The organism is Zunongwangia sp. L-65, from assembly GCF_056859415.1.
This window is the reverse complement of sequence record NZ_JBSXOK010000082.1, coordinates 1-101,949: the sequence shown is the minus strand read 5'-3', so window position 1 is coordinate 101,949 and position 101,949 is coordinate 1. Positions and strand designations below refer to the sequence as shown.

The following is a 101,949-nucleotide window of genomic DNA, read 5'->3' as shown; positions in this document are numbered from 1 at the left end:
ACGGTTTTACAGGAGAAGATGGGATATTGAAGTGTTTTTCCGGTTCATTAAGCAAGAACTCCATGTAAGCCATTTGGTTTCCATGAATAAAAATGGTATCGAAGTAATGATTTACATGACATTGATTGTCGCCATGCTTATGCTTATCTATAAAAAAGCAAACAATATCCGTTATAAAACAGCCAAGAGAACATTTAAAATACAAGTAAGGAATTTAATTATTCCAATGATAGTGACCTTTTCCCCAGGAGATCCCAAGAAATTATTTAAAACTTAAAGTTGCCGGCATTTCTTCCGACGACTAGTGGCTTTCGTCACCTTTTTTTATTTCGTAATTTTACACACTTTATTTCGACTTTATATACAATTAATCGCAAAAGAATTGATCGATCAAGCTTAAATTCTATGAAAAAAGTTGTAGTAGGACTCTCAGGAGGTGTAGATAGTAGTGTTTCAGCCTATCTTTTAAAAGAACAGGGCTATGAGGTTATTGGATTGTTTATGAAAAACTGGCATGACGATTCGGTGACGATTTCAGACGAATGTCCATGGTTAGAAGACAGTAATGATGCGATGATCGTTGCTGAGAAATTAGGAATCCCATTCCAAACGGTAGACTTAAGCGAACAATATAAAGAACGTATCGTCGACTATATGTTTAATGAATACGAACGTGGTCGAACACCAAATCCAGACGTGTTATGTAATCGTGAGATCAAGTTTGATGTATTTATGAAAATAGCAATTTCTCTGGGAGCAGACTATGTGGCCACCGGTCATTACTGCCGTAAAGGAGAAATTGAAAAAAACGGAGAAAAAATATATCAGCTATTATCAGGAAAAGATAATAACAAAGATCAGTCTTATTTTTTATGTCAGCTTACCCAGGAGCAACTTTCAAAAACCTTATTTCCTATTGGGGAACTTCAAAAATCAGAGGTTCGTAGGATTGCTGCCGAACAGGAACTGGTAACTGCCGATAAAAAAGATTCGCAGGGACTTTGTTTTATAGGAAAAGTACGCTTGCCAGATTTTCTTCAGCAAAAATTAAAGCCGAAAGAAGGGAATATTGTCGAGATAAAATCGGATAGCGAAACCTACCAAACTGGTATTCCCGAATTTGAATCTAAAATTGAAGAATTAAAATTTCTATCTCAAAAATACCAATATCAGCCTCAGGATGGTAAAGTTGTAGGAAAGCATCAGGGGGCTCATTATTTTACTAAGGGACAACGTAAAGGTTTAGCTGTAGGTGGTACTCCAGAACCACTTTTTGTAATCGATACAGATGTTGAAGACAATGTTATTTATACCGGGCAGGGAAAAAAACATCCCGGAATTTATCGAAAAGGACTTTTTATTAATGAAGATGAAGTACACTGGGTAAGAAAAGACTTAAGTTTAGAACCGGACGAAAGCTTAGAGCTAAAGGCAAGGATAAGATACCGGCAACCTTTACAGGAGGCAACTTTATATCAAACCGAACAAGGTATGTATGTAGTTTTTAAAACACCACAGGCTTCTATTACCGAAGGCCAGTTTGTGGCCTGGTATGATGGCGAAGAATTATTAGGATCTGGTGTAATTTCTTAAATTGCGGGAAACAAACCTGCAATGACTACAAATAGAATAACCAAACTTTTAAATATAAAATATCCACTTATCCAGGCCGGTATGGTCTGGGCAAGTGGCTGGAAACTGGCAAGCGCTGTTAGCAATGCTGGTGGACTTGGAATCATTGGCGCCGGATCTATGTATCCTGAAGTGCTTAAAGAACATCTTATAAAATGTAAAAAAGCGACCAACAAGCCTTTTGCTGTAAATGTTCCTATGCTCTATCCCAATGTGGAAGAGATTATAAAAATTATTGTTGCAGAGAAAGTTCCAATCGTTTTTACATCAGCTGGGAATCCAAAAACATGGACTTCTCATTTGCAAGAACATGGGATTATTGTTGTTCATGTAGTAAGTAGTGTAAAATTTGCTTTAAAATCTCAGGAGGCTGGAGTAGACGCTGTGGTTGCCGAGGGATTTGAAGCTGGTGGGCATAATGGGCGTGATGAAACCACGACCTTTACCTTAATTCCTATGGTTAGGGAAAAGTTGGAAATTCCACTTATCGCAGCCGGTGGAATTGCTACCGGGCGTGGTATGCTTGCAGCGATGGTTTTAGGAGCCGATGCCGTACAAATTGGCAGCCGCTTTGTCGCTTCTGAAGAAGCCTCTTCTCACATTAAATTTAAGGAAATGGTGGTGAACGCTCAGGAAGGTGATACTAAATTAACACTAAAAGAATTGGCTCCCGTTCGTTTACTTAAAAATAAATTCTTCGAAGATATTGAAACACTTTATCAAAAAAGTCCTTCTAAAGAAGAATTACAACAGCTTTTGGGTCGCGCCCGTGCCAAAAAAGGCATGTTTGAAGGTGATCTGATAGAAGGAGAACTCGAAATTGGTCAAATTTCAGGCTTAATTAAAACGATCAAACCCGCCGCAGAGATTGTAAAAGAAATCGTTGACGAGTTCGAAAGTGTACAATCTCAATTACATCAATATTAATTAGGAATATCTTTTATATCCTTTTGTATTACCGGATAGGTGATTTCATGATACCCAATTCCTCCGTCAGGCGTGATTGCTTCGATGATCACTATTATTTGTTCCGTATTATCCGGATTAAAATAGGAAAACTGTGCAGGTTCCCCATTTTCAATATTTATCTGCGGTTGCCAGTACACCACGCTTCTTAAATCTGGTTCATTACTTTTAAAACGTTCTTGGTTCGTATAATCGGGCTGATAAAATTCTTTAGTGGGAGAGTATCCTTTAATGGAAGTTCTAAGAATACCCTTTGGTTTTTGTGCTCCAAAAATTCCTTGCTTCCCATGCGTATAGATGGCAATCACATCACCGGTTGGCGGGACTTCCATAGGGCTTGCGAATGGATAGGCTTGCATGTATAATCGACTAAAATGCTTGGCAAATCGTATAACCTCTACACTTTTTACTTCGCTAGGCGGAATATTGGGAACTAACGAATAATTAAGATTGTTTATTACCATACCGTCCATCATTAAAATAGTGGTGCCGGCACCACCTATAACTTTAGCCTGTAAAGCGCCGCCCGGTTCTTCGATATCTCTTTGAATTGTTATATCCTCTGGGAAATTGAAAAGTAAAACGCTGTAAAGTCCATAAGACCAGTTTTTTTCTTTTTCCTGAATATCCTTACCATCGATTACTATATCTGGCTTTCCGGCTAGATCTGCTGTTTTCTTACGTTCTTCAGTCATATTGTAAGCTTCTAAAACCACTTCATCTAATTGCGTCACCCCTTCGGCTAATTCATAAGAAAGTTGCTTTTGTTGCAGACGTTGTTCATAGTTTACAATTTCAGAAAAAGTACTATCAGGCTTCTCGATTTTTTGTCGGTTTTCAAAGATTATCGGCAAGCTTTCAGGATCATTAATTGCTATATCAAAATTTCTTTTATTTCCACCTTTTTTGCTTTGTATGACAATTTCCCGGTTTTCTTCATTTAAAAAATCAACATTAAAATAAAATCTACCCAAACTATCGGTATTATAGGTTTGTACTACAGGTTGCTCTCCTAAAGCTATAAAGGATAATTCTACATCTTCCTTAGGCTTATTAAAAATGTTCCCGCTTACCTTTCCGTCAATAGCCAGGACTGGTTCTTCAAGATAATCGAAAACAATGCTGGTAGTGTCATATTTGTATTTTCGCCATCCCTGTGTGAGCAATAACGCATCAATATCCCGCAAACGGTAAATATCATCCCTATTAAAATATAAACCTGGATGCTCTACTTTTCCCCGAAGTTCAGAGGTGAGGTAAAAATAGGGGAGAATGGAGTTTCCCTTTTGCTGTTCTGCTCCTAAAGGTTCCTTAGCCAATGCGAGCACTGATATTTGGGCAGCTATATTCTTACCTGTGCTATCTTTAACATGGATACTAAGGCTTGTTTTTTCACGTGAACTATATTCATTTTTATTGGTTTTTACTGCAATGGTAACTTGCTTTTTTCCAACATCATTAAAGTATAACCGCTCGGCTACGGGTTGATAATTTTCATTTAATAAGGTAAAGCAAAGAATTCCATAGGGAAAAACATGTACTGGTAATGCGGTATTAAAATGACCAGCCTTTACCGGTCCTTTGATATCAAATAACTTAATCCCTCTAAAACTAATGCGTATCATTAACGAATCAGATTTATTAGTTGTCGAAGCGATTAAACTAACTCTCTCCCCAGTTCTCCTAACAGAAAGAATGTTTCCGTTTTTTAAAACTTCCGGTAGTGGATATTCAGTTTCATTGTCAATATTTGTAATTTTAGCTATATATTCTTCCGTAGCTTCAGGCCTGATTACCGCTACTCCCATCCCAAATTTATTAGTTTTAAATGTGGTGATAGTATCTTTATTTTTATTTAGAATAAGACCTTCAGTATACAGGCCATCACCTTTAAAATCCAGGGCTTTTATTCCTAATAAATTTACAGTTCCGTCTAATAAACTTCCACTTTCAGGCAATAGCTGTAAGTCTATCTTATTTTCAGCTAAACTAATAGACCTACTTGCGGTAAATCCGTTTTCTGTAAGCATATTGATGCTTATATAATCGGTTTTTTCATTTAATTTATAGGACAGTTTATAAACACCATTATTCGCTTTAATTTCTAAGGAATCCTGTTCCGAGTTATTTAAATATAATCCAACTAAAATTTTACGTTTCTGAAGGCTATCTAGCTTGTTAGGGTTAAAAGTCGCTTCCAGAAAAGCACCCTCTTTTTTATCGACAATATTGATATGTTCAATGGCTTTCTCAGTTTTGGGAATCTTCGAGAAAATTCTAAAATATTTTGAAAAAATAAAGTCTTCCCCAAAATTACGGTTCCATCTGGTATATGCCCGTATTTTATAGATACCAGGCGGCATTTTTTTGGGAATATCGAAATGATTATGACCGCTTCCGTCTACAATTTTTACAAGTTTCTGGTTGATCAATTGTTTCTCGGGCCCTATAAGATCTACATGAAGTACTCCTGAACGCTGCGATGGCTTATGGTCTACAGAATTAAGTACCAGTGATTTAAACCATATGGTGCTTCCTGCCGGATAATTCTCACGATCAAACTGTAAATATATTTTTTCTGCGTAGGCAGCTTTAGATAGGATTTTTTCTTCCTGTGCAAAAGCTATATTCCACAAAGTGAAGAAAATTAGGAACAATGAGTAGTTTTTTGATGACATGATGAATGGAAATTAGGATATAGGAAGCACCTGAAACAAGAACCGCATAAAATTAATTTACTCGATAGTCGAGATTAAATGTTCTGGCCCTGTTCCGATAGCTATTTTGGGATCGGGGCGCCTCGACATACAAATTATTTTCTAATAAATACTCACAAGCTTTCTCTTAAAGTTTACTTACTTCATTTCATGTTTGGGGTAGAACATAAAAGATAAAAATAGATTTGCTTCATTTACAATTTATTACAATAAAAAATAACCTCAAAATTATAATTCTAAATTCATAAAATCCGATTTATATTTTTGAGGTTTTAAAATTTTAAAAAAAAATTTTTTAGTAAAAAATTATAGAGATAGAGCTAACATTGAAAATTCAATACAAACTCTTTTTACTCAATTTCCAGAAAGTATGAGGTTAAACTTCGGTTAGTAATTCTGAGACGCAAAGCTTGTTAAGAATGCCATTCCTCCCAGGAATACAAAGAAAATAATAGATAATATGAATAGTATTACATATAGCAATAGCATACCTTTTGCCCAATTTTTGCGTGTATAATTGGGATCACTGCCAAAAGCCCATACCAGTAGCATGATGATGCCTATAAAAGGTAAGCCGGCAACAAAAATGTATAAGGCCCATTTTTGTGGTGTAATTAGGTTAGGTTGTTCGTTTTGATGATAAACTTCCATGATTTTTTGATTAGGTTAGTTAAATAAAAACGCAAGCTAATCAAAAAACTATATTGAAGGTAACACCAATAATCGAAATTTCTAGAAATTCTGCTTTTAATTCTGAAGATATTCTTCCGCATTCATCACCCGGGAATAAAAATAATTTAAGGCAGCAAGAAAAGATTTTTGTACTTCAGCAGCATGTACTGTCTCACCGTTTATTTCAAGATTTTTTGTTGCACAGGCATCGCCTATTATAATACAATCGAATCCAAAATCTTTAGCTGCCCTTGTGGTTGCATCAACACACATATGTGTCATCATGCCACAAATTACTAATCTCTTAATATTTTGTTCTTGAAGTGTTTTTAGTAAATCGGTCTCTCGAAAACTATTCGGGAATTGTTTTACAACCACTTTTTCTTTTTCTAGCGGGCTTACATTTTCGTGAATTTCCACTCCATTTGTTTTTGGAATAAAAAAAGTAGCATCTTCACGAGTTGACATATGTTGTACGTGGATAACGGGCCAATCTTCAGCTCTAAATTGCTGCAAAACTTTTTTTGCTTTTAAACTTGCTTCTACCGGTTTAAAAAGTTCCATTTTGCCATTTTCAAAATAATCATTTTGAACATCAATTAAAATTAGTGCTGCTTTCATATTTTGAAGTTTTAGGCTTTAGGTGGATTATCTCTTTTAAATTTATTTTAGCAAGACTGGAAAAAGGGTAAAACTTAGACATCTTTAATATATTGGCTAACTTTTCTTTTGATATAGGGAATTAAAGGCTCTATATGGAAACGGTATTACCTTGGCATAAAAATTTAGCTTTCTAACAAATACCTGCTGGTGTGAGCTCTTTTTCCTATACACCTCGTCCTAAAAACAGAGAATATATTTGGGCAATTATTTAAACAAACTTTTTACCAGATAAAACGAATCTCTTTTTCCATATCTGGGTGCAAACTATAAAAAACAGGGCAGGTTCTTGCAGCATTTTCTAAAACTTTCATCACCTTATCATCGTATTTTTTGGGAAAGCTAAATACTACTTCAATCTTGGAAATTCGTCGTGGGTTGGCAGCCATTGTCTTGGTCACCTGGGCTGTTGTACCTTCGATAGCGATTTCTAATGCTTCAGCTTTTATACCCATTATTGTAAGCATACAGGTTGCCAAAGCAGTGGCTACGGTGTCTGTAGGAGAAAATGATTCCCCTTTTCCGTGGTTATCTACAGGGGCGTCTGTTATGATTTTAGTTCTGCTTTGCAGGTGTTCTGCTTCAGTCCTTAAATTCCCTAAATATGTTACTTTGGCTGTCATCGGCTATTTGTAAAGTTAAATCCGGATTAATTTGAAGAATATAAACTGCTTTATTTCTGAAACCACCTCCGGGTTGCGGCTCATATAAAAATTTGTTCTCGTTGTATTCGGTAAAGCCTTTATAATCGCTAAAAGAACTATAAATATCTTTTGATGCAGCTAAACGGAGTAATACATCCATGGTTAGGTCATAGCCCCGCACGGCATATTGATTTGGAGTAACACCATACTCTTCTTGGTACTTTTTAATAAAATTCTCAGAAAACTCTAGATTATACTCTTTATCTACCGATGGGTAGTGGAAATATAATTTGCCTAAATCTTCGTTACTGATGCTTTCGTTATCGTAGCTATCATTTTTATTTGTAGTGAATAATGTAATATCAAGATCGTCCCTTAATAACCTATTTAATGCAGATACGGTACTACTTATCACACCCACACTGCTGGATTCTAAAATTACCCAGTTTGGTGTGGCTGGCAATAATACTCTTTTTAAGCTTGTTTCTGAAACATAACCATCAACAGCATTTACAGATCTTGCTGCAGGAAAAATCTGAGATAATTTATTTTTAATTTCAAAAGATTTAGCATCTGAGACAATGATCACATTTTTCTCTTTTCCAAATTTCTGAAGGTAATCGAGCATAGTATTGCTCATTGTTTGTTGATCGGGACGCGCGATGAACAAATTATTACCGCCGCTCATTTCTTTATCAGAAAGTGGTGTGAATACCGGAATATTTTTGATTCTTAAGCGTTCTGCAGCGGCTTCTGTAGTCGATTGTAAAAAAGGCCCAATGACTGCATCAACATTATTAAAATTTTTGGTATTGATAAGATTAATCACCTCAGAAGCACTTCTTTTGGTATCATAAATTTTAACCTCACTAGAAATCCCTAATTCTTTTGCATCTTCAATGGCCATTTCAGCACCGCTGTAAAAATCCAGGCTTATTCTTAAAACACGATCGTCTAAAATGGCGTCTTTATAAGCAGCAGTACCTGCCGAATCTACCTGAACCTTATCAAGGCTATAAGGAAGCATAAATACCAGGTTTTTAGGACTGAAATTGGAAAGAGAATCTTTAAGGTTTACTTTATCACCTTGCAATTTTTCAGCTTCACTGGTTAGGGTGGGGGTCACCCAGTTTTCGGGGTCTTGTTCTTCTGGATTTGGAACTTTTAAAACCATGCCCCATTCTAATCCTTCTTGTTCTATAATTGGGTTAAGTGCTAATATAGAATCTTGTGTTACATGAAAACGCTGAGCTAAACCAAATAAAGTTTCTTGAGGTTTTACTTCGTAAAATTTAAAGTTCTTATCTAAAAGTACCACGGGATCTGGGGAGACATTTGTACCAACCCTAAGCATAATACCGGGCTGCAAAACATCTACAGTGGGATTTAAGGCTTCCAGTTCTTTTACCGTTAAACCATATTTTCTGGCTATACCAAATTTGGTTTCTTTGGGTAAAACAACATGCTCTCTCACTTCATTTTTATCAAATTTCTGGCGAATCTCTTCTTTAGAGGTATTGTTAGGCTTGGCAACCACCCGATCTAAAGTTCTGAAAACAGGAATACGAATAGTTTCTCCTTTTTGAAGTTCTTTAGAGTATAATTGTTTATTATACCGTTTAATATCATCTATTTCTACATTATATTGCTTAGATAAACTAAAGAGAGTTTCTTTCTTTTTAACGGTATGTTCTTTAAAATTTACGGGATCCAAACTTGGAGAGCCTGTTTTAGCAGGCATCCCTTTATCCTTCGTGGCTAAAGGGATAACCAGCTTAGAAGATTCTTCGATACCATTTTTAGAGTCAGGATTATATTTATAAATGTCTTCTTCAGAAACATTATAATCCTTAGAAATACTGTAAACAGTCTCTCCTTTCTTTACGGTATGATATTTAAATTCCTGTGCAAAAGCAGAAATATTCATCATACATAAAAAGCAAATTAAAAAAAGGTATCTCATTTTATTGATTTTTAGACTTAATAGGTTTATACAAATTCTATTCCCATTCTATAGTCGCTGGTGGTTTAGAACTTATATCGTATACTACCCTATTAACGCCTTTTACTCTATTTATTATTGTATTCGAAGTTTTTTGTAAAAATTCGTAAGGTAAATTTACCCAGTCAGCCGTCATTCCATCAGTGGACTCTACCGCTCTTAATGCCACCACTTGCTCGTAAGTACGTTCATCTCCCATGACTCCTACAGATTGTACCGGCAATAAAATTGCACCAGCCTGCCAAACATGATCATAAAGATCCCAGTCTCTAAGTCCCTGAATAAAAATGTGATCGACTTCCTGTAGTATTCTTACTTTTCCTGCGGTAATATCGCCTAAAATTCTAATGGCTAAGCCTGGTCCTGGAAACGGATGACGACCTAAAAGTGTTTTTGCGATACCCAATTCTGCACCAACTCGTCGTACTTCATCTTTAAACAACATTCGAAGCGGCTCTACTACTTTAAGTTTCATGAAGTCTGGTAATCCCCCTACATTATGATGCGATTTAATAGTTACCGAAGGGCCATTAACCGAGATCGATTCAATCACATCAGGGTATATCGTTCCTTGTGCCAAATAGGTAACATCTTTGATTTCGTGCGCCTCATCATCAAAAACCTCAATAAAAGTATTCCCTATTGCTTTTCTTTTTAATTCTGGATCACTAATTCCTGCTAGAGCATCCAGAAAACGGGCAGAAGAATCAACTCCTTTTACATTTAGGCCCATATCTTTATACTGGTGAAGCACGTCTTCGAACTCGTTTTTGCGAAGTAAACCGTTATTCACAAAAATACAGTACAGGTTCTTACCAATAGCTTTATGTAAAAGCATCGCCGCTACCGTAGAATCTACTCCGCCACTAAGTCCTAAGACAACTTTGTCGTTGCCAATCTTCTCTTTGAGCTCTGCTACTGTAAGATCTACAAATGCACCAGGTGTCCAGCTTTGTGCTACCCCAGCGATATGTACTAAAAAGTTTTCTAATAATTGCTTTCCATCGGTCGAGTGATATACTTCGGGATGAAACTGAATTGCAAAAGTCTCTTCACCTTCTATACGATAGGCTGCATTTAGTACATCTGTTGTACTGGCTAAGCGAACCGCATTTTCTGGTAATTTTTTTATAGTATCACTGTGGCTCATCCAAACCTGAGAGTTCTCTTTGATATTATCAAAAAGTGACTCGCTATCTTTAATTACCGATAGGTTTGCCCGACCATATTCCCTGGTTTCGGAAGGCTCTACCTTACCGCCATGAAAATGGGCTAAATATTGCGCCCCGTAACAAACGGCCAGCATAGGTAATTTCCCTCTAATTTGAGATAAATCAGGATGCGGAGCATCTTCTGCTCTAACTGAAAACGGACTCCCTGAAAGGATAACCGCTTTAAAGCCTGAAAGATCTTGTGGAACTTTGTGAAATGGATGAATTTCGCAGTAAATGTTTAATTCTCTTACGCGTCTTGCAATCAATTGCGTATACTGCGAACCGAAGTCTAAGATGAGTACGTTATTTTGCATGCGCAAAATTAAGAATTTGAGCTAAAAATAAAATACAAACCACAATTATTTTATCAATACTAATTTTCTTGCAAAATATAAGGTTTTCGCGAATTTATAAACAAAGCTTTTCATAAACTATAATTAAAGTTTAACTAAAACTTTTTATGCTAAATTAGCATTATGACTACTAAAGCGCTTGGTTTTTAGCTTAATTATCATTTTATTTGTTTTAACCGAATTTAACTTATCCGAAAATCCCTATCCATGAACCACCAACAAGAAGAGGAGTATATGAACTCCTTGCATCCGTCCCGATCGGTTTTAGAGCTTATTTATTATATAATGACCGTGATTTGTGTTATAGGAATTGTGGCTATAATTTTTCAGCTTTTATAAAAAACTTAGAACTTAAATGATTATTTTTATAGTATAACTTATTGATACTATGAAATACTTAAGCGCAATTATTTTCTCCATTGCTATCGTTATTGCGGCCTGGTTTCTGGGTAATTCTTATGTAGATAGGGCGAATCCTGATGGTACTATTTCCGTAACCGGTGCAGGTAGCGAAAATTTCACATCAGATCTTATTGTCTGGGAAGGTCGTTTTAGCCAAATGAGCGAAAATCTTGAGACCGCTTATAATCAGCTTAACCGGGATAAAAACACGGTTAAAAGCTATTTAATCGAGAAGGGGATTAAAGAAGAAAATATAGTCTTTAATTCTGTTCAAACCGATGAACAGCGTGAACAGAAATATCAAAACGGAAATTACGTTGGGAGTATTTTTAAAGGGTATCAACTTACACAAAGCGTAAAGATAGAATCTAACGATGTTGAATTGATCGAGAGTGTATCACGGGAAATTACCGAATTACTGAATAAGGGGGTACAGTTTAATTCTACACCACCCAGATACTATTATACCAAGTTAGCCGATCTTAAGATTGAAATGATCTCTAAAGCCACTGAGGATGCTCGTGTAAGAGCTGAAAAAATTGCAGAAAACTCTGGAGGAACTTTAGGCGAGCTAAAAAGCGCAAATATGGGAGTATTCCAGATTACAGGCCAGAACAGTGGTGAAGATTATAGCTGGAGTGGTGCATACAATACCGCCGATAAGCGCAAAACAGCAAGTATTACCATGCGTTTGGAATATGAGATTAAATGATTTAAATATTAAGTAAAAAATATTCTTAAAAAGAACGGCTTTAAAAGCCATTCAAACTAAGGATTTAAATAACATCCAATAGTATTCGATTAAGATTTTAAGAGCGGGATTTCCCTGTAGGATTTTCCGCTTATTTATCTCCTGTTTTCACTCGATATTAGAGATCGTGATGCCTGCAAATAATAAATGTATATCATATAAAATTGCCCTTAGCTAGTTTTCGGTACCATCAAACCTATAAAGCAGCGTCATAAGTCTTTGAATAGTATCGAGGAGCTATATCGTAGACAATGATATTACGTAAATCAGCGCTTGGTAAAATCATGCAGAATAGTGGTGAGTAATATATTAGCCGGTATGAATAAAGTAACTACTGGCAGTGAGCCGTGGCTTATCGCTTAAGCAAATTCAATAGAGCTTAGAAAGAAATTTTGATGAGAAAGGTAATTTTATAATAGAGAAGAAATATCATTTTATCATCACAGCTTTATTGGCGCCGCCAAAAAGATGTAATCCCCAGCGGCTTGTCTAGAAATCGTAAAAAGGTTACGGGTCATAACTCATAGGGTTCTTTAATCATAAAAAAAGGCTGTCTAAAATTCATTTAGACAGCCTTTTTTAAAAGTTCAGTATAAATTATTTCTTGTTACGTTTTTGTTGCTCTTCAGCCTGCTCCATCATTTCCTGCATTTTTCTGGTAAACCTGTTTTGTTTTTTAGGTTTTGCTTTATTAGCCTGAATTTTAGCATGGATTTTATCCTCATCAACAATCACATGTTTAATTACCAACATTATTCCTATCGTAATTAAGTTAGAGGTAAAGTAGTATAAAGATAATCCACTGGCATAGTTATTAAAGAAAAATAACATCATGATAGGGGATAGGTACATTAAAAATTTCATGTTAGGCATTCCCGGTTGTTGATTGGCCTGCATGCTTTGTCCCGTAGTCATTTGCATGTAAATAAATATTGCGACAGAAGCCAATATTGGGAATAAACTAACATGTTCTCCATAAAATGGGATATGGAAAGGTAATTCTGCTATAACATCATAACTGGATAGATCGTCTGCCCAAAGGAAACTTTTTTGTCTTAGTTGAAATGCGCTTGGGAAGAATTGGAAAAGCGCATAGAATATAGGAATTTGCATTAGCGCTGGTAAACAACCACTCATGGGGCTAGCTCCGGCTTTGCTATAAAGCTTCATTGTTTCCTGTTGCTTTTTCATCGCATTATCCTTATACTTCTCATTTATCTCATTAATTTCAGGACGTAAAACTTTCATTTTGGCCTGAGATAAATAAGACTTATAAGTTACCGGTGAAAGCACAATCCTAACCACAATGGTCATTACAATGATGGCGATCCCGTAGCTTGGTAGGACACTGCTTAAGAATGCAAAGAATGGGATAAAAACATATTTATTGATCCATCCGAATATACCCCAGCCTAGAGGTACAATCTCATCCAGATTACGATCGTAATCTTTCAGGATTTTGTAATCTGTAGGGCCGTAATACCAATTCATATTATAATTTAGCTCGCCCGCCTGTAACTCTAAAGGAATATTTGCGGTGAAAGCTTTAGTGTATACGGTATCTATTTCTTCGTCTTCCACAAGATTTTGGGAAGTAAGTTTGGAGGTTTTAAACGGTGTATCTGTTAAAAGTATGGAACTAAAGAAATGTTGCTTATAGGCAATATAAGACACGTCTTTTTCGGTTTCTTCATCTTCCCCATGTCCAAGGTCATCATACTTATCTCCTTCGTATTCGTAACCTAAAACGGTGTATTTATTTTCATAAGAAATACTCTTGGAATGACGGTATCCTTTAAGTTGCCAATCCAGATTAATAGGTTGGGATGCGTTAAAGGTATTGGCAAGTCCCTGGGAACGGATATTGAAATCCATCATATAATCTCCAGGTTTTATAGCATAACGATATTCTAAGAATTCATTATCAGAAATCTTTAACTTCATCGATAATACCTGATCTTCACCATTTTTAGAAATACTTGGCTCAAAATATAGATTTTCAGTATCTAAGGTTCTTCCATCTGTAGTCGTGAAATTAAGATTGAATTTTGCGTTGCCATCTTTTACTAAATAAACAGGGATAGAATCGTATGTTTTATAATTTTTTAAAACAGCTTCTTCGATATATCCTCCTTTATTTGCTACTTCTAATCGTAACACATCGTTTTCTAGTACTGTGGTTTTATCTTCTGCCGAAGGTAATGTCGCGGAATAACCAAAAGCACCAAGTCTACTTTGCGCCTGGGCTATTGCTGCCGAGTCGGTTGCGGGAGCAGTAGTATTATTTTGATTTGCGAGTTGTTGATCAGCATTTGCAGGAGTAGTAACCTGTTCTGTCGTGGCGGGAGTACCGGTTTCTTCCTTTGGTTGTTCCAGGCTATTGGTATACAACATCCAGATTAAAATTCCGCCAATTAAAATAAATCCAATGATGGATTGAATATCAATCTTCTTTTCTTCCATTCTAAAATTTACTAAAGTCTTAAATCCCTACATAGGGATTCTATTTGATGTCCTATTTTTCAGTCAAAAAAATGACCAATATTTCATTTAATGCCAAACTGGCATTATGCTTTATTTTTTGAGTGTTCGTAAGCAGCCTTTACAAAAGCCACAAATAATGGATGAGGACTGGCTACGGTACTCTTATATTCCGGGTGATATTGTACACCTACAAACCAGGGATGGTCTTTAAGCTCTACCACTTCAACAAGACCAGTTTCAGGATTAATTCCTGTACTTAGCATTCCTGCTTTTTCGAGTTGTTCCTTGTATTTATTGTTATACTCGTAGCGATGTCTATGTCTTTCTTTTATATCGGCTTTGCCATACACATTGAAAATAGTAGATCCTTCTTTTAAATGACAATCCCAGGCACCAAGTCGCATTGTTCCCCCCATATGGGTAATGTTTTTTTGTGCTTCCATAATATCGATTACGGGATGTTTGGTAGCCTCATCCATCTCTGTAGAATTGGCACCCTTTAACTGAAGTACATTTCTGGCAAATTCAATAACTGCCATTTGCATTCCCAGGCAAATCCCAAGGAATGGTAATTTATTTTCTCTCGCAAACTGAACGGCATCAATTTTACCTTCGATTCCACGCTCCCCAAATCCCGGTGCTACTAAAACTCCATCTAGGTGAGAAATTTTATTTTTGATGGTATTCTCATTTATAAACTCTGAGTGGATACTCTCAACGATTACTTTTACTTCATTCTCTGCGCCTGCATGTATAAAGGCTTCTAAGATAGATTTATAAGAATCCTGAAGTTCTACGTATTTTCCAATAAGGCCAATTCTAATTTCGGCTTTCGGGTTTTTATGGCGATCTAAGAATTTATTCCACTGCTCTAAATTTGGTGTGGTTTCATCGGGTAAGTCTAACTTCTTCAGGGTTACCGTATCTAAACCTTCCTTAAGCATTAAATTGGGGACATCGTAAATAGTAGGAGCGTCTATAGACTGGATTACAGCCTCCTGCCTAACATTACAAAAAATAGCTAGTTTTCTTCGAATATCGTCTGATAATTCATGTTCTGTTCTACACACCAGGATATCAGCTTTTAGTCCGCTTTCCATCAAGGTTTTTACGCTATGTTGGGTTGGCTTGGTTTTAAGTTCACCGGCAGCAGATAGAAAGGGTACCAAGGTAAGGTGAATGACCAAAGCATTTTCGTCTCCCAATTCCCATTTAAGTTGACGAACGGCTTCGATATAAGGTAAAGACTCAATATCTCCTACCGTACCACCAATTTCTGTAATTACAATGTCGTATTCTTTTTTCTTTCCAAGAATCTGAATACGTTCTTTGATCTCGTTCGTAATATGCGGTACTACCTGTACTGTTTTTCCAAGGAATTCACCACGGCGCTCTTTTTCAATGACGCTCTGGTAAATCCTACCAGTGGTCACATTGTTTGCCTGAGAAGTATTTACATTAAGAAAACGCTCATAATGACCTAGATCCAGATCTGTTTCAGCGCCATCTTCGGTCACATAACATTCGCCATGCTCATATGGATTTAAAGTTCCTGGATCTACATTAATGTAAGGATCTAATTTCTGAATAGTGGTTCTAAAGCCACGGGCTTGTAATAATTTTGCTAGTGAGGCGGCGATTATCCCTTTTCCTAAAGAAGAGGAAACGCCACCGGTAACAAATATATACTTGGTTTCGGCCATTTTTTTAATAGTGTTTGAAGCGTTCCAATTATTCAGGGCGCTAAATTACGAAGAAGAATAGAAAAAGCAGCTAATTTTAAATGCTAATATTTAAGGTTTCTTTAAGTCTGTTAAAACCTAAGCGGTAAGTTAGCCTTAGAAGTAAATAGAATACTTAATAAGGCTTAGGATATCTTTTTCTTATTTCTTTCAGTAAAATTTCCATTCCGTTGATTTTAAGTTCGTGAACCTGTCTTAATTGTGCACCTAGTTTCCCTGTCGGAAATCCTTTCTTATTAAACCAGACATAATAGGGCTCTGGAATATCTGATAAATACCAGTCTTTGTATTTACCAAAGGGCATTTTGGTATAAGCCAGTTTAAGTAATTCTTCCTGATTGTTATTCATATAAAAAATAAAAGCCACAAAGGTATCATCTTAACTTTGTGGCTTGTGTATTTATTTTTAAAAAATTTTATCCAGTCTTTAGATAAGGGGATATTTTAGATAATTTAATCTTATTTAGTGGCTTTACAATATATTCGACAACGCAGGAATATTGTTTTGCTTTTTCTATATCAAGTTTGCTAGTACTGGAGGATAGGATAATCGTTTTATGTGATAGTCCCAATTTTTTCATTTCTTCTAAAAAATCCCATCCCGACATAACAGGCATATTTAGGTCTAAAAAAATAATAGCTTCCGATTCAGATTTTGCAAGTTCCAGAGCAATTAGGGCATCGGTATAATCTTTAACATTATCCTTATAGCCTTCTATTTCCAATAATTTTTTGGTAATAAAATTAGCGATAGGTTGATCATCTACTAAAATGATTGGGGTCATCTATTTTAACTTTTAGTTCAATTAATTCCCGGGAAGCCATATCGATGACTTCTCTTACAATTTCATCCATTTCATTGACCGATGATTTTAATCGTGGTAAAAGCTCTTGCCGGCAACTTTCATCATCCATAAGGTCAAACAATTCAATAATCCCCTGGATACGGGATAAGGGCTCTTTTATGTTATGCGCGTTAAGAACTGAAATTTTTAAAAGTTTTTCATTTTTCTTTACAATTTCTTCTGTTCTCTTTTTAATGGTCTCTTTTTGATTTCTATTAATTTTATAAATTTCCTCATTCTTATTCTGAATCGTCGTAAGCGCTCCTTGTAAAATCCTGTTTTTTTTCGCTATTTCCCGTTTTAGGTTTAACTCTTTAAATTTAGCATCAAAACAGTCTGCGGCAAGTTTTAAAATTTCTATATCCCTACTGTTAAAAACTCTTTCTTCATCTGCCACCAGAGATACTATCATCTTATGGTCGTCCTTATTAAATAACCACGACCATAAATAGGGATTTTTAAGTTTGGAAATATCTAATTTTCCCTGAGCTATATTTTCTGGGATGTGAGCTGTTCTTATAGGAATACCAGTTTTAAATAAATTGAGTTCCTCATTGTTTAAGTCTGCCAGACTTTTCTGCCCAAACCAAATATTATTGCCGCATAAAGAATACTCCATAAACTTATTATCCTTTTCGATAATTAGTTTGATGACATGGAAATTAAAAATATATTTTAAATGCTTTTCTGCAACTTTTCCAATTTCCTGAAAATTACTACATCTATTAATACCATTCGCAAATTTAGAATAAGCTTCGTAAGTTATTCTATATAATTGAGATGCGTTATTTTGAATTGGTGACATTTTAAGATAGACTCTTTGTTTACTCGGGAGTCTCTAAAAGTTCGTTGTCTATTTTAATACCAGAAACATCTGCAATCGTATTTAGCATGTTTACTAAATCGGCCTGAGCCATCAGTTCCTGAATTTCTGCATTGGAGAACCCCACTGCTTCAAGTTCAGCAAAATCTTCATCCGAAATTTCGCTGTGCTGTAATGCGGCTTTAGTTACAATGTTAACGGCTTTTCTATAGCTGGCTGGCATAGATGGAGAATCAATATGCTCTGTTGCTTTAAAGCCTTCTGCTTCAGAAATCATAGAGCTCATACTATCCGCAAATATTCCGTGCGCATGCGAACAATAATTGCAACCTCTCGACTTTGATACGTTATAAATAATTAATTGTTTTAATACGTTTGGCACATTACCTTTTATCAGGGTGTTTTTTAATTTATTCCAGTTTCCTTCCAGTAATATAGCATTACTGCCCTGACATTTAAACCAGTTTAGTACGAAGGGAAGTTGTAATGTTTTCTTTGTATCATCATAAATAGCTTTAACATCTTCCGAAGCTTCTTCATAAGAGATCATAGGGTATCTCGAAGGCTTTTGCACAGTTGTATTCATAAAGTGTAGAGATCTAAATAAATAAGTTAAATTTTGAGGCTAGGATATTATCGACAAAATAAGCAAAAAAAATATTAAAATTCTAGTAACCGATTAAAGATTGACATTTATTTATGATTCAGTAAAAGAAAGGAGCTTATTGGTAGCAATTTTCATAGTGGGATTGTATTATTAGGATAATAGACCGATATGTATCGTGAGGTTTAGCATTTGAAGCATATAATCAATAGATTTAAAATCTAAAAAAGAGGTTTCAACAATGGAATTGTATAAAGTCTATTATATCCTTATTTCTATATTTTTTTTGCAGGTAGGTGTATATGCACAAGAGAGTGAATTTGATCATAGTGCTGTAGTATTTGAAGATGATGGAAGTGCTATTATTGCCAAAATCAAAAACAAACCTGTTTTTCAATATAACTATAAAACTCAGATGCCGGATAATACTATGGAGTATTATAAAAGGAGCGGTTTTATTCATCCGCTATATTCTCCAGATGGGGCAGTGATAACAGAAGGATTTCCCGAAAAGCATACACATCATCATGGCATGTTTAGTGCCTGGGTGAATACAAAATTTAGAAATGAGAAAATAGATTTCTGGAATCAACAGGAGAAAACAGGGACTGTAGTTTTTAAAGAAATTTTAGAAGTTTTGTCTGAAAAGAAATATGGGCAATTAAAAACAAAGCAACAACATTTAGCCTTTATAGCTGGCGATAAAATCCCTGTATTAGAAGAGATTTGGACACTAAAAGTATACAATTCTATAGCTCCATTTATATGGGATATTACAATAGAACAAAAGAATATTTCTTCCTCAAATTTACAAATATTGAAATATCACTATGGTGGTTTGGCTTTTCGAGGAAGAGATGAGTGGTACAGGGAAGAAAACACATTACAAACTGAGGATACAGATGTCGATTTTAAGGTCACAACCAATTTTCATCAATCTCGTTTAGATGCCAATCATAGCATTCCAGACTGGGTGCTTATGTACGGCCGAATTGGCAAAACAGCTATGAATCTTATAGTTATTCCATTGTCTACTAATCCTGAATATCCTGATTATCTTAGAGTGCATCCCGATTTTCCTTATTTTTGTTTTACACCTGTGGTTAAAAAAGGCTTTGATCTAAAGCCATCTGAAACGTTTAAAACCAGATATAGAATTATCACTGCTACCCAAACTCCATCAGAGCAAATGATCAAGGATATAGCGAATAAAAAGTTTTAATCATTCCTTCGGATAATCTTCATAATTAAAATAGGTGTTCATACTTCTGGGATCAGCAAAGAAGTTTTGCATCTGTTTGATCCATTCCGGTATATTTATTTAATATTACTTTAAATACTGTGGGTAATTTTCACTATTAATGATATCGATAGGAAGACTTAAGGATTCCTGCAGGGGTTTGCCAAATAAAAAATATTCAATGAGCTTAGTTAAGCTTAGGTATACCTGTTTCTTAGGATCCTGGTGAATTAAAAATGCAATTTTATCATGTGCTAAATGATCGATATTTTCTGCAACAAGATCATAACCTATGATTAACGGTTTAGAAAAGCTTTCCGTCATACAATTAGCTAAAAGATAAGCCTTTGATGTAGTGACAAACAACCCATCAACGGGAGTTATAGATTTTAGAAAATGATCAATGGTTTTTTTAAAAGGAATTTTAGCCTCTTTTTTTAAATTATATACGCTAATATCGTAATCTAATTCTTTTTGTAAATAATAGGTTTTAAAACCAAGTTCTTTTTCCTGCATGTGGGATGCATTTTGAAAAGCTTCATCAATATGTAGAATAGCTAAAGAAGCTTTTGTACCTAATAGCATATTAAAAAGCTTAGCAGCCACGCGTCCACTTTGAAATAAATCCTGACCAATTTGCAGATCAATTTTCTGATCTTTTATATAATTATTAAACGTTGCCATCTTAATGTTGGCATCTACACAATTTTTAGCGAAATCCTTTGCTTCTTTATAGAATAAAGGCACCATTAATATAGCATCCGGCTTTTCTGCGAGAATAATTTCTGCCGATTTAGTAAATGATTCAGTTGATTGAGGATTAAATATTCCTTTTTTTATTTTAATTCCAAAATGACTAAATTCATTTTCAACCTGCTTTATCGCATCATAGCAGGGGAGCCAATAGGGATCGTTATCCGCATCTGGTAACAATATAGCAATATTATAAACTTTATTGTTTTTTAGGCTTTTTGCAATAGGGTTAGGTTTATACTCAATTTGATCAAGAACTTTATTAACCTGCTCTAATGCTTTAGAAGATACTTTTCCGCGTTTATGAATTACACGATCTACAGTGCCTTTAGATACGCCAGCTAACTCTGCAATATCTTTAATGGTGTAGTTTTTTTTCATTAACACAAATATACTAATCTATATGAATTAACTATCTGAATCATGCTGGATGATGTTAACGTGTGTGTTCGAGCACATTTTTTTTTAAAATCCTTTCTTTTTACATTGATTTTAGATAAATTGTACCGGATATTAACAAAAATATCTTCCGGAAATAATTGTTGTAGATTACAAAATATTGATTTTCAATTTATTAATAGTAGTCGATTAAGTGAGATTATAAGAAAGAATAAATTATTGGGATCTTGCAGATGGAAAAACCATTCATACACTGCACAAATCTCTGAAAAAACATGTCTATGTCAACTGAAATACAAGAAGCAAAAGGACCTACATTAGTTATACTCGCTGCCGGAATAGGTAGTCGATATGGAGGTTTAAAACAATTAGATACTTTTTCTCCGCAGGGGGATACCATCATTGATTTTTCTATTTACGATGCTATCCAGGCGGGATTTAAGAAGGTCGTGTTTATTATTCGGGAAAATTTATTAGCCGAGTTTAAAGAGGTTTTTGAGCCTAAATTACGAGGTAAAGCAGCAGTAGATTATGTCTTTCAGGAATTAGATCGCGTGCCCGATGAATACGTAGACCCAAACCGTACCAAACCCTGGGGTACGGGACACGCATTACTTTTAGCAAAAGATGTGGTCAAAGAAAACTTTGCAATTATTAATGCAGATGATTTTTATGGGCGCCAATCGTTTATCACGATGGCAAATGCACTTAATAAGGAAAGTAGCGATTCTTATAATTTTAAGATGGTTGCTTTTCAGCTTAAAAATACGGTTTCAGATCATGGATATGTTTCTAGGGGGGAGTGTAAAGTTTCGAAATCGGGGTATCTGGAAGAGGTCACCGAACGTACACATATTGAAAAGAGTGGAGAAGCCATTCTTGTAAAAACTGAAGAAGGCTTGCTAGAGCCAATTGATCCAGATACTTTCGTGTCTATGAATTTTTGGGGTTTCACACCAAAATGCTTTGAATTTGGATGGGAGCTTTTTTATAACTTTCTTGAACGAAGTAGTGGCAATATAAAAGCTGAATTTTTTATTCCTACCGTAGTCAACGAAATGTTACAATCTGATAATGTAAAGGTAGAAGTATTAAGCACTTCTGAGAAGTGGTTTGGAGTGACTTACAAAGAGGATAAAATCATCGCAGAGAAAGAAATTAAAAAATTAAAAGAAAAAGAAATTTATCCGGTACAATTATGGGATTAAATAAAAAGGAGTTAATAGCTTCGGTTTTTAATGCTTTTAACCACAACTGTACCATTGAAGAAATACAGGAATTTTCTAGTGGTCATATTAATGATACGTACTTTATCGGTACTTCTGGAGCTCACAATTTTGTATTGCAGCGTATTAATGATGAAGTATTTCATAATGTTCCGGCACTGGTCAATAACAAAGTAAAAATTAGTAAACACCTAGCTAGTCAATTTCCAAAACTCACTGCCAAAGAAAAATATAGACATGTGCTTACTTTTCTGCCAACACGGAAAGGGGCTTATTTTTATCAGGATGCTTTTGATAATTATTGGAATTTAACCTATTACATCAAAGACAGTATTTCTTACGATACCGTTACCGATAAAGAAATTGCCTACGAGGGAGGAAAGTTATTCGGTAAATTTATTAGTCAGACCAGCGATTTTGATGCCGGCCAGCTAGTAGAAATTATTCCTGGCTTTCACGATGTTCCTAAAAGATTAATACAATTTGAAAAAGCAAGAGATAAGGCTTGTACGGAACGCTTAGAAAAGGCAGTTTCGCAAATCGAATGTGTGCATTCATTGCAGACAGAAATGGTAATTTTACAGCAATTAAAAGATGAAGGTAAAATACCTACTAGGGTAACACATAATGATACCAAAATTTCTAATGCCCTTTTCGATAGAAATAATAAAGGTTTGTGTGTTATTGATACCGATACAGTAATGCCCGGTATCGTTCATAATGATTTTGGTGATGCCATTAGAACGATCTGTAATACTGCGGAAGAAGATGAGAAGGATTTGAGCCTGGTCAAATTCAATGTGAAATATTATGAGGCCTACCTTAAGGGCTTTTTAGAGGAATTACAGCACTCATTATCTGATTTAGAAATCGAATTTTTACCATTAGGGGCAAAAACGATAATCTTTATCATGGGATTACGATTTTTGACTGATTATCTGGCAGGTGATGTGTACTACAAAACTTCTTATGCTGAGCACAATCTCGATCGTGCAAAAAACCAGTTTAAACTTATCGAAAGCTTTGAGGATCAATACCCAGATATCCTAAAACTTAGCAAATCTATATTGAAATCAAAACGATTATAGAACTCTGTAATTAAGCCTAGTGACGGGTAATTATAGTTTAAAAATCTTTTTGAAAAAATAGTATTAGCATTTTTTACGATTTTTCATGTATAGATATATGTAGAGGAATTATGTTTTCAAACATGACGAAAAATACTTTGTAGTCGAACCTATTAAAAAATTAAACTTTAACATAAATTAATTATGTGCTCGAACACATAATTAATATTAATTTATTAGATTAGTAAAATATTAACAAATAAAAGAAGCTAGCATAGCTTTTTTAAATTGGAGAATAAGTTTATCTGTTATGGACGGACTCCGGTTTAAGTTTTAAAAATAGAGCGGAACACATCGCCAAATCCACAATCAAAATGATATTCTTATGGTATAAATACAAATACTATTGATGCTTTAGATCTAAATAAAATTTTTTAATTAAAAGTGTGCTCGAGAACACTTTTAATTGTCTTGCTCCTAAAGTGATTTCTAAATTTCTTATACGGATATAGGCAGAGAAAAATCAAACTATTGGCCTTTCCCGTTTTTATAAGCTCATTTGGAAAAACTTTTGTCTAGATATCTACACCCAGCTAATGAAATTTAAGAATTAAAACAACTATAAGCCCCAGATAACATGATGTACAAAATCACTCAATCAATTAAACAGCGTAAATTATGATTAAACTTTTAAGCAATTTGTTTTTCGCTTTGTTTCTAGTAGGTGCTGCCTTCTCGCAAAACGAAATAACGGGTGTGGTGACCGATTCAGATTCAGGATCACCAATTCCCGGAGTTACTGTCCAGGTTAAGGGCACTTCTATAGGGGCGGTGACCGATTTTGATGGAAATTATAACATAATGGGAGATGTTGGTGAGGTACTGGTGTTCAGTTATCTCGGCTTTTCTCCCAAAGAAGTTACTATTTCTAATGATCGTATTATTAATGTAAATCTGCAGCCATCTACTTCAGAACTTGATGAGATCCTTGTAGTAGGATATACCGAGCAAAAGAAATCAAGTATAACTTCGGCTGTTTCTGAAGTGACATCAGATGAACTTACGGATGTCACTACTTCAGATGTTTCAACCATGTTACAGGGTAAAGCTGCCGGAGTTCAGGTGGTTCAGGGGTCAGGGCAACCAGGATCCTTGCCTTCAGTACGTATTCGGGGACTTACTTCTATAAATGGAGGTACTAATCCATTATGGGTGGTTGATGGCGTAATTGTTCACGGCACGCCCAACCTAAATCCAAATGAGGTAGAAAGTATTTCGGTATTAAAAGATGCTTCAGCGACAGCATTGTATGGTTCTCGAGGAGCAAATGGGGTAGTGGTGGTTACTACAAAACAAGCCAGGCTGGATCAAAATACGCTTAGAGTTTCTTCAAGGCTAGGGTATAGCTATTTCAATAATGGAAATTTTGAAACGATGAATTCCAGGCAGTTGTATGATTATTACCAGTCTTTTGGTAATCCTAACAACATTCCCGAAGGAGTAGATGAGGGCGTGTTAAGTAATGACTATGACTGGTTTGAAAATGGGACACAAACCGGTGTGATTCAGGATCACAATCTAAGTTTTACAGGAGGAAATGACAAATCAAAAACATTTTTATCATTAGGATATTATAATGAAACCGGCACACTAAAGGGCTATAAATATGATCGGGTAAGTGCGCGTCTTAATCATGACTATAAGGTGGGAGATAAACTTACCTTAAAACCAAAAGTAGCGGTAAATTACAATAAACGCAACAATAGACAACATTCACTATACGCCTTATATACCTATATGCCATGGGATCTTCCTACAGATGAGGAAGGCGAGATTATCAATCCACAGAATTTGCAAAACACGCAGGTTTGGTATGGCCGGGATAATGCTAACTATCTGTACAATCTACAATTTGACTATAGTAATAGTAGAGAATTTAACCTGTTTTCAAATATGGATTTGGAATACCAGATCCTGCCTGATCTCAAGTTCATTTCAACAAATAGTGTGACATTTTACTATGCCGATGGTATGAGCTATACCGATCCAAAATCTACGGCCGGTCTTGCTAATAATGGTCAGTTGTATAAATATAGTAACAAACGTATTACCAACTTCACCAATCAAATGCTCAAGTATTCAAAGGACTTTGGGGCTCATCGACTTAACGCGCTTCTGGCTTATGAATATCAGGATTATAAATACACTTCTAATGGTGCAACCGGTTATGGAATCGTCTCGGGTACCAGTATTCTTGACAATGCCGCAACTCCAGGAGCGGTATCCGGAACAACCAATGATTCAGCTCTTCAATCGGTATTATTTAATGCAGACTACGGGTATGACAATCGATACTTAGCCCAATTTTCTGTTCGTAGAGACGGAGCTTCAAATTTTGGTAAGGATAATCAATATGGAACCTTTTATTCTGGAAGCCTGGGATGGAATATTCATAATGAAAGTTTTTTTAATATCGAAACTATCGATCAATTAAAACTTAGAGCCAGTTATGGTGCGGTAGGGAACAGGCCTGCAGCATTATATCCTCAATATGATTTATATAGTCTGCAGAGTACCTATAACGGTCTTCCTGCTCCTTCACCATATCAATATGGTAATGATGACTTAGCCTGGGAAATATCTTATCAAACCAATATTGGTATAGATACGCGATTCTATGATCGGATAGCTTTGTCGTTGGAGTATTATAATAAAGATACCTCAGATTTACTATACTATGTGAGTCTGCCATCAACCAGCGGGTATAATGGCTATTATGAAAATATTGGAGGGGTGGTGAATAAAGGTTTTGAAGCCAATCTTTCAGTAACTATTTTTCCCCATACTCAAAATGGATTTGGTTGGACACTTACCGGGAATATGGGAACAAACAGCAATGAGGTAACCGAGTTATTTGAAGATGCAGATATAGATCGGGGCACTAAGTTATCTAGAGTAGGAGAGGACTATAATACATGGTTTATGCGTAAATGGCTGGGAGTAGATCCAGATACGGGTAGCCCACTTTGGGAGGTAGTAGACCCAGAGAACGGCGAGCGCAGCGAAACTACAGACTATAATGCAGCAACCAAACAGATCGTAGGAACATCTACTCCCGATTTTTATGGCGGTTTTAGTTCAATGATGCATTATAAAGGTTTTTCCCTTAGCGCCAACTTCAATTTCTCAAAAGGAGGCTACATTTATCACTCGAGTAGGGAATTGTATGATGCAGATGGGGCCTACCCAACCTATAACCAACAAGTGTTACAAGACGGCTGGAGCAGATGGGAAGAGCCTGGCGATATGGCCACTCACCCTCAGGCACTTTATGGAGGGAATAACCTTTCTAACAAAACCTCTTCGAGATATCTGGAGGATGCAAGTTACTTAAGAATGCGAAACATCCGTTTGGGGTACAGCTTTCCAAAAGTATGGTTAAACAATCTCAAACTGGGCAGTTTTGAGCTGTATATCACCGGAGATAATTTGCTTACCCTTACAGATTTTTCAGGTACAGATCCTGAAGTAGGGATCGATGGCTATGCTAGTTCCCAGTATCCAGTTTCAAAACGTTTAGCCTTTGGACTAAACGTGTCATTTTAATCTAAAAAACCAATAAAATGAAAAATATACTATTACTTCTATTCATCAGTCTGACTCTTATGAGTTGTGAGGTTGAAAGATTTCCCTACGATTCAATTGCCTCAGAAGAATTATTATCCGGAGAGGGAGGGATAGCCGCAGCAACGCTGGGAAATTATGCCATTTTAAAAGGTGATGCCGACGGAAACGGCTTTGCTTCTCAATTTCATCGAATAGCAGAATACCCGGGGGATAACGTTGCCTTGAGTGGTACTACAACAGATGCATTATTTTTTACGTATAATTACAATAATTTAGCAACCAGCGGTCGTGTAAATAATTTTTGGACCTCAGGATATCAGGCTATTGTGGGATGTAATAAAATGATAGCGCTTACTACTGAAGGAGAGTCTGAAGAAACAGATCAGCTCATTGGAGAAAATTATTATTTAAGAGCTTATGCCTATTTTGAACTGGTAAATGTTTTTGGAAGACCTTATAACCAGGGACGGGATAATTTAGGGGTACCTTTAAAATTGAGCTCGCAAATAGATGATCTACCAGATCGAAACACCGTAGGGGAGGTATACGATCAGGTGTTGGCCGATCTGTTAAAGGCTGAATCTTTAATGAGTGTAAATAAATCTAATAGCTATGCCACAAAGGAAGCAGCTCAGGCGCTGTTGTCCAGAGTTTGTATATGGAAGAAAATCAAAAATCTATTGATTACGCCAATAAAGTGATTTCTTCGGGTAGATATAATTTGCTTTCTACAGATCAACTTCCTGATTATACCAGGCTCAATCCAGATGATAATCCCGAAACTATTTTTTGTTTCAAATTCTTAGAAGAATCAGATTATAATCATGGATATTATACAGTGGGGTCACTTTATGCAAATATACTTGGCAGCGGATGGGGAGAAATGTACGCATCAAGTGATTTTCTTAACCTGTTACGAAAAAATCCTTCAGATAAAAGATTAGAATTTATTGATCCGCAATATCTTACTGATGATAATGGAGATCGAATTCCAGCAGTGTATTGGATAAATGAAAATTATCAATATGTATTTAAAAGAACTTTTGAGCAGGGAGGTAAGACTTATTTTTCAGACAATGGAACAGATTATTTAGTTTCTGATGAAGAAAACGGGTCGCAAACACTGTATTTTTATACCACAACATCTGGTAGTAAGCAATATGTAATTAAGGATTACGATATGGTAAAACGTAATGGATATCCTAAATTTTTTATTCTGAAATGTTCATTGCAGGATGACGTACCTCAATTATGGTCTCCGGTAGTATCGCGTTTAGCAGAGATGTACTTAAACCGAGCTGAAGCATATGCGAAATTGAATCAGGTTGGGAATGCACTGGATGATGTAAATGTGATACGTACCCGGGCAGGCATAGCAGCCTATGATGATGTATCTAACTTTCCTGACGGGATGAATATTCTGGATGTGGTTTTACAAGAGCGCAGGATGGAACTTGCTTATGAAGGCCATCGTAAATTTGATGTTTTTCGTAATGGACGAACAATGAACAGACGTTACCCCGGTACACATTTAAATGGAAACAACCCTCGTTTTGAAATTCCGGCCAGCGCTAATCGGGTTATTGAGTATATCCCGGAAGCGCAAATAAATGTTCAACCAAGTTTGATACAAAATGACTGATTTTTATAGGCATAAACAGATTTTTTCATTTAACAGCCTTTATTGTTTAATCCTTAGTTTTCTTGTGTTTAGCTGTAATCAAAGCGATAAGGAAAATAAAGATTATGAAGAAATTGTATATAATTTTACCACCCGTATTCCTGCCGGAGGGAATTCCTGGATAAAAAATAGTCCGGAGAAAACGAAGGCTCTGGTTTTTGATACCGGAATTCATAATTGGACATCTAAAGATGATATTCTCCAAACTTATTTCGCTACCTCGCAAAGTGGAAATTTACAGATAGGCTTATCTGTTAAAGTTCCCGAAGGTCTAACAGATCTTCAGGTTCTTTTAGATGGGAATGTACGGGAATTAAAATTATCCAACGCTACCTATAAAGATATTGGGGTTGCTGAGTTTGAAGAGGTAGCTTCGGGTTATCACACTTTAGAACTAAAGGCAAAGCACAAAACAGGTAATTATGTTGCAGACGTACAGGAAATTTTATTGGGAGGACGTGTTGCTTCCTCTGAGATAACTTTTATAAAAGAGAGCGAAAACTTTTATTTTGGACGTCGTGGTCCTTCGGATCATTTAAATTTTACCATTCCAGAAGACAAGGAGTTACTTTATTTCTATAGTGAAATAGAAGTTCCGCAAGGGCAGGATAAAATAGGTTCTTATTTTATGGCCGATGGTTTTAATTATGGATATTTTGGCATTCAGGTAAACAGCGAAAAAGAGCGTAGGGTAATTTTTTCGGTATGGAGCCCTTATGTAACCGATGATCCTTCACAAATTCCCGAAGATCAGCGTATAATTCTTTTAAAAAAGGGAGAAGCTGTAAATGCCGGGGAGTTTGGAAATGAAGGTTCTGGTGGTCATAGCCATTTGGTATACGACTGGCGTGCAGGAAGTACCTATAAATTCTTGCTTAAAGGAGAACCTTCGGTAAAGGGTTCTTCAGACTATACCGCATATTTTTATGCACCAGAATTAGGAGAATGGCAGCTTATCGCTTCTTTTAGAAGGCCGCAGACCAGTAGTTATTTAAAAGGTTTTTATTCTTTCTTAGAAAACTTCAACCCTAATACAGGTAATCAGGAACGTAAAGGGTTTTATAAAAACCAATGGGTTTATGATACTACTGGGGCCTGGACAGAGATCACCGAAGCCACCTTTACGGTAGATGCTACTGCAAAAGCAGGTAGAAGATTGGATTATGGAGGTGGGAGTGAAGACTATGGCTTCTATCTAAAGAATTGTGGTTTTTTTAATTCTGAAGTTACACCCGGAACTGTTTTTAAAAGAGTCCCAAGTTATAAGGAACCAAGTATTGATTTAAATCAATTTGATGAAATCATAAACAACTAAACATCTATTTTTTTAAAATATTAAGGAATGAAGTCAAGAAGAAATTTTATCAAGAGATCGGCAGTAATAGGGGCAGGGATTAGCCTTGCCCCAACCCTGGTATTTCCTTTTAATCCTAAACCGGCAACAGATCGTTTAAAAATAGCGTTTATAGGTGTTGGGCTAAGAGGAACCAATCATCTTAACAATGCAATTCACCGTAAGGATACTGAGATTACCGCAATTTGTGATATCGATCCTAAACGTATCGATATTGCTCTGGAACTACTTAAAAAAGACGGGCGTAAAAAACCGATGGTTTTTGGTAAAGACGAGAATGATTATCTTAACCTTTTGGATGCTCCCGATGTAGACGCAGTCATAATTGCGACACCCTGGTTATGGCATACCAAAATGGCTGTAGCCGCAATGAAAGCAGGGGTTTATGCCGGACTTGAAGTTTCGGCTTCTCAAACTATAGAAGAATGTTGGGATTTAGTAAATACACACGAGGCTACTGGTACCCATATGATGTTTTTGGAGAATGTAAATTTTAGAAGAGATGTGATGGCAGTACTCCATATGGTTAAGCAAAATGTATTTGGTGAAATGCTTCATTATCGTTGTGGATATCAACACGATTTAAGAGAAGTAAAATTTAATAATGGCGAGCAACCCTATGGCGGTGGTGTTGAATTTGGTGAAAAAGGGCTTTCAGAAGCACGTTGGAGAACAAAACATTCTGTTTTACGAAATGGAGATACCTATCCTACGCATGGGGTTGGCCCCATCGCAGCAATGGCCGATATTAACAGGGGAAACCGCTTTACCAGCATGACCGCAAATGCTACAAAAGCCGTAGGATTGCATAAATATGTGGTGGATCATGGCGGGGAAGATCATCCCAATGCTAAAATCAAATTTAAACAGGGAGATGTGATTACCTCTATGATTGAATGTGCCAATGGGGAGACAATAATAGTTACACACGATACCAATCTACCACGTCCATATTCATTGGGCTTTAGAGTGCAGGGAGCAAACGGACTTTGGGAAAAAGACGGTGACCGTATCTATGTGGAAGGACAATCGGAACCACACCAGTGGGATAATTCTGCCGAATGGCTTAAAAAGTATGATCATCCAATATGGCAAAAGTATGGAGAAGAAGCTACCGGCGCCGGTCACGGAGGGATGGATTATTTTGTGATGAAATCCTTTGTTGAGTCGGCATTAGCAAATGTGGCTCCTCCTATCGATGCTTATGATGCTGCGGCCTGGAGTGCCATAACCCCGCTATCAGAGGCGTCTATAGAGAATAATGGAGAACCTCAGGAATTCCCGGATTTTACGCGTGGTCAATGGGTCGCCAGAGCACCTTACGACTGGATGAAAGATGAATATGGTAAATAATAGAACTTTTCCCAATTGAGATAAATCGGTTGGGAATTTTTTTATCAGATTTCTAAGTTATAGGAATGTCTGGGAAGAATCAGGAGCATTAGGCTGAATTTGATCGGTATGATCGCAATCGTAACAGCACTATATTTTAATGATTACAAATAAATAATTTGCTAAAAATTTATAAATGGTTTATTATAAAAATATTACCTTGATGGAGAGAGCGATTTAAATTCAAGCGAATTTCTATTTTAAGATTTTATATACTATCTTAGTTTTTATTGTTATGTAGTTTTTTGAACTTTTTACTTAATTGTTTCAGCCATTAGGAGTATTTGTTTATTGATCATGTCTGCATTTTTCTTCTTGGTAATTATGGAACCGTGATTAGCATTAATAATAAATTGTTTCCCATTTTTGGAAAGTTCTTTCAATTCTTTTTGCATTTTGAACCATAATTCAATTTGTTTATCTGGGTCTATGCCTTGGTTTCTATATTTTTCCTTTTGAGATTCCTCATATTGTTCAGTTGCAGTAAAAACCAATATCGGTAAAGAATCTAAACTTTTGGTTTGACCAGCTCTCTTAAGAATCATATTATTAATGTTATTTTCTTTGATATACCTATGGAATACTTTCCCGGAATACGCCGTAAGATTATGCGAACGTGTATGGAGTGCCTTTGGTAAACCATCATTATTAGGTTCCGATTTAAATAATGTATTAAAAGCTCCAACAATTCCCATATCTGCAAGTATAGCCATGGTTTTTACAATGATTATTTGACTATCACTAAATAACTCGTTCTGCGCCAATCGCTTCCATTGTTCAGGGTGACTCGAATCCAAGAAAACCATTCCCTTTACTTCATTAGGATACAGGTCTCGGAATATTAGATTATAAGGACCACCCATAGAATGACCTGCTAATATATAAGGTGGTTTTTCGCCACTTTTTTCAAGTAATCGATGCAATTGCTTGGCATAAAATTCTGAAGTAATACTGTCTTTACTTGATTCACTAAACCATTTTCCTTCTCGATCATAACGAATGACTCTCATATTTTTATTTAATCCTTCCGCAATCCAATGCAACATATCGGTATTACTGCCTGCACCTGCTTCAAGAATAAGACTTGGTAAATCATTTTTTTGGCCTTCCGCTCTTATATGCAGTTTAGTTCCATTAATGTCAACTAACTCTCCCGGTGGGACTGGTTTTGAACTAAATAATCGAAAGCATAAACCGCATATTAATAGAAGAAGAATAAAACCGGCCAAAATTTTACCAATCCATTTGAAAATTTTAAGAATGAATCGTAGTGTAGTTTTCATAAATTTTTAAAATTCTAAGTACAAAAATATCTAATGATAAGTAGTCTATATTGCGATTTTTCTGTTACCGTTTAATTGTACAGTAATATTCTCAAAAACCACAAAGAATACAAAATTTTAATGATTTGTAAATTCCTTTTTAATTTTTATGTTTTATAAAGCTCATAAAAATCTGTGTCAAATTTGTTTAATGGGTTCTAATTATAAGTACTAAACACTTTAAGATAATCATTTGGATGCTTGAAGATTTTTTCACTTTCACTTTCAAATGCATTATTCGCTCTTTCGGTCAAGTCTACAAATTTTGTAGATCCAACGAGTTTTATTGGTTCTGATAAATGTTTGTAAAATTATCTGCTAAATGGCCTAAAAAACAGAGTGGTGATTTATAGTCAAAAAAATCAGTCATCAAGGTTCCACCATTGAAATTTGCAAAATGATGTTCGTGTTTATCTTCCGAAAACGCTCCCTCCACCATTTGGTCAGCAAAGTAATTTGGTCGTTCAAATTCGGTTATTTTAGAAGTTAGTTTTTGGTACACTCCAAAATGTTTTGCTCGCCACGTGACGCTTTCCTTCAGTCTGATTAATCAGCTTCGCTTGCCTGCAATTGCAGTTTTATTAGTGTGTTCAGTCTATATTTTATGCATATCAATGCTACGAGAAAGGTCGAAAACTGTTTCCTTATTAGCTTTAATTTCAGTTCTTAATAGAATTCTCGGCATTTAGTTTTAGGGTGGATGCTAATGTTGTTATGAAAAATAACCTATAACCTTTCGGTTATTCATAAAGATCAATGCGCTTTAAGCTTTGATGATTGCCTTTTTTGGTAAGTTTTATTCTTTATTTCTTTCTAACCATTCTAATCTTTTCATGTCGGGCAAATGCTTTATACTAAAATCTTCAAATATAGCTTTGAATCCCTCTCCATCCGGGCTTGCGGCCATCATACCAACCTTAACAGGAACATTATTTTTTAGGTAGCTCAGGTTACTCATCGTATAATTTTTTCCATCGAGGGAATAGAATATTTCAACAGCATCTAATCGCCGGATAACTTTAATCCATACCGAAGCTGGTTGTTCTGACAACTGAATGACACTCCAACTACTTTTAGTATCGGTAACGACGGTGCTGAAGTTATATTGGCCGTCAACATATTCAATTCCCGTCTTTATCCAATGTTCTTCGTCAACTCTTAGCATCATACCCATTTGGTCAAAGCGAGTTGTATACTCTCCTGTTATTTTTAGGTTTGCCTCAAACTCTCCACCTCTTGTTGTGTAATAAAATGGTCCATCATCGACTGTAAAACCATAGTGAGTTTCACGCCAATAGTCCGATTGGGGGGTCACAAACATTTCTAATTTATCCTCTGATACTTGCCACGAAGCTGGTTCATTAAGCCAGTTCATAGTTTTTAAATTTTGAGAAGAAGCAGTTGTTGCTATCATAAGTAGTAAGGGTAAAACAATACTCTTTTTCATTTTATGCTCTTAATAATTGTTAAGGGTAGTTTGTCTCAAAACTACCTGATGATATCTTAAAAATAGTTGAAATTAGGATTCCAAACAAAATTTATATTGATTTCCGTATTCCGGTTGATTTGCTATAGATTAGTCTTTATAAATTATAAGCCAGTGCGATGGGTACAGGTGAAGCGATCCAATAATAAAATTAATATATCAATCTACCTTTTGTGCAACTTTGTCGCCTCTAAGCTTAAAAAGACCAATAGAGAAAAAGTAAAAAGCTTGTACTAATTTCTAAAGATCATATAGGGCTAAATCAGGTTTTCCATACGATGAAAATTATATATCGAATTTAGGATAAAATGTTTGGAAGCTAGCTTAATTCGTTGTTGAACTAAATAAAAGTAGCCGGAAGAGTTCTAAATCAGTATTCACTCCTTTTGGTATTGTGTAATTAATTCATTGTAAGTTTTAAAAATAGTCCCACATTGAAAGTGCCTGTTATGTTGTATCTGAATTTGATTAGCTCTCTTGTAAATCAAATCTTCAGTTGATCTTCCCGAGAAAAGGCAGTAAACTGAATGATCTTTGTGATAAGGCACAGGATGCTGTTTTTCATGTTGTTACAAATATTCAAGATAACCATGCCGATAAAAAGAATGCTCTTCTATAGACGGTTTTTTACCTGAAGCTTTATTTATCATCATAGACTTTTCATTTATTCCCATAATCAAAAGATTAGAGCAATATATCTCTGACTACTCCTAAGCAAAATGATTAGTTTTATAATCTATATGTGCTAAGCAAAGAATAATATGCAATTGGAAAATCACATTTCCATATTGATCTGTCGCCCCTCTTTTTTAGCTTTTTTATCCATTTGTGCGCCAAAGGCCATTCCGATGACCATGCCTATGGGAAGTCCAATTCCTAAAAAGGCCATATTATCTAAAGCAAAACCGAAAACAACCCCTAAAGGAAGTCCAAAAGCCGACATACCCAGTACTAGCCAGATCTTTCTATAGTAATTTTTAGGAACTAATTTTTGCTCTTTTTCAAGAACCTGAATCATTTTAAACTGACTTTTCCTAATTTGAGAATTGAGTTTCTTAAGCGATGCGGCGTTAATTTTGTCAATTTCAATATTTAATTTTTCAATTACTATCTCGGTAAGATCCTGCTGCTTTAGTACCTCAAGAAATCCCATAAATTGAGAAAAACTCCTATAAGCCTTTTTATTTTGCCCAATATCAGCCCTGGGATGTATGCTTTTTAATTCCATTAGAGAGAAATAGTAATATTCTGGAAAAATAAATCAATTATTTGATATACTTAAATTTTCGGTAATTTTCTTTCACTAACGCGGTAGTAGTTCCAGCATCAAACTCAAGATGGTTTAGGCTAATACTAAAAGGGGTTTTGCAAATACGGTCATTCAGTTTTAAAATGATCTTTTTCCAGATCCTGGTATTTTCCAGATATTTCTCCGGTCGTTTTACATAAATCAATAAAGACTTACTAGAAAGTACGGTTTTGGATTCAATAGCGGTAATATCATCCCACATTATCAATCCAACACTGCTTGCATTGGTGTGATCCACAATTCCTTTACGATTTATAGTAAGTGCGGTTTGTTTTTTATTCCGCAGCGAAAATAAATAGCCGGTAATTCCACCGAAAAATAGCAAGCTAAAAATAGTCGCAGCGCGAACAAATGTGGGAACTAAAGAATTTGCCGCTTTTGCATAAAGATCGGCATTGATAAAAATAAGAATCGAAGTAATAACAAAAAACAATCCTATGATAATTAGGTTATTTTGTTTTTTTATATCCGGTGATATGGAAATGGATTCTATAGGTATCATAAAAACTAATTTTATACTATAAATTTAATCTAATTTTTAAGCAACTGCAATTTTTGTTGCATCTTGGCTTTAATGGCATTTTGTAACTCCTGTAACTGGTTTTTTAGCATATGTTCGATTGTTGAAACCTGTAGATAAACGCGTTGAACATGCGATTTGGATTTCGAAATTTTTTCCTGAACGATAAAATCGAAAATAAGTCCGTCAAAAATATAATCACCAAAGCTGTCGAAATCACCAATATCAATACTTTCATTAAGTTGCGTGGGTAGGACAACATCCCGTAATTCGCGGGAAAGATTATCAAGATAAAATTGCGCTTTAGAAATACCTAATCTCGCCTCATCGATCTTCCCATGTTTTATAGAGGTCACGAGTAAACCGCCACCAATCATATCAAAAGTTCCCCAGCTTTCCGCCGATTGTAGTTGATTAAAGGTTTCATTTAAATAATGCAGTGCAGGCTCGGCTTCTTGCAAGACTTCTTCAATTTCCTGGATGTGTAAGGCTGCAGCGTTAATATCATCGATTACACCTTGTAAGTTTTTGGAACTCTCATCTTCCAATGAAAGCAGAAATTCTTCTTTTTCCCGGAGTAAGAGCTGGTATTTTTCTTCGGAATTTTTTAGCAGGTTAATTTCAATGCGAAGTTGTTCAACAGTCCTTTTAATCAATTTAATTTCTTCGATCGCTTCTTCGTACTGTAGTTTTGCTTTTAGGTATTCCTGCCGTTCTTTTTCCTGTTTCTTGTCTTTATTCCCTAAAATGCTATAAAAAAGAGCAGTAAGGTTGAGCTTATCGAGTTGTTCTACATCGTGATATTCTTTTTCCAATACTTGCTTTAATTGGACACTACGCTCTTCTTTACTTTTTAATCGTGAATTAGCTTCCTGAGATTGGGACCGTAATTTATATAATTTCGAGATTAATAATTGTTGTTTTTGAAATTCTTCCTCTTTTGGAAATGGCATAGATTAAAATTTTAGAAAAAAGAGCTTCTTTTTAATGATAAGTGGCAATTTAAGCGAAAATGTTACAAGAAAAGTTAGTATTTAAAAGGCCTGACTGTGCGTTGAAAAGCGATCAATAAACGATTAATGCCTTCTACTTTTTGAAGATTGAAGACTTCGAAATTCGGGTTGTTTTCAAAAAAGTCAGTAACTTTTTTTGTTCTATCCGCGGCATCGCTACGAAAACCTAAATTAAATAAGAGGCTATTTTGGCAAATGTTGCTGAGCTGTAAACAAAATTTTTCAGAAAGAAAAATAGTAGGTATTTCTGTATCAATAAATAAATCTATAATGATAAGATCGTACTGTTGCTTACTATGTTCAACGAAATGGAAAGCATCTTCCTGATGGATTTTTAAATTTTTTATAGCTGAAAGATCAAATTCGGTTTTGGCTATATCAATGATCTTTTGATCGATTTCTACCGCTTGTATGCTGCCGTAGAAATTAAATTTTTCCTGAAGTGATTTTACAACGCTCCCGCCACCAAGACCTAAAATTAAAACAGAATCGATTTGCGAAAAATCAATACGCTTCAGTCCGTTTTCCAGTACATGTTGAAGCGTGCCGTACGAATAGTTTGCGTTTTTGGTATCTAATACTTTTTTGCCGTCTATCCATGTAATTTCCAGTTTTCCACTGAAATCCGAATCTACTTTTTTGGTGATGGGCCACAGGTAGCTTAAGATTTTTTTGGGTTTAGCGGATAATCCAAATGCCATGCTCTTTGCTTTGCTTTTAAATAAGTTCAATTTTTTATTTAGTATATCAGAGTTCAGCCCCGGCCTAGTTGATTCCAAATTATTTTTCTTTTTAACACCACCGTGTTCAATTAGTTTGGCAAGACCAATGGCCACTAATACTGCGATACATGCGGTAGTTCCCAAAGCACCGCCAAAACCCTTAAAGAATTCACCTGTATTTAAATAAATAAGGCTAAAAATCAATCCTGAAATCGCCACATAGATCCATTTGGAAATAATGTTGATAGATACCATTCCTACAAAAGAAGATCCAATAAATACTAACGGAATTTGCCTGCTAAGATATGCCGGAAGCACATGTGGAAAGCAATAAAAAAACAATCCCACCAGTAACGAGGGCAGGGCAGAGGCCCTAACTGCTCCTTTAGCTTTATGGTTATTAATAAACCAGGTGAGTAAGGCGCCCATAATCCCGGTAAAAATTAGAATACTTGTTTCCATTACAATAAAAGATATACGATCAGTGAAGATAAGGCCACACCGCCAAAGGCGATAGTCCCTAACTTTCCACCAAAACCGTTAAATACATTTTTTGCAGTAATGAATAATGCGCCCGTTAAAAATGCACTAAAAATTATAAAAGTATAACCAGAAGATACCGCAGGCGCCGTCATCCCCACAAAAGCACCGCAATAAGCAGGAACGGGTACTCTTTTCATCCATGCCGCTTTTTTAAATATAGCAGGTAAGTAGGAAGCCAGTGTACCGGTAAAGCCAGCGGCGATTACAGCACCAAATTTAAGATCTACGCTTATAAAATAGGTAAGTAAAGCACCCAGGCTCACATAAATAATATCTTGAAGATCATCTAAAAAATGAGCTTCTTCCTGTGTGTTTTTATGATAGTACGCATAGGTGATTAACGCGGTAGATATCATGATCCCTGCTATGAGCCATACATTGTTTATTTTTTCAAATAATATGGATAATAGAAAAGCCAGATGACATCCAATAAACAAAAAGAAGGCAATTACTCTAAAAATCCTGATCAAAACTAAGTTTTTGGCAAAGATAAGATCTCCGTATTAATGGCATAAAACCAGGTACATTTAATAGGGCTTAAGCCGCAAATTTATTATTAAACTTTTTGGCTTCCTGAAGCAGGTAGATACTATAAATTAAACTCCCAATGATAACAAGTTTAAAAATAATGCCACGCATTGCCAGATCTGGATCATATAGAAAATTGGCGGCATATAATCCTAGAATAGCGCATAGCGGAAAAATAGTAAAGAACATAGGACTTCTTTTTAGTAATAATGCGCACATAATAAAGCCTAAAGCAAGAATCACATTTATGGAAATCGCAAAAATATCGATTTCCATATCTGGAGAAATAAAAGGAGCGGTGATAAACAAAAAATTATAAGCAGCAATAAGAAATAAGATTTTCCGACTACGGGTTATAGCATTTTCGGCATCATGCACGATACTTTTTTTATTGATAAATAGTCCAATATGTTTAGATTTTTCCTGCTCGCTGCCTGTAAAAGGGAACATGCAATTTTTACAATTTGAAAGATTTGCTTCCTGAGGCTTTTTACAGGCAGGACATTGTATAGATGACATAGTTTGATAATTGATTGTCTTTTATGATCTAAACTAAAGAAGAAAATGCCGACAGCTCTTGTTTATCGCCCTACTCGATAAACGTCCCCGTCAGCATTCCTATTGCAAATTTAGTAGTGTGGCTTGATAATTCTATACGGTTTTCCGTAAAAATTACAGTCGTAAGTGTTAATTTTTATCTTTTAATTTTTAGTTTTTTATGAGTTATTCTATAAAATTAATGCCTATGCGTAAGCAAAGCTCTAGAAGATCCCATTTTATTAAAAGCATAATTTTGTTGTTAGTTACTAAGAATATTATTCTGAAATATTTTTTAAAACCTCCCTTTTTAATTTAGCCTCTTTGTTAAGTAAGCCTTCTACGTCTTGATTGAGCTTTTTACTATACTCACTTTGCAAATAATTTTGATAAACTTCAGGATTTCTCCATCGTTCAATTACGATAAACTTATTGGGATCTTCAGCATTCTGATAAATATTATATCCTAAATTTCCTTCCGTATCTCGTGCTTTTGGGATGGCTTTGCTCATGGCTTCAATAAATGCGGTTGTGGCAGTAGGCTGTACTGTAAACCAGGTTATAATATTTTGCGTGTTTTCCTCAGGACTAAGGATTTCAGTATCCGCAGCAGGAATTTCAGGAATTTCCTTAAGTATGGTTTCTTCTGATAAATGCATGGTTGCTGCAGGCGAAATGGCATCTGTAGACCTGGCATATACGCTTTTTTTATGCTCTTCCCAGGCCGCTTTATTTTTAAAACGTTCGAGAAGGTATACCGTATAATCACCATCTTTCCCAAATAATGTAAACGAAATATTGCCATCTTCTTTTCTGGATTGTTCAATATTAATACGCATTAAAGCTAAATAACTATCGTAAGCAGCTTCCCTTACAGGCAATTTTACCAATTTCTGAAAACTTTCCTGTTCCTGTGCGTTTATAAAATGATGAGAACCAATAAGTAACCCTATACATACTAAAGTTTTGATAAGTGGTTTTTTCATATTCCAGGTATTAAAAATCGTTTCTTTTAAGATAACATTAAAAAGAAAAAAGCTTTTAAAGCTATATTAATAAATGGAAAACATCATGTAAAGCGGTGCAATTTTCAATTTTTGAAAAAGAAAAGTTTAAAAGATGAAACTAAAGAGTATTCCAATTTTTTGAAAATGGAAGTCAATGTTCGCGATTCTGTAGGAATAAAATTTAAACTATTGGTTTTAAATTTTTTAGGCCTCAAAGTTCATTTTATCGGTAAAAATATGAATTTCATCGCCTATTGATAATAAAACTTAAACTTAAGTTAAAGTTTTAAAATTAAGATTTGAACCTCAGTTTGTTAAGTTTTATTCTCGTTTTTAACAATAAAATTACGCAACTCATTTGCCCGTTATCCATCTATACTACGAAACCAAAAACCAATTTGTTAATCTAAAAATTGAAAATTAAAATGAAGAAATTTGGTGTTTTATTGTTTGCCTTTTTAGGCCTTGTATCATGTAGCGACGATGATGATGCAAATGTAGATCCGCCTTTTGAGGGGCAATCAAAATCTTATGATCTAACAGAAGTAGGAGAATCTGGGGTATCTGGAACTGCAACTTTTGATGAAAACGAAGATGGATCTGTTACTATCACTTTAGATCTTGATGGAACTAGCGAAGGAGTTATGCATCCTGCGCATATTCATTTTAACTCGGCCGCAGAGGGTGGAGAAATCGCTTTAAGTTTAGAGCCAGTAGATGGCGATACCGGTATAAGCGAAACTACTGTTGAAATGTTAGATGATAAAGAAACTGAAATTAGTTTTGAAGATTTAATGGATTTTGACGGATACATTAACGTGCATGCTAGCGCAGATGATTTGGAAACACTTGTTGCACAAACCGATATCGGTGGAAATGCATTAACCGGTGAGTCAGTATCTTATGATCTTGCTGAAGTTGATGTAGAAGGTGTAAGTGGTACTGCTACTTTTTACGAAAGAGAAAATGGAGAAACGCTGGTAGAATTAGACTTAGAAGGTACTACTGAAGGTAATTCTCATCCTGCACATATTCACATGGGATCTGTTGAGGATGCCCCTGGGGATATTGCCATTACCTTAACATCTGTGGATGGAGCAAGCGGAATGAGCTTCACCAACGTGGCCATGACAGACGGTACCGATGATGAAGAAGAAACAGCCGTTTCTTACGAAGATTTAATTACGTACGATGGTTACATTAATGTTCATGCCAGCGCCGATAATCTTGCGACTCTTGCAGCACAAGGTAATATTGGAGCAAATGCTACTGAATAATAGTAGACTTTAAAATTTTAGAGTGATAAGAAGCCCGGCGAAAGTCGGGCTTTTTTCTTTTTTGCTTGCTACTTTAGGGCTGCCTTAAAAGCTTTTATTTTCGTAAACTATTCAATAAATCGGCAATCACAAAACCTATAGCATTATGTCTTTCTTCAGCTTTGTCCATAAATTGTATTTTACTCCAGCCTCTTACATCACAAACGAAAAGTCCGTTTGCATCTTTTATACTCTGCCCTTTTTTATCGTAGGATACTGGGAAACTTAAAGTTTCCAATAAAGTTTTGGTTTGTTCTGGTAAGCTCATTTGTTTTTTTGACAAAATTACCTGCCCAGTACGATTAAATGTTATTTAAGTTTTAAATGAGACGGCTAATGATTAATTGAAGATTAAACTTTTTGATGATCCATTCTCTCTCGGTAATCGAAATTAAATTTACGCTCCCGTTTCTATAACTATAGTTATCTGTATGCCTTTAAACAACCAAATAATTTTTAATACCTATCTTGTAGTTTTTCCTAAGTAATTTACTAATAAAATCCTTTTGAGGAATAAGAAACCAGATTGAAGTCGAACGGTATAATCGAAGAGTATTTTTATCGTCTTATATAAAAGATTATAAAGTGAGCGCTTAAATAGATGGATAAGCAATTAAATTTCATGCTATATTTACAAGCTTTTTTTGGAGAGTTTATTTATATAATTACCTATTTTTGGAAAGGAAAATCGAACAGTTATCCAGATCAATATATAAATTTACAGCATAATTTTAAGCGAGGCAATGTGCCTATTATCCAATATAATGAGAGATCGCGATAGGATAAAATATTATACCAAATCTGAAGAACGTCTTAATGTGATCTCACATGCAATAGGCTTATTATTAAGTGTAATTGGCTTAATACTACTAATTGTCAAAGCGGGACAGTTAAGCCTTATGGCGCTAAAAGTAAGTTACTGGATTTTTGGTAGCAGTATTATCCTTCTTTATGCAGCCTCTACACTTTATCATAGCGTAAGGGAACGTAAATTGCGGTACCGTTTAAATATTCTGGATCATGCCTCAATTTATATTCTTATCGCCGGTACGTATACTCCGTTTTCTCTGGTTACCTTACAGGGAAGCGTAGGCTGGATAATATTCGGTGTTGTTTGGGCTTTAGCGATTATAGGTGTGATTTTAAAATTGTTTTTTACCGGCAGGTTTGAAACCTTAAGTACTATCATGTACGTGGCAATGGGATGGATTATTGTTTTTGCAGTAAAACCATTGATTGATAATTTATCTCAAGACGGCTTAATATGGCTTTTTACCGGCGGAATTTCTTATACCATAGGAGCGGTTATTTTTAGTATTGACAGGCTAAAATACAACCATGCCATTTTTCATGTATTTGTATTATTTGGCACTTTTTGCCATTTTCTGGCCATCTATTATCATGTAATCCCCAATGAATAAAATAGCAAACCATCTTGCACTAACTCCAAGAAGCATTTAAGTTAAAAAAATACCGGCATAGAACTTTAAAAGAACAAAGCCCTATCCCGGTGTTTCAACCCAAACACTTAAACCCTCGTTAGTCTTTTGGTCATTTCCCAAAAGAGCTATATTTTTAATCTGCTATTTTTTTCTGAATTTTTTCAATAGCGTTTTGAATACTTTTGTCTGGTTCAATAATATTATTGCTTCCCCAAAAGTCTACATCAGCAAAGCCATCAATATCGTCTACCATAACGATAGCAGGTTTTATAAATTCTTCATGATGAGGTACAATAATATTGGCAACTTCCCATTCAGTAATCGCCATTTCGCTATGTATTTTGTAACGAGAATTAAAGATCTTATGCTTCCAGTTTACCACAAACTCAAGGTCTGCTTTTCCGTAGCCATAAAACCATTTTCCATTGTTTTCGCGATAGTCTACTTGATATTGTACATTATCGGGATATACTTTTACCCCATTAGGTTTTTTACTGGTAAACATTCTACTGGCCACCTGGCGGTTATCTGTATTTAAACTATAAACAGCTTTAACCAACGTGTAACTTTTGCTGTCGATAAATAATTTGCCATAATACCAGGGTTTCTCACGTTCTATTTGTTGAAAATCGACTACATACAATGATCGCTCGCCAATTTTTGTAGGCTCAGCATATTTAAAGCTATACAGATTTAATTTATCCATATCAAATAAAAATTGAGGATATTTCATCACATCGATATACAGGGTATTAAAAGGTCCGCCCCTTAATTTTAAGGCAACTGTATCAAGACGCTTATAATCAGTGCTTTTTCTGGCTTTTAAAATTGCAATATCGTCGTCTTTATTAGAAAGATAGGGTTGCTTGTGAAGCTCGGTCACCGCTTCAGATAAAGAAATGTTACGGTTTCCTTTTTTTATGGTTTCCCGATAAAAAGCAGTCATTAAAGCTTCATCGCTCACATAATTTTCATCACGATTATGCATCATTTTTCTTACCAGATCTGTTGCGTCACCTTTGGTATAAATATTTACTTCGGCTAGTTCCTGTACGCTTTCCTGCATCGCAATAATTACATTTTCCCTTTTAAAATAATCCAGCTGAAGTTCTTTGGTTTGATAACCAAGTGCTGATATACTTATCAACGCATCTTCCATATCTGCGGGTAGTTTTAAAGAAAATTCACCATCTACATTCGATATGGTAGAAATCGTTGTTCCTTTTACATTTATATGTGCCGATTGGATTGGCTTTTCGGTCACCGAGTTTATTACCCGGCCTTTAAAAGACTGGTAAGGATCTCCAATATTTTCTGCTGGAAGGCTTTTCGCCGTAACCGGACTCACCATTAGGAAAGTCAGTAACCAAACAGAAAAACAAAAACTTAGTAGAGTAGTTGTTCTTGCTTTCATTGCTGTAAGGTTTTAATTATAACTAATATAAGTTAACTAAATATATTAATAAATACTTAATTAAAGTATTTTATAATGTTAAATTAATAACTAAAAACCTTTTTTTATAATGAATTATTAATTTTAGCCTTTTACGCTTATACTGCTATAGCCCTGTCCGTTTCTGCTAAGTATCACCTGTGTTGCTATTCGCTCCTTTAAAGAATCCACATGACTAATGATACCGATGGTTTTCGACGATTCTGCCTGTAATTTTTCTAAAGTGTCCAGAGTTTGATCTAAAGTTTCAGGATCCAGAGTGCCAAAGCCCTCGTCTATAAACAGGCTGTTGATTTCTACATTTTTAGATGCAAGATCAGATAAAGCCAGGGCCATCGATAAACTTAAGATAAAGGTCTCTCCGCCAGAAAGTGTTTTAACAGATCGTCGTTGCCCTCCCATGTGCTCATCGATTGCTACTAATCCGTCATCTTCTTCGTCCATCGGTTTGTCGATTACATAGCGATCACTAAGATCGGCCAGTCGTTTATTGGCTAAAGCAATGAGTTGGGTTAAGGTAAGATCCTGTGCAAATTCGTTAAATTTTCTGCCGGTCGCATCGCCAATTAATTCATTTAGTAATCGCCAACGCTTTATTTTTTGCTCTTTTTCTGCAATTCCTACTCTAATATTATTGAGTTGATTTAGATTCTCTTTCTGGTTTTCCAACTGCCTATAGAGTGCCTTACTGGATTCATTTATGTCGTTTAATTTCTGGCGTTTTTGGGTAAGCTGATCCTGTAATTCACCCGAGGTTTCTTCAATGTCATGACGCTGCTTTTCTTCTAATTGTTCTTGTAACAATTTTTGCGAAGTGCTTAATTGTGATAAGCTTTGCTGAAGTTTTTCGCGTTGCTCCCTAAGCTGCAAATATTCTTTTTCTGGTAGTAAATTTTCCAGAGCCTGTTGTAAATTATCATAGCCTTTTTCTTTTAAAACCACACTAAGCTGCTGTTCCAAAATCAATAATTCTGAAGTTAATTTTTGAAACCTGCTTTTTAAATTTTCCAGCTGTTCCTGCAACGACTTTTTCTGCTGAGTTAATGTGGTAAAACTGCGATGATATAAGCGATTTTTTTCCACAATATCGTCACCATCATATAAAGCTTTAAGCTTCCCTGCAATGTCCCGACCCTGTTTTATAATTTCTTTGGTTTGTTCCAGTAACGGAATCGCATTTTTAGCAATTTGCCATTGTTTTTGCTCTTTTTCCCATTTTTCAATCAGCTCTAATTGCTCACTTAACCTGGCAATGCTACTTTCCCAAACCTCATCTGTGGCAAGATCAAAATCTTTAAATTGGGTGTTAAACGCTATTCTTTTTTCTTCGGAAGTTGCTTTCCATTGCTGCTCCTCAATCTCCAGTGTTTTTAATCGCTGCTGAAAATTTTCAAAATTCGCCTGAATTTTAGCTAATTGCGATGAATTCAACTGCAATTCTTTTTGAAGTTGTGTAATTTTTTCTTCTAAAAGATTATCTTTTTCTGGGGCATGATCTGCAAAAGGATGATGTTTGGCGCCGCAAAGCGGGCAGGGCTCATTGTCAATTAAATTATGACGTAAATCTTCTAATCTCGCCTCTAGTAACTTATTTTTTTGCTGTAACTGTAAGTTTTCGAGGTCTTTTTGCTGAAACTGAACTTTGGTGTCTAAGTCTTTGATTTGCTGCGGTAGTGCTTCACTTTGCTTTTTAATAGTTGTTTTTTCTGAAGCGATTTTTTTTAATTCTCTGTCGCTTTCATCGATTTTCGAATTCGCTTTTTGTGCCGCTCGTGTTTTTTCAGTTTGTTCTTTAAGCTGAAGCTTTAAGGCTTCTGCATCGCTATCAAAATTCGATAATTCAGCTTCATAATTTTCGATACGATTTGCAGCCGAATTACTAATTGCCTGTAGTTGCTGAATATTCTCATCTGGATTTTTACTAAAATTAATCGATAAATCGCCTGTTTTCAGCTTAAGCTCATCCATCAATTTGCTGTATTCACGACCTTTTTCCTTGCGTTCTTCTTCCAATTGCTGAATTTTACCTGTAAATTCATTCAGCTTTCCTTCAAAATCGTTTGCTGAAACCTCAGTTTTTAACAATTGGGAAACTTCAGATAATAATCCTGAAAATGCCTGCTTATTTTCACCAATCTTGGCTTCTATTTCAGTAATTTCTTTAGAGATTTCTGCTTCGTTTTCTTTGCCTTGTTTCCAATTTCGTAAATCGCCGGCGTGTTCCTGTAAATTTTCGTGTTCGGTAAGGGACTTACCGTTATTCTCGTTAAACTGATTCAGGTATTCTTCAGCCTGTGTTTTTTCAGCAGCAATCTTCGCAATATTGGACTGCTGATTTTTAATTTCTTCTTTTAATTCAACAAATTTCGATAATCGCTGAATCTCTTTTTCCAGACGTTCGCAGGCAGCTTGCTGTGAAGCGTAGTCTTTTGAAATTTCAGCATGATCTTCGTCATTCAGCAATGATTTTTGAATAATTTCGATTTCCTGCTGTTGCTGCAAGATTTCCTTACCAGCTTCTTTATTTTTTTCGTAAGCTTTTTTGCCGAGTTCACGGTAAATTCCCGTTCCGGTAATTTTTTCTAATAACTCGCCACGTTCGGCTTTATTTACTTTTAAAAACTGCGCAAATTCACCCTGGGCCAATAAAACTGCTTTGATAAACTGGTTATAATTTAAACCGATTAGCGCTTCGTTTTTCGCGGGAACATCAGACTTTTTTAAATCGATTAATTTGCCAGAGGCCAAATCTGCAATTTCCATTTCATAATCTCTAAGATTATCATTACGATTAGTGGAAATAGACCATTTAGAAGCATACACGCCCCGCTTGCAATCGTAGGTTACCCTGGCAAAAGCTTCTTTTTGATTACGGGTAAGGATCGCGCCTTTGGCAATAATTTCGTTTTTCGTGATTTTCCCCAGACGTGGTACGTGATTAAAAAGCGCCAGGCAAATCACATCTAAAATCGTACTTTTTCCACTTCCGGTAGGGCCGGTAATGGCAAAAAGCGAACTGGCAGAAAAGGGTTTATCGCTAAAATCGATTTGCTGCGGTCCGCGAAGCGAATTGATATTTTCGAATTCAATTTTTAATATTTTCATGCTTGTTGGTCAAGATTTTCAGATTGGTGAATTTCTTCTAAAATTTCATTGAAAGCGCTCCAGATTTCATTTTTCGTGGTTTCCTCGTAATCGTGAGAGCTTACCAATTCAGCAAAAACATCAGTAGGTTTTAGGTCTTCCAGTTGTTGGGATTCCGCATATAATTCGGCCGTTCCTTTCAACTTATTTTTAAATTGTGCACGCTGTTTTACAATTTCATAGCCCGGTTTTTTAAATCCGTTGATCAAAACATCAAGGGCGTAAATTTTTTGTGCGTCATATTGTTCTTCAATTAGATCAACTTCAATCAAATAATCCAGGTGATCATGATTTTCCAATGTATTTAGTTTGAATTCAATCTGGTTAAGATCACCACTAATTTTTAGTAATTTCCTAAAGTTTGGTATTGTTATACTTTTAGGTTCCCACGAGATTGCCGTATCTAGAATCAGGATTCTTTTATCGTCCTTCCGTTCGCTAAAAGAAAGGGGAATAGGGGAGCCGCTATAAAAAACCGGAACTTCTGCGGAAACACGTTGCGGTTTATGGATATGTCCTAAAGCAACGTAATTGAAAAATTGACCAAACTGAGAAGCATTAAAAGCTGCCTGGTTCCCAATCTGGATATCCCTTTCGCTCTCTGAAGTTTCGATTCCGGCAGCAAATAAATGTCCCATGGCTACAGCCGGAATGCCCGGAAACTGATTTTGGCAAATTTCGGCTGCATTTTCAAACGTATGTTGAATACCGTTTCTAATTGCTTCGATCCTATCCTCATAGGTTATGCCTTCATTGGCACTACGTAAATCGGCATCCCTTAAAAAAGGTATAGCGGCAATTACCAGTTCGACTTGTTGTTCGGCATTAAATATGGGGATTATGCTTTCTTCTAGTTTTTCAGGTAATCCGCCAATAATGGTGATATCGAGTTCGCGTAAAATTTCCTTTGGGGCATCCAACATGGCTGGCGAGTCGTGATTACCACCTGTGGCGATAATTTTACAGTCCAGTTTTTGTAATTTTATAAGAGACTGGTAATATTGTTTACGGGCATCTGATGATGGGTTCGCTAAATCGAAGACGTCTCCCGAGATCAATAACAGTTCAATATTTTCATCCTGAATAGTCTTACAAAGCCAATCTATAAACAAATCAAAATCGGCAAAAAGATCGTGTTTATGCAGTTTTTTACCAATATGCCAATCGGCGGTATGAAGAATTTTCATGCTGAAATTTTGTTTTAAAGAAGAAAAATGGATGAACAATGGCAAAGGTATTCAAATAAAAATCCTTTTTAAATTATACTAATTCGATTTAGCTGAAATTAACTCAAAATAATTTCTTCAATTAAATTATCGGATTTTGAACAAAAGAGGGAAAAACTTGCTTTTTATCTACAAAAAATCTATTGGCTGAATAAAAAATAAAGACTTTTTAAAAAGCTTTGATATCTTGTAACCTAAGCCGCTTTTTTAATGAATTAAGGCGTCATAACTGTGGTAAAAATAGTAGTTTTGATGAACTCAATTTTAAAAGAGTAACGATACTAACTAATGGAAACCAAAAGGAATTACGTAATTGATTTCGATAGTACTTTTACCCAGGTAGAAGCTTTAGATGTGTTGGGAGAGATATCCCTTGCAAATGCAAAAGATAAAGCGGCAAAATTAGCCGAACTTAAATCCCTTACTGACCGCGGTATGGAAGGTAAACTAGCTTTTAGGGATTCGCTTAGGGAACGCCTTGATATTTTGGAAGCCGAAGAAAAACATCTTGAACCTCTTATAGAAAATCTTAAAACACGTATTTCTAAATCCTTTAGACGTAACGAAGAGTTCTTTAGAGAAAACCGCGACCATATTTATATCATGTCGAATGGTTTTAAAGAATTTATAATTCCCATTGTTGCTGAATTGGGTATTAAAGCAGAACATGTTTTTGCGAATGATTTTGTATTTGATGAAAATCGCAAAATTGTAGGTTTTAATACTGAAAATGTACTTAGCAGCAATAATGGTAAAGTAAAACAATTACAATCACTGGATCTACAAGGCGATGTTTATGTGATAGGTGACGGCTATACCGATTATGAAATTAAGGCAGCCGGCCTTGCTAATAAATTTTATGCCTTTACCGAAAATGTGGAGCGGGATCAGGTTACTGAAAAAGCCGATCATATCACTCCAAGTTTCGATGAATTTTTATATCTACATAAAATGAATAAAGCGATTTCGTATCCAAAAAACCGAATTAAAGTTTTACTTCTTGAAAATGTTCATGCAGATGCTGTAAAAATCATGAAAGAAGAAGGCTATAATGTTCAAACGATAGCTGGTGCTTTGGACGAAGAAGAATTAAGCGAACAAATAAAAGATGTTCATGTTTTAGGTATTCGTTCTAAAACGCAATTAACCAAAAAAGTATTAGAAAACGCCAATCGATTAATGGCTGTGGGCGCTTTTTGTATTGGTACCAATCAAATCGATCTCGAAGCCTGTCTTGATAAAGGAGTAGCGGTATTTAATGCACCTTATAGTAATACCCGATCTGTAGTAGAGTTGGCTATTGGAGAAATTATTTTCTTGATGCGCAATTTACCAGATCGTATTGCTGAGATGCACCAGGGGATCTGGAATAAATCGGCTACGGGAAGTTTTGAGGTAAGGGGAAAGAAACTGGGAATTGTAGGTTATGGCAATATAGGAGCACAGCTTTCTGTCATGGCAGAGAGTATAGGCTTTGATGTATATTACTACGATCTTGTAGAGCGTTTAGCTTTAGGAAACGCTACAAAATGCAGTTCTTTAGATGAATTATTGCAAACTGTGGATATCGTCACCTTTCATGTAGATGGCAGAAAGGAAAACAAAAATATTATAGGAGATCGCGAACTTTCATTAATGAAAGAAGGTTCTTATTTATTGAATCTTAGCCGCGGATCTGTAATCGATATTGAAGCCTTGCACAAACATATTTCTTCTGGAAGAATAAAAGGGGCAGGCGTAGATGTATTTCCTAAAGAACCAAAAACCAATCAGGAAGAATTTGTTTCTAAATTAAAAGGTCTACCAAACGTAATTCTTACACCGCATATTGGCGGAAGCACTGAAGAAGCCCAGGAGAATATCGGAAATTTTGTACCCGGTAAGATTATAGAATATATAAATACGGGGGGAACTACAAATAGTGTAAACTTCCCTAATTTACAATTGCCTAGATTAGAAAATGCACACCGCTTAATTCATATTCATCATAATAAACCCGGTATTATTGCCCATATGAACAGAATTTTGGCGGCAAACGATATCAATGTGGTTGGTCAACATCTTAAAACCAACGAAACCATTGGTTATGTGATCACCGATATTAATAAAAAATATGATAACGATGTGATCAAAGAATTAAAAGGAATAGAAGGGACAATACGTTTTAGAGTTCTTTACTAGACTTTTCTTTTTATTATATGTGAGTAAAAAGCAGTATCAATTTGATACTGCTTTTTAATTTTAATTAATTTTTTGTGTATATTTAATCGATTTAGCAATCATTAACTTAAATCGCAAAAATGTATTTATCTAAATTTAAAGCTGGTCTAATCTGGATCGTATTGTACTCGTGTTTTATTTATCAAAGTAACGCCCAACAGCAGTATCAGTTAGACTCTCCTGATAAGGATTTAAAAATAAACATTGAAATTTCGGATAGTATTTACTATTCGGTGTATGCTCAGGGAGAGTTGTTGCTCAGCAATAACACCTTAAGTTTACAGTTGAAAAATGAAGTGCTTGGGGTAAAACCAAAAATTAAAAAGGTTAAAAATACAAGTGGAACAGAGGAACGTTCGCCCATAGTACCTTTAAAATTTTCAAATATAAAAAAGGACTTTAAAGCTATTGAAATAGAGTTTAAAGGAAACTATTCTATAGAGTTTAAAGCATATAACGAAGGTATTGCCTATAGGTTTAAATTAGGTAAAAAAGGCAGTTTAGAGGTGATTCAAGAAAATTTTGATATCGTTTTTCCTGCAGAATATACCTTACACCTGCAACAAACACCTTCTTTTAAAACTTCTTACGAATACCCTTATACGCATTTAAAAAGCTCGGATTTCACTGCTGAAGAAAACATGTCGGTTCTTCCTGTTTTAATCGAAACGGCCGGGAATCATAAAATCTTAATTTCAGAATCAGATCTTTTAAATTATCCGGCAATGTTTGTAAAAGGAACGGGAAATGGGTTGAAGTCGGTATTTCCGAAAAATCCAATTGATTTTGAAGATGAAGGAGATCGAAGTATGAAGATTTTAAAAAGAGCCGATTATATAGCTAAAATCGATGGTAACAGAACGCTGCCGTGGCGTTATTTCGTGATTAGCGATAAAGACACAGAGATTTTAGAAAATACGATGAGTGCTAACCTGGCAACACCCAATGTTTTAAAAGATGTTGAATGGATTAAGCCGGGCCAGGTAAGTTGGGAATGGTGGAATGGAGCCTCACCCTACAATGTAGATTTTGTTGCTGGCTTTAATGAAGAGACCTATAAATATTTTATCGATTTTGCATCTGAATTTGGAATTCCTTACATTATTATGGACGAGGGCTGGGCGGCAAGTACTACAGATCCTTATACTCCAAATCCAGATATCGACCTTTTTGAACTAATAGAATATGGGAAGAAACGCAATGTAAAAATTGTTTTATGGTTAACCTGGCTTACCGTAGAACACCATTTTGATTTATTTGAAAAATTTGCAGAGTGGGGAATTGCAGGTATAAAAATTGATTTTATGGATCGTAGTGACCAGTGGATGGTACATTTTTACGAACGTGTCGCTAAAGAGGCAGCTAAACATGAACTTTTTGTGGATTTTCATGGCTCTTTTAAGCCTGCTGGATTAGAATACAAATATCCTAATATATTATCGTACGAAGGCGTTTTGGGAATGGAACAAATGGGACGAGCCACACCGGATAATAGTTTGTTTTTACCATTTATGAGAAATGCAGTTGGAGCTATGGATTATACCCCAGGAGCAATGATAAGCATGCAACCCGAATTTTATTACAGCAGAAGACCAAATTCTGCCGCAATAGGTACAAGAGCTCAACAAATGGCCTTTTTTGTGATTTTTGAGAGTGGTTTGCAAATGCTAGCTGATAATCCAACCAATTATTTTAAAAACGAAGAGTGCACCCAATTTATCACCGATGTACCGGTTACCTGGGATCAAACAATTGCTCTGGAAGCTGAAGTGGGCCAATATGCTATTGTAGCTAAAAGAAAAGGTAAACAATGGTATTTAGGTGGCATTGCTAATAGTAAAGAAGACGAGCGTACGTTTAAAATCAAGTTAGATTTTTTACCAGAAGGAGAAACCTTGCAACTTACTTCTTTTGAAGATGGAGTGAATGCCAAAAGACAGGCCATGGATTATGTAAAAAGGACAAAAACGGTTAAAAAGGATGATGTTTTAGAAATTACCATCGTTAAAAATGGTGGCTGGGCTGCAAAAATAGAATAAACAGATTACTAGATTAGGTGATCAATCAACATAAAGAGCTCGGGCTATGAGGCCTGAGCTTCTTTTTTTAATTCTCTGTCTTTAAAATATTCAAAATCGACTATTTTTTCAGATTCTTTCCAAAGCTTTTTGGCTTTATATTTATCCTTAGAATTATAATCTGAATCTACAATTACGGGATGTCCTTTATATTGTTTGGTTCCTGAAGGACCAATATATTCTCCACCATTCAAGGTATCATCTAAGCAGGCACGTAAGATAGGAAGCGCACCTTTTTCAGCAGATTGAGAAAATATGGGCATTAGTAAGGGGGATAAGAATCTTAACCATCCGGGTAGGTTTATCATTAGGTTAGTATTAGAAATCCCGGGATGTGCTGCATAAGAATGCATATCGAAACCTTTTTTTACCAGTTTTTTATCCAGATGATAAGCAAAAATAAGGCATGCCAATTTGCTTTGGGCATAAAATTGACGCTTATCGTAGGATTTTTCAGCATTCAAATTATCAAAATGAATGTCTCCCCAGCGGTGGGCAAGACTACTTAGGCTAACTACCCGTGATCTAAAAGATTTTTCTAAAACAGGAATCAATAATCCGGTAAGTAAAAAATGACCAAAATAATTCACTTCCATTTGTAATTCTAAACCATCTTCGGTTTTCTGAAAAGGTGTCATCATTACTCCGGCATTATTTACCAACATATCAAGTTTGTTATATTGGGATTTAAAACTTTTAGCAAAAGCACGTACAGAAGCAAGACTGGCAAGATCAATTTCCATAAGCGTTAATTTAGCCTCAGGTAGTGATTTTAATATTTTTTGTTTCGCAGTTTCAGCTTTTTGTAGATCACGGCAGGCCATAATCACTTCAACTCCTACGTTGGCAAGTCCTTTGGTAGTTTCGTAACCAATACCTGCATTTGCTCCGGTTACAATGGCAATTTTACCTTCCTTTTTTTTTGCTTTACTTAGAGACCAAAAGTTCATATAGTACTATTGTTTGAGATTTTGATTTGGATTTTTGGATCATGTATTCTTAATAGAACACTTTTTATTTTGATAATGGAGGTTAGTGGATTATATCCTGGTCAAATTTTTAGTTCAATTGTAGTTTGCAAATGCAAAGCTTTAAAACATTTAGCCCTGTTTTAAGCTTCATTTTGCCCTAAATGTAAAACGCAAATTCGGTTTATTTTGTTAAATAGGACATAATTCCGAATTCAGAAATTTTTCAGCTTTCAAATTAAAAATAATGTGATATAAATGGTTTTAAATTAGCATTATCGTTACATTAAATGAACTGTCAAGTTTAAAACATCCATTACTTTTCATTTTTTCATATTAATAAGAATTCAACAAATAATTAACTCGGTATTAGCAGATTCCAGAGGTGTTATCTGCTAATTTTGTTGATTGCTACATTGATCCCTAAGCATAGGATTAATTTATTACCATGAAGAAAATCTATAAAAGTAATTTAGCTTTAAATATGAGCTCATTTTTTAATACCCTTAAATCCTTTTTTCCAACAGATTTATTTTTAAATAATAGCCTAAGAAGCTGTAGTGTAGGCTGCTCACTTTTTGTTATTTACTGTTTAAGTTCCTGTAATAAAAATGAAGAGAGTACCAGGCCGGTAGAAGTTCCTGTTAAAGTTTTAGACACCATTACTGTAGATCCGCCATTAGAAAGACTGGCTGTTGTATATCATGTGGATTCTATAAAAAACAGAACGGCTTTAGACAGTTTTAATTCACGGTACAGCGAGGAACAGCGTAAAATTATCTACGCTCTAAACAGGATAGACCAACGTAAGGTTTGGACGGGTAAAGAATTGGTGGTTCCAGATACGATAAGTACAGATCTAATGGACTATAGTCCTTTTCCTAAAGAATTGGGTATGGTAGATACTATTCCCAAACTGGTTTTAATTTCACAACGTATCCAGGCTTTTGGTTTATATGAAGCCGGTAAACTTATAAAATGGGGACCGGTAAGTAGCGGTAAGAAATCGACTCCTACACCAAATGGATTGCATTATGGAAATTATAAAGCTAAGCGAAAGGTGAGTTCTGTAAATAAAGACTGGATACTGCCTTACTATTTCAATTTTATGAATTTTGAAGGGGTAGGTACACATCAATATTCGCTGCCTGGTTATCCGGCAAGTCATGCTTGCGTTAGGTTGTATATGGACGATGCTCAATTTATCTATGATTGGGCGAGTATGTGGAAACTGAATGGAACTAGCATAAAAAAGAATGGAACCCCATTTATAGTATATGGCGAGTATGATTATAATAAAAAGAAACCCTGGCTGCAATTGGCAGATAGCCTGGAAAGTAATGATTTTAAAGAAGATGAATTGGAGATGTTAAGAACCCATATTCAATCGTATAAAGATGATGCTAAAAATTTTGTCGTTGAAGAGGAACCGGAAAAGCCATTGACATAAATTAATATAAAATATAAATAGCTGTTGAATTTTCTTATCTTTTATTATATTTCGGTAAAAGAAATTTTATGAAACTTTCCGGCTTTTTCACTTTAATTATTGTACTTATCAGTTTTCATAGTATGGCTCAAACCAATGTGATGATAAGAGCTAAAGCTAAAGATGCCAAGTTTATCGGTACCTCTGTAGGTGGTGCAAAAATTGTGGTTAGGGATGCTTTAACGAAAGAACTGCTGGCAGAAGGAGTTACTTCTGGAAGTACGGGAAATACGGAAAAGATCATGAAGGAACCTAAAGCACGTTATCAGGATCTTTCAGAGAATAATACTGCAGGCTACTTAGCCAAATTAGATATAAAATCGCCTACTTTTATAGAAGTAGAAGCCTATGCTCCTATACATAAAAGGCAGGCCATTGTCAAATCAACAACCCAGCTCTGGGTCATCCCGGGTAAGGATATTATGGGAGACGGAGTGGTCCTTGAAATTCCAGGTTTTATCATCGATATTTTGAGTCCGCAAACCCATGAGCGTATACCTGGTGGTGTTTCTACAGAAATTAAAGCAAATATTGTGATGATGTGTGGATGTCCCGTTGAAGAAGGTGGCTTATGGAATGCTAGTAATTTCCAAATTAAAGCCGTAGTAGAAGCCGAAGGTTTTTTTAAAGAAGTAGCGCTTCAACAAACTGAAAAATCCAGTACGTTTTCGGGGAATATCGATTTAAGTAAAGGTAATTATACCATTACCGTCTATGCTTTTGATCCCAAAACAGGAAATAGCGGTGTAGACATAACCAATATTATTATCAATTAAGTGCTGTCCAAAAAAGTCATTTTTTTTCAACCTGAACCAGCCAAGCAGCCTATTTTAAGGTGAGCATAAACATTGTTTAATCAGTATGGTGAAATTCTGAAATGAACCTGTAGGCAGACAGGTAGTTATAAATGACACTTTTGAATACTTTTAGATAGCCTCGTTGTCGTTTAACTTATCCTATTTTGGTTAGTCTTTTTAGCAACACTTAATCTACCAATCCTAATTCACGGATCGTTCTTACCACGCCGTTTTCATTATTATCGTATTTCGTTACAAAATTACTGACTTTAATGATTTCAGGATGGGCATTTTTCATCGCATAGCTGTATTTGGCATTCTGCATCATTTCAAGATCATTTAAATAGTCGCCAAAAACCATGGTTTCTTCAGGCGAAATATTTAATTCTTCCTGTACGCCTTTAATTGCATTTCCTTTATTGGCGGTATTAGACATAATATCGATAAAAATTCTTGAAGCGATCGCTACTTTAAAATCGTCCTGAAATTTCTCAAATTTAGGGAATGTATTTTCTTCGACCCCTTCAAAATTACAAAGGGTAACCTTTAAAACTTTATCTTTAACACTGGTAAGGTCATCTACAACTTCCAGACGCTTGTAATATTTACCCACTTCATTGATAAATTCTTCATCATCATTTTCAGCATAAGCCGAATTGATACCGCATAAAACCAAATTACAATTCTCGGCTTCTCGTCCAAGTTTTATAAACTCGTTAGCCTGTTCGCGATCCATTGTGTTGGTATATAATTCTTTATCCTTATGTACCACATAGCTACCGTTTTCGGCAAAAAACATCATATGGCCTTTAAGTTGCTCAAAATTAGAAACCAGGTTATAATACTGCCTTCCACTGGCTACAGAAAACATAATTCCTTTATCACGTAACTTTTTTTCTACTTCCCAGAATTCTGGATGAATATTATGCTGGTCATCCAGCAAAGTACCATCCATATCTGTGATTATTAATTTGATCATAGCATTTTTTTAAAAGCTTAAATATAGCGGTTTCTATGGAAAACTGAGCGTATAGAAGATTAATTTAGTGTTTCCTTAAGAAGCAGTCTATATAGGAAGCTATGTTATTTTTATTTAAAATAAATCTGAATTAGCTTTTTAAAATGATTGTAGGTTTTTACATTTGCGAAATTATTTAAAAATAGTCTAAATAAATAGATCGAAAAAAAATGTCACAAAAACAACTACTACTATTTTTATCATTATTTCTTTCTTCTCTGGGATTTGCCCAAAATTCAGGAACGCTTAAAGGGCAGGTGGTAAATAGTGCTAATCAACCTATTCTTAATGTGAATGTTGCTTTACAAGGTACTTCAAAAGGAACGGAAACCAATCGAAATGGATTTTATGAATTGCGAAATGTACGCCCCGGTACCTATACGATAAAATTTTCTTACGTTGGCTATAAGGCTACTGAAGTAAATGTTTCGGTTGAAGGCGGAGTAATTACCGATATTGCTCCTGTAGTTTTAATAGGCAGTGAAGAGCAATTAGGGGAAGTGCTGCTTAATGCTGAAAATAAGACGAATGAGTTTACCAAAAGTTCCAGTGTATATGTCTCTAAATTACCGCTATCCAGAATGGAAAACTCCCAGGTATATAATTCAATTACGGCAGACTTATTACAAAGTCAGGTAGTTACTAATTTTGATGATGCTTTAAAAAATGCAGCTGGGATTACCAAATTATGGGAATCTACCGGTAGAGGTTCTGATGGAGCAGGTTATTACTCTTTAAGAGGATTTGCCGTTCAGCCTAATTTAACAAATGGTTTACCTGCTTTAACTAACGGTAGTCCTGATCCACAAAATATTGAGACCATCGAAGTTATTAAAGGGCCTTCCGGAACTTTATATGGAAGTTCAGTGGTTTCTTATGGAGGATTAATTAATGTAGTAACAAAACGCCCATATAATGATTTTGGTGGGAATATTTCCTACACCTCAGGAAGTTATGGTTTAAATAGACTAACGGCAGATGTGAATTTACCTTTAAACCATGGGCTAAATCTAAGGGTGAACTCGGCATACCATACCCAGGAAAGTTTTCAGGATGCAGGTTTTAGAAAATCATTTTTCTTCGCACCTTCTTTATCTTATCAGGTAGATGATCGTCTTTCTTTCTTAGTGAATACTGAAATCTATCAGGTAGAAGCTACCAATCAAACCATGTTATTTTTGGACAGAGGTAGTAAACTGGTTGTAAACAATCTTGATGAATTAGGTTACGATAATAATCGCTCTTATACTTCAGATGATTTAGGGATCGAAAATCCAATGTACAGTATTCAGGCGCAGATGAACTATAAGTTATCTGAGAGCTGGACATCTCAAACAGCAGTTTCTCAAAGTTCAGCAAAAGCAAGAGGCTATTATTCATATTTATATGAAGGAACGTCAAGTTTTATGGGAGAAGATGCTTTATTCGGAACGACTTTGGATAGTGGAGTCGTTTTTGCCAGACAAATGAATCACCAAAACTCAACCACGCTAACGACCGATATTCAGCAAAATTTCATTGGTGATTTCAACATCGGTAAAACCAGAAACCGTATAGTGGCCGGTTTAGATTACTATAATCGCGAGGTTCGAAATAACGGTACCGGATATCTAAGAAACGGGTTAATTTATATTGGTAGTGCCAATGCAGAAAATGTAAATGCAAGTGTATACGGTATTACAGATCCTAATGCTTACATCACAGATTACGATAGCGGTATTTTATCGAAGTCGGGCGTAGATGCACTTTTTGAAAGTTCAGACATCAATCCCTCCAATTCCAGACAAGAGATTTATAGTGCTTATGTATCTGATATTTTTAATCCTATCGAGGCATTATCGATTATGGCAAGTTTACGTGTAGATCGTTTTGAGAGCGAAAACAATAGCCAAACGGCATGGTCTCCTAAATTTGGTGTGGTGTACCAACCTGTTTTGGATAAGCTGTCTTTATTTGCTAATTACCAGGATGGTTTTAGCAATGTAGCCCCACAAACCGGAATGGATCTGAATGGCAATAATAAAAATTATGAATTCGATCCTGAACATGCAAGACAGCTTGAAGGTGGTATAAAATTAAATCTTCTTAATAATAAGATAGCCACAACATTGTCTTACTATGATATTCAGGTAACCAACACGGTGATGACCATTGCTCCTCAAGTATATACCCAGGGAGGTGAATTGTATAGCCGTGGATTTGAGGCCAGTATAACTGCCGCGCCCCTAAAAGGTTTAAATATAAATGCGAATTACAGTTATAACGAAAGTGAACTTACCAAAGGAACTGAGGGAGATGATTTCTTAGGCCGCCGTCCAGAAAGTGCGGGACCACAAAATCTAGCAAATCTTTGGGCCACTTATCAATTTTCTAACAACGCATTGGATGGTTTTGGAGTTGGTTTTGGAGGAAATTATGGAAGTGAAAATATGATTTTTAATAGAAATACTGCAGGTATTTTTACACTGGATGATTATACCGTATTAAACGCCTCTTTATTTTACCAAACTGAAAAATTCGGAATTACGTTAAAACTGAATAACCTTAATGATGAAGAATATTATAATGGTTGGTCGACCATTAACCCACAAATTGGGAGAAATTTGTCGGCTAATTTTACTTATAAATTCTAAATTAATAAGGAATTACTCCAGTCCAATCTCAACTATTAGAATGGGATAGGGATACATCAAAATAGTAAAAGAATTTCCGATTTATATCTTGTGGCCGCGCTCCGGGGTTTATTTAAAATTTATTCTAGTTAGTTTGTGTTTAGTCGGATACTTTAAAAGTGTCCGGCTTTCCTTTTTATTACATTTGTTCAAAATTTTGAAATGGCAGGTAAAAACGCTTTTAAAACAATAATTCATCAACTCCATTTGTGGTTAGGATTAACCTCTGGGGTTGTTATTTTTATTGTAGCAATTACCGGCTGTATTTTCACTTTTCATGATGAATTAAAAGATGTTTTTTACGATTACCGATTTGTACCCCAGCAGGATTTGGCATTTATAGCCCCTTCTTTTTTACTGAAAAAAGCCAATGATTTTCAGCCAGATTTTGAAGCATCAATGGTGGTTTACAATGGTGGTTCCCGCCCCGCTACAGTAAGTATGACTAAAGATGGGAGTGATTTTTTACTGAATTTTAATCCGTATACTGGTGAATTGATCAAAAAAGTAAACCTGGACATTGAATTCTTTACCATTATTGAAGAATTGCACATGTACTTATTGCTTCCACAAGAAATAGGAAAGCAAATAGTGGGCATGGCGACAATCATTTTTGTGATCTTAGTATTAAGTGGTATTATTCTTTGGTGGCCAAAAAAGGTTAAATACTTAAAACAGCGATTATCGGTAAAATGGAGTGCACGCTGGCGACGAATTAATTACGACTGGCATAATGTTACCGGTTTTTATACCGCAATAATTGCTTTGATTTTAGCCATTACCGGCCTGGCATTTATTTATGAACCGGTGCATGATTCTTTTTATTCGGTAGCGAATTTTGGGGAACGACATGAGTCTGACTTTTTTATACCAGCGATAAAAGACCCTGCTGGTAATAAAAAATATCAGCAACATGCAATGGACTTGGCTTTCCAGCAAACCATAGCCTTAAAACCTGAGAGCGGAATGTATTTTGTATGGAAGCAGGATGGAAGTTCTCCTATCATTTCCGGAGCTTATCCTAAATCCCTTCACTTTGATCATCAATCTAATTATCAATTTCATCCAAAAACGGGAGAGCTTTTATATCAATCTAATTATCACACCAAAAGTACGGGGTTAAAACTTCAGGAAATGACATACGGGTTGCATAGTGGCCAGTATTTTAGATTGCCCGGGAAAATTATTGCTTTTCTAGCTAGTCTTTTTATAGCAGTTTTACCTATTACAGGCTTTTATATTTGGTATGGAAGAAAATTTAAATCACCAAAGAGAAAGCCAAAAATTTCTAAAAAAGCATAGCATCGATTATACTTCCAAAAAATGCCAATATTACCGCTAGCCAAAGCGAAGGTAAAAATCCTTCGGTTTTAAAGCCACTGCTTAACTGATCGGCAATTTCAATAATGATGGCATAAGCAACGATTCGAGTCACAAAGCCTAATCCCAGAAAATAAAACATTCCTAAGGTGGCGATATTTAAAACAGCGGTGAATAGCCAGCTTAAAAAGAAGCTTAATACACCAATAAGCAAAGCGACTAAAACAGCAGTTTTAAAACTTTTAAGATGAACTTTATTAAGGAATTTAGCGGCGACCATTAAGATTAGCGCATCGATAAGAATATGAATAATAGCAGATAACATAATGTACTTTTGTAGTTGTTATCTGAAAAATACAAAAACAAGTCTTAAGGCTTATGTATTTAAAAAAAGCTTAACTAAATTTTTTTGTTTAAAACGCGTGGTTTGGTTTGAAATATAACTTCGAATACGGCTTTGTAATTGGCTAGTTTTTCGCGTTTCATAATCTTGGTTTCAATTTTAAATTCCCGTTCTTTAGCTTCAAAACCATAATAATCTAACCCCAAATGTTTGGCAATAAACAAGGCCCGGGGTAAATGAAACTGTTGTGTAATTACTATCGCATCTTTAATATTAAAAACTTTAGAGGCTCTGTACATGCTATCATAGGTGTCGAAACCGGCGTGATCTAAAATTAGTATATCTGATGGTATGCCATTTTCTGTAAGATAATTGGCGATGGCATCAACTTCGTTGTAATCATCGCTGCCGTGATCACCGCTAATTAAAATTTCTTCTACTTTATGGTGCTTTAAAAGATCGATAGCAGTGTCTACCCGATCTTGTAAAATAGGGGAGAGTTTCCCGTCTGAATGAACACTGGCGCCTAATACAATCGCGGTTTTTGCGGTGGGAACCTCATTGATTTCGGCATACATTCGGCTAGCTATATCCTGTTTAATAAAAGCTTCTAATCCAAGAGTAATGAAGATCCCGAGTACAATTAAAATTACGGTATAAAGAATAGATTTTTTAAGAAACCGCATGCATCTTTTTCTTTTTTATTTTAATTTCGAAGATAACCAATAAATTTTGATGGATTAGTTATTTCTATGCATTAACGTTACAATTACTTACTACATTGCTTAAATTAGCAAAAAATTAGAAGAAAAATGAGTAATATAAAAGCTTTGCAATGGCGTTATGCTGTGAAAAAATTTGATGAAAAAAAGATTTTACCAGAGTCTAAGGTGGATATCTTAAAGCAGGCTTTTAATCTAACCGCCACTTCTTATGGATTGCAGCCTATAAGACTTGTTGTGGTGAAAAATAAAGAGTTACAGGAATCTTTAAAGGAAAAAGCAATGAACCAGGTGCAGCTTTCTACGGCTTCGCATGTACTGGTGATATGTATTGAAGATAATGTAGATAAAGAATTTATTCTGAATTATTTTGAGCGTGTAAAGCAAATTCGTGAAACTCCCGATGAGATCTTAGATCCGTTTAAGAATTTTCTGCTAGAAGACTTCGGGAATAAATCGAATGAGGAACTTGCTATTTGGGCTAAAAATCAGGCGTATTTGGTATTAGGAACTTTGCTTACCGTATGTGCTACGGAAGAAATCGATGCCTGTCCTATGGAAGGTTTTTTACCGGAAGCCTATGATGAACTTTTAAATCTGAAGGAAAAAAATCTAAAGTCGGTTTTAGTATTGCCTGTAGGTTACAGGGCTAAAGATGATATCTTCTCCAGCTTTAAAAAAGTAAGACGCGCAGAGGAAGATGCGATTATAAATATCTACTAGATTATTCCTGATTTTTGCTTGAAGCTTTCACCTTTCACTTGATTAAAGGCCTTCCTTCATCATCGTGACTAATGCCCCTTACTTTATTATGAAAACTCTATCAGTTTAGGTATGCCTCATCATCAAAGCAGTGATTTAAATAATCTCTCGTGGAGGGGTTATTTCTCGAGGCTTGTCTCGAAATTGTAAAAAAGGTTTTCCGATTAATACCTCGTGGGCTTTACCAGAAGTTTTTGATTATGGTTTTCTTTTATCTAAAAAAACTAGATGTAAATACTTTTATGAAAAGTATCTAAAAACCTCATAGAATCTTTTATAGGTACAAAGGTTCCTGTTAGAATCTCATCTACGGATTAATAAATATTTATAAGAACCTGAAACAACTTAGATAGCGATCAGAATCGGTTAAAGAAAATAGACTAGATAGGCTCTTCTATATAAAGAATTAGTAATTTACGTAATCTACGATTTCCAGGCCATAACCAATCATTCCTACACGCTTTGTCTGTTTGGAATTAGAAAGCAGTTTTATTTTATGGATACCGAGATCATGTAATATTTGTGCTCCTATCCCAAAATCTTTATTATCCATAGAAGGTTGGGGTGCTTTTAGTGTACCTTCTTTCTGATTTTCTTTTAATTCTGCCAATCGGCTTAAAAGGCTTAGCGGTTTAGTTGCAGGATTAATAAATACAACAGCACCTTTACCATCTTTATCCAATGCCTTAAACATGCTATCTAATTTTTTATCGGCATCATTCATTAAGGTGTCTAGAATATCATTATTGACCAAAGTAGAATTCATACGAACCAAAACTTCTTCTTCTTTAGTCCACGCACCTTTAGTAAGCGCAATGTGGATTTGATTATTGGTGGTTTGCTTAAAGGCCCTCAATCTAAACTCACCGAATCTGGTCTTAATATCAAAATCTTCTTCTTTTACAATAAGAGAATCGTGTTGCATACGATATGCCACCAGATCTTCGATAGAAATAATTTTAAGATTAAATTTTTTGGCAACTTCCATAAGTTGGGGAAGTCTTGCCATGCTACCATCTTCATTTAGGATCTCTACCAAAATTCCGGCTGATTGCAGTCCAGCCAGGCGAGCAAGATCTATAGATGCCTCAGTATGCCCTGTTCTTCTTAAAACACCGCCATTTTTAGCCCTTAGTGGGAATATATGTCCAGGCCTTCCTAAATCTTCAGGTTTGGTTTCTTTTTCGGTTAAGGCTTTTATGGTTTTTGCACGATCGTGGGTTGAAATTCCTGTGGTACATCCATGACCAATTAGATCTACAGAAACTGTAAATTGCGTATTATGCAAAACGGTATTATCATCTACCATCAGGTTTAACCCCAATTCTTTAGATCGATCCTCGGTAATCGGGGCACATATTAATCCGCGGCCGTGAGTAGCCATAAAGTTAATCATCTGTGGAGTTACTTTTTCAGCAGCAGCAACAAAATCACCTTCATTTTCGCGATCTTCATCATCTACTACAATAACTACTTTACCAGCTTTGATATCTTCAATAGCCTCTTTAATTGTATTTAACTTAAAGGATTTATGTCCCTCATTAATTCCTGACATTTTGCAGCTTTTTTAGTTTAGCAAAGGTATTTAATCTATTTATCTTTGGGCTTTACCAGTCCTATCTTTTTAAAGAATTTCGAGATCGGTTCTGTTATTATATCAAAAGAAAATAATCCCTGGTCTGTAGTAGCTCTATAGGTAAAATAAATCCCCAACGGTAGCATAATTAGTGTACTAAGCCATGTAGCTATAAACGGACTAATACTGCCATCCTCTGCGCTGTTTTTAGCAAAGATCCCTATAAAATGATAACTAAGAAAAATGATAATTGCAATAACCATTGGGAGTCCCATGCCCCCCTTACGGATAATGGCGCCTAAGGGAGCTCCAACAAAAAAGAGTACAATACAGGCTACCGCAAGTACATATTTTTCGTGTAGGGCAATTTCATATTTATTTAAGCGTCTGCTACTTTGCTTAAACTCCTGTTTTTTTATAGAAAGGTGAGAAATTGCAGCATTGGTAGTTCTAATCGCATCATCTACAATGCGTTGTGATTGATTGCTGTTGTAGTTATCTAATATAGAATGTTTAAAGCTTTTATACTTATCAGATTCTTCCGGATTGAAATTAATATCTAAAGACTTAACTCCGGTTCTACTATACATAGAAGTTGCAAAAGCTTCTTTGCGCTCGTTTAAGGAAACCGAAAAGCTATCTATACTTTTGGTAAGTTCACCAATTCTAAGCATACTTTGTGTCGTATAACTCTCATCGTCCATGTCTACCTGGTTTAATTCAGACAGGTCGATATTTTTAGTGTACTCCTCAAAATAACTTTTCATAAAAGGTTTATGATCTCGTTTAGAATAGTCACTGGGTTGTACTTCTCGGTAGTAATTTCCATCGGTTAGAACTAGAGACAATACGTTAGAACCTTCGCTACTTACTAATTCTCCTTCTTTGGATTTGATTACAGTATAATCACCACCACGTTCAGTTCCGGTATGAATGATTACATCGTGGAGGTATTGATCGTTATCTCCGCTCTTTTTGTCAACTTTAATATTAATATTTCCAACTTCGTTAAAAACACCTGCGGTAATGGCCATTGCCGGTTTCATTTTAGCAATGTTTTTTCGCAGGTTAATAATTTTGAACTCAGCGGCGGGAATCACATTATTAGCAAAAACAAAGGCGGTAATACTCACCAGTACGATAAAAAGGGTCAGTCCTCGCATGGCTCGCTGCAAGGAAATTCCAGAAGATTTCATGGCCGCAAACTCGTAATTCTCGGCAAAACTACCAAAAACCATAATTGAGGTTAGCAATATGGTTAGTGGCAGTACCATAGGTACTAACTTTGGAGTGGTATACAAAAGAAATTTTAGAATGATAGAGACATCTAAATCTTTACCCGCAAGTTCACCAATGTATAACCAGATTGCCTGGAGTACAAAAATAAACATCAAAATGATAAAAACGGTAAAGAATGTCTGTAGATAACTTACCAGTATGTACCTGTCTAATATTTTCAAGGATGTATGATTAATCTAATCGATTAATATAATAATTGCTGTATCTGCTTTCGTCAAAAGTAAATAGATTTTGCGCAAGAGACTGATTGGTTTTAAAACTTTTTACCGTAATCGTAATTTTTGTTCCGTTTGGTTGAGTTTGAATAAGATTGTAAATATTCTTGGTCTCTTTATCGATTCCCAGTAGAATATTTTTTACTTCAGCCTCACTGTCTTTCGGGGTTAGCTTTACGTACTGTATCGTTCTCCCATTTACATTTTGAGTGATGTCCCAATCAAAATTATATCCATCCTGATAGAAGGTAAACATTTTGGAAGGGGTGATATTATTTTCATCTTCGGCGACATAATTAGATATATTGATCTCTTCGTCTTCCGGTATGATGGTGTATACTTTTTTACCATCAAAAAGTTGTGTGGTACCCATAAAATTCAGCACGTATTTATCACCTTTTATGCTGGCATCCCCACGTGTTTCCTGATGAATATTTTCTGAAGTATTCTCCAAAGCATATTTAAAATCGATCACCATATTATCATAACTGCTTACCTTTTTGGAAACTTCATTTAAAAGTTGCTCGGCTTTTTGGGCGTTCTGAGCGTTCATTCCAAGGCTAAAACATGCAAGTATTAGAAATACTATTTTTTTCATTTTGCTTTTAATTCTTTATTTAGGTTCTTCATTAAGTAATTGATCTAAAGCTACAAGATCGGTAACTAAAACCTGTCTGGCTTTACTGCCTTCAAAAGGTCCGACAATACCGGCGGCTTCTAGTTGATCTATAATTCTACCGGCCCTGTTGTACCCCAGTTTTAATTTTCGCTGTAGTAATGATGCCGAGCCCTGTTGAGCGGTCACAATAACTTCAGCCGCTTCTCTAAATAGCTTATCTCTGTCGCTCACATCTATATCAAGTCCTGTGCCACTTTCCTCACCTTCGTAAGCTGGCAGCATGTGGGCATCTGGGTAGGCTTTTTGTGATCCAATAAATTCGGTGATTTTATCTACTTCAGGCGTATCTACAAAGGCACATTGTAAACGCTTCATCGAGCTTCCCTGGGTAAAAAGCATATCCCCACGACCAATTAACTGGTCGGCTCCGGGACCATCTAAAATTGTTCTCGAATCGATTTTAGAGGTTACCCTAAAAGCAATACGTGCCGGGAAGTTTGCTTTGATTATCCCTGTAATAACGTTTACCGACGGGCGTTGAGTAGCGATAATTAAGTGAATTCCTACGGCACGAGCAAGCTGTGCTAAACGTGCTATAGGGGTTTCGACTTCCTTACCGGCGGTCATAATCAAATCGGCAAACTCATCTACGACCAGAATAATATAAGGTAAAAATTTATGGCCGTTTTCAGGATTTAACTTTCGGTTTTTAAACTTTACGTTGTATTCCTTGATATTACGAACCATCGCATCTTTAAGTAGTTCGTAACGATCGTCCATTTCGATACAAAGCGAGTTTAGTGTATTGATAACCTTGTTGTTATCGGTTATAATAGCATCTTCGGTATCGGGTAATTTTGCTAAGTAATGACGCTCAATTTTATTAAAAAGCGTTAATTCTACTTTTTTAGGATCGACCAGTACAAATTTTACTTCTGCCGGATGTTTAGAATAGAGTAGGGAGGTAAGAATCGCATTAAGTCCGACAGATTTACCCTGTCCTGTTGCACCTGCCATAAGCATGTGTGGCATTTTGGCAAGATCAACCACAAAGGTTTCGTTGCTAATGGTTTTTCCCAGTGCCATGGGTAGTTCCATCTCGGCATTTTGGAATTTAGGCGAGGCAATCACAGAACGCATCGATACGATCGTCGAATTTTTATTAGGGACTTCGATACCTATGGTACCTTTTCCGGGAATAGGTGCGATGATTCGTATTCCTAGAGCTGCTAATGAAAGTGCAATATCGTCTTCAAGATTTTTAATTTTTGAAATCCTGATTCCCGCTTCTGGAACAATCTCGTATAAAGTTACCGTCGGGCCAACTGTAGCTTTAATCTGAGCAATTTCGATCTTGTAGTTTTTAAGCGTATCTACAATTCTGTTCTTATTTTCCTCAAGCTCTTTTTGGTTAATGGTAATACCACCTCCATAATCCTGTAATAATTCGAGTGTAGGGAATTTATAATTTCCAAGTTCTAAGGTTGGATCGAATTCACCAAAATCACTTACTAATTTTTTACTGAGCTTATCTTCATCTACCTCTTCTTCTTCAGGGGCGGTTTCTACTTCCATGGCAAGCTCTTCAGTTTCCTGTTCTTTTTCTTCCGAAGTAGATGAAGTAGTATTTGTTTTTGCTGAAATGCTGCCAACTTCAGAAAGATTATTTTCAAAATCAATTTCAGGAGCTGTATCGTCGGTCGATAAAGTTTTTTCTTCTTTTGTAATACTCTGTTTTTTCCAATCCTGCTCTTCGTCTGTGGTATTAGCGGTCATTTTTTGGGCAGAAGCTTCTTTGGCTGCTTTAAATTCAGCATTGATATCTTCCTTTTTCGTTTGTACAAACGTACCTATCATTTCCGGCGTAATTTTTAATCGCAATGCGACGTAAGCGATGAAAAGGAAAAAAAGCAGTAGCACAGTACCAAAAAATCCCAGGTAATCCTGAAGAAAATCGTTCATCTCAAAACCTATGGTGCCTCCCAAAATAGAATGTTTGGTAAAAAAGCCAAGTACTATAGATAGCCATATCATGACCAAAATTCCCCAAAACCAAAATGATGTTAGCTTTTTAGAGGGCATCCCAAAGAATAAATAAATACCAGAAAGGGTGATTAACACGGCAATAGAAAACGAAGCTACCCCAAATCCCTGGTAAATAAAGAAATCGCTAATTAAAGCACCAAATTTACTTAACCAGTTTTTGGCCTCTACACTGCGATCGCTAAATTCTTGTAGGGTACTTTGATCGGCTTGCCAGTTAAACAAAAAGGAGACAAAAGCCACGATTAGGGCCAATCCAAAAAGCATAAGAAAACTACCCAGGACCACTTTTTGGTGCCGGTTAAGTCTTAACGAAAATTTCTTTGAATTTTTAGCGGTTTTCTTAGTTCTGGTTTTCTTTTTGGCCATGCGTGGTTTTTCGGAATTTTCGGCAAAAATACAAATTAGCCCCTTCTAAAATAAAGAAAATAAAATTCAATTTTAAAATGGGTCTTTTTTAAAGAAAAACGCTGAAAAGGAGGCTTTATTTTCCCGATAGTTAAGATGCTGGGTGATTAAATTTATCGCAAGCTTTTTTATAGAAAAATTGCTGAATTGAAGGATTTTTTAAAATTAGCCAGTGTTAAGATTATTTTAGAATACCATAATTTTAACCTGAAAATTTTATAAAGCCTGAATGTATGGGATGTAAATAATGCATCCGATAATAATGGCTATAAAAGCCGCAATACAAACGGCACCTGCGGCAACATCTTTTATATGACCTATTTTTTGATGAAAATCTGGATGGACAAAATCAGCAATGGCTTCTATAGCTGTATTTAGTCCTTCGGCACTCATCACCATTCCAACAGCGATGCACTGAAACATCCATTCGGTTTTTGTAATATTAAAGTAAAACCCGGCAACAGTGACAACCAAAGAAATGGCAAATTGTACCTGTATGCTGGGTTCATTTTTTATAAGCAGCCAAGCGCCTTTTAAGGCATAGCCACCACCACGAATACGTTTCCCAAGGAAACTATCTTTCATTTTATAAAAGCGTTTTTAACGCAGCAAGATAATTTGGTTCTTCAGCGATATCCGGCACTTGCTGAGTATGGATAACATTTAAATTTTCATCCAGAACGATTACTACCCGTGAAAGTAAACCTTCAAGGGGACCGGTGATCATTTCAACACCGTAGTCTTTCCCAAACTCACGTTCTTTAAAGTCAGACAAGTTAATAACATTTTTTAAACCTTCATCATTTACGAACCTTTTTTGTGCGAATGGTAAATCTCTCGAGATGCAAAGTACTACCGTATTATCTAATTCGGTAGCCCTCTCGTTAAAATTTCGTACGGATGTTGCACAAACTCCGGTATCAATACTCGGGAAAATATTAAGGATAACTCTTTTTCCTTTAAAATCTTCTAGTTTGGCTTTAGACAGGTCGGTTTTTATAAGATCAAAATGTGGTGCTTTTTCACCAATCGCAGGCAGATCTCCGTAAGTAATCACTCTTTCGCCTTTAAACGATATTTCAGACATAGCAATAAATTTGGTTAAGAATTAGTCCAGCTAAATTTAGACTATTTGGGATGGAGTGATACTAAAATTATCTTAAAACAAAAATCGGGTTCATTGAATTAACAATTAACCCGATTTTCGTCTTTTCTATAGTAAAATTTTACTGATCTATTGATCCTAAAACTTTTTTCACAAAAGCATTGGCGGCATCTGTATTTTTCATTCCTTCTTCGCTTACCATTCTATGAACTTCTATAGCACCACAAATATTAGTGATTAATTCACCAATAACGTCCATTTCTTCCTCAGAAACCGATCTGTGCTCGGTAAAGCTTTCCAGAACATCTACAGTTGCCTGAAGCTTATCTGCTTCGTTATTTTTTTGCAGGTGTTTAATTACTGGTAACTTCATTTACTAAGTCTTTTAGAACGTCAAACTTGTTTGTTTGAACCTGATTTACAAATTCTCCATTTTTAAACGTGGCAAAGGTTGGTAGGTTATTTACATTAGCCAGTTTTCTACTCTCCGGATACTTCTCCGCATCGACTAAAATAAATTCTACGTTCTCATTTTCACCCGACAATTTTTTAAATTTAGGTTTCATAAGTCGGCAGTTACCACACCAGCCAGCCATATACTGTACCACTACAGTTTCGTTACTGGAAACAATTTCATTTAAATTATCTTGATCTAATGTCTTCATCATAGCAATTTTTTCCCCTGTTAGGGTATGAATTCCTCGGGATAAAATCCCGAGGATAATTTTTTTAAAGTTTATTAGTCATCTCAAAAACTCGAGCTTACTAGGCTTTAAAACTTTTTAGTTTAAGCTAAGGTAGTCAGCAACGCCTTTTCGATCGGCTTTCATTGCATCTTTACCTTCTTCCCAGTTTGCAGGACAAACCTCACCGTTTTTTTGTACATGGGTATAAGCGTCAATCAATCTTAAGAATTCCTGTACATTACGGCCTAATGGCATATGATTTACGCCTTCGTGGAATACAGTTCCTTCTTCGTCGATAAGGTAAGTTGCCCTATAAGTAACATTGTCACCTTCTAGAGTGATATCTCCGGTTTCTTCATCGTAAGATTCTCCGGTAATATCAAGAATTCCTAAACGAGAACTTAAATTACGGTTAGAATCTGCTAATATTGGGTACGTAACTCCTTCGATACCTCCATCATCTTTCGGGGTATTTAGCCATGCAAAGTGAACTTCAGGAGTGTCACAAGATGCACCAATTACCATTACATTTCTTTTTTCAAACTCTTCTAATGCAGCTTGGAAAGCGTGTAATTCAGTTGGGCAAACAAAAGTAAAATCTTTTGGGTACCAAAATAATAGTACTTTCTTATTGTTTTTTTGAGCTTCTTCTAATACATTTAATTTGAATGTATCTCCTAAATCGTTCATCGCGTTAACACTTAGATTTGGAAATTTTTTACCTACAATAGACATATGTTGTTGTTTTTGGGTTCTACTTTCTTTTCTTAATTCTAGTGCAAATATAACCCAAGAGAGCAGAGTCACCACAGGAATTAAATTCTTAATTTTTATACTGTGATAGAATTTGACTATTGCGAAAGAATAACGCTATAGGGTTCTTCTATTTTCGTTTAAAAACTATGCGGTACGTGTCTCGGGAGACCCCAGTTCCTTAATTTTTATCCGGAAAGCAGCAAATAATAAAGTCATAAACGGACTCAAATAATTGAAAAAGCAATAGCCAACATAAGAAAGTACCGGAACGCCCAGCACTCCGCTATGATAAGCACCACAAGTATTCCATGGGATGAGTACTGAAGTAACCGTACCAGAATCTTCTAAGGTTCTACTCAGGTTTTCTGGAGCAAGGCCCTTATCTTTATAGGCTTTGGCAAACATTTTTCCGGGAACCACTATGGCCAGGTATTGGTCTGATGCTGTAACGTTAAGAGCGAGACAGCTTATCACTGTACTGGCAAAAAGTCCAAATACACTATCAAAGAGGTTTAGCAGGGCTTTGCTTATTCTGGCTAAAGCCCCAATGGCATCCATGATCCCGCCAAAAACCATAGCACATATAATTAACCAGATAGTTCCCAGCATTCCTGCCATTCCGCTAGAAGCAAAAAGATCGTTTAAAGCGGCAGACTGTGTTTCTATAGCAGTGTCTACTGTTATGGCATCCATAATTCCGCGGTAAGCGCTAACAAAGGTAAGTTCATCGCTTCCGCTAATTTCGAGGACGATGTTTGGTTGAAAAATTAAAGCGGCTACAGCTCCTAAAAGAGTGCCAACTAATAAAGCGATTAATGGCGAGGTTTTTCTAACAATTAGAAAAATTACCAGGGCAGGCACTACAAACAACCAAGGTGTGATATTGAATGATGCATCTATGGCATTTAAAATGGCGGAAGTATCTGTAGAACCAGTGGTATCTAAATTAAGACCAATAATCACAAAGATGATCAATGTGACAACGATTGTCGGTACAGTGGTAATTGCCATATATCTAATATGAGTAAAAAGATCTGTTCCTGCCATCGCAGGTGCAAGATTGGTGGTATCACTCAATGGAGACATTTTATCACCAAAATAAGCTCCGGAGAGAATGGCACCGGCCGTCATTCCTAACGGGATACCCAGAGCATCAGCAATTCCTACAAGAGCAATACCTACGGTTGCTGAAGTGGTCCAGCTACTGCCTGTAGCTACAGAAATCACAGAACAGATAATTACCGTAGCAGCAAGGAATATAGTAGGATTTAGAATTTGCAACCCGTAATAAATCATAGTCGGAATAATTCCGCTGATAAGCCAGGTACCTGCTAAAGCCCCAACCATTAATAAGATTAAAATTGCTCCTGCCGTACTTTGGATGTTTTTAGCTACTTCGTCGATCATGCTATCAAACTTTACCTTATTAAAGTACCCTACAATCGCCGCTACAGCGCCCCCCAAAAGCAAAATAAATTGATTAGAACCACTTAAAGCCTCATCTCCATATACCACGAGAACATTAAATCCAAGCATGATGATAAGCGCAAATACGGGTATTAATGCAGCCCAAATACTTAGCTCTTTTTTGTTGACGTTTTCTTCAGCGTGGGGCGTATGGTTTTCCATTCAGTTTTAGCGGTTTATATCTAAAAGCTATGATTCGGTAGTCCGAAGATGTTTTTAGAAATTATAAAAGTTTAGCTTAGATTAAATTTTCGATTGTAATGTTACGATTTTAGATAAAAGTATGCAAGGTTTAGCTTTCTGGCTGTGATTTTAAATCGAATAGTATAGTAAAATCTAAATAATACGAAAAAATTACGAACAATATCGATTGAAGTTTCAGTTTTCTTAAAAGTTTAGAAAGGCGATTAGGAGGCATTGGTGGTTTAGAGAATAGTCGTACTTTTGTAAGTATTGTTATTAAATCAACATAAAAAACTTATTGTTATGAGTACATATGATGTTGCAGTTATAGGTTCTGGCCCAGGTGGATACGTGGCAGCCATACGCTGCGCACAACTGGGAATGAAAACTGCAATCATAGAAAAATATTCCACTCTTGGTGGGACTTGTTTAAACGTAGGTTGTATCCCTAGTAAAGCCCTTTTGGATTCTTCACATCATTATCACGATGCGGTAAAGCATTTTGAGGATCACGGAATCGAAATCTCAGGAGAAGTGAAAGTGAATCTTGAAAAGATGATGGATCGTAAAGCCTCTGTGGTTAGTCAAACCTGTGATGGGGTTAAATTCTTAATGGATAAGAATAAAATTGATGTTTTTGAAGGAATTGGTTCCTTTAAAGATAAAACTCATATCAATATTGAGAAAAATGACGGTGAAACCGAAACCATAGAAGCTAAAAAAACCATTATAGCTACGGGAAGTAAACCGGCAAATCTTCCGTTTATAGAGTTAGATAAAGAGCGGGTAATCACCTCAACTGAAGCTTTAAAGTTAGAAGAAATTCCGAAGCATTTAATCATTATCGGTGGTGGTGTAATTGGTCTTGAGTTAGGCCAGGTGTATAAGCGACTTGGTGCAGATGTTTCTGTAGTGGAGTATATGGATAGAATTATCCCAACGATGGATAGTGCCCTGTCTAAGGAACTTACTAAGGTTTTAAAAAAACAAGGAGTAAAGTTCTATACGAGCACCAAAGTAAAATCTGTTGAGCGTAACGGAGATGAAATTGTTGTAAAAGCAGATGATAAAAAAGATAAAGAAGTAGAACTTAAAGGAGACTACTGTTTAGTTTCAGTAGGAAGACGTCCTTATACAGATGGTTTGAATGCCGATGCCGCCGGAGTAGAGATTGATGATAAAGGTCGTATTGCAGTAAATGAGCATTTACAAACAAATGTCGAAAATATTTATGCTATTGGTGATGTGGTAAAAGGCGTAATGCTGGCACATAAAGCTGAAGAAGAAGGTAGCTTCGTAGCTGAAGTTATTGCCGGGCAAAAACCGCATATAAATTACAATCTTATTCCTGGAGTGGTGTATACCTGGCCAGAAGTAGCCTCTGTAGGTAAAACTGAAGAGCAATTAAAAGAAGATGGAGTAAAATATAAAGAAGGCAAATTCCCAATGCGGGCTTTAGGTCGTTCAAGAGCAAGTGGAGATATTGATGGAATGATCAAAATCCTTGCGGATGAAAAAACGGATGAAGTACTTGGTGTTCATATGATTGGCGCCCGTACGGCAGATCTTATTGCTGAAGCCGTCACCGCGATGGAGTTTAGAGCCTCTGCAGAGGATATCGCACGGATGAGCCACGCGCATCCAACTTACGCTGAAGCTGTAAAAGAAGCTGCGTTGGCCGCGACAGATAATCGTGCAATACACGTGTAGTATTATAATTGTTCAATAAAGAAGCCCTGTTAAACTCTTAAAAGGGCTTCTTTATTGAACAATAGTTAAAAAAATCACTAAAAAAAAGTAAGGTTAATCGTTTAACGACTTTATGGTGACACTTGTCGGTTTTATTTTTTCATTAAATTTCTTTGAAGTACTCTTGCGTCAGATTTAACCTACTTCAATGAAAATAATTACACCTAATAGGGCCTTTTCTGCCCTATTTTTCATTTTAATCAATTTTACTTCCGGTATTGCCCAGGTGGGTATAGGAACATATTCTCCAGATGCCTCTTCTATTTTAGATATAAAGAGTGAAAATGCAGGATTATTAATTCCTCGTCTAGAATTAAAAGGAATAAATTATAGTACTCCGGTATCGAAACCTGCAAATGGATTGCTTGTTTACAATATAAACACGCAGAATGATGTAACCCCGGGATTTTATTTCTGGGCAAACGATAAATGGAATCGGATTTCAGAAACAGTAAATGCCTGGAATACGAGTGGTAACAAGAACACGACAGACGATAACTTTTTGGGTACTACAGATAGCAGACCTCTAAATTTTAGAGTGGCAGATAATAAAATTGCCTCTTTTGGAACCAGCAATAACATAAGTTTTGGATTGAATGCTACTGCGGCAAACCGTAATGCTATTGCTATTGGAGATCAAGCCAATGCGGCGACTTCAAATAGTATTGCATTTGGATATGTCTCGAATTCAACGGGAGATAACGCAGTTTCCATAGGATGGGATGCCATCGCTTCAGGGAAGGATGCTTATGCAATAGGTCGTAGTTCTCGTTCTGAAAATTCGAATACTGTAGCTATTGGCCGCGATGCTAATGCAAATGGCGCTAACGGGATATCTTTAGGAGTAGGAGCAAAGAGCAGCGGGAGTAATGCTACAGCCATTGGTTATCAGGCTAATGCTACCCAGGATAACTCAATAATTTTAGGCAATTCTAGTAGTTCATCAAATAGAGTGGGAATTGGTACCAATACGCCAAATCAAACTTCGATATTAGATGTGAACAGTACATCTAAGGGAGCTTTGATTCCCCGGATGACTGCTGCACAAAGAACAGCAATTACAAACCCTGCTACTGGTTTATTGGTTTACGATACTACAAGAAAATGCCTAAGTCAACAAGTAGGAACACCATCTTCTCCAGATTGGGTTTGTATTTCAGGAAACGTTGTGCGGTTCTTTTATTTACCAAGTTTAAATATTGATACTTCTACTAAAGGTACCGGAAGAACGGTAAACCTTTACCAATCTTATAAAGATCAATTTTCTTCTCCAGTAGTATCAAGCCCGGGAGCTTCAGGAATTCCTTATTTTAAATCTGCTTCAGATTTGGAGTATTATGTAACCGCCTATGATACTTCAGTTTTATCGAATCTTTCCATCAATAGTAATGGTGTTCTTACCTATGATGTGATAGGTAGTGCTACCCCCTGTTCTTTTATAAACGTAGTGTTGGTTGTAAAATAATTTCAGAAAAAATGAAAAATCTTTTCAGTTTAATACTGATGTTATTTTCAGCATATTCAGTTATGGCTCAATGTAATTGTGAGGAGACCATTTCCTCAAGTATTTGGAATGGAGGATTTACCTTTAGATCGAATAGAACTTATTGTATACAAGGAGATATAACAATACGATATAATGTGACTTTTCAGGATAACACTACTATCTGCATTCCTTCGGGATCGACGCTGAGAATAGATAATACCATTAATGGTAATGCTGCGAGTAGGGTAAAGGTGAACGTATATGGAAATTTCATTGTACCTAATACATTTCCGGTTAGTTTCAATATTCACGTATTTGAACGTGGAAATATAAGAGGCTTAGGCGGAGATGCTCAGGATATCCAGATGAATGGAAATAATTTTCATCTTTTAATTGAGGAAGGCGGAAACTATAAATTTGGAAATTTAAATCTAAATAATGATGGCAAAGAGAATACTGTAGAAAATCACGGTACGATGACGATTGATGGCGAAATTAATACACGTGATTCACGCTCAGCATTAAGATTGGATAATTACGGAACCATCGATATGAATGGAAATTTATATTTCAGTAATTCTGCTGGGACGAATACTTTTTATAATTATGGGGCTTTAAACTGTAAAGGAGTTTATTCTACAGATCCAACATTGCATATGCAAAATGCGGGTACCATGTCGATGTCTCAAAATTATGATAATACTGAAAATAGTGTGTTTTCCAATTGTGGAACGTTTAAAATGAACGGTAACTGGGGATTTAATCTAAGCGGATTAATCATTAATACGGGAAATATGATCATCCCAAACAGCTCTGTAGCTTTTTCATCTACTGGTAGAATTCATAATTATAGTGTGATCAGTTTAAAACAGATTAGTATGGATCCTAATTCTCTTATCTATAATGAAGGAGAAATAACATTTTCTGAGGCTCCTAATACGAATATTCGATTTGCTGGTCCAGAATCTAAAGAACAGCCCGAACATTCGGATTCTAAAAATTATGGTCGTTTTAAATGGCCTGGCACACAGTCCAATCAGTCGGGATGGGCCAGAGGAAATCTAAATTTCGTTACCACTACCCCCGGTAGTGTAAACGATAATAATTCTTATGGGATGTTTGGTAGATGGAACAGTGTAGAATTTGATAATTCGGTACGTTTTGGTAATTGTAACGACTGTACCGTTATCACAGAATACGATCAATGTGCAAATGCAGACGGTACCTGGCCTATAAATGTAAATAAACCTGAAATGCCAAAAAGTATACCTGTTAACAGGCATGTTAGAGCACACTTATAATTCATAAAGATATCACCTAAAAGACAGCCATTTGGCTGTCTTTTTCATTCTAAACTAACTCAGAAATTATAAGATTTCGGTTTTTTAATCTCTCATTGAGGGTTTAAACCACCCAGGTTTTTAAATTGATTTAGGAAGTAAATTAAAAGCCTGTGAAACTGAGTAAAATTCAAAAAGGGAACATGGGATGTATTAGAATAAAGTTTTGGAGGTTTTAAAGAGTGATTTTTTAATGAAATTCAGCTAATTTTTCCAGGACCTGTTCTTTAAAACTTCGGCTTATGGGGATCGATTTTTGTCTTAGTACTACCTGTTCATTCGTATACGATTCAATTTTAGTGATCGAAACGATAAACGATCTATGGGTTCTTAGAAATTTAGATTTTGGTAATTTCTCTTCAATAGCACTAATGGTTTCTCTGGTGATCTTCGTATCAGTGAGTAGATGGATTTTTAAATAATCAGCATAACTCTCGATATAAAGCAACTCCTCAAAGTCGATTTTCACCATTTGACGATCTATTTTTACAAAAATAAATTCCGCTTGCTTTTCAGCGATTTTGGTTATTTCCTTTTCTGAATGATTTTTCCGGTAATTATTAATCGCATCCAACAAACGATCAAAAGAAACAGGTTTTAATAAATAGTCGGCTGCATGCAAATCAAAACCATCTATAGCATATTCCCGGTAAGCGGTGACGAATATAATCTGAAGGTTCTTATTGATCGATTTCGCAAAAGAAATCCCTGAAATTCCCGGCATGTTGATGTCCAAAAAGATAAGGTGAACATTTTCTTTACTAATTATATTAAATGCTTCAGTTGCATTGCTACATCTTTCTAAGACATGAATACCTTCAATTTTAGAAAGATGATTTTCCATAATATCCAGCGCAACGGGCTCATCATCTACAAGAATACAATTAATGGGTGCTGGCATTTATTCAGAATTAATGTTGTTTAAATTAACGATTTTCAGCAACGGACTTTTACTTTTTTATAGTAGTTAAAATAATGATCCCCAGTCTCCCAATAAGAAATGTAAAGGTACCAAAAATGATGGTGAGTAAGGTAACTTTTAGTCCTCCTGCTAATAACTCAGTAGATACATTTCCCCAGGATTCGATCGCGTCAAACATTTGTATTAAACCAACAAATTGAAAAAGTAATCCGCTTACCAAAGCAAATAAACCTACATGATGAATCAAACTGAGCGTTTTTTTGAAAAGATGATCCTTTGATAATTTTAAAGATGCAAAGATGATTAAACCAATAGTAGTTAAAAAGCAAATTAGGATGGTCCACATGGCAAAAGGACCGCCTTCGTTAATTCTTTCGGCTAATTGACTAAAAAATCCAGGGTTTTGATAAAGTAATACAAAGTTCATAATATTAAATTTAAGAATTGATGCAGCAAACTTAGCAGCCTTTTAGCTTCAAAAACTCACTTTGCGATAAATGACATGATTATACTGGTTTTCTACATTAAAGATAGAGGTTAAGGAGGAATTATCACTAAACTTGTAGAAAACTGCTCATTTTTTGTTGTTCGTCGCAAAAGTTCAAAAAGCATAAATAGGCTTAGCATATTTGTAATTTTATGTCACTACGCTTGATTTTAAATATTTTAAAGAAGATCATATTCCATAGCCTGTATTGGAATGCCGTACTTTTCTTTTATATGTTCTTTTTTGCGATAGAGGATTCAGATTTGTGGTTATCTGCACAATTTTCTCTTGCGTTAATGCCGGTAACTATCGGCACTACCTATACTTTTTCATATACTTTAATGCCTAATTACCTTTACAGGAGAAAATATTTTTTATTTGGTCTTTATTCATTTTATGCTCTTGTTATTTCGGCTTCATTAATCATTTTTTCAGCATTTTATGGCTATCTACTTAGTGTAGGCTTGGAGTGGGAGGGAAGTTATCCTGTTTCTAAAGGATTAACCTTTATATTTTTTGCGGTGTATTTGGTCATTGCTTTTGGCTGTAGTTTAAGCCTAACCAAATCTTATTTTAAAACCTTGAACAAAAATGAAGAATTAAAAAATACTTTATTAGAGAATGAATTACAGCTTAAAATTCAGGAATTAAAGTATTTAAAAATGCAAATTCATCCTCATTTCCTATTCAATACCCTAAATACGATTTATGGTTTGGCGCTCACCAAAAAAGATTCGGCACCGGGAATGATCTTAAAACTGGCCGATTTACTGGATTATATTTTATATGAAATCAATAAAAATAAGGTGCCATTACATCGAGAGATACAACACCTAAAAGACTATATTGAGTTAGAGAACCTTCGTTTTGGTAACCGGTTAATTGCTGAAATAAGTATTGCTGATTTTTCAACGGATATTGAAATTCCACCTATGCTTTTTCTACCATTCCTGGAAAATTCATTTAAACATGGAAAATCTGCTGAAGGAATTCTGAATATAAAATGGAAGCTCGAAATTATCGAAGATCAATTGCTGTTTTTACTGAAGAATTCGGTACCAGCACGCAAGGAAATTTTAGACCAAAATTCTGGAATTGGTCTTGAAAATATCCAAAAACGCCTAAAGTATATTTATGGAGAGGCGTATGGTTTAGAAGTTATCACAACACAAAAGTCTTACTCAGTTTTACTAAAAATTCCTATTAATTTTTAGCATTTCGAATCTTGTAAATTTGTTTTTTGTATTCGAAGATTTACTATCTTTAATAGGTTAATCCTAATTCTTATTAATTATGGCAAAAGCAAAGTCACCAGCTAAAAATTCGGCTAAAAAAGAACCGGTTTTAAGCTTAAAGGAAAAGAGAGCAGCAAAAGCGGCAAAGAAAACGAACAGAAGCTAAAGTTTAAACTTAAGATGGTATAAAAAAAGGAGCAAATTTGCTCCTTTTTGATTATCATTTTTTACGCCGGCGATTAGCATTTTTATCCCCTCGCGTTTTTGGTTTTTTATATTTTTTGGCAATTTCTCTCCGATAAGAACCTCCAAGGTTTACTTTTTTGTTCTTTTCTTTTTTCTCATGAAAAGCAGGACCAGCTTCATCGGATGCTTTGCTAGGATTATTAATTTCAATGGCTCTTGGGCGTTCTTCAGGAATTAATTCATTAGAAATTTTTACTGCCGCAGGAATCTCTATTTTAGGAACCTCCATTTTCATTAATTCTTCGATCGCCTTTAAGTATTCCAGCTCTTTTTCCGTAGTAAAAAGTATCGAATTTCCTTTTTTCTCGGCACGTCCCGTTCGTCCTATCCTGTGCATATAATTTTCAGGATAATTAGGCGTATCGAAATTGATCACGTGAGAAACGGCATCAAGATCCAAACCACGCGCCATTACATCAGTAGCGATCATTATTCGGGTTAGGCCTTCATCAAAATCTTCTACATTTTTTAATCGGTAGTTCTGGCTTTTTCCCGTGTGTACCAAACTAACTTCTCCAGGGAATTTTTGTCCTAGACTATCAAACAATCGATCGGCAATTCGTTTGTCAGAAATGAAAATAAGTATCTTTTTAAAGGTTTCTTTATCACTAAAGAGATGCTTTAAAAGATTAGCTTTTGTATTGAAATTGGGCAAAATATACCCTTGTTGTTGGATATTATCTAGTGGAGTACCACTAACCGCGATCGAAATTTTCTCTGGAGTGTTAAAATTTTCATTGATCATTTCCTCTACCGTTTCAGTCATCGTGGCAGAGAACATAATGCTTTGCCTGTTGGGTGGCAGCAGTTCTATGATATTATTCACCTGAAATTTAAAACCAAGATCCAGCATTACATCTACTTCATCGATCACGAATTTCTGAATCGATTTTAGCTGAACTGCTCGTCGTAAGACAAGATCATAAAGTCGCCGTGGGGTGGCAACTACAATATCTAAACCACGTTGTAACTCCTGTTGCTGTGTATTAATATTTACACCACCATAAATCCCTGCAACGCGTAAATTAATATATTTTGCTAGTTTATCGATCTCTTCAACAACCTGTACCACCAGTTCACGAGTGGGTACCATGATTAAAATTCGTGGATTTTTTTGCTTAGAAAATTTAAGCATTCTAAGCAATGGTAGTAAATAAGCATAAGTTTTACCGGTACCGGTTTGCGCTATTCCAACAACATCTCTCCCAGACATAACCGGTGCAAATGCCTGCTCCTGGATTGGAGTTGGTTTTTGGATGCCCATTTCTTCCAGGGCATTGCGTAAAGGTGTATTTAAATTAAGATCTTGAAAACTCACAACAGGCAGTTTAATTTTTTGCAAAGGTAGGCTATGATGCTCAAAGAATTACTCTGAAATCAGGAATTTGTTTGATGATCAAAACCCAGGGATACCTAATTTGAAAACTAATCGATAGTTATAGTATAAGTTGCGCTATACTCTTTTTCTTTTTCTAAAGCAATAATACCTTCTTTGGTTTTAAAGTTTTGATCGGTGCTTTCTACATCTGCAATCCCCAACCATGGTTCAATGCAAACATAAGGTGCACCGGGCTTGGCCCAAATGCCAAGGTTTTTAAAATCCTTGTACGAAACACTTAAAATAGATCCATGTTTTTTACTTTTTAAGCTAACGTGTTTTGAAACAATATTTTTAAAAATTAAAGCATCATTATTAAAAAGGTCTTTGGTAAGCTGAATTTTATCACTGTTTTCAATCACCATTTTAGTATTCTCGCTTACCAGTCCGCTTTCTCCTAAAAGAAAAGTTTCTAAATTCAGGTTTTGATCGAATTCCAAATAGTAATCTTCATATTTCTCTCCATCAAAAAGCGGTGCATTAAATGCCGGATGCCCGCCAATCTGAAAATAAATGGGTTTCGCATCCAGATTTTTAACCAGATGATTCACTTGTATCGATTTGTCTTTTAAAGTGAAACAAAGATTAAATTCAAACTCAAAAGGATAGATTTTACGTAACTCCTCATTGCTTTTTATGCTGAAGGTAATTGAGGTTTCCGTTTGATCTTTCACTTCTAGATTTTCGTTATGCCTAATAAATCCATGTCTGGGCATATCGTAATATTGCCCTTCATATTTGATCTTTCCGCCTTTTAAGGCTCCGATAACAGGGAATAAGTTTGGAGCATGGCTGCCCCAAATTTCAGGGTCAGCCTGCCACATGTATTCTTTATTGTTTTGCAGGTTTTTAATACTACATAATTCGGCTCCATTATGTTGAATCCCGATTTGTAAGTGATCGTTTTTGAGTATATACATGATTTATGGTTAGTTTTTACAGATAAACTACTGTATGGCAATCCACGAGTCGTTTATCAGGAAATTATTTTTTATCCGAGGCATCCTGATCACGATAGCTATAGTGACGGCGAAATATTTAATCTCGATTATCGAGTAAATATAAAGCCTCTTTTTGTTTAAACTATATTTAAGAACATAAAAAATTTTTATGTTAGGTGTATATTGTTTCTTTTTGAAGTAATACGAAAAGCCTGTTTTTAATGCTACCTTTGAGGCATCATTAAAAATTACAATATAATGAAACGTATTTTAGGCTTCGCAGGTTCCAACAGTAGTAAATCTATCAATTCGCAACTTGTTCGTAATATATTAGATAGATTTTCGACAGATTTTGAAACAACGCAAATCGATATTCGCGATTTTGAGTTGCCATTTTATGGTGAAGATTTAGAAAAGAAACAGGGAATACCGCAGCGCGCCAAGGATTTTGCTAATGAAATCGAAAAGAGAGATGCTTTAATTATTGCGATTAACGAGCATAACGGTAGTTTATCTGCCGTATTTAAAAACTTAATTGATTGGGTTTCTCGACACCATCGTGGTTTTTTAACCGGAAAAAAAATCATTTTGGTAGCAGCTTCGCCAGGAGGTAGTGGAGCAGCAAGTGCGATGGCTTACGCAAAAACAGCTTTTGGTATATTTGGTGGCGAAGTGGTAGCTACTATTAGCTTTCCTAATTTTTATGATAATTTTGAAAATGGAGAAATTATCAATACACAACTTGAAGAAGAAGTTCAGTCAAAAATAAATACTTTTGCGCAACAAATTTAATTAGCGTGCGCAGTACCAAGATTTTTGAACTTTCTGATGTAGCTTTATTTAAGCAAAAATTGCTAAGCTGGGCTTCTGGATTTAGAGAAGTGGTTTGGCTGGATAGCAATGATTATCCAGATAAATATCGTCAATACGATGCAATTCTAGCGATAGAAGCTTTTACGGCCATCAAAACCGATACTGTAGAAGCGTTTAAAAAATTAAAGGAATATCAGCAGACTACGGCCGATTGGATTTTTGGGTATTTATCCTATGACCTGAAAAATGATACTGAAAATTTAAAAAGTAAAAATCATGACGGACTTTTATTTCCAGAGCTTTATTTTTTTCAGCCTCAAAAATTGTTTTTGCTTAAAGGAAATCAACTTGAAGTACAATACCTTAGAGTGGTTGATGATGAAATTGATTTAGATTTTACTGAAATAAGTGATATTATATTTCCTGAAAAAACACCTGAAAGACCTCAAAAGTCTGCTATATATTCAAGACTTTCCAAAGAAGAATATTTGAGGAAAGTTGAAAATATGATAAGGCACATTTATCGCGGAGATATTTATGAAGCCAACTTTTGCCAGGAATTCTATATTGAAAATGTAGCGCTAGACCCTATACAGGCGTTTAATCAACTCAACAGCATTTCCAACCCACCTTTTGCCAGTTTTTTAAAGATGGAAAACTACCATGCTATGTGTGCTTCACCAGAGCGTTATATGCAGAAGAATGGAAATAGGCTTATTTCTCAGCCTATTAAGGGAACTGCAGCCCGGCATAGTGATCCACAAATAGATGTTGAAAATGCCCAAAAGCTTACCGAAGATTTAAAGGAACGATCAGAAAATATCATGATCGCCGATTTGGTTCGAAACGATCTTTCGCGCACGGCAAAAAAAGGAAGCGTAAGAGTAGAAGAATTATGCGAAGTCTATTCTTTTAAGCAGGTCCATCAGTTGATTTCAACAATTTCGGCAGAACTTCAGGAGGAGGTATCAGCAGTCGATGTACTACAAAGTACTTTTCCGATGGGCAGCATGACGGGTGCTCCAAAAATTTCAGCAATGAAAATTATTGAGGAACTAGAAGAAAGCAAACGCGGACTTTATAGCGGAGCAATTGGTTATTTTACTCCAGAAGCCGATTTTGACTTTAACGTGGTTATTCGAAGCATACTCTATAATTCAGAAAATAACTATGCCTCCTTTTCGGTTGGGGGAGCCATTACCGCACAATCTAAACCAGAAAAGGAATATGAAGAATGTATGGTAAAAGCCAAAGCGATGAGACAGGTGTTGGAATCTCTAAGCCAATTTTAAGTTTAAAAACAGGAAACTTTAAAAATTCAGCTTATCGAATTTTGTATCTTTGGTTTTTATGGAAAAAGCATTTAAAGATCATATAAAATCGGACTTCCCAAATTTGGTGAATGCCAAATTGATCCTTGCAGTAAGTGGTGGTGTAGATAGTATGGTTTTAATGCGTCTTTGTAAAAAGGTAAAACTAGATTTTGCTATAGCGCATTGTAACTTTAATCTAAGAGACAATGAAAGCGATGGTGATGAAGAGTTTGTAGTGCGAGCGGCACAAAATCTAGAGTTAAAAGTTCATATTCAACATTTTAATACCATTTCTTTTGCTGAGGAGCATAAGCTTTCTATACAAATGGCAGCGAGAGAATTGCGGTATCACTGGTTTGAAGAATTACGAATCGCTGAAAATGCCGATTATATTCTGGTAGCACATCATGCTAATGATTCTTTAGAGACTTTTCTGATTAATTTTGTGAGAAGTACAGGACCTGAAGGATTAGCGGGTATCAAAGCTGAGAATGATAAGATTTTACGTCCATTACTAAAATTTAGCCGGCAGGAAATTGAAAATTATGCCCGTGATCATCAGATTTTATGGCGGGAAGATAGCAGTAATGCTTCTACAAAATATCTTCGGAATAAAATAAGGCATCAGGTTATTCCAATATTGGAAGAAATGAACCCTCAATTTTTAGAAGGTTTTAAAAACACCCAGGAATACTTACGCCAGCAATTAGATCTTGTTGAGGATTATACCGAGCTGATTTATAAAAAAGCGGTTAAAAAGGTAGATTTTGGCTATTCTTTCGATGTGCTTTTTCTTCAGCGTTTGCCACATGCCAAGGCCGTTTTATATCAACTTCTAAAAACATTTGGATTTACCGAATGGAATGATGTCTATAATTTACTGGAGGCGCAATCTGGCAAAATGGTATTTTCTAATACGCATCGACTCGTAAAAGACCGGGATGAGCTGTATTTAACTAAAATCGATCAGTCTCGCATAAAAGAAACCTATGATATTGCAGAAAATGAGGAGAATTTTATGCTACCCAATGCCGCGTTTAGCTTCCATCAGGTTTCAGCCATCCAGGAAACTAACCGGAATATTATTTATGTAAATGCCAGTAAACTACAATATCCTTTAAGACTTCGTCGTTGGCAGAAAGGCGATAGCTTTCATCCATTTGGGATGAAAGGTCGTAAGAAAGTAAGCGACTTTTTTAAGGACAATAAATTATCTTTGCCGCAAAAGGAAAATACCTGGTTATTAACTTCTGGTGATAAAATCGTTTGGATTGTAAACTGGCGTGCAGATAATCGATTTGCGATAACATCCGAAAATCAACCCATATTAAAAATTACCTTTCATCAATGAATAAATTTATAGCCTTAGCAGTATTATTTTTTGCTATTTTACCCCTAAAAGCGCAGGTTTTCGATCCGTCGATGGCTGGTGGCGGTCAATTTGAAAATCCGGTTACCTGGGAAGCTTCTTTCGAAGAAGAAAATGATAGTATTTATATCATCAAAATTAAAGCCGAATTGGAAGGTAACTGGCATTTGTACTCGCAAAAAGAAGTAGAAATGGATATTGCTCCAATTCCTACTCAATTCACTTTTAATGTTGAAGAAGAGGAGTACGAGCTTATTGGGGAAACCTTAGAACCGGAAGTAGAACCGGTTTACGATGAGGTTTTTGAAGCTAATATTACGTATTTCGAAGAAGAAGCTGAATTTACTCAGAAAATAAAGGTGGTTAATCCTGAAGATACTCAGGTTGTTGTTGAAGTGTATTATTCGGTTTGTGATGATAAACAATGTTTACCGCCAGAAACCGAACGTTTCACTCTTTCCCTGGGCAGTAACAAAATAACTCAGGGATTTACAGATTTAACTATTGAAGATGAAGACCAAAGTTTAGCTCAACAATTAGATATTAAAGTACAGGGCTGGGAAGGCTATGAAACAGAAAAAGAGGAATCTTCTTATTTGAGTATTTTCTTTTTAGGCTTTGTAGGTGGTTTAATCGCATTATTAACACCATGTGTGTTTCCTATGATTCCGTTAACCGTATCTTTCTTTACTAAAGGGGCTCAAACACGCTCTAAAGGAGTTACCAATGCCATATTGTACGGTTTCTTTATATTTTTAATATATGTGCTTTTAAGTTTGCCTTTTCATTTACTGGATAGTGTAAACCCCGAATTGCTAAATAATATCTCAACCAATGTTACCCTAAATGTCATATTCTTTGTGATATTTATTGTTTTTGCGTTTTCTTTTTTCGGGTATTACGAAATCACTTTACCCAGTTCATGGGGAAATAAACTTGATGATAAAGCCAGCAGTATAGGTGGGATTATCGGTATTTTCTTTATGGCGGTTACACTTGCGATAGTTTCTTTTTCCTGTACTGGGCCAATTTTAGGATCGCTTCTTGGAGGTTCATTAAGTAGCGATGGTGGTGCAACGTTGCTTTCTATAGGAATGGGCGGTTTTGGGCTGGCTTTAGCCTTACCATTCGCTTTATTTGCCTTATTTCCAAACTGGTTAAATTCCTTACCAAAAAGTGGTGGCTGGTTAAATTCAGTAAAAGTGGTTTTAGGTTTTATAGAACTGGCATTAGCTTTTAAATTTTTATCGAATGCAGATTTAGTAGATCACTGGGGGATTTTAAAAAGAGAAGTATTTTTAGGAATATGGATTATTTTAGGCATTGGTCTTACACTATATCTTTTTGGTGTAATTCGTTTTCCGCATGATGGGCCAAAACAAAAAATAAGCAAAGCAAGATTTGGTCTTGGTATTTTAAGTTTGCTATTTGTGTTGTATTTAATCCCCGGCCTTACCAATACTTCTTATTCTAATTTAAAATTATTAAGTGGTTTCCCGCCGCCAATGTTTTATAGCCTTTACGATAAAGATACCAGTGGTCCCATGGGGCTTGAAAGTTATCATGATTTTGAAGAGGGCGTAAAAGCAGCCAAAGAGCAGGGAAAACCAATTATAATTGATTTTACAGGTTGGGCTTGTGTGAACTGTCGTAAAATGGAAGAGCAGGTATGGACCGACCCTGAAGTATACGATATTCTTAAAAACGACTATATTTTAATATCACTTTATGTAGATGATAAAGAAGAGCTACCAGAAGATAAACAGTTTAATTACGAACGCCCGGACGGTAGTATTAAGAAAATAAAGACAGTGGGGGACAAATGGGCGACTTTCCAGACCTTAAATTTTAAAAATAATTCGCAACCTTTTTACGTGCTTTTAGATAGTAATTTTAATCTGTTAAACAAGCCAACTGGTTATACGCCAAAAGTTTCAGAATACATATCCTGGTTGGAAAATGGACTTCAGAAAACAGAGGAATTAGCTAAAAAATAAAAATCCTTTACCATTCGCGGTGTAATTTCTATCTTTAGGGATTAAAAATACAATTCCTGAATAATGAAATTACACCAGCGATCATTACTTTATACGTTATTACTATTTGTAGTATTTCAGGTTGCTGCTCAATCGGGCAGTGATTACAACGTAAAAGATCATTACACCAAAACCGAAGTGGATATTCCCATGCGGGATGGTACTAAACTGCACACTACAATTTATGCTCCTAAGGATACCTCAAAAAAGTATCCAATTATTATGCAAAGAACGCCTTATAGCTCCAGACCTTATGGAGAAGGACAAATGCGTTCTATGATTGGTCCTAACCAGTACCTGATGCAACAGGGAAATATTATCGTGTATCAGGATGTACGCGGGCGTTGGATGAGTGAAGGAACGTATGATAACATGCGTGCCTATATTCCCAATAAAAAAGGAGAACAATTTGATGAAGCCAGCGATACTTATGATACTATCGATTGGTTGGTAAAAAATGTAGATAACAATAATGGAAACGTTGGAATGTGGGGAATTTCTTACCCAGGATTCTATTCAGTTTATTCTTTAATAGATTCTCACGAAGCTCTAAAAGCGGTTTCACCACAAGCGGGAATTTCAGATTTCTTTTTCGATGATTTTCATCATAATGGTGCTTATCTCTTAAGCTACTGGAGGGCAACTGCACTTTTTGGATATCAAAAGGATGCCCCTACAACAGAGAGTTGGTATGAGTTACCAGAACTTGGCACTCAGGATCAGTATCAATTCTTCTTAGATCATACACCACTAAGTACTTTAGATGAATATTATAAAGAAGATAACGAATTCTGGCAACAGTTAAAAGACCATCCTAATTATGACGAATTTTGGCAATCCAGAGGGATTATCCAACATTTAGATGATGTAAAACCTGCGGTGATGATTGTTGGTGGATTATTTGATGCTGAAGATTTATATGGACCATTTAATGAATACAGGAAAATTGAAAAATCCAGCAATACCTATAATATTTTGGTGTATGGCCCCTGGAGCCACGGTGACTGGGCTCGGGAAAGCGGGAGGCAGTCTGTTGGCAATGTGTATTTTGAGGATAGCCTTTCTACAAGATTTCAACAGGATTACGAAACAAAGTTCTTTAACCATTTCTTAAAACAAAACGGTAAAGGCTCCTTAGACTTGGCTGAGGCACATATTTATGATACCGGTAAAAGGGAATGGACAGATTATGGGCAGTGGCCTCCAAAAAATACCGTAACAAAAACTTTTTATTTAGGGGATGATCAGGAACTTACAACCCAGCCAACAGATACAAAACAAGAGTTTGTAAGTGACCCTGCAAAACCGGTATCGTATAACGATGAAATCAAGACGGTATTTACGCCACGGGAATACATGACCGGCGACCAGCGGTTTGCAGCAAGAAGACCGGATGTACTGGTGTATGAAACCGAAGTTTTAGACGAAGATCTAAGTGTGGTTGGCGAAATTGAAGCAATGCTAAAAGTTGCAACTACGGGAAGCGCTGCAGATTGGGTAGTCAAAGTGATCGATGTATACCCTCCAGATGCCGAGAACTATCCTGAAACGATGGATCATTTAAAGATGAGCAATTATCACATGATGGTTCGTAGTGAGGTGATGCGGGGCCGTTTTAGAAATGATTTCTCAAAACCAGAGCCGTTTGAGCCTAACAAAAAGACTGATGTAAATATTACATTACAAGGGGTAAACCATACCTTTAAAAAGGGCCATAAGATGCAAATCCAGATTCAAAGTACCTGGTTTCCTTTAATCGATCTTAACCCACAAACTTATGTAGACAACATTTTTAAAGCTGAAAAAGACGATTTTCAGAAACAAACACATACCGTATTTGGAGATTCTGCCATTAAATTTTCGGTACTGAAAAAATAAAAAGTAATGCTGAGGAATTTAAGAAAAGTAAGCTTTTTTCTGATCGTATTGGCTTTTGCCGCCTGCACAAACCAGAAGAAACAAAACTATTCTGAAGCTGAAATTTCTGAGGCTTCTGAAAAACTGAATCAATATTTTGAAGAACAGTTCGAAATAGAAGTTCAGGAATCGCCTATGATGCAAACCCAGCTGGGTAGAAAAACGAACTATGGAAAATGGGACGATTTTTCTCATTTACGTTACGCAGACGAGCTGAAAGAGGCAAGAAAGCGAAAAGATTATCTGGATAAGATCGATCCAAATTCATTAAATGAAGAGACCAACCTGAGTTACCGATTGTATAAAAGCCAGGTCTATAATGAAATTGAAGATTATGATTATCGATTTTATGATTATCCGGTAAATCAAATGTTTGGATATCATACCCGTTTACCGGCTTTTTTAATCAATAATCACAGAATCGATTCTATCGCAGATGCGAAGGCATATATCTCAAGATTAAAAGGTTTCACAAAAGCTTTTAAACAAGTGATTGGCGGAATTAAGATTAGAGAGCAAAATGGAATTATTCCACCGCGATTTGTTTTTGAAAAGGTACTTGATGATTGTCGTAATATCATTAAAGGAAAACCTTTTGAAAAGTCTGAAAATGCAAGTACGCTTTTAGAGGATTTTAAAGGAAAAGTAGATAAACTTGAAATTGATGAAGATCAGAAAGTAAAGTTGATAAGAGAGGCAGAGTTAGCTTTGGTAGAACACGTGCAACCGGCGTATCTTTCATTGATAGAAATACTGGAAAGTCAACAAAAAAGAGCTAATAGTGACGATGGAGCCTGGAAATTCCCGAAAGGTGATAAATTTTATAGTCTTGCCCTTAAGCGAACCACAACCACAGATATGACTGCGGAAGAAATCCACGAATACGGTCTTAGTGAAGTAACCAGGATTCAGGGAGAAATGGAAAAGATCATAAAGGAAGTGAATTTTGAAGGTTCGCTACAGGATTTTTTCGACTTTATGCGAAATGATGAACAATTTTATTACGAGAATACGCCAGAAGCTAAAAAGAAGTATTTAGCTGATGCAAGATCGATTATAGATAAAATGCGGGGCAAACTTGACGATCTGTTTTTAACCAAACCAAAGGCCAAAATTAAAGTAAAAGCGGTAGAAGCTTTTCGCGAGAAAAGTGCAGGAAAGGCATTTTACCAACAACCCGCACCGGATGGTTCCCGTCCTGGTATATTTTACGTAAATCTTTATGATATGAAAGCCATGCCAACCTATCAATTAGAGGCTTTGGCTTATCACGAAGGTATCCCGGGACATCATATGCAAATTGCCATTGCTCAGGAATTAAAAGGTATTCCGCAATTCAGAAAATTTGGGGGGTACGGTGCTTATATTGAAGGTTGGGGATTGTACAGTGAATATCTACCAAAGGAAATAGGGTTTTACAAAGATCCTTATGCTGATTTTGGTCGTCTGGCGATGGAATTGTGGAGAGCCTGTCGTTTAGTCGTCGATACCGGCATTCATCATAAAAAATGGAGCAGGGAAGAAGGTATAGAATTTTATAAAAAGAACACACCAAATGCCGAAAGTGATTGTATTAAGATGGTAGAACGACATATTGTGATGCCAGGCCAGGCCACCGCTTATAAAATAGGAATGAAGAAAATACTGGATTTAAGAGAAAAATCTAAAGCTGCTTTAGGAGAAGATTTTGACATTAAAGAATTTCATGACGTTATTCTTTTGGATGGAGCATTACCTTTAGATGTTTTAGAATCCAAAGTTGATCGCTGGATTGAAGAGAAGAAATAGATTTAAAGTCGTCCTGTATTAGGACGATTTTTTTATTATTATAAACTATATAAAATTGGAAAATAATACAGAGTTAAAAACCGTGAAGCTGGTAAATAAAGCCAGTACAGAGGTTAGTATCGTAAATTTTGGTGCAGCTATTGGGAGTATTAAACTTTACGATAAAAATCAGAAAATGGTAAATGTAATCGTATCACCAAGAATACAGGATTTACCAAGCCCCTTAAATAAAAGCCATAACCAGTGCTTTGGAGCTTCTATAGGTAGATATGCCGGAAGGATTTCTGAAGGGAAATTTGAACTGGAAGGCAAAGAATTTAGTCTTTATCAAGAAAATGGTGTGCATTTGCACGGTGGGGAACATGGATTCCAGTATAAATACTGGGAGATTGTAGAAGAAAAGCATGAAGAAAACCCTACTGTAAAATTAAGGTACTTTAGTAAACATAATGAAGAAGGTTATCCCGGTAATTTAGAAGTTTTTGTTACATATACTCTAAATGAGGAAAACGACTTGATTATCGAATATGAAGCAAAAACCGATAAAAAAACAGTAATTAACTTAACCAATCATGCGTATTTTAATCTTAACGGAGAGGGTAGCGTAAGCGATCACTTTTTAAAAATTAATGCAGATAAGATTTTAGAAATTAACGATAAGCAATTACCTACCGGAAATTTAAATAATTTGCAGGGACATGCTAAAGACTTTGCAAGTAATCGTTTAATAGGAAATAGAAATCTTGATGACACTTTCGTACTTAATAGTGACGGTGACGAGTTAGCTGCACAACTTTTTGCTCCGTTAACAGGAATAAAATTAGATATGTCTACCAATCAACCTGCGGTAGTGGTATATGCTCCAGAAGCTTTACCGGATGATTTAAACTACCAAACCAGAATATCTGAATTTCCTTCGATTTGTTTTGAAGGGCAAAACTTCCCGGATGCGCCAAATTTCAGGAATTTTCCCAACAGTGTGTTGGAACCTGGGAACACTTATTACAATAGGATGAGTTTTAAATTTAGTGTAAAAAAATAGTAATTTTGACTATAAGCGTATTTTTTACGCTTATAATTTAAAAAAGTAATATCTTTAGCAAAATATTGTGAAAATTTTATTTCATTTGGGATTCGATGCGTTTTTCTAATTATTAGAAGCTACATCGATTTATTTTCAAATACTGAGATTTTCTAAAAAATACACTCTAAACTTTTTTATATGGAATTTGAATTATTAGACGTGATAGTATTCGTTGCCTATGCGTTGCTTATAATCGGGGTAGGATTATGGGTTTCTCGTGGGAAAGGAGATACTTCAGAGGATTATTTCCTGGCCAGTAAATCTTTGCCATGGTGGGCGATTGGTGCTTCACTAATTGCAGCAAATATTTCTGCAGAGCAATTTATCGGGATGTCTGGTTCTGGTTTTGCGCTAGGTTTGGCTATCGCCTCTTACGAATGGATGGCTGCCATTACTTTAATTGTAGTAGGTAAATTTTTCTTACCGATTTTTATTGAAAAGAAACTTTATACCATTCCAGAATTTATTGAGGTTCGTTACAGTAAGAACCTGAAAACGATCTTGGCTATTTTCTGGATCTGTTTATTTATTTTCGTAAATCTTACTTCTGTCCTTTACTTAGGAGCTACGGCGTTAGATACGATTATTGGTAGCGGCGATGGCGCAATTTTTATGGAATGTATTATTGGGCTTGCTTTGTTTGCTGCAGCTTACTCTTTGTATGGAGGTTTATCGGCAGTGGCATGGACAGATGTGGTACAGGTGGTACTTTTGGTTATTGGGGGGCTAATCACCACATATATCGCTTTAGAACACGTTTCCAGTGATGGAAATATCTTTACCGGTATGGCTGAAGTTTATGAGCAGGTACCCGAGAAATTCTCTATGATCCTTGATAAAGGAGAAATTATAACGCCTAATGGTAAGGATGCATGGTGGGATTTACCGGGAATCGCTGTTTTAGTTGGTGGTCTATGGGTAGCCAACCTTTATTACTGGGGCTTTAACCAGTATATCATTCAAAGAACCCTTGCGGCAAAAAGTTTAAAAGAATCTCAGCGTGGTATAGTTCTGGCAGGATTTTTAAAGATATTAATTCCACTTATTACCGTAATTCCAGGTATTATCGCTTTTGTAATGAACAGTGATGCCAGTGGTATGATTAACGAAGGGGTAACCAGTGCTTCTTTCTTTGGTGAAAACGGAAGAATTATTAATGATAATGCTGCCCCATGGTTAATAAAGGAATTTGTACCTGCTGGTCTTAAAGGACTGGTTTTAGCAGCACTTGCGGCAGCTATTGTCTCTTCATTAGCTTCAATGCTTAATTCTACGGCTACGATTTTTACCATGGATATTTACAAGCCATTCTTTCAGGAGAAAGCAGGAACTTCAGAAAAAGGCCTGGTAAATGTAGGTAGGGTTACGGCTTCTATTGCTTTGGTTATTGCCATTATTTTAGCCCCGCAATTAAAGAGTTTAGGACAGGTTTTCCAATATATTCAGGAATATACCGGTGTTGTTAGTCCGGGGATCTTAGCGGTATTTATGCTAGGATTATTCTGGAGAAAAACAACCAATAATGCAGCGATCTGGGGAGTACTGGTTTCAATTCCAATTGCATTGTACTTTAAAGTAGGGCCAAACGGATGGAGCGATTCTCCATTCTTTATTACCTGGCCATTTATGCATCAGATGATGGCCACATGGATTTTAACCATGCTTATCATGGTAATTATAAGTTACCTGGAAACCGGAGGCAAAATTCAGGAGAAATCAATTACCCTTAGCAAGAATTTATTCAAAACAGGACCTATTTTTAATATCGGTAGTTTTGTGATCATTTTGATCGTTGCCATGTTATATGCCATGTTCTGGTAGAAATAACGTTTTAATACCCAATAAAAAAATCCCGAAGCACTACACTTCGGGATTTTTTTATTGGTTGGTTAGTTAGAAAAATTATTGCTTTAAATAATGAATGTCACTTAGATTTTGTAATGTTTTTGCAGCCTGCTCTGCAGTGATGTCTCGTTGCGGACCAGCAAACATTTCGTAACCTACCATAAACTTTTTCACAGTAGCCGAACGTAATAGCGGCGGGTAAAAACTCATGTGCCAATGCCATTCGGGATATTCAGCGCCATCGGTTGGAATTTGATGGATTCCGCTTGAATAGGGGAACGATGTTTCAAAAAGGTTGTCATATTTTATAGTCAGTTTTTTAAGAATTTCAGCAAAGGCTTTTTCTTCGTCCTCATTTAACTGCCCAATATGCTGCTGATGTTTCTTTGGTGCGATCATAATTTCGTATGGCCAAACCGCCCAGTAAGGAACTAGCGCAACAAAATGCTCATTTTCTACGATAATTCGCTCTTTGGCTTCTAATTCCTGTTTTAAATAATCACCAAGTAAACTGCTTTGATTCTTATCCCAGTATTCTTTAAAATGCTTTGATTTTTTTTCAATTTCGGTTGGAATGGACATTTGTGACCAGATTTGCCCATGTGGATGCGGATTACTACAGCCCATAATGGCACCTTTGTTTTCAAAGATCTGCACATAATTAATATTTTCCTGGCTTCCTAACTCGTCATATTCTTTTTTCCAGGTTTTTACCACTTTAGTAATGTCTTCTTCTTCCATTAAAGGAAGGGTAAGGGAGTGATCTGGTGAAAAGCAAACCACTTTACAGATTCCAATTTCTGTTTCAGCCTTCATCAGCCCATTTTCCTGAGTAGCCACAGGACTATCGATTAGAAGGGCAGAGAAGTCATTTATAAAAGTGTATGGTTCTTTATAATCCGGATTTTTATCGCCGGTGCTTCTGGTATTTCCCGGGCATAGATAGCAACTGGGATCGTAGGTTTCCTTTTTAGGCGTAGTATCCTTTTCGGTTTTTCCCTGCCAGGGTCTTTTGGTACGATGTGGAGAACAAAGAATCCATTCGCCGGTTAAAATGTTATATCTTCTATGAGGGATCGAATTAATGTCGTGACTCATTGTTATCTTTTTCTAATTAATAATTAAAGCTTTTCTACGATCGTACCTTCACTAGGTGAAACAGCAATTGTGTCTAATTTTATATCGAACTTCTTAAAATAAGCTTCAGCAGCTTCAGCAATATATTCTTCGATTTTATCAGCTTCGATTAAATTGATAGTACAACCTCCAAAACCACCACCCATCATTCGGGAACCGTAGATATACTCTTTAGGCCTGGAGAATTCTACCAGGAAATCAAGCTCTGGGCAACTAACTTCATAATTATGCTGAAGGCCGTCGTGAGAACCGTACATCAAATCACCAAACTCGCTAAGTTCACCAGCTTTTATAGCTGTTGTAGCCTTCATTACGCGATTGTTTTCTTCGATTACGTAGCGTGACCGTTGGTATTGTTTTCCTTGTAGTTGCTCTTTAAACTCTTCAAGCATATCAAGATTTACATCGCGAAGACTTTTTACTTCTGGATATTGTTTTTGAATAATATCTACGGCAGCTTCACATTCTTGCCTACGGGTATTGTACTCACTATCGGCCAGGTTATGCGAAACATTAGTGTTTAGTAATAATAGTTTACAGGATTTAAAATCTGCCGGTATATATTCAGCATGTAAACTTTCACAATCTAAAAGGATTATATGATCCTGTTTACTCATTACAGAGGCATATTGATCCATAATTCCGCATTTGTTACCTACAAAATTATGTTCGGCTCTTTGCGAGAGCTGCGTGATTTCCAGTTTACTTAATCCAAGATCGAAAAGCGCATTTAGCCCCGCGGCAAACCCACATTCCAATGCTGCAGAAGAACTTATCCCAGCGCCGGTAGAAAGATCGCTTTTTATGATACAATCAAATCCTTTTAGTTTTTTGCCTAAAAGATTTATCTCGTTAGCCACTCCTAAAATATAATTTTCCCAGGATTTATCACTTATGGATAAATGATGCAGGTCGAATTCTAAATAGGCATTATACGTGGCGCTATAAACCCGACATGTGCTATCGGTTTCGTTTTCTTTAAATTCTAAATATATTTTCTTATCGATAGCAGTAGGCATTACAAAACCGTTGTTGTAATCGGTATGTTCACCAATAAGGTTTATCCTTCCGGGGGAGGCAACCTTAACAATTGGCTGAAAATCAGAAAAAACTTCTGGTATGTTTTGCGGGTTGGTTGAAGTACTCAATATGCTAATTTTTAGTAAATTTATAGATCAAATATAATAAACGTAAAAATTACATTCATCTTTTTAAGAGAATATTTTTTAAGTATTTCCCTATATTTAACAGCAAACTGTATAAAATACGCCTATGACCCCAGCTTTAAAAGATCTCTACGTACAAAAAGATAAAATGTACGTAGCAACCGATTGTATTATTTTTGGTTTTGATGCAGGAAAGTTAAAATTACTTGTTTTTAAAAGAAGAGTAGAGCCATTTTTAGGAACCTGGTCCTTAATTGGAAGCTTTGTACGAATGGAAGAAGATGTTAGCGAGGCAGCAAAACGTGTACTTACAGAGATTACCGGTTTGGATAATGTTTTTATGGAGCAGTTGAAAGCCTACGGCTTGGCTAATCGGGATCCTGGTTATCGCTGTGTTTCTATCGCACAATTTGCGTTGATTAGAATCGATGATTACGATAAAGAACTTACAGAAACACATGGTGCCCATTGGTTTGAATTAAACGAGTTACCAGAACTGGTGTTAGATCACGGGCAGATGGTAGAGGATGCCATGGCAAGGCTAAAACGAAAAGCCAGGTATCAGCCTATAGGTTTTGAGCTTTTACCAGAAAAATTCACAATTCCCCAATTACAGTCACTATATGAAGCGATTTATCAAAAGAAGCTGGATGATAGAAATTTCAGGAAAAAACTAATGACACTGGGATTATTAATCAAGCTTAACGAGAAAGATAAAACCACATCCAGAAGAGGTGCCTTTCTTTATAAATTTGATTATGATAATTATCAAAAGCTGGTAAAATCTGGGTATAACTTTGAAATTGCTTAAGTTTATACTGTCATATTTAGTATATCATTAAAATAATAAGATTTACTACAGTTTTTTAATTTATAATGTATATTTTACGCTTATTAATAATTTCTGAAAAGGATGAGTAAAACAAATCGAAGATCTGCGATTAAAGCAATGGCCGTAGGTGCTGGTGTTTTAGGGATAAGCCCGATGATTGCATTGGAAGCTGAAGCAAAACCAATCAACCTAAATATGAAACGCTTAAAAAATAATATTAAACATTCGGCCTGCCGCTGGTGTTATCAAAATATTCCTTTGGAAGAATTTGCCAAAAATGCTGCGAAAATTGGATTAAAAGGTATCGATCTCTTAACACCCGAAGAGTGGGATACGGTAGAGAAATATGGTTTAGAATGCTCGATGGCGACTGATTCGTTTGCAAATATCGAAAATGGTTTTAACGAAGTAAAAAACCATAAACATTTACAGGAATCTTATAGGCCTTTAATCGAAAAAGCTTCGAAACACGGAATTAAAAATGTGATCGTTTTTTCGGGGAATCGCCGTGGAATGGACGATGAAACCGGATTTAAAAACTGTGTTAACGGGTTAAAACCATTATTGGAATATGCACAGGAGCGTAATGTAAACCTTGTAATGGAGCTTTTAAACAGTAAAGTAGATCATCATGATTATATGTGCGATCATACCGAATGGGGAGTAGAGCTGGCAAAACGTACTGAAATGCCGAACTTTAAATTACTCTATGATGTGTATCATATGCAAATAATGGAAGGGGATGTAATTGCTACTATTAAAAAACATCATGATTATATAAATCATTATCATACTGGAGGTGTTCCCGGTCGTAATGAGATTAATAATTCACAGGAATTATATTATCCCGCTATTGTGAAAGCCATAATCGAAACTGGCTTTGACGGTTATTTGGCACAAGAATTTATTCCTACCTACGATGATAAACTGGAAGCTTTAAAAGAAGGAATTACAATTTGTGATGTCTAGGTTAAGAATTTAAATAAAAACAAAGAAGCTCGCTTACCAGGCGAGCTTCTTTGTTTTTAAGCGTTTTTTTTACCGGGATTTTTTTCTAGTGAACTGGGTGGTGCCACAAAAATCCATAAAGCTTTTTTTAGGCTGCCGGCACGACGCATATTTTTAAAAATATCTACCCAAACATGGAAAACATGTTTTACAGGGTTAAAATGTTTTGGCTGATCAATAATCCCATAGATCGATTTTTCTGTTTCAGGTTCGAAAGTGCCAAACATACGATCCCAGATTATAAAAGTTGAGCCATAATTTTTATCGAGGTAATTTTCATTTCTACCATGGTGAACGCGATGATGTGATGGAGTAACAAAAATGAAACTAAACCATTTTGGCATTCTGTCAATTAGTTCTGTATGAATCCAAAACTGGTATAACACGGCAATCTGGTGACAGATAAAAAAGACGACCGGATGAAATCCTAAAAAACTAATAGGAATAAAAAAGATCACTTTTATTTGTTGTGTCCAGGATAATCTGAAGGAGGTAGAGAGGTTATATTTTTCTGAATTATGATGGGTAACATGTGTGGCCCACAAAAAATTAACTTCATGCCCGTATCGATGAGCCCAATATCTGCAAAAATCCAGAACAACAAAGCATAAAATAGAGGTGAACCAATTTACCGGAATACTCCATGAAACCGAATTATAAACCCATAGTACAAGTCCAAACATGATAGATTTGGTTACCAGGCCTTGTAAAATATAAACGAGACCAATGGTTAGTGAGGTCAAGAAATCTTTTTTCTCATAAAGGTCTCTTTTGGTTTTCCAGCTAAAATAGAATTCTAAAAGCGCCAATCCAATCATGATCGGAGCGGCGTAAAGAATTAAATCGGGAGCACTGGAAATTACTTTTTCTAATGTGATTTCCTTTTTCATGGGGTTCTTTTTCTTTTTTAGATTATAAAAGTTTTGAGCTCCATAAACAAATCTAAAATATTAAGATTTTAAATTTTAACAGAAAACGGTTTTGTACGCTTTGGTCAAGTTCTTATTTGATAAGTCTAAAATACCATGATATACCAATTGCCAGATTTATAGAATAACCATTTATATACTCCTAAAATTTATTTCGAGTAGCCAAGCCAACCATCTCGATCTTATGGAAGAAGATCCAGTACTCTCTCTTTTGCTTAAAAATACACTTGGAATCGTATGCATTCGAAGATCACTTTCTTTATTGTCATAATCATTTTCAGAGAATTCGGTTATTGCGAGTCCGGCAAATGGTGAAATTTTTAAAGCCGAATTATCTAATATTGCATAACCGTATGAAACATCTATCAAAGCAAATGTAAAATCCAGACCTTCTTCCCAATGGGGTCTGCCAGCATATGTTCTATCTACATCACCTCCAGATAAAACAGTGTTGATATAAAGCATTGAATTTTTATAGGAAAAATCGAAGCCAAAATTAAAACCAATAGAATTGCCAAAATGTTCGTTCACAGTATTGTTTCTAAAACTATAAGCAGCACCCACATTTAATCCCAATCCAAAATTAGTTTTTTTTGGATCGCATTATTTTTGTAGATCGCTAGACGGTCGTCTATATTGGCGGTCCATTCCTATACAATTTTAAACCCCTTCAACTAAGGCTTGGACTTTTGGGAAATTTCTACTTCATTATTTAGGGCCTCATATTGATGTTTAAAAGCAGTTTCCACTGAAAAACAAGAACCAAGGCGATCCAGATCGTATTGTAATTTTCTTCGGTATAATTCTGCAATATTAAAAATTACCTGATTGTATTGCAGATTTTGAGGCGCTTTAAATCCCGGTTTTATCCACGAAAGTTGCGTATCGGTGTAGCAAAAACTTTGCAATCTAAATACTACGGTATCGTTTATTTTTTCTTTTCGCGTTTTGTAGCCAATTACGTATTTTAATTCTGAAGTAGTATTCTCAAAAGAAATTTCGCGTTCCCGGAAGTCCGTCATCCCAGGTTATATTTCCTTCATTCCAGTTTTTTATGGATTCCTGACTGTATATTCCTATAATTACGAAATAGAAGAGCACACAAAAATAGTTGATATTCATTAGCGTTACAGAATCTTAAGATTCCAAAAGTCATTTTGATGGTAAAATCAAAATTTCAAGAAGTGGGCTTAGATGTTCAATTAAAAAAGGCCGCCAATAGGCCAGTCATGGTCGGAAGATTATTCTTCCGACTTTTTTGTTATAAAGACTTTTTTCTTAATTATAATACCGAAGGAAATATATGAATAACCTACTGGTTATCAGATAAATAACTTGCTTTTATTCTTTGTTTTTTGTATCTT

The 101,949-nt window shown here is 35.8% G+C and carries 86 protein-coding genes; 36 read left to right on the top strand and 50 right to left on the bottom strand.

The features are described from left to right. The 3 genes from AC13DP_RS20780 to AC13DP_RS20770 form a co-directional block, all read left to right on the top strand. Window positions 1-277, top strand: a 277-nt coding sequence (locus AC13DP_RS20780; protein ID WP_483068396.1) for a transposase, incomplete at its 5' end; no start/stop codon positions are given. 128 nt (window positions 278-405) lie between these two features. Next, window positions 406-1,593 carry a tRNA 2-thiouridine(34) synthase MnmA gene (gene mnmA, locus AC13DP_RS20775; protein WP_347406163.1) on the top strand — a complete coding sequence of 396 codons (1,188 nt, stop codon included), beginning with the start codon at window positions 406-408 and terminating at the stop codon, window positions 1,591-1,593. A 21-nt stretch (window positions 1,594-1,614) separates the two neighbouring features. Further along, the gene (locus AC13DP_RS20770) at window positions 1,615-2,559 is read left to right on the top strand and encodes an NAD(P)H-dependent flavin oxidoreductase (RefSeq protein ID WP_347406162.1); all 945 of its coding nucleotides are present in this window, start codon (window positions 1,615-1,617) and stop codon (window positions 2,557-2,559) included. On the opposite strand, the gene AC13DP_RS20765 is transcribed toward AC13DP_RS20770, so the two are convergent. The 6 genes from AC13DP_RS20765 to guaA form a co-directional block, all read right to left on the bottom strand. Then, window positions 2,556-5,276 (bottom strand): hypothetical protein, encoded by a 2,721-nt coding sequence (locus AC13DP_RS20765; RefSeq protein WP_483068395.1) that lies wholly within the window; start codon window positions 5,274-5,276, stop codon window positions 2,556-2,558. The genes AC13DP_RS20770 and AC13DP_RS20765 overlap by 4 nt on opposite strands. Before the next feature lie 426 nt (window positions 5,277-5,702). After that, a complete protein-coding gene (locus AC13DP_RS20760; protein WP_013072335.1) occupies window positions 5,703-5,966 on the bottom strand; it encodes a hypothetical protein in 264 nt (87 codons plus the stop codon). Window positions 5,967-6,062: 96 nt separating this feature from the next. Beyond that, window positions 6,063-6,608 carry a cysteine hydrolase family protein gene (locus AC13DP_RS20755; protein ID WP_483068394.1) on the bottom strand — a complete coding sequence of 182 codons (546 nt, stop codon included), beginning with the start codon at window positions 6,606-6,608 and terminating at the stop codon, window positions 6,063-6,065. Between the two features lie 263 nt (window positions 6,609-6,871). Then, window positions 6,872-7,270: an OsmC family protein gene (locus AC13DP_RS20750; RefSeq protein WP_483068393.1), complete on the bottom strand. Its 399-nt coding sequence runs from the start codon at window positions 7,268-7,270 to the stop codon at window positions 6,872-6,874. Then, window positions 7,230-9,254 carry a LysM peptidoglycan-binding domain-containing protein gene (locus AC13DP_RS20745; protein WP_483068392.1) on the bottom strand — a complete coding sequence of 675 codons (2,025 nt, stop codon included), beginning with the start codon at window positions 9,252-9,254 and terminating at the stop codon, window positions 7,230-7,232. The genes AC13DP_RS20750 and AC13DP_RS20745 overlap by 41 nt, the downstream gene beginning before the upstream one ends. 37 nt (window positions 9,255-9,291) lie before the next feature. Then, a complete protein-coding gene (gene guaA / locus AC13DP_RS20740; protein ID WP_483068391.1) occupies window positions 9,292-10,821 on the bottom strand; it encodes a glutamine-hydrolyzing GMP synthase in 1,530 nt (509 codons plus the stop codon). A 246-nt stretch (window positions 10,822-11,067) separates the two neighbouring features. Between guaA and AC13DP_RS20735 the strand changes: the two genes are divergently transcribed. After that, window positions 11,068-11,199: a hypothetical protein gene (locus AC13DP_RS20735; protein ID WP_013072328.1), complete on the top strand. Its 132-nt coding sequence runs from the start codon at window positions 11,068-11,070 to the stop codon at window positions 11,197-11,199. A 49-nt stretch (window positions 11,200-11,248) separates the two neighbouring features. Then, the gene (locus AC13DP_RS20730; protein WP_013072327.1) at window positions 11,249-11,974 is read left to right on the top strand and encodes an SIMPL domain-containing protein; all 726 of its coding nucleotides are present in this window, start codon (window positions 11,249-11,251) and stop codon (window positions 11,972-11,974) included. A gap of 636 nt (window positions 11,975-12,610) precedes the next feature. On the opposite strand, the gene yidC is transcribed toward AC13DP_RS20730, so the two are convergent. From yidC to AC13DP_RS20700, 6 genes are all read right to left on the bottom strand, one after another. Next, window positions 12,611-14,476, bottom strand: coding sequence for a membrane protein insertase YidC (gene yidC / locus AC13DP_RS20725; RefSeq protein WP_013072326.1), 1,866 nt, complete (start codon window positions 14,474-14,476; stop codon window positions 12,611-12,613). Between the two features lie 104 nt (window positions 14,477-14,580). Continuing rightward, the gene (locus AC13DP_RS20720) at window positions 14,581-16,200 is read right to left on the bottom strand and encodes a CTP synthase (RefSeq protein WP_013072325.1); all 1,620 of its coding nucleotides are present in this window, start codon (window positions 16,198-16,200) and stop codon (window positions 14,581-14,583) included. Between the two features lie 154 nt (window positions 16,201-16,354). Continuing rightward, complete coding sequence (locus AC13DP_RS20715) at window positions 16,355-16,606, bottom strand: DUF3820 family protein (RefSeq protein WP_394799486.1); 252 nt, start codon at window positions 16,604-16,606, stop codon at window positions 16,355-16,357. 49 nt (window positions 16,607-16,655) lie between these two features. Continuing rightward, window positions 16,656-17,024, bottom strand: coding sequence for a response regulator (locus AC13DP_RS20710; protein ID WP_273300678.1), 369 nt, complete (start codon window positions 17,022-17,024; stop codon window positions 16,656-16,658). Further along, window positions 16,999-17,889, bottom strand: coding sequence for a histidine kinase dimerization/phospho-acceptor domain-containing protein (locus AC13DP_RS20705; RefSeq protein ID WP_013072322.1), 891 nt, complete (start codon window positions 17,887-17,889; stop codon window positions 16,999-17,001). Before AC13DP_RS20705 ends, AC13DP_RS20710 begins: the two co-directional genes overlap by 26 nt. A gap of 19 nt (window positions 17,890-17,908) precedes the next feature. Then, window positions 17,909-18,493: a carboxymuconolactone decarboxylase family protein gene (locus tag AC13DP_RS20700; RefSeq protein ID WP_273300676.1), complete on the bottom strand. Its 585-nt coding sequence runs from the start codon at window positions 18,491-18,493 to the stop codon at window positions 17,909-17,911. Window positions 18,494-18,752: 259 nt separating this feature from the next. On the opposite strand from AC13DP_RS20700, the gene AC13DP_RS20695 reads away from it, so the two are divergent. Continuing rightward, entirely contained in the window at window positions 18,753-19,733 is a 981-nt protein-coding gene (locus AC13DP_RS20695; RefSeq protein WP_273300674.1) for a DUF6807 domain-containing protein, read from the top strand. A gap of 105 nt (window positions 19,734-19,838) precedes the next feature. Here the strand turns inward: AC13DP_RS20695 and AC13DP_RS20690 are convergent, their stop codons facing one another. After that, window positions 19,839-20,885, bottom strand: coding sequence for a substrate-binding domain-containing protein (locus AC13DP_RS20690; RefSeq protein WP_272958319.1), 1,047 nt, complete (start codon window positions 20,883-20,885; stop codon window positions 19,839-19,841). Window positions 20,886-21,184: 299 nt separating this feature from the next. Here AC13DP_RS20690 and AC13DP_RS20685 point away from each other — a divergent pair, with 299 nt between their 5' ends. The 7 genes from AC13DP_RS20685 (at window position 21,185) to AC13DP_RS20655 (ending at window position 31,211) form a co-directional block, all read left to right on the top strand. Beyond that, entirely contained in the window at window positions 21,185-22,111 is a 927-nt protein-coding gene (locus AC13DP_RS20685; RefSeq protein WP_273300672.1) for a nucleotidyltransferase family protein, read from the top strand. Beyond that, a complete protein-coding gene (locus tag AC13DP_RS20680) occupies window positions 22,102-23,217 on the top strand; it encodes a phosphotransferase enzyme family protein (protein WP_013072316.1) in 1,116 nt (371 codons plus the stop codon). Before AC13DP_RS20685 ends, AC13DP_RS20680 begins: the two co-directional genes overlap by 10 nt. Before the next feature lie 657 nt (window positions 23,218-23,874). After that, window positions 23,875-26,802, top strand: coding sequence for a SusC/RagA family TonB-linked outer membrane protein (locus AC13DP_RS20675; RefSeq protein WP_347406157.1), 2,928 nt, complete (start codon window positions 23,875-23,877; stop codon window positions 26,800-26,802). Between the two features lie 17 nt (window positions 26,803-26,819). Continuing rightward, window positions 26,820-27,524 (top strand): RagB/SusD family nutrient uptake outer membrane protein, encoded by a 705-nt coding sequence (locus AC13DP_RS20670; protein ID WP_347406156.1) that lies wholly within the window; start codon window positions 26,820-26,822, stop codon window positions 27,522-27,524. Then, window positions 27,482-28,465, top strand: a complete 984-nt coding sequence (locus tag AC13DP_RS20665) for a RagB/SusD family nutrient uptake outer membrane protein (RefSeq protein ID WP_347406155.1) — start codon at window positions 27,482-27,484, stop codon at window positions 28,463-28,465. Before AC13DP_RS20670 ends, AC13DP_RS20665 begins: the two co-directional genes overlap by 43 nt. Before the next feature lie 64 nt (window positions 28,466-28,529). Next, complete coding sequence (locus AC13DP_RS20660; protein WP_347406154.1) at window positions 28,530-29,819, top strand: DUF3472 domain-containing protein; 1,290 nt, start codon at window positions 28,530-28,532, stop codon at window positions 29,817-29,819. Window positions 29,820-29,846: 27 nt separating this feature from the next. Next, a complete protein-coding gene (locus tag AC13DP_RS20655) occupies window positions 29,847-31,211 on the top strand; it encodes a Gfo/Idh/MocA family protein (protein WP_483068390.1) in 1,365 nt (454 codons plus the stop codon). Window positions 31,212-31,504: 293 nt separating this feature from the next. Here the strand turns inward: AC13DP_RS20655 and AC13DP_RS20650 are convergent, their stop codons facing one another. The 10 genes from AC13DP_RS20650 to AC13DP_RS20605 all read right to left on the bottom strand — a co-directional run bounded on the left by AC13DP_RS20650 (window position 31,505) and on the right by AC13DP_RS20605 (window position 40,216). Then, window positions 31,505-32,533, bottom strand: coding sequence for an alpha/beta fold hydrolase (locus AC13DP_RS20650; RefSeq protein ID WP_347406152.1), 1,029 nt, complete (start codon window positions 32,531-32,533; stop codon window positions 31,505-31,507). A 322-nt stretch (window positions 32,534-32,855) separates the two neighbouring features. Further along, window positions 32,856-33,074, bottom strand: a complete 219-nt coding sequence (locus tag AC13DP_RS20645; RefSeq protein ID WP_013072310.1) for an SRPBCC family protein — start codon at window positions 33,072-33,074, stop codon at window positions 32,856-32,858. Between the two features lie 294 nt (window positions 33,075-33,368). Beyond that, window positions 33,369-34,019, bottom strand: a complete 651-nt coding sequence (locus tag AC13DP_RS20640) for a DUF1349 domain-containing protein (RefSeq protein ID WP_347406151.1) — start codon at window positions 34,017-34,019, stop codon at window positions 33,369-33,371. 814 nt (window positions 34,020-34,833) lie between these two features. Beyond that, window positions 34,834-35,286 (bottom strand): hypothetical protein, encoded by a 453-nt coding sequence (locus AC13DP_RS20635; RefSeq protein ID WP_347406150.1) that lies wholly within the window; start codon window positions 35,284-35,286, stop codon window positions 34,834-34,836. A gap of 37 nt (window positions 35,287-35,323) precedes the next feature. Continuing rightward, complete coding sequence (locus tag AC13DP_RS20630) at window positions 35,324-35,869, bottom strand: STM3941 family protein (RefSeq protein ID WP_228251179.1); 546 nt, start codon at window positions 35,867-35,869, stop codon at window positions 35,324-35,326. 29 nt (window positions 35,870-35,898) lie between these two features. Then, the gene (locus AC13DP_RS20625) at window positions 35,899-36,840 is read right to left on the bottom strand and encodes a hypothetical protein (protein ID WP_347406149.1); all 942 of its coding nucleotides are present in this window, start codon (window positions 36,838-36,840) and stop codon (window positions 35,899-35,901) included. 74 nt (window positions 36,841-36,914) lie between these two features. Beyond that, a complete protein-coding gene (locus AC13DP_RS20620) occupies window positions 36,915-38,084 on the bottom strand; it encodes a spermidine synthase (protein ID WP_347406148.1) in 1,170 nt (389 codons plus the stop codon). Then, the gene (locus AC13DP_RS20615; RefSeq protein WP_347406147.1) at window positions 38,084-38,635 is read right to left on the bottom strand and encodes a hypothetical protein; all 552 of its coding nucleotides are present in this window, start codon (window positions 38,633-38,635) and stop codon (window positions 38,084-38,086) included. Before AC13DP_RS20615 ends, AC13DP_RS20620 begins: the two co-directional genes overlap by 1 nt. A gap of 67 nt (window positions 38,636-38,702) precedes the next feature. Next, complete coding sequence (locus AC13DP_RS20610) at window positions 38,703-39,212, bottom strand: hypothetical protein (protein WP_347406146.1); 510 nt, start codon at window positions 39,210-39,212, stop codon at window positions 38,703-38,705. A 296-nt stretch (window positions 39,213-39,508) separates the two neighbouring features. Then, entirely contained in the window at window positions 39,509-40,216 is a 708-nt protein-coding gene (locus AC13DP_RS20605; RefSeq protein WP_347406145.1) for a putative quinol monooxygenase, read from the bottom strand. A gap of 446 nt (window positions 40,217-40,662) precedes the next feature. Here AC13DP_RS20605 and AC13DP_RS20600 point away from each other — a divergent pair, with 446 nt between their 5' ends. Next, window positions 40,663-41,514 (top strand): CHRD domain-containing protein, encoded by an 852-nt coding sequence (locus AC13DP_RS20600; RefSeq protein WP_347406144.1) that lies wholly within the window; start codon window positions 40,663-40,665, stop codon window positions 41,512-41,514. A gap of 94 nt (window positions 41,515-41,608) precedes the next feature. On the opposite strand, the gene AC13DP_RS20595 is transcribed toward AC13DP_RS20600, so the two are convergent. Beyond that, window positions 41,609-41,821, bottom strand: a complete 213-nt coding sequence (locus tag AC13DP_RS20595; protein WP_013072298.1) for a hypothetical protein — start codon at window positions 41,819-41,821, stop codon at window positions 41,609-41,611. A gap of 496 nt (window positions 41,822-42,317) precedes the next feature. On the opposite strand from AC13DP_RS20595, the gene trhA reads away from it, so the two are divergent. After that, on the top strand, window positions 42,318-42,974 hold the full coding sequence (trhA, locus tag AC13DP_RS20590) for a PAQR family membrane homeostasis protein TrhA (RefSeq protein ID WP_347406143.1): 657 nt from the start codon (window positions 42,318-42,320) through the stop codon (window positions 42,972-42,974). Between the two features lie 154 nt (window positions 42,975-43,128). Here the strand turns inward: trhA and AC13DP_RS20585 are convergent, their stop codons facing one another. The 3 genes from AC13DP_RS20585 to AC13DP_RS20575 all read right to left on the bottom strand — a co-directional run bounded on the left by AC13DP_RS20585 (window position 43,129) and on the right by AC13DP_RS20575 (window position 48,779). Further along, window positions 43,129-44,409 (bottom strand): carboxypeptidase-like regulatory domain-containing protein, encoded by a 1,281-nt coding sequence (locus tag AC13DP_RS20585; protein ID WP_347406142.1) that lies wholly within the window; start codon window positions 44,407-44,409, stop codon window positions 43,129-43,131. Between the two features lie 123 nt (window positions 44,410-44,532). Next, a complete protein-coding gene (locus AC13DP_RS20580) occupies window positions 44,533-47,553 on the bottom strand; it encodes an SbcC/MukB-like Walker B domain-containing protein (RefSeq protein WP_347406141.1) in 3,021 nt (1,006 codons plus the stop codon). Beyond that, window positions 47,550-48,779, bottom strand: a complete 1,230-nt coding sequence (locus tag AC13DP_RS20575) for an exonuclease SbcCD subunit D C-terminal domain-containing protein (protein WP_228251170.1) — start codon at window positions 48,777-48,779, stop codon at window positions 47,550-47,552. Before AC13DP_RS20575 ends, AC13DP_RS20580 begins: the two co-directional genes overlap by 4 nt. A gap of 327 nt (window positions 48,780-49,106) precedes the next feature. Here AC13DP_RS20575 and serA point away from each other — a divergent pair, with 327 nt between their 5' ends. Beyond that, a complete protein-coding gene (serA, locus tag AC13DP_RS20570; RefSeq protein WP_347406140.1) occupies window positions 49,107-50,999 on the top strand; it encodes a phosphoglycerate dehydrogenase in 1,893 nt (630 codons plus the stop codon). Between the two features lie 119 nt (window positions 51,000-51,118). Then, window positions 51,119-53,077, top strand: a complete 1,959-nt coding sequence (locus tag AC13DP_RS20565; protein ID WP_228251168.1) for a glycoside hydrolase family 97 protein — start codon at window positions 51,119-51,121, stop codon at window positions 53,075-53,077. Window positions 53,078-53,121: 44 nt separating this feature from the next. Here AC13DP_RS20565 and AC13DP_RS20560 read toward each other — a convergent pair whose 3' ends face one another. Next, window positions 53,122-54,066, bottom strand: a complete 945-nt coding sequence (locus AC13DP_RS20560; RefSeq protein ID WP_483068389.1) for an oxidoreductase — start codon at window positions 54,064-54,066, stop codon at window positions 53,122-53,124. Between the two features lie 466 nt (window positions 54,067-54,532). Here AC13DP_RS20560 and AC13DP_RS20555 point away from each other — a divergent pair, with 466 nt between their 5' ends. Together AC13DP_RS20555 and AC13DP_RS20550 are read left to right on the top strand one after the other, a co-directional pair. Then, entirely contained in the window at window positions 54,533-55,534 is a 1,002-nt protein-coding gene (locus tag AC13DP_RS20555; protein WP_347406138.1) for a L,D-transpeptidase, read from the top strand. A gap of 68 nt (window positions 55,535-55,602) precedes the next feature. Then, window positions 55,603-56,349 (top strand): hypothetical protein, encoded by a 747-nt coding sequence (locus AC13DP_RS20550; RefSeq protein WP_347406137.1) that lies wholly within the window; start codon window positions 55,603-55,605, stop codon window positions 56,347-56,349. A gap of 208 nt (window positions 56,350-56,557) precedes the next feature. On the opposite strand, the gene AC13DP_RS20545 is transcribed toward AC13DP_RS20550, so the two are convergent. Continuing rightward, window positions 56,558-57,349, bottom strand: coding sequence for an HAD family hydrolase (locus tag AC13DP_RS20545; protein ID WP_228251164.1), 792 nt, complete (start codon window positions 57,347-57,349; stop codon window positions 56,558-56,560). A 209-nt stretch (window positions 57,350-57,558) separates the two neighbouring features. Here AC13DP_RS20545 and AC13DP_RS20540 point away from each other — a divergent pair, with 209 nt between their 5' ends. Both AC13DP_RS20540 and AC13DP_RS20535 read left to right on the top strand, forming a co-directional pair. Then, entirely contained in the window at window positions 57,559-60,021 is a 2,463-nt protein-coding gene (locus tag AC13DP_RS20540) for a TonB-dependent receptor domain-containing protein (RefSeq protein ID WP_347406136.1), read from the top strand. Between the two features lie 201 nt (window positions 60,022-60,222). Next, on the top strand, window positions 60,223-61,362 hold the full coding sequence (locus AC13DP_RS20535; protein ID WP_347406135.1) for a PepSY-associated TM helix domain-containing protein: 1,140 nt from the start codon (window positions 60,223-60,225) through the stop codon (window positions 61,360-61,362). On the opposite strand, the gene AC13DP_RS20530 is transcribed toward AC13DP_RS20535, so the two are convergent. Both AC13DP_RS20530 and AC13DP_RS20525 read right to left on the bottom strand, forming a co-directional pair. Beyond that, window positions 61,349-61,705 carry a phage holin family protein gene (locus AC13DP_RS20530; RefSeq protein ID WP_013072284.1) on the bottom strand — a complete coding sequence of 119 codons (357 nt, stop codon included), beginning with the start codon at window positions 61,703-61,705 and terminating at the stop codon, window positions 61,349-61,351. The genes AC13DP_RS20535 and AC13DP_RS20530 overlap by 14 nt on opposite strands. 74 nt (window positions 61,706-61,779) lie before the next feature. Continuing rightward, window positions 61,780-62,409, bottom strand: coding sequence for a SanA/YdcF family protein (locus tag AC13DP_RS20525; protein ID WP_228251161.1), 630 nt, complete (start codon window positions 62,407-62,409; stop codon window positions 61,780-61,782). A gap of 126 nt (window positions 62,410-62,535) precedes the next feature. Between AC13DP_RS20525 and AC13DP_RS20520 the strand changes: the two genes are divergently transcribed. Next, window positions 62,536-63,168, top strand: coding sequence for an NAD(P)H-dependent oxidoreductase (locus tag AC13DP_RS20520; RefSeq protein ID WP_013072282.1), 633 nt, complete (start codon window positions 62,536-62,538; stop codon window positions 63,166-63,168). A 445-nt stretch (window positions 63,169-63,613) separates the two neighbouring features. Here the strand turns inward: AC13DP_RS20520 and ribB are convergent, their stop codons facing one another. From ribB to nhaC, 10 genes are all read right to left on the bottom strand, one after another. Then, the gene (gene ribB, locus AC13DP_RS20515) at window positions 63,614-64,762 is read right to left on the bottom strand and encodes a 3,4-dihydroxy-2-butanone-4-phosphate synthase (protein ID WP_013072281.1); all 1,149 of its coding nucleotides are present in this window, start codon (window positions 64,760-64,762) and stop codon (window positions 63,614-63,616) included. A gap of 35 nt (window positions 64,763-64,797) precedes the next feature. Further along, the gene (locus AC13DP_RS20510) at window positions 64,798-66,243 is read right to left on the bottom strand and encodes an LptF/LptG family permease (RefSeq protein ID WP_049771449.1); all 1,446 of its coding nucleotides are present in this window, start codon (window positions 66,241-66,243) and stop codon (window positions 64,798-64,800) included. Between the two features lie 10 nt (window positions 66,244-66,253). Beyond that, the gene (gene lolA1 / locus AC13DP_RS20505) at window positions 66,254-66,895 is read right to left on the bottom strand and encodes an outer membrane lipoprotein periplasmic chaperone LolA1 (RefSeq protein ID WP_228251159.1); all 642 of its coding nucleotides are present in this window, start codon (window positions 66,893-66,895) and stop codon (window positions 66,254-66,256) included. A 15-nt stretch (window positions 66,896-66,910) separates the two neighbouring features. Next, window positions 66,911-69,328, bottom strand: a complete 2,418-nt coding sequence (locus AC13DP_RS20500; RefSeq protein WP_228251158.1) for a DNA translocase FtsK — start codon at window positions 69,326-69,328, stop codon at window positions 66,911-66,913. A 255-nt stretch (window positions 69,329-69,583) separates the two neighbouring features. Continuing rightward, on the bottom strand, window positions 69,584-69,952 hold the full coding sequence (locus AC13DP_RS20495; RefSeq protein ID WP_013072275.1) for a diacylglycerol kinase family protein: 369 nt from the start codon (window positions 69,950-69,952) through the stop codon (window positions 69,584-69,586). Window position 69,953: 1 nt separating this feature from the next. After that, window positions 69,954-70,454 (bottom strand): thiol peroxidase, encoded by a 501-nt coding sequence (gene tpx, locus AC13DP_RS20490; RefSeq protein WP_013072274.1) that lies wholly within the window; start codon window positions 70,452-70,454, stop codon window positions 69,954-69,956. 139 nt (window positions 70,455-70,593) lie between these two features. Continuing rightward, window positions 70,594-70,845 (bottom strand): DUF6952 family protein, encoded by a 252-nt coding sequence (locus tag AC13DP_RS20485; protein ID WP_013072273.1) that lies wholly within the window; start codon window positions 70,843-70,845, stop codon window positions 70,594-70,596. Further along, window positions 70,826-71,140, bottom strand: coding sequence for a thioredoxin family protein (locus AC13DP_RS20480; protein ID WP_013072272.1), 315 nt, complete (start codon window positions 71,138-71,140; stop codon window positions 70,826-70,828). The genes AC13DP_RS20485 and AC13DP_RS20480 overlap by 20 nt, the downstream gene beginning before the upstream one ends. A gap of 114 nt (window positions 71,141-71,254) precedes the next feature. Further along, complete coding sequence (locus tag AC13DP_RS20475) at window positions 71,255-71,893, bottom strand: peroxiredoxin (protein ID WP_013072271.1); 639 nt, start codon at window positions 71,891-71,893, stop codon at window positions 71,255-71,257. Between the two features lie 165 nt (window positions 71,894-72,058). Beyond that, the gene (nhaC, locus tag AC13DP_RS20470) at window positions 72,059-73,543 is read right to left on the bottom strand and encodes a Na+/H+ antiporter NhaC (RefSeq protein ID WP_272958648.1); all 1,485 of its coding nucleotides are present in this window, start codon (window positions 73,541-73,543) and stop codon (window positions 72,059-72,061) included. Between the two features lie 324 nt (window positions 73,544-73,867). Between nhaC and lpdA the strand changes: the two genes are divergently transcribed. The 3 genes from lpdA to AC13DP_RS20455 all read left to right on the top strand — a co-directional run bounded on the left by lpdA (window position 73,868) and on the right by AC13DP_RS20455 (window position 78,100). Then, complete coding sequence (gene lpdA / locus AC13DP_RS20465; RefSeq protein WP_483068388.1) at window positions 73,868-75,274, top strand: dihydrolipoyl dehydrogenase; 1,407 nt, start codon at window positions 73,868-73,870, stop codon at window positions 75,272-75,274. A gap of 187 nt (window positions 75,275-75,461) precedes the next feature. Beyond that, on the top strand, window positions 75,462-76,778 hold the full coding sequence (locus tag AC13DP_RS20460; protein ID WP_347406132.1) for a hypothetical protein: 1,317 nt from the start codon (window positions 75,462-75,464) through the stop codon (window positions 76,776-76,778). 11 nt (window positions 76,779-76,789) lie between these two features. Further along, window positions 76,790-78,100, top strand: coding sequence for a hypothetical protein (locus AC13DP_RS20455; RefSeq protein WP_228251154.1), 1,311 nt, complete (start codon window positions 76,790-76,792; stop codon window positions 78,098-78,100). 229 nt (window positions 78,101-78,329) lie between these two features. Here the strand turns inward: AC13DP_RS20455 and AC13DP_RS20450 are convergent, their stop codons facing one another. Together AC13DP_RS20450 and AC13DP_RS20445 are read right to left on the bottom strand one after the other, a co-directional pair. Beyond that, window positions 78,330-79,040, bottom strand: coding sequence for a LytR/AlgR family response regulator transcription factor (locus tag AC13DP_RS20450; protein WP_347406131.1), 711 nt, complete (start codon window positions 79,038-79,040; stop codon window positions 78,330-78,332). A gap of 49 nt (window positions 79,041-79,089) precedes the next feature. Then, window positions 79,090-79,488, bottom strand: coding sequence for a hypothetical protein (locus tag AC13DP_RS20445; protein WP_347406130.1), 399 nt, complete (start codon window positions 79,486-79,488; stop codon window positions 79,090-79,092). A gap of 212 nt (window positions 79,489-79,700) precedes the next feature. Between AC13DP_RS20445 and AC13DP_RS20440 the strand changes: the two genes are divergently transcribed. After that, window positions 79,701-80,762, top strand: a complete 1,062-nt coding sequence (locus tag AC13DP_RS20440) for a sensor histidine kinase (RefSeq protein WP_347406129.1) — start codon at window positions 79,701-79,703, stop codon at window positions 80,760-80,762. Window positions 80,763-81,003: 241 nt separating this feature from the next. Here AC13DP_RS20440 and AC13DP_RS20435 read toward each other — a convergent pair whose 3' ends face one another. Both AC13DP_RS20435 and AC13DP_RS20430 read right to left on the bottom strand, forming a co-directional pair. Further along, window positions 81,004-82,347: a DEAD/DEAH box helicase gene (locus AC13DP_RS20435; protein ID WP_347406128.1), complete on the bottom strand. Its 1,344-nt coding sequence runs from the start codon at window positions 82,345-82,347 to the stop codon at window positions 81,004-81,006. A 107-nt stretch (window positions 82,348-82,454) separates the two neighbouring features. After that, complete coding sequence (locus AC13DP_RS20430; RefSeq protein WP_347406127.1) at window positions 82,455-83,327, bottom strand: aldose 1-epimerase family protein; 873 nt, start codon at window positions 83,325-83,327, stop codon at window positions 82,455-82,457. 279 nt (window positions 83,328-83,606) lie between these two features. On the opposite strand from AC13DP_RS20430, the gene AC13DP_RS20425 reads away from it, so the two are divergent. From AC13DP_RS20425 to AC13DP_RS20390, 8 genes are all read left to right on the top strand, one after another. Continuing rightward, entirely contained in the window at window positions 83,607-84,140 is a 534-nt protein-coding gene (locus AC13DP_RS20425) for an NADPH-dependent FMN reductase (RefSeq protein WP_483068387.1), read from the top strand. A 5-nt stretch (window positions 84,141-84,145) separates the two neighbouring features. Further along, on the top strand, window positions 84,146-85,453 hold the full coding sequence (locus AC13DP_RS20420) for an anthranilate synthase component I family protein (protein ID WP_272959570.1): 1,308 nt from the start codon (window positions 84,146-84,148) through the stop codon (window positions 85,451-85,453). Window positions 85,454-85,511: 58 nt separating this feature from the next. Then, window positions 85,512-86,825 carry a tRNA lysidine(34) synthetase TilS gene (gene tilS / locus AC13DP_RS20415; protein ID WP_483068386.1) on the top strand — a complete coding sequence of 438 codons (1,314 nt, stop codon included), beginning with the start codon at window positions 85,512-85,514 and terminating at the stop codon, window positions 86,823-86,825. Further along, a complete protein-coding gene (locus tag AC13DP_RS20410) occupies window positions 86,822-88,840 on the top strand; it encodes a protein-disulfide reductase DsbD family protein (protein WP_483068385.1) in 2,019 nt (672 codons plus the stop codon). The genes tilS and AC13DP_RS20410 overlap by 4 nt, the downstream gene beginning before the upstream one ends. 63 nt (window positions 88,841-88,903) lie before the next feature. After that, complete coding sequence (locus AC13DP_RS20405; RefSeq protein ID WP_483068384.1) at window positions 88,904-90,757, top strand: CocE/NonD family hydrolase; 1,854 nt, start codon at window positions 88,904-88,906, stop codon at window positions 90,755-90,757. 6 nt (window positions 90,758-90,763) lie between these two features. After that, on the top strand, window positions 90,764-92,584 hold the full coding sequence (locus AC13DP_RS20400; protein WP_483068383.1) for a DUF885 domain-containing protein: 1,821 nt from the start codon (window positions 90,764-90,766) through the stop codon (window positions 92,582-92,584). A 55-nt stretch (window positions 92,585-92,639) separates the two neighbouring features. Continuing rightward, the gene (locus AC13DP_RS20395) at window positions 92,640-93,626 is read left to right on the top strand and encodes an aldose epimerase family protein (RefSeq protein WP_483068382.1); all 987 of its coding nucleotides are present in this window, start codon (window positions 92,640-92,642) and stop codon (window positions 93,624-93,626) included. 180 nt (window positions 93,627-93,806) lie between these two features. Further along, window positions 93,807-95,489: a sodium/sugar symporter gene (locus AC13DP_RS20390; protein WP_483068381.1), complete on the top strand. Its 1,683-nt coding sequence runs from the start codon at window positions 93,807-93,809 to the stop codon at window positions 95,487-95,489. Window positions 95,490-95,570: 81 nt separating this feature from the next. Here AC13DP_RS20390 and AC13DP_RS20385 read toward each other — a convergent pair whose 3' ends face one another. Both AC13DP_RS20385 and galK read right to left on the bottom strand, forming a co-directional pair. Then, window positions 95,571-96,611, bottom strand: a complete 1,041-nt coding sequence (locus tag AC13DP_RS20385; protein ID WP_347406118.1) for a UDP-glucose--hexose-1-phosphate uridylyltransferase — start codon at window positions 96,609-96,611, stop codon at window positions 95,571-95,573. A 23-nt stretch (window positions 96,612-96,634) separates the two neighbouring features. Continuing rightward, window positions 96,635-97,798, bottom strand: coding sequence for a galactokinase (gene galK / locus AC13DP_RS20380; protein WP_347406117.1), 1,164 nt, complete (start codon window positions 97,796-97,798; stop codon window positions 96,635-96,637). Between the two features lie 124 nt (window positions 97,799-97,922). Here galK and AC13DP_RS20375 point away from each other — a divergent pair, with 124 nt between their 5' ends. Together AC13DP_RS20375 and AC13DP_RS20370 are read left to right on the top strand one after the other, a co-directional pair. Next, entirely contained in the window at window positions 97,923-98,627 is a 705-nt protein-coding gene (locus tag AC13DP_RS20375; protein WP_347406116.1) for an NUDIX hydrolase, read from the top strand. Window positions 98,628-98,729: 102 nt separating this feature from the next. Then, window positions 98,730-99,617, top strand: coding sequence for a hydroxypyruvate isomerase family protein (locus tag AC13DP_RS20370; protein WP_347406115.1), 888 nt, complete (start codon window positions 98,730-98,732; stop codon window positions 99,615-99,617). 56 nt (window positions 99,618-99,673) lie between these two features. Here the strand turns inward: AC13DP_RS20370 and AC13DP_RS20365 are convergent, their stop codons facing one another. The 3 genes from AC13DP_RS20365 to AC13DP_RS20355 all read right to left on the bottom strand — a co-directional run bounded on the left by AC13DP_RS20365 (window position 99,674) and on the right by AC13DP_RS20355 (window position 101,607). Further along, window positions 99,674-100,546, bottom strand: a complete 873-nt coding sequence (locus AC13DP_RS20365; RefSeq protein ID WP_013072247.1) for a sterol desaturase family protein — start codon at window positions 100,544-100,546, stop codon at window positions 99,674-99,676. A 171-nt stretch (window positions 100,547-100,717) separates the two neighbouring features. Beyond that, window positions 100,718-101,161, bottom strand: a complete 444-nt coding sequence (locus AC13DP_RS20360) for a hypothetical protein (protein WP_347406114.1) — start codon at window positions 101,159-101,161, stop codon at window positions 100,718-100,720. 98 nt (window positions 101,162-101,259) lie between these two features. Then, the gene (locus AC13DP_RS20355; RefSeq protein ID WP_347406113.1) at window positions 101,260-101,607 is read right to left on the bottom strand and encodes a hypothetical protein; all 348 of its coding nucleotides are present in this window, start codon (window positions 101,605-101,607) and stop codon (window positions 101,260-101,262) included. Window positions 101,608-101,949: the final 342 nt, after the last annotated feature.

Coding starts and splice junctions, on each gene's coding strand:
- AC13DP_RS20405 (WP_483068384.1), top strand. CDS start 88,904: ATGAAATTACACCAGCGATCATTACTTTATACGTTATTACTATTTGTA.
- AC13DP_RS20690 (WP_272958319.1), bottom strand. CDS start 20,885: ATGAAAAAAAACTACACCATTAAAGATATTGCAGAGTTAGCTGGCGTA.
- AC13DP_RS20705 (WP_013072322.1), bottom strand. CDS start 17,889: ATGTCACCAATTCAAAATAACGCATCTCAATTATATAGAATAACTTAC.
- AC13DP_RS20695 (WP_273300674.1), top strand. CDS start 18,753: ATGGAATTGTATAAAGTCTATTATATCCTTATTTCTATATTTTTTTTG.
- AC13DP_RS20745 (WP_483068392.1), bottom strand. CDS start 9,254: ATGAGATACCTTTTTTTAATTTGCTTTTTATGTATGATGAATATTTCT.
- AC13DP_RS20520 (WP_013072282.1), top strand. CDS start 62,536: ATGAGTAATATAAAAGCTTTGCAATGGCGTTATGCTGTGAAAAAATTT.
- AC13DP_RS20670 (WP_347406156.1), top strand. CDS start 26,820: ATGAAAAATATACTATTACTTCTATTCATCAGTCTGACTCTTATGAGT.
- lpdA (WP_483068388.1), top strand. CDS start 73,868: ATGAGTACATATGATGTTGCAGTTATAGGTTCTGGCCCAGGTGGATAC.
- AC13DP_RS20585 (WP_347406142.1), bottom strand. CDS start 44,409: ATGAAAGCAAGAACAACTACTCTACTAAGTTTTTGTTTTTCTGTTTGG.
- guaA (WP_483068391.1), bottom strand. CDS start 10,821: ATGCAAAATAACGTACTCATCTTAGACTTCGGTTCGCAGTATACGCAA.
- mnmA (WP_347406163.1), top strand. CDS start 406: ATGAAAAAAGTTGTAGTAGGACTCTCAGGAGGTGTAGATAGTAGTGTT.
- AC13DP_RS20425 (WP_483068387.1), top strand. CDS start 83,607: ATGAAACGTATTTTAGGCTTCGCAGGTTCCAACAGTAGTAAATCTATC.
- AC13DP_RS20365 (WP_013072247.1), bottom strand. CDS start 100,546: ATGAAAAAGGAAATCACATTAGAAAAAGTAATTTCCAGTGCTCCCGAT.
- AC13DP_RS20575 (WP_228251170.1), bottom strand. CDS start 48,779: ATGAAAATTCTTCATACCGCCGATTGGCATATTGGTAAAAAACTGCAT.
- AC13DP_RS20675 (WP_347406157.1), top strand. CDS start 23,875: ATGATTAAACTTTTAAGCAATTTGTTTTTCGCTTTGTTTCTAGTAGGT.
- AC13DP_RS20730 (WP_013072327.1), top strand. CDS start 11,249: ATGAAATACTTAAGCGCAATTATTTTCTCCATTGCTATCGTTATTGCG.
- AC13DP_RS20550 (WP_347406137.1), top strand. CDS start 55,603: ATGAAACTTTCCGGCTTTTTCACTTTAATTATTGTACTTATCAGTTTT.
- AC13DP_RS20770 (WP_347406162.1), top strand. CDS start 1,615: ATGACTACAAATAGAATAACCAAACTTTTAAATATAAAATATCCACTT.
- AC13DP_RS20485 (WP_013072273.1), bottom strand. CDS start 70,845: ATGAAGTTACCAGTAATTAAACACCTGCAAAAAAATAACGAAGCAGAT.
- trhA (WP_347406143.1), top strand. CDS start 42,318: ATGAGAGATCGCGATAGGATAAAATATTATACCAAATCTGAAGAACGT.
- AC13DP_RS20480 (WP_013072272.1), bottom strand. CDS start 71,140: ATGATGAAGACATTAGATCAAGATAATTTAAATGAAATTGTTTCCAGT.
- tpx (WP_013072274.1), bottom strand. CDS start 70,454: ATGTCTGAAATATCGTTTAAAGGCGAAAGAGTGATTACTTACGGAGAT.
- AC13DP_RS20475 (WP_013072271.1), bottom strand. CDS start 71,893: ATGTCTATTGTAGGTAAAAAATTTCCAAATCTAAGTGTTAACGCGATG.
- AC13DP_RS20370 (WP_347406115.1), top strand. CDS start 98,730: ATGAGTAAAACAAATCGAAGATCTGCGATTAAAGCAATGGCCGTAGGT.
- AC13DP_RS20700 (WP_273300676.1), bottom strand. CDS start 18,493: ATGAATACAACTGTGCAAAAGCCTTCGAGATACCCTATGATCTCTTAT.
- nhaC (WP_272958648.1), bottom strand. CDS start 73,543: ATGGAAAACCATACGCCCCACGCTGAAGAAAACGTCAACAAAAAAGAG.
- ribB (WP_013072281.1), bottom strand. CDS start 64,762: ATGTCAGGAATTAATGAGGGACATAAATCCTTTAAGTTAAATACAATT.
- AC13DP_RS20565 (WP_228251168.1), top strand. CDS start 51,119: ATGTATTTATCTAAATTTAAAGCTGGTCTAATCTGGATCGTATTGTAC.
- AC13DP_RS20735 (WP_013072328.1), top strand. CDS start 11,068: ATGAACCACCAACAAGAAGAGGAGTATATGAACTCCTTGCATCCGTCC.
- AC13DP_RS20710 (WP_273300678.1), bottom strand. CDS start 17,024: ATGACCCCAATCATTTTAGTAGATGATCAACCTATCGCTAATTTTATT.
- AC13DP_RS20750 (WP_483068393.1), bottom strand. CDS start 7,270: ATGACAGCCAAAGTAACATATTTAGGGAATTTAAGGACTGAAGCAGAA.
- AC13DP_RS20460 (WP_347406132.1), top strand. CDS start 75,462: ATGAAAATAATTACACCTAATAGGGCCTTTTCTGCCCTATTTTTCATT.
- AC13DP_RS20410 (WP_483068385.1), top strand. CDS start 86,822: ATGAATAAATTTATAGCCTTAGCAGTATTATTTTTTGCTATTTTACCC.
- AC13DP_RS20665 (WP_347406155.1), top strand. CDS start 27,482: ATGGAAGAAAATCAAAAATCTATTGATTACGCCAATAAAGTGATTTCT.
- AC13DP_RS20600 (WP_347406144.1), top strand. CDS start 40,663: ATGAAGAAATTTGGTGTTTTATTGTTTGCCTTTTTAGGCCTTGTATCA.
- AC13DP_RS20720 (WP_013072325.1), bottom strand. CDS start 16,200: ATGGCCGAAACCAAGTATATATTTGTTACCGGTGGCGTTTCCTCTTCT.
- AC13DP_RS20765 (WP_483068395.1), bottom strand. CDS start 5,276: ATGTCATCAAAAAACTACTCATTGTTCCTAATTTTCTTCACTTTGTGG.
- AC13DP_RS20445 (WP_347406130.1), bottom strand. CDS start 79,488: ATGAACTTTGTATTACTTTATCAAAACCCTGGATTTTTTAGTCAATTA.
- serA (WP_347406140.1), top strand. CDS start 49,107: ATGGAAACCAAAAGGAATTACGTAATTGATTTCGATAGTACTTTTACC.
- AC13DP_RS20560 (WP_483068389.1), bottom strand. CDS start 54,066: ATGAACTTTTGGTCTCTAAGTAAAGCAAAAAAAAAGGAAGGTAAAATT.
- AC13DP_RS20760 (WP_013072335.1), bottom strand. CDS start 5,966: ATGGAAGTTTATCATCAAAACGAACAACCTAACCTAATTACACCACAA.
- AC13DP_RS20500 (WP_228251158.1), bottom strand. CDS start 69,328: ATGGCCAAAAAGAAAACCAGAACTAAGAAAACCGCTAAAAATTCAAAG.
- lolA1 (WP_228251159.1), bottom strand. CDS start 66,895: ATGAAAAAAATAGTATTTCTAATACTTGCATGTTTTAGCCTTGGAATG.
- AC13DP_RS20450 (WP_347406131.1), bottom strand. CDS start 79,040: ATGCCAGCACCCATTAATTGTATTCTTGTAGATGATGAGCCCGTTGCG.
- AC13DP_RS20375 (WP_347406116.1), top strand. CDS start 97,923: ATGACCCCAGCTTTAAAAGATCTCTACGTACAAAAAGATAAAATGTAC.
- AC13DP_RS20755 (WP_483068394.1), bottom strand. CDS start 6,608: ATGAAAGCAGCACTAATTTTAATTGATGTTCAAAATGATTATTTTGAA.
- AC13DP_RS20620 (WP_347406148.1), bottom strand. CDS start 38,084: ATGGAAACAAGTATTCTAATTTTTACCGGGATTATGGGCGCCTTACTC.
- AC13DP_RS20385 (WP_347406118.1), bottom strand. CDS start 96,611: ATGAGTCACGACATTAATTCGATCCCTCATAGAAGATATAACATTTTA.
- AC13DP_RS20495 (WP_013072275.1), bottom strand. CDS start 69,952: ATGAAAGATAGTTTCCTTGGGAAACGTATTCGTGGTGGTGGCTATGCC.
- AC13DP_RS20355 (WP_347406113.1), bottom strand. CDS start 101,607: ATGACGGACTTCCGGGAACGCGAAATTTCTTTTGAGAATACTACTTCA.
- AC13DP_RS20530 (WP_013072284.1), bottom strand. CDS start 61,705: ATGTTATCTGCTATTATTCATATTCTTATCGATGCGCTAATCTTAATG.
- AC13DP_RS20625 (WP_347406149.1), bottom strand. CDS start 36,840: ATGCCATTTCCAAAAGAGGAAGAATTTCAAAAACAACAATTATTAATC.
- AC13DP_RS20655 (WP_483068390.1), top strand. CDS start 29,847: ATGAAGTCAAGAAGAAATTTTATCAAGAGATCGGCAGTAATAGGGGCA.
- AC13DP_RS20390 (WP_483068381.1), top strand. CDS start 93,807: ATGGAATTTGAATTATTAGACGTGATAGTATTCGTTGCCTATGCGTTG.
- AC13DP_RS20595 (WP_013072298.1), bottom strand. CDS start 41,821: ATGAGCTTACCAGAACAAACCAAAACTTTATTGGAAACTTTAAGTTTC.
- AC13DP_RS20610 (WP_347406146.1), bottom strand. CDS start 39,212: ATGTCATCTATACAATGTCCTGCCTGTAAAAAGCCTCAGGAAGCAAAT.
- yidC (WP_013072326.1), bottom strand. CDS start 14,476: ATGGAAGAAAAGAAGATTGATATTCAATCCATCATTGGATTTATTTTA.
- AC13DP_RS20605 (WP_347406145.1), bottom strand. CDS start 40,216: ATGAAAAAACCACTTATCAAAACTTTAGTATGTATAGGGTTACTTATT.
- AC13DP_RS20430 (WP_347406127.1), bottom strand. CDS start 83,327: ATGTATATACTCAAAAACGATCACTTACAAATCGGGATTCAACATAAT.
- AC13DP_RS20540 (WP_347406136.1), top strand. CDS start 57,559: ATGTCACAAAAACAACTACTACTATTTTTATCATTATTTCTTTCTTCT.
- AC13DP_RS20635 (WP_347406150.1), bottom strand. CDS start 35,286: ATGGAATTAAAAAGCATACATCCCAGGGCTGATATTGGGCAAAATAAA.
- AC13DP_RS20400 (WP_483068383.1), top strand. CDS start 90,764: ATGCTGAGGAATTTAAGAAAAGTAAGCTTTTTTCTGATCGTATTGGCT.
- AC13DP_RS20455 (WP_228251154.1), top strand. CDS start 76,790: ATGAAAAATCTTTTCAGTTTAATACTGATGTTATTTTCAGCATATTCA.
- AC13DP_RS20580 (WP_347406141.1), bottom strand. CDS start 47,553: ATGAAAATATTAAAAATTGAATTCGAAAATATCAATTCGCTTCGCGGA.
- AC13DP_RS20555 (WP_347406138.1), top strand. CDS start 54,533: ATGAAGAAAATCTATAAAAGTAATTTAGCTTTAAATATGAGCTCATTT.
- AC13DP_RS20685 (WP_273300672.1), top strand. CDS start 21,185: ATGTCAACTGAAATACAAGAAGCAAAAGGACCTACATTAGTTATACTC.
- AC13DP_RS20535 (WP_347406135.1), top strand. CDS start 60,223: ATGGCAGGTAAAAACGCTTTTAAAACAATAATTCATCAACTCCATTTG.
- AC13DP_RS20440 (WP_347406129.1), top strand. CDS start 79,701: ATGTCACTACGCTTGATTTTAAATATTTTAAAGAAGATCATATTCCAT.
- AC13DP_RS20545 (WP_228251164.1), bottom strand. CDS start 57,349: ATGATCAAATTAATAATCACAGATATGGATGGTACTTTGCTGGATGAC.
- AC13DP_RS20630 (WP_228251179.1), bottom strand. CDS start 35,869: ATGATACCTATAGAATCCATTTCCATATCACCGGATATAAAAAAACAA.
- AC13DP_RS20640 (WP_347406151.1), bottom strand. CDS start 34,019: ATGAAAAAGAGTATTGTTTTACCCTTACTACTTATGATAGCAACAACT.
- AC13DP_RS20680 (WP_013072316.1), top strand. CDS start 22,102: ATGGGATTAAATAAAAAGGAGTTAATAGCTTCGGTTTTTAATGCTTTT.
- AC13DP_RS20650 (WP_347406152.1), bottom strand. CDS start 32,533: ATGAAAACTACACTACGATTCATTCTTAAAATTTTCAAATGGATTGGT.
- tilS (WP_483068386.1), top strand. CDS start 85,512: ATGGAAAAAGCATTTAAAGATCATATAAAATCGGACTTCCCAAATTTG.
- AC13DP_RS20525 (WP_228251161.1), bottom strand. CDS start 62,409: ATGCGGTTTCTTAAAAAATCTATTCTTTATACCGTAATTTTAATTGTA.